Source organism: Mesorhizobium sp. B2-6-2 (assembly GCF_006440615.1).
Classification (GTDB): domain Bacteria; phylum Pseudomonadota; class Alphaproteobacteria; order Rhizobiales; family Rhizobiaceae; genus Mesorhizobium.
The window spans coordinates 1-110,278 of record NZ_VFUG01000016.1; the positions used below are offsets into that span (position 1 = coordinate 1).

A 110,278-nucleotide genomic window follows, 5' to 3' on the forward strand; every position below is an offset into this window, starting at 1 on the left:
GACGACCACTTCATACAACATCGCTTATGCAAGGTGTCGCCGAAGGCGACGGATGAGGGGTGCTCCAGATGCCACCAACGTCTCACTCCGCTGGAACACCCCTCATCCGTCTCGGCGCTGTCGCGCCGATCCACCTTCTCCCACAAGGGGAGAAGGGAAAGCGCTACTGCCCCGGCCGTCCGGTCTTGCCCGGCCGGCGTTTTTGACGCCGCTCGTCGCCAGGGTCCTCGTAGGAGCCGATGCCGGCGCGCTGGCGGACGATCGGCTTGTCGTCGCGTTCCTTCGCGCCCGTCCTGCCGGACATCTCCCCCGCCGGAGGAGACGTTGGCTGCGGCTTCGCCGGCTTCGTTCCCTCGACCGGCTTTTCGGTGCGGCGCACGGTCATCTCGTCGAGCGAGTTCTTCCTGAACAGGGGCTTTGTCGGCTCGCCGGGAATGCCGAAATCGGAACCGTGCGCTTCGTGCGCGCTCTGCTTCTTGAACAGCGAACGCGACACCGCGCCGGCCGGGGTCGTCATGTCGGTGCCAGGCCCCATGTCGTCGATCGACGGCTTGGCGAAGAGCTGCTTCTTCACCGGCACGGCGCCGTCGGCGCCCATCTCGTCCAGATGCGGCTTGCGGAATAGGTTCGGCCGGGCAGCTCTGGCCGCCTCCTCGGCGGCGCGTGCCTCGTCGAGCTTGCGGAAGCGTTCCTGCTCCTCGACCGTGCGATGCTTGGCCACGCCCTTGTTGTGCCTGCCCTTTTCGCGGCCTGATGCGGGACTTTGCCCTTCCACCTCGCGCGCCAGCGGGTCGTCGAAGATGGCAAGTTCCATCTCGCGCAGCCGCTTGATCTCGTCGCGGACGCGGGCGGCCTTCTCGAAGTCGAGATTGGCGGCGGCGTCGCGCATCTGCTTGTCCAGCGCCTCGAGATGGGTTTTCAAATTGTTGCCGATCATCGCCCCGGCATCGTCGGTGAACTGCGAGATGTCGGCGCGGACATGGTCCTTCTCGTAGACCGAGTCGAGGATATCGGCGATGCGCGACTTGACCGATTCCGGCGTGATGCCGTTGGCGGCGTTCCACTCCATCTGCTTCTCGCGGCGGCGGTTGGTCTCGGCCATCGCCCGTTCCATCGAGCCGGTGATCTGGTCGGCGTAGAGGATGACCTTGCCGTCGACGTTGCGGGCGGCGCGGCCGATGGTCTGGATCAGCGAGGTTTCCGAACGCAGGAAACCTTCCTTGTCGGCATCGAGAATGGCGACGAAGCCGCATTCGGGAATGTCGAGGCCTTCGCGCAGCAGGTTGATGCCGACCAGCACGTCGAAGGCGCCGAGGCGCAAATCGCGCAGGATCTCGATGCGCTCCAGCGTGTCGATGTCGGAATGCATGTAGCGGACGCGAATGCCGTTCTCGTGCAAATATTCGGTGAGGTCCTCGGCCATGCGCTTGGTCAGCACGGTGACCAGCGTGCGATAGCCGGCCCGGGTTGTGTCGCGGATCTCGCCGACGACGTCGTCGACCTGGCTCTTGGCCGGACGCACCTCGACCGGCGGATCGATCAGGCCGGTCGGGCGGATGACCTGCTCGGCGAAGACGCCGCCGGACTGCTCCATTTCCCAACCGCCCGGCGTCGCCGAAACCGCCACCGACAGCGGGCGCATGGCGTCCCATTCCTCGAAGCGAAGCGGCCGGTTGTCCATGCAGGAGGGCAGGCGGAAACCGTACTCGGCCAGCGTCGCCTTGCGGCGGAAGTCGCCGCGATACATGCCGCCAATCTGCGGCACGGTGACGTGGCTTTCGTCGATGAAGACCAGCGCGTTGTCAGGCACATATTCGAACAAGGTCGGCGGCGGATCACCGGGCTGGCGTCCGGTGAGGTAACGCGAATAGTTCTCGATGCCGGCGCAGGAGCCGGTCGCCTCCAGCATCTCCAGGTCGAAGCGCGTGCGCTGTTCCAGCCGCTGCGCTTCCAGCAGACGGCCAGCCTTTTCAAGCTCTTGCAGGCGATGCTTGAGCTCTTCCTTGATCGACTTGATGGCTTGATTCAAGGTCGGGCGCGGCGTCACGTAGTGCGAGTTGGCGTAGATCTTGACGCTCTTCAGCTCGCCGGTCTTCTGGCCGGTCAGCGGATCGAACTCGGTGATCTGTTCGATCTCGTCGCCGAACATCGAGATGCGCCAGGCCCGGTCTTCCAGGTGGGCGGGGAAGATCTCGATGGTGTCGCCGCGCACGCGAAACGAGCCGCGCACGAAGTTGATGTCCTGGCGCTTGTATTGCTGGGCGACGAGATCGGCAAGAAGCGAGCGCTGGTCGAGCCGGTCGCCGACCTGCATCTGGAAGGTCATCGCCGTATAGGTCTCGACCGAGCCGATACCGTAGATGCAGGACACGGAGGCGACGATGATGACGTCGTCGCGCTCGAGCAGCGAGCGCGTCGCCGAGTGGCGCATGCGGTCGATCTGTTCGTTGATCGAGGATTCCTTCTCGATATAGGTGTCGGTGCGCGGGACGTAGGCCTCCGGCTGGTAATAGTCGTAGTAGGAGACGAAATACTCGACCGCGTTCTCGGGGAAGAATTTCTTGAACTCGGCATAGAGCTGCGCCGCAAGCGTCTTGTTCGGCGCCAGGATCAAGGCGGGGCGCTGCGTCTCCTCGATCACCTTGGCCATGGTGAAGGTCTTGCCCGAGCCGGTGACGCCGAGCAGCACCTGGGTGCGGTCGTTCCGATCGACGCCTTCGACGAGGTCCTTGATGGCGGTCGGCTGATCGCCGGCGGGCTCGAAATCCGAGACCATCTTGATGGCGATGCCGCCCTCAGATTTTTCCGGTCGGGCCGGGCGGTGCGGTGTCCACAGCTGGCCGTCCTTGTGCAGCGGATTGCCGGATTCGATCAGCGCCGAGAGCGCCGCGACCGTTGCGGTGACGCCGCCGGACGAAACCGACTCGGCATCCTCGAGGCTGATGTCGAGGCCGGCCACCGGGTTGAGGCCGGCGGCCGCGCGCTCTTTCGCCGAGGCGGCGCCGCCCATCGAGGTGCCGCGCGCGGTCCGCCCAGGCGCCGACGAGCGCTCGGGGATCTTCTTCGGGGCTTTCGCCTTCGGCTGCTTTTCAGCTTCGCGCTCGATCTGCCCGGCCCAATCGGAGATCGAGCCGGGCAGCGGCGCGCCGGAAAAGTCGGCCTGCGGCGCCTCGGCGAAGCCGCCGGGCTTCAGCGGCTCGGCGGCGTCGAGGAATTCGGTCAACGGGCTGCGCCGCTTCGACGCGCCGTCTTGCGAAGGCGTCTTCTTGTCAGGATGTCTGGCCATGGCCCGAATATGGGAGGACTCGGCCGAAATGGAAAGAGCCGAGTGAAAGGGCTCCGGCCGAGCGCGGACGCTGCTGACAGAAGGCTGTCAGGAGAGGCGTCATGATCCGATGGACCGGGGAGCGTCTGCGATTGCGGCGGCAAGCGCCGCGGCGACGGCGGCGCGGCGGGCCTTCGGTCCGTCCACCGGCCAGACCAAGCGGCGCTTGATGGTCAATGCCGGAACCTCACGGGCAATCTCGACGGGCTGGCCCGAGCGGAAATGCTCCCTCAGCACCAGTTCGCTGGCAAGCAGCGCGCCCATGCCGGAGATCGCGGCCTACATGGGCGCACCGAATTCGATCCGACGCTGGCCGTTCGCCACCTCAGAAGCTGCAACCTCGACCGCGACGGCGTCCACAGCGCCTTCCGCACGCTAGCCCGGCGCTTCGCGCCTGAGGAGGCGGAAGCGGTGCTTTATCAGGGCGCAATTCTCTGACGATAGCCAGGGGAATGGCGTCGACCTCGAAGGTACGGTTCCTCGCCCCGCAAGAGGCGGGGAGAGGTGTCCGCGAAGCGGACGAAGAGGGGGTTTCGTAAGGCGGAAGCCCTTCTCTTCGAAGCGCTTTCGCCGCCCGGACCGGCGCCCCCTCTCCGTCTCGGCTTTACCGAGCAACCTCTCCCCCATTTCATCTAGGGGACGCACACATTTCCAAGCGGCTGGCCTTTGGCGATAGCGTGCATGGCAGCTTGGCGCATGCATTGTCCAATGCAGCGCTGGTCGACCCCCACTCCGTCTCGGCTTCGCCGAGCCACCTCTCCCCGATCGACGGGGTAGAGGAAAGGCGCCAAGCTTTTTTGCCGTCAACGCCCGTCCAGCAACGCTCCCTTCCTTTCCCTCCGGAGGGGGGAAAGGTGGCGCTGCGAAGCAGCGACGGATTGGGGGAACCACATGGCAATCAAGCCTCGGCCTGATCGGTCGCGCCAGTCACAGAAAATGTGTGCATAGCATAGCCCATTTCATGAGGCGAGGAACCCAAGACAGCGGTCCTCAATTGAACCACAGCGCAAACGTCAAGAAACCGGCACCGCTGAACTCGCGCTGGATCTGGTCGAAATCGTCGCTGGTGAGGATCTTGCCGCTTTCGAGATAGGGCGCGATGCCGGGTCCGGTGATCGACAGCACCAGGTCGAAAGGTTTCGGCTCGTCGAAGAAGCGCTTCATGTTGATGCCCTTGCCGGCGATGCGGAAATGCGGCAGCAGCGCGCGGCCTTCGAGAAGATCCTCGGCCACCGTCAGCGTGGCGAGCCAGGCCTGCACCTGTTCCTCGCCCACCTCGAGGCCGGTGAGCGGGTTGACGCCCTTCTGCTGCGGTCCCGGCAGCCATTCGCGATCGTTGTCGGTCTCGGCCAGGATCGACTTCCAGTCTTCGCGCGACAGCCGGATCATCTCCAGCAGGTGGCGTCGCGCGGCCTGCCGTCGTTCCGGCTCGATCACCGGCCAGTTGACGAGATGCACCAGCGAGATGAAGTCGGCGAAGCGCCATTCCGAGGCGAATATGTTGCCGCTCATGCCGCCGTCCAGCGGCACAAGCGTATCCTGCAGAGGCAGCTTCGCGCGCGGGAACAGCATGTGGAACGAGCCGTCGAAGGCATTGCGGAAATCATGCGCCAGCCAGAAATCGGCCTGTGCCATCAGGAACTCGGCATAGCCTTGCAGCCAAAAACCGTCGGCGCGGTCGAAGCGGAAGGTGAGCGAAGGCGCGGCATCGCTTGTGTCGACGCTGCCGCGTGAGAGCGACGCCATGATGGCGGCGATGCTTTCGTCGGGCGCGAGCTTGCCATCTTCGTTGAGGTCGATGCCGACATGGGTGAGATCGACCACCATGCCGATATCGGCATCGGCGGGCACGGAGCCGAGTGTGGCGGCGGATTTCTCCAGCCGGTCGCGGAAGGCGAGCAGGATGGCGCGGAAGTCTTCATAGGTGAGCGGCTGCGGATTGGGATTGTCCGGCACCGGCAACCGCATCAGCGGCAGCATGAAGGATTTCGGGCTCTCGAAACCGTGGCGATGCAGGCCGCCGGCGAGGAGTTCGAGCGCAGTGAAGAATTCGCCGGCGCCGGCTGCATAGGCCGATGCCGGGTCCTTGGCCGCTGCCGCCTCCAGCGTCGACAGCGCCGTGTTCCGGTCGGCCACGCTCCTGGCCTCGAACATGGACTTGGCCGCGTCCGGCATCTCCGCCCTGGCGACGGACGCCGGCAGGAATGCAAACAAGGCTGCTGCAAGGATCGTTCTACGCATCGTCATCGCCCTCCACTGCTCGACGTCGCGAGCATACACGCATTTCGGTCAGCCCGAGATGTCTGTGCGAGATCATTCGAGGCTGGCTTCAACCGGCTCGTCAGACAGTCTACACAGGGCGAAACTGGATGGGCCCGTGTCGAACTATCCGCTTGCCTATAAACTGTCGTGGCTGCCGCGCCTGCTGAGACCGTCGCTTGCCGGCGACAGAAGCGGCTTCGCGGCGCCAGCGGCGACGCTGCTCGATCCGCAACCCACACGGAAGGTGCGGCTGGCCTTCGTCGGCGACATCTCGGCCGTCGCCAATCGCGATGCGCCGGAGTTCGATCCGGCAATCACGACGCTGCTTTCATCCGCCGACCTCGTGATCGGCAATTGCGAAAGCCCGATCGTCGAACGCGCACGCGCGGTGATGGGCACGCGGCTCGGCACGCATCATGCGATGAGCGAGCGTTTCCTGGCCGATGCGCTTGCAGCCGCCGGCATCGCGCGCGACAGGCTCGTGCTGTCCTTGGCCAACAACCATATGCTCGATCAGGGCATCGCCGGTTTCGAGGAAACGCTCGCGGCGCTGAACCGGCTCGGGATCCGGACCATCGGCACGGTTGCCGGCGGGGCCGTCCAGCGTCGTGAGGCCGGATCGCTGACGATCGGCTTTGCGGCTTTCACGCTCTGGCGCAACACGGATGCCGCGCCGTTCGAAGAACGCATCTCGATGCGTGCCGCCGAATGGCCGAGCGACGCCGTTTCCGGCATCGACCTCATCTGCGCCGTGCCGCATTGGGACTGGGAGTTCCGGCACTTTCCACGGTCTGCGACGCGGGCGCTGGCGAAGCGGCTGGCGGATCGCGGTGTCCGGCTGATCGCCGGGCATCACGCGCATGTCTTGCAGCCCGTCGAGCGCATCGGCGACAGCGTGATCGCCTATGGACTCGGCGATTTCCTCGGAACGGCTCTTGCCAGGCAGCCATGGCCGGCACGCATAGGCTCGGTATTCGTCGTCGATGTCAGCGCCGATCCGGCCACGCGGGGTAGGATCGCTGCCTATAGGCTGCATTTCTTCGCGCGCCTCGCCACCAATGGTCACGAGCGGTTGGTGCCTGTCGAGGCTCTGGACGGCGCGCTCAAGCAGCGGGTCGCGGCCCGACTGGCGGCAATTTTTCCCATGTCGGGGAAATGATAAGGATACGGCTTCGCCGTCGCTCTCTGCGCGGCCGACCTGAATCTCACCGCGCCTTAGGCAGGCTTACAGCCCAGTCAAACCGGCCAGCCAGTTCGCCGAGCGCTTCGCCGCGTCCACCGTCGCGCCGGCGGCGCGGCTGAGGTCGGTCTTGACCACGGCATAGCCGGCCTTGGTGCGGTAGAGCACGGCGCGGCCGCCATCGACCGACCCGTCGAAGGCAACCGGCTTTGCCGATTCCGTTTCGCTGGCGGTCACCGTTCCGCCGACCGGAGCGCTCGGGCGATGGTCGAGCTCGGGCGGCAGCGGGGCGATGGTTTCGACGACGCGGTTCCTGGGCTTCAGATCCGGCCTGGAAGCTTTCTCGGCAAGCTCGGAGGAAGAGGCCGAGCCCTTGACGCGGCAAATGCCTGAAACAAGCGGATAGTCGAAATTGCGCTGGTGCAGCATCTGGCTCTTCATCGCCGCTTCGCAGTCGGCGAGCGTCGCCCATTTGGCCGGCGTCTCGCCGATATATTCGCACAGCTTGGCGTCGCAGTCGCAGCCGACAATGGTCATGGCGACAAGGGCGGTCTTGATCACAGTCTTGTCCCTTCGAAATTGCCCTCTGCACCCTGGTTGCATCAATCCACCCCGAACAAGGCGGGATTTGGCCGCTATTGTGAAATGTGGATGACGGGACGTTTCCGAAGGTTGCTCAGCCGAGAACTGTGACTGAAATGCCTCAGTCGCCGGCGTGGACATGTTCCAATTTGGCGCCGGCCCGGTCGAGCGCCGGGCAGGAACATGTTGTTGCTGGCAAGCGGAACTCCGCAGGGCCACTGCGCGCCTTGGGATGCACCAAAAAGACAGTCGGCGCTGGGATTTCTCCCAGCGCCTCCCTGTCAGATCAGGAACCGGTTAAGGCAGCAACTTCCGTAAAGTCGTCGCGCCAGCCCGGCCTTGATTTTGACGGTCCTGCCAGTCGCCGCCCGAGGGCAGCTCCCGTTCCAGACCACGCCGATCTCCACCCTTGCGGGCTTCGCCCAGCGTGCCATCGAAGGTTATTCCCGGCCTTCATGGCAGCATCGGTCCGCCGTCGGCGTTAGCACGCTTTCCGCGGCACCCGTAGGTCTCGGTATCCGTCCCTCAAACAGGCGAGCCTGCTTTCGTTCCGGGCCGTACGGGCCTCAGGAAATCCGCCTTGCGCTTTTGCCTTTCGGCTGGGGCGTTCGGTAGCCGCCTGAGATGGGTTGAATGTACGCCGGGTAAGGGGTCCGGGGAATGCCGGTGCGCCTGTGGATAGCGGGATTATCGGGGACCAATGGCAAAAGCCGCGGAATCCGCCGACCGAACCGCTTAGACAGCCTGCCCCGCTTTTCTGTGACCGCTGGACGTTGGAGCCTTGCTCCGGCGCCCGGTCCGCGTTTCAATGTCGGCTAAAGATTTTGGGTACCAGCGCGGGTGCCGCCGCGCCTGTTGCGCGACTTGCCTCGGGGGAGGTCGACTTGAAAGTCGGGGTGGTTCTCAATCCGATTGCCGGCGGCGGCAGGCTCAAGCGGCATTGGGCGGAGGCCGCGACATCGCTCAACAGGAATTTCGGCGATTTCGACTTGCGGGAAACGCAGGCCAGCGGCGACGCCGAGCGATTGGCGATCGACCTCGCCGCCGGCGGGTGCGACCTGGTGATTGCGGCAGGCGGCGACGGCACCGCCAGCGAGGTGGCCGACGGGTTGCTGCAGGCACAGGATGAGACCGGCCAGGAAGCCGCGCTCGGCCTTCTGCCCTGTGGTACCGGCATCGACTTCGCGCGCGGGCTCGACTTGCCGCGCGGCATCGATGCGGCGCTGAAGCGGATCGCCGATTCCAAGGCGCGAAAAATCGACGCCGGACGCATCTGCTACATCGACGACCACGGCGCGCTGGCCAGCCGCCACTTCATCAACATCGCCAGCCTCGGCCTCTCCGGCGCGACGGATCGCGCCGTCAATGCCGACAAGCGCAAGGGCAGGGTCTCGGCCAAGGCGCTGTTCTTCTGGCGCACCGTGCTGGAGTTCATCCGCTACCGTTTTCAGGATGTCAGGATCACCGTCGACGACGGCGAGCCGGTTGAGGCGCGCATGGCGCTGGTCGCGGTGGCCAACGGCAAATTCTTCGGCGGCGGCATGATGATCGCCCCGGACGCTGAGCTCGCCGACGGCCAGTTCGACATCGTCATCCTGCGGGCCGCCGGCAAGCTTGGACTGATCCGCGACCTGCGGCTGCTCTATGGCGGCCGCCATCGCGACCATCCGGCAATCACCATCCTGCGTGGCCGCAAGGTGCTGGTCGAGCCGCTTGGCGATGCCGAGAAGAACGGCGCGCTGGTCGACATAGACGGCGAGTCGCCCGGCCGGATTCCGGCGACGTTCGAGATCCTGCCCGGCGCGCTGGCGCTGCGAGGTTGAATCAGCCGGCTAAGAGGCTGATTCAGCCGGTGGGGTCAGGCGATTGAAACAGCTGGCTAATTTCTGCCGGGTTACAGTTCGAGCTTGGCTGGAAAGCCGGGCGCGCGAAGCTCCGTGCCGACTGCATCCTCCAGCAGCTTGACGATCTGTGTCGAACAGGCGCCACCGCCATAGGCGCGCTTGCCCTCCTGGAAGATCGCGTTGACGCGGGTGGCAAGGTCGAGCGGCGCGCCGAAATCCCTGCCCATGGCAAGCGCGAAGCCGAGGTCCTTCAGCGCCAGGTCCATGGTGAAGCCGATGTCGTAGGAGCCGTTGAGCACCAGCTGGCTTTCGGTCTCGTGGACGAAGCTGTTGCCGGAAGAGGCGACGATGGCGTGGTAGGCCTGGGCGAGATCGAGCCCGCCCTGCTTCGCCAGCATCAGCGCCTCGCCGGCGGCGACGAGATGGATGAAGGCGAGCATATTGGTGATGACCTTGATCACCGCCGCCGAACCGATCGGACCCATCAGGAAGGATTTCGCGCACATCGCCTCGATGGCCGGGCGATGCCGTTCGTAGAGCGCGGCGTCACCGCCGACGAGGGCGGTGATCCTGCCCATCGCGGCCAGGTGCACGCCGCCGGTCACCGGGCATTCGAGCGTCTCGATGCTCTTGGCCGAGGCGATTGCGGCGAGCCGCAAAATCTCGTCGCGGCCATTGGTCGACATCTCGATCCAGGTGCCGCCCGCGGGCAGGCCCTGGAGCAATCCGTCGGGGCCGGCGAGCACCGTTTCGCTGACCTTCGGCGAGGGCAGGCAGGTGATCGCATTGCCGGCGCGGGCAGCGGCTTCCGCCGGGTTCGCCGCCGCAGTGGCGCCGAGCGCGACCAGGCGCTCGACCGCTTCCGGGTCGCGGTCGAAGACGGCGACGGCAAAGCCGTTGCGCAGCAGGCTGGCGGCAAGGTTGCCGCCGAGATGGCCAAGGCCGACGAAGGCGTAAGCGAGGCTCACGGCATCAGCGGCGTCTGCATCATCTGCAGATGCAGCTCCTTGCCGCTATAGGGATGGGCGTCGCAGACCGCCTCGTCGAGCTCGACGCCGAGGCCGGGCTCCTTCGAGGGGATGACGTTGCCGTCCTGCCACTCGATCTTCTTCTTGAGCAGCGTGGCGTGGAAACCGTCCCACTGCTTGAGCGATTCCAGGATCAGGAAATTGGGCAGCGTCACCGCGAGCTGGACGTTGGCGGCGCCGACGATCGGGCCGCAATAGCAGTGCGGCGCGACCTGGATGTGGTAGGCTTCGGCCATTGCGGCGATCTTCTTGGTTTCGAGGATGCCGCCGGAGCGGCCGAGATCCGGCTGCAGGATGGTCGCGGCGCGGTTCTCGATGACGCGGGCGAACTCGAACTTCGTCGTCAGCCGCTCGCCGGTGGCGATCGGAATGGATGTGCCGCGGGCGACCTGCGCCATGACTTCCGGCATGTCCGGCGGCACCGGCTCCTCGAACCAGAGCGGATCGTAGGGCTCGATGGCGCGGGCGAGCCGCAGCGCGCCCGAGGCGGTGAACTGGCCATGCGTGCCAAACAGGATATCCGCCCTGTTACCCACTGCTTCGCGGATCGCCTTGACCATGCGCGCCGACAGGTCGATGTCGATCAAGCGCGGCTGATGGCCGTCATAGGCGGTGTAGGGGCCGGCCGGATCGAGCTTCACGGCATTAAAACCCTGCTCGACATATTCGAGCGCGCAGGCGGCGGCCATGTCAGGGTCATTGTAGACGTTCTTGCCGCGCGCATCTTCCGAATGGACGCTGCCGGTGTGCGGGTAGAGATAGGTGTAGGAACGCAGGGTCTCGTGCACCTGGCCTCCGAGCAGCTTATAGACCGGCTTGCCGGCTTCCTTGCCGACGATATCCCAGCAGGCCATTTCGAGCGCCGAGAAGCAGCCCATGCCGGAGACGTCGGGGCGCTGGGTGAAGCCGGAGGAATAGGCGCGGCGGAAGAAATTCTCGATGTCATGCGGATCGCGGCCGACGAGATAGCGCTCGGCCATGTCCTCGATCATCCTCGCGGTGACATGCGCGGAGAAGGTGGCGTTGTAGGCCTCGCCATAGCCGACCACGCCGCCATCGGTGGTGAGCTTGACGAAGATGAAATACTTGCCGCCGATACCGGGCGGCGGGTTGCCGACAACCCAGGTCTTCACGTCGGTGATTTTCATTTGTGATCCTCCAGAACCAGGTCGGCGCCTTTCCATCCGGTCAGGATCGAGGCGGCGTTGGTGTTGCCCGTGATGTTGTCGGGGAAAATTGAAGCGTCGATGACACGCAGCCCCTGCAGCCCATGCACCCGAAGCCGCGGGTCGACGACGGCGCGCGCGGCGTCAGGTCCCATGCGGCAGGTCGAGACCGGGTGATAGACGGTGCCCGAGCGTTTCCTGAAATCCTGGATCAGGTCGGCGTCCGACTGGATCGAGGGACCGGGCAGCACCTCTTCCTCGATGATCTCGGCCATGGCCGGCATCGAGGCGATCTTGCGCACGAACTTCACCGCCGCCAGCATCTCGTCGACGTCGGCGTTGGTCGAATAGGCGTTGGGCGTGATCCTCGGATAGTCGCGCGGGTCCTTCGAGCGGATCATGATCTCGCCGTGGCTCGAAGGCCGGCAGTTGGACAGGCCGATCGAGAAGCCCGGCCAGGGGTCGGGCGTCAGGATCGGACGCTCGCCGCTCTTCGGGACGACGGTGGAGAAGGCCTGGAAATAGAGCTGCATGTTCTGCCGCGTCATCGACGGGTCGGTGCGGAAGAAGCCGCCGGCATTGTTCATCGACAGCGACAGCGGACCGGAGCGCAAGAGGATGTATTGCATGCCGACGAGCAGCTTGCCCCACCAGGGCCTGAGGACCTGGTTGAGCGTCGGCAGCTTGCCTTTAAAAGTGTAGTTGATGCCGACATGGTCCTGCAGATTGGCGCCGATATTGTCGTTGGCCTGCACGACGGGGATAGCGAGGTCGGTCAGCAAGGCCGCAGGGCCGATACCGGACAGCTGCAGCAACTGCGGCGAGTTGATCGAGCCGCCCGACAGGATCACCTCGCGGCCCGCGCGAGCCGTCTTCTTCTGCCCGCTCTGCTCATATTCGACGCCGACGGCGCGCTTGCCCTCGAACAGAATTTTCGTCGCCAGCGCATTGGTCTCGACGCGTACGTTTGAGCGCTTCATCGCCGGCCGCAGGAAGGCGCGGGCGGCGGACATGCGGCGTCCGTTCTTGGTCGTGATCTGGTAAACGCCGACGCCTTCCTGGGAGGCGCCGTTGAAGTCCGGGTTGAGCGGCAGCCCGGCCTGTTCGGCGGCGGCAAGATAGCGCTTGGTCAGCGGATGCACCGCGTTCGTGCAGTCTGTGATATGCAAGGGCCCGCCGACGCCGCGCCACTGGTCGGCGCCCGCTGCATTGTCCTCCAGCGCCTTGAAGGCGGGCAGGAGGTCATCATAGGCCCAGCCGGGATTGCCAGCGGCCGCCCAGGCGTCGAAATCCTCGCGCGCGCCCCTGATATAGACCATGGCGTTGATCGAGCTGGAGCCGCCGAGGAGCTTGCCGCGCGGCCAATGATCGGCGTTGCCCGCAAGGCCGGGATCCGGCTCCGCCTTGTAGTTCCAGTTGACGGCCGGATCGAAGAAGGTCTTGCCGTAGCCGAGCGGCATCTGGACGTAGAAGCGCCGGTCGGTTCCGCCGGCCTCCAGCACCAGCACCGAGAAGCGGCCCGAGGCCGACAGCCTGTCGGCAACGACCGAACCGGCCGAGCCGGAGCCGACGATGATGAAGTCGTAAGTCTGCATGATGGAAAAGCGGGCTCCGCAATGTTGCGCTTACCCTAGACATTGCCGGCTTGCGGCGTCGCCGTGGCTTCCGGCATGGCTTGTGAAAAAAGCGACCGGCGCCTTTGTGCTTAGCCGACGGTACTGTCGTCTTTGCGAAAGGCGCGGCTCGAAATCGATATCGGGTTGCCGCTGGGATCGCGGGCGTTGGCGAAGGCATAGCCGTCGCCCCGGTGCAGGGCGCCGAATTCCAGCCCTTCCTTTGCGCTGCCAGCGGCAAAGGCTTCAATGTCCTCGACGTCGAAGACCAATTTGACAGTCGATTGCCCCTTTTTCTGCCCCTTCGCCGCGAGATGAAGCATGAGACTTGCACCACCGGCCGGATTGACCAACTCAACGATCCTGTCGCCTTCCTCACGATGCGCTTTGAAGCCGAAGTGCCTTTCGTAAAAAGTCACCGCCGCTTCGATATTTCTGACGTAAAGGACGATGCGATTGAGCGGCAAAGCCAATTCCTTCCCCGCAGGCCGTTCTGTGGACATAGCCTAAGATTGAAAGCTCCGGCTGTCAGCAGTGCTCGCGTTGACGGGTGAAGGGAGCGACGCTACGGGATGAGGCGATCGCTTCAGGAGAGGATTTCGCGATGGTGCATTACGCGGACGGCAAGCCGCTCGGCGATCTGACCTTGCGCACGCTCGCCATGCCGTCCGACGCCAATGCGGCCGGCGACATCTTCGGCGGCTGGGTGATGGCGCAGATGGATCTTGCTTGCGGCATCCGCGCCGCCGAGCGCGCCAAGGGTCGAGTGGTCACTGCCGCGGTCAAGGAGATGTCCTTCGCCAAGCCGATGAAGATCGGCGACACGTTGTGCATCTACACCCATGTCGAGCGCGTCGGCCGCACCTCGATGGTGCTCAAGGTCGAGGCCTGGGCGCAACGCTACCTTTCCGACCTGATGGAGAAGGTCACCCATGCCGACTTCGTCATGGTGGCGCTCGACGGCGAAGGCAAGCCGAAGCCGGTTCCGGCCGAGAGCTGACGCTCCGGCGGGATGCTGATTCTCCCCAGACTTGCCGCTTTGTAACAACGCCTGCGCGGGAGATGCGCTTCGCGACATCCAATGGTTGCCTTCACGCCCCACCTTGTGGGCGCGGGGGAAAGACAATGCGTCAACATATGCTGAACGGCTGGCTCATGGCAGCCCTTATTGCCCTGGTCTGCCTGCTCGGCATAACGGCCTACACGGAAGTCAGCAAAGACCTTCCACGCGTCGCCTGCATGCGAGGCCCGAAGGCGATCGACAAGAAGGCCGCGCAATTCAAGAGCTGCTCGACCGCGTGCTGCGCCAGCACTGCCCCAAGCGCCTGATCGGTGGCGGTTAAAGACGGGTCTCCTTGCCGAAGCGGTTGCCCGGCGACGCCAGCGGCGGAACCGCGGAGGCGCCGATCAAAACCGAAAGCCCGGTGCGACCGGCGCTGAGGCCCACGGTTTCATCGGCAGGCTAAAAACCCTTGCATTGCAAGGGCTTCAGGCCTGTAGGCCGTCAAATTTCGCGCGTGCTTCGCGGACCCGATTGGTGTTCTTGCGCGCCCATTCGCCGAGCGCGCCGACCGGCACGAGGAGCTCGTGTCCGAGTTGGGTGAGCTCGTAATCGACACGTGGCGGAATGGTCGGGAACACTTTGCGCGTGACGAAGCCGTCGCGCTCCAAACCGCGCAAGGTGGTGGTCAGCATCTTCTGCGAAATGCCGCCGACGGCGGCGCGCAATTCGTTGAAGCGCATCGCGCCACCGCCGAGCTTGCCGACGACGAGCACCGTCCATTTGTCGCCGACCCGTTGCAGGATTTCTGAAACGGCCCGGCAGTCCTCGGTGTTGTGCGGGTGCCTCAGTAACAAAGAAGTGCCTCCTTGCGCGTCGATTTGTCAGTATCACATATAGCGCCGGTATCCAAACGATACCAGAAATTCCCGCAAGGAGAGCCCCTTATGTCCAAGCCCAAAATCGCCATTGTCGTCGGTTCGACGCGCGCCGCCCGCTTCGCCGACGTGCCGACGCAGTGGATTGCCAAGATCGCCAAGTCGCACGCCGATATCGATGTCGAGATCGTCGATCTGCGCGACTGGCCGCTGCCTTTCTTCGACGAGGTCGCTTCCTCCGCCTGGGCGCCGTCGCAGAACGAAGTGGCGCAGCGCTGGCAGAAGAAGGTCGCCGAGTTCGACGGCTTCATCTTCACCGCCGCCGAATACAATCACGCCCCGACCGGAGTGCTGAAGAACGCCATCGACTACGCCGCCAATGAGTGGAACAAGAAGCCGGCCGGCTTCGTCGGCTATGGCAGCGTCGGCGGCTCGCGCGCGATCGAGCACCTTCGGCTGATCGCCGTCGAGCTGCAGATGGTGCCCGTCAAGTCGGCGGTGCACATCGCCTGGGGCGATTTCCTTGCGGTTCGCCAGGGCGAGAAGAAGCTCGAGGATCTCGAGCACCTGAACCAGTCGGCCGCCGCGCTGGTCAACGACGTCGCCTGGTGGGCAAGGGTGCTGAAAGCGGCCCGCGCCGCCGACGCGATCGCCGGCGAAGCCCAGGCCGCCTGAGCGGTCGATCGACACTGTCCTCCCAATGAGAAAGGGGCGGCGCCAGCGCTGCCCTTTTCCATTTGCGGAGCTGTCTGTCTTGCCTGGATCCCAGGCTGATCCCGTTGGCCGTCGCGCTGTTGACCGCTCGGAACGGCGCGTTAGATGCAGGCCCGAATCCACCGAAGACGAAGACAGCACAGTCGTGGAGGAGCGGAATGCCTTGGCTTGGCAGATGGCGCAATCAGTATGGGTCCGTCCTCGACATCACCGGCGAGGACGGCGGCCGGATTGAAGGCACGTTTCGCACGGCGCTCGAAGACAGCAGCTTCTATGGACAGACCGTGCCGATATCCGGCATCGCTCATGGCGACGTGATTGGAGTAACGGCCGCCGGCGAGGGTACGGCCGGCCCCGCCGCCGTGAGCTACACCGGCATATTTCGGGACGGCAAGCTGGAGACGATGTGGCTGACAGTGGCCGGCAGCACCATCACCGGCAAGGAGGGCGAAACCGCTTCCCGCAAGCAGGTAGGAACCTGGCGCGCCTTCGGCACCAGCCTCGACACCTTTGTCCGAGAATAGCCAAGCTAACTGGTGATGAGTGTCTTTGCCAGGAAGTGGCGCAAGCCGTTGCCGCTCGGCACCGCTCTGATCGCGATCGCTGCCGCCGGATGGGAAAGCATCGAGCGGTGGCAGGGCAACCTTCCTGAACCGAACAAAACTTCTGGAGGCAGGCGAAGCCGCTACGTCCTCGCAGGAAGAACGAAGCGCCGGTCATTGTAACAGGCGAGATATCCCGAATGCATGGGATCTGCGAGATGCCGGGATTTCATATAGACCTGCGCTACGGTCGACGGTCCGCCCTCGAGAGGCTCAACCTCGATCGGCACGCGCAAACTGCCAGGCGCGCCGACGGATTCCATGGCATCGAGGCGCGAGAGGGCGCGATCATCGACCTCGTAGAGTTCGCCGGCGACCTGGAAACCGACACCTGGTTCGTTGAACATCATCGGAGCGAAGCGAGATCCAGCAATCAGCATTGGAAACTGCCCATGCGTCCGACAGTTGCCAAGAAACGCGGCCCCGCTCAAACCCTGCTCGTGCAGGGGAAACCCTCTTTTCAAGGTGCCAAAGACAAAGACGTTCGTGACCATTCAGGGGAACGTCGGCCAAAGCCGGAAGTTCATCCTAGTGGCACTGCTCAGGGATTTGACCGGTCGGCTCTGTTTGCGTTGGCAGGTGGCATGCGTTGGAGATTGGCCGAAACGCCCATCGCGATCGTCATTCCAGGGCGAAGCAGGAGCGAAGCTCCGTCGCGAAGACCCTGGAATCCATGCCGTTACCTTCGCCAAGGCGTGCAACGGAGCAAAATTCTGGACCGCGGCGGCGCTTCGAAGTCACGGCATGGATTCTATGGTCTGCGCCGCGTCGCTTCGCTCCTTGCTCCGCCATAGAATGACGACGTTGGGGCGGCTTCAACCAATTCCCGGCGTTTGCGCTGATTTCACGGACATGAGCCGAAAATCTTGCACCAAGACAAACGGCAATCTTTCAAAATCCCTGTGTCGGAGAACTAGGTCGTAAACTCATAAATGCGGTATGACCGAGATGAGTGGGAAGCAGAGTAAAGGGTTGACTTAGCCCTCCACGCCACATTTTAGTTGGCTGGCATCGACGACGTCTGATCCCATGTGCTCAACAAAATAGTCTCGCATCCTCTGGCGATGCCGATCCCATCTGGGAGACATTCGCTCACTCTCATTCTCATATTCAGCTAGAAATACCCATTCCACGAATTGATCCGCTGTAACATCGCCGGATTGAGGAATAAAATCGGTGACATGCATGAACTTGTCGCCGTGCCTTCCTCCACAATAGCCATGACCAACACAGACCGCGTGCATGAGCGAGCCGAATCTATTCTTTGCTTTCATGGAACATGCGCGATGATGAAGCGGGATGCCTGCGCGCGCCGCGGCAACATATCCTTCTTGGGCGTAGGTTCGCAATGGTCGTTTCCGACCGAGACTTTCATATCGCGGCTGAATCTAATGCAGGCTCAGCATGAGCCTATATGACCTGCCAAGCAGTTCCGCCGTATTGTCACCTGATACGACAAGCTGGCTGTCTCGCCGCCCTCAAATTGGTCTCAATCCGCATCTGGCTATGCGGTAATGAGGCTACGTCTAGCAGGCCGTGCTGGCTACCGCCGCGCCACCGGGCGGTGGCCGTCGGGCAGGCGGGTGGCGATCAGCTTGTCGATGCGGCGGCCGTCGAGGTCGACCACCTCGAAACGCCAGCCTTGCGCGTCGACGCATTCGCCGGTGGTCGGCAGATGATGCAGATGCGACAGCACATAGCCGGCGACGGTCTCGTAGTCGCGGTTTTCGGGCAGGTCGATGCCAAGCACCTCGGCCATCTCGTCGGCCTGCATATAGCCGGCGAGCAGCCACGAGCCGTCATCGCGCTTGACGGCGTTCTCTTCCTCGCCAGCCTCGAGGTCGGAGCGGAACACGCCGGTGATGGCTTCGAGGATGTCGGCCGGCGTGACGATGCCTTCGAAATGGCCGTATTCGTCATGAACGAGCGCCATCGGCACGTCCGATTCCCTCAGCTTCTGCAGGACGTCGAGCGCGTCGGCCTGGTCGTGCACGATGGGGGCGGCGCGCACATGCTGGCGCGGATCCAGCACCCTGCCGGCGAGAAGAGCGGCCAGCACGTCGCGCGTCTGGATAACGCCGACCATGGCGTCGACATTGCCGTCGCCGACGGGCAGGCGCGAGTGCTGGGTGTCCATCAGAAGTTTTTTGACGGTGGTCTCGTCGGACTGCAGGTTCAGCCAGTCGACCTCGGTGCGCGGCGTCATGACAGCGCGCACGGCGCGGTCGCCGAGACGCATGACGCCGGCGATCATGCGGCGCTCATCGGATTCGATGGTGCCGTGATGCTCGGCCTCGGCGACCAGCATCTTGATCTCCTCGTCGGTGACCTTCTCTTCGGTCTCGCCGGCCTGCCCAAGCAGCCAAAGCACGGCTCGGCCCGAGAGGTCGAGCAGGAAGACCAGCGGCGCCGAGAAGGTGGCGAGGATGGTCATTGCCGGCGCGGCTCTGACCGCGACGCGCTCCGGATCCTTGAGCGCGATCTGCTTCGGCACCAGCTCGCCGACGATGAGCGAGGCATAGGTGATCAAAGCGACGACGATGCCGACGCCGACAGGATCAGCAATGTTTTCGCGGATGCCGGTCGACGCCAGATATTGCGCCAGCCTTTCGCCGAGCGTCGCGCCCGAAAAGGCGCCGGAGAGAACGCCGACCAGGGTGATGCCGATCTGCACCGAGGACAGGAACTTGCCGGGGTTAGAGCCGAGCGCCAGCGCGCGGCCGGCGCCCCTGACGTTGCGGTCGATCATCGCCTTGAGGCGGGCGGGCCGCGACGAGACGATGGCGAGCTCCGACATCGACAAGAGGCCGTTCACCAGAATGAGGACGGCCACGACGGCGATTTCAACATATAGCATGGGCGGTCAATAGCATTGCTGCAGTGCGTTCGAAAATAGCCCGCCGGTATTTTTGGAACATGACAGGCGCGCTGTTCAGGCGGCATCCCAAAGCGGCGCCGAGAAATGCCCGACAAGCGCGTCGACGACGACGCGCACCTTCGGCGTCAGCGCGCGCGTGAGAGGCCACACGGCATGAACGACGATGTGCTCCACAAGATAATCGGACAGGACCGTTTCGAGGGCGCCGCGCCTCAGGCTCTGGCCGGCAAGCCAGGTCGGCAGGATGGCGATGCCGCAGCCGGCAAGCGCGGCGTCCAGCATGGGTTCGCCATGGCCGAGCACAAGCCGCGCCCTGGGCACGAAAGTCGTCGCATGCCCGGCGCCGTCCCTCACGGTCCAGGGTCGAACGACGCCTTCGCGTCCGTAGCCGATGGCGCTGTGCCGGGCGAGGTCGTCGACGGATTGCGGGCGGCCATGCCGCTCAAGATAGGCGGGAGAGGCACAGATCGCCGAGCGCTGGGCGTAGATGCGGCGTGCCGCGAGCGATGAAGAATCCTCCAGCTCGCCCATGCGTATGGCGAGGTCGATGCCTTCCTCGATCAGGTCGACGCGCCGGTCGTTGAAGGAGATTTCGATGGTCAGGTCGGGAAACCTGCTGGAGATGTCGAACAGCACCGGCGCGACGCAGCGTCGGCCGAAGGCGAGCGGCACATCGATCCGAAGCTTGCCGGACGGGACCTGCCGGCGCGAGGCGAGCAGCGCCTGCCCGGCTTCGATCTCGGCAAGCGCCCGCGCGCACGCCTCGTAGTAGCTCATACCCTCGCTGGTCGGGCTGAGGCTGCGCGTGGTGCGGTTGAGCAGGCGCACGCCCAGCCGCTGCTCCAGTTGCGCGACCGACTTGCCGATCGCCGACTTCGTCACATGCAGCCGCTCGCCGGCGCCGGTGAAGCTGCCGGCTTCGACGGCGTTGACGAATGCGACGACACCTTGCAGGTCGGCGGGGTCCATTTTTTGTCTCCATTGTAGATTTTTACTCTTCAATCTGTCGCAGAATATCCCGCATTGCGGTGCTATTTTCCACAGCCGGATCGCCTAAATCTTTCGCGCACCATCAACCAAGGAGCGCCACGCATGGGCACCGACAGCAACAAATCCTGGCAAATGAGCGGGTTCGGCCTTTCGAAGCTGAAGCCGGTGACGGGGGAGATACCCGAGCCGGGCCCACGCGAGATTCTGGTGCGGACCAGAGCCGTCTCGCTGAACTACAAGGACAAGATGATCGTGGACGGCGTGCTGATCCCCGATCTTGCCCTCCCATTCGTGCCCACTTCGGACGCCGTGGGCGAGATCGTTGCGGTCGGCGGCGCGGTCAGCCGCTTCAAGGTCGGGCAGCGGGTGCTGGGTCAGGTGATCGCCGACTGGCCGGACGGCGACGCGCCGGCGGTGCTCCACCGCCACACGCTCGGCTCCTCGCTTTCGGGCATGCTGTCACAGCATGTCGTCTTCGGCGAGGACGCCGCGGTGCTGGCGCCGGCCTCGCTCGGCGACATCGAAGCCGCGACGCTGCCGATCGCGGCGCTGACGGCCTGGTTCGCGATGGCGGAGGCGACAAAGCCGGTGCCGGGCCAGACGATCCTGATCCAGGGCACGGGCGGCGTGTCGCTGTTTGCACTGCAATTCGCCGCCGCCTTCGGTCTGCGCGCCATCGTCACGTCGAGCAGCGACGAGAAGCTGAAGCGCGCCAGGGATCTCGGCGCCTGGCAGACGATCAACTACCGCACCCAGCCTGCCTGGGACGAGGCGGCGCGCGGGCTGACCGACGGGCTCGGGGTGAACCATGTCTTGGAAATGGTCGGCGGCGACAATGCGCGTCAGTCACTCAACGCGCTTGCCGCCGATGGCCGGCTGTCGGTCATCGGCCTGCTCGGCGCGATGGAGATCAGCTTTCCAATCCTGCTCTTCATGCGCAACCGCATTATCGTGCAAGGCCTGTCCGTCGGCCACCGCCGCTCTTTCGAGCGCATGAACCAGGCGATCGAGGCGCTCGGCATCAAGCCGGTCATCGACAAGGTCTACCGCTTCGACGAGGTGCCGCAAGCTTTCGGACACCTGGAGAAGGGAGCGTTCGGCAAGATCGTCATCGCCATGACCTGAGGGCACCACGCAGTGCGTCACCGCTGCGTCTTCAGAACGCCGATCACGGCCATGCCGTCGGTGAAATAGAGATCGCCGCCGCCATTGCGTCCGGCCTTGGTGGCGCCGATCCCGGGTATCTCGCTGGTGGAGGCCAGCAGGTCGGCGGCCTTCAGATCGCCGATCAGGAAGTCGCGCTCCGCATCGATGTCGGGGCCGATATGGTGGGTGACGGCGCCGGTATCGTGACTGAGGCCGACGCCGCGGTCGAAGCTCGCGGCGCCCAGCCAGAGCGGGCGGCCGTCGTCGCCGACCGTGTCCGTCTGCCAGAAGCGGACGTGGTGGCGCCGGTCGGCGCTGTCGCCGACCGGCTTCTCGAACGCCAAGTCCTGGGCCCGGCCCTCGAACAAAAGGCGGCTCATCGGCGCATCGGGGTAGGGGCGGGAAAACAAGACGCTTTCGCCGATGTCGATCGCGGTCCGCAGCGTCACGGCATCGGCAGTGTCCCAGCCGGCGACGGCGAAGGCGTGGACGATTTCCTTTTCGGTGCCGACCAGGCCGACATTGATCGGGTCGCCGGGAATGCCCTGCGGCGTATGCGTCACCATCTCGAAGGGCCGGGTACGAAAGCCGCGCTCCCGCCAGGTCCAGAATTCCGGCGCGGCGAGATAGGCGAGGGCCACGTAGAAGGCGCAGAAGGCCGCGATCCAGATCGCCGCGCGTCGTCTCAGGCTTCGCCCACCCACAGCCAACCGCTCCCAAATCCACGCTCGACCATTTTATGCGGTGTTGGCCGTTTTGGGCAGAGCTGCCTCAACGGCAGGCGCGGTAACCGCTTTTGCGGTTCTTGATGTCGAAATGGAAATGGTTGCGGTGGTCGTAATTGTAGCCGGGGCCGAGCACGGTGGTGAAATACTCGCAACCATCGGCGCGCACGTTGTTGAGGAAGCCGCGCGTGCGAAAGGCGAACAGGCCGGGCTTGCGGACGTCGATGTCGTCGCCATTGTTGAGCTCGATGCTCATGACGTCGAGGGCGTTGCCTTTGCCGTGCTCGGACAGCACGCCTTCGCCGGCGATGTTGCGGCAGGAATAGCTGGAGCCCTGGTGGATCGCCTTGACGCCGGAGAAATAGCGCCAGCGGGCGGCCGGCTGCAGCTCGTTCTTCGTCCAGGCGGCAAAGGTTGCGGCCATGTTGCAGGTCAGCGTCGCCGCGGGCATCATGGCGACGCTGCCGATGGCCGAGACTTTTACCGGATAATCAATGCCGCACTGGCCCTCATGGATCGGCTGGGCATCCTGATAGACGACACCCATCCGCTTCAGCTCGTTGCGGCAGTCGATCTCGCTGGCCGGCATCTGCTCGAGAGGCGACATCGGCTCGTCCATGCGCGGATAGGCGACCTGCGTCATATAAGGGTTGGACGGAACAAGACGCTGCATTCCGGAATATTGCGGCGCATCGGGCTGCGGCACGGCTGCCGTCTGGCTGCCGACATCGACGGCCGGCTGCAGCGCAAAGACGTCGCCGGTCGTGCAGGCCGATATCGCCGCCATGGCGACGCCCGCGGCCAGCCCGACGATCGTGACACGCTTGCTCCGTCGCGCCGCCACCAGCATGGCGCCAAGTCCTCGAGCCATTGAAAGGCGTCCTTGTCCCCAAGATCCGAGCCCAACTGGGATCATGATCCGAATGGCACAAGGTTAACCGCCAACAGTAAAGGAAAGATCAGCGCCGGCATTCATGCATGGGGCGGAATTGCGGCGCTGTTCTTGGTTTGGCGCGGGCAAGACTTTCGGAATTCACCTATTGGCAGAAGGTTCCGCCGTGGCGGCGGGGCTCCAGATCGAGGTGGAAATGCAGCGCGTGGTCGGGATCGGCGCCTGGCCCGAGCACCGTCTTGAACGGCCCGCAGGCAGCCTTGCGCACCGCGTCGAGGAATTTTGCGTCCTTCTCCGGCGGCGTCGGCCCGATCTCGATCTTCCTCCCGTCCGACAAGGTGAAGCTGGCGATGTCGAGCGCGTTGCCGAAGGCGTGTTCGGACAGTTTGCGGGTGCCGTTGCGCGGGCGGCAGACAAAGGCCGAGCCCTGGTTGACCGACTTCAAATCGGCGCCGAGCTCGGCCTTTGCCGTGGGCTGGACGATTTCGGCCATGAAGCGCGCCGCCGCCTCGGCCATCTGGCAGTTGAGCTCGGTACCGGGACTGATGCCGATGGACTTGCCGAGCGTTTTCAAAATTACCGGATAGGGGATCGAGCAGCCGATTTCCGCATCGTGCTCGGCCTTGTGCTCCTCGAACTCGACGCCCAGCGCCTTCAGCCGCTCGCGGCACGCGGTTTCTTCCGCCGGCATCGTTTCGGCCGGCATGTCGGCCGAGCGCGGATCGGGAAGCATCTTTTCCTCGCCCGGCGGTTCGGGTTTTTCCGCTGGCTGCGGCGCGGTTTCCGGCGGCTCCGGCTTTAATTCGGTTGGCTTCTGCGGGGGCGTCGGCACAACATCTGGCGTCTGCGGCTCGAATTTCGTCCGTGGCGCGGATTGAGCGCTCTTCGAACGCGGCGGACGGGCGTCCCATTTCGGATGCGATTTCTGCTGGTTGAGGAGGTCGTCGCTGCCGTCCGCGCGCGGCTTGCCTTGCCCGGACTTCTCAGTACCGTTCTCCAGATCCTGCGGACGCGACCCTGGAACCGGGGTCGCCGGCGGCGTTTCCGGAGCCGGAGCGGCGCTCTGGCTGGCCGGCGGGTGTTTTTTATGCCGATGATGATGCTTGGCCATGGCGGGCGTAACCAGCAACATCGCAGCCGCCACAGGCAGCGCCAATCTGCAAAGTCGGGAAACGCTCAGCGTTGCCATCGCCCCGAAACGGCGGTCGCGTTGCGAAGTTGCCTGCATCAGCTGCCTTGCCGATCACAATCGGTTACCGGCGCGTTACGCGCCGATGGCTTCAAGGCCTTCCTCCAGCCAGTCGGCAAGCATCGGCAGGCCGAGCAGATATTTGGCCGCGCGCTTCCTGGGACGCTCCCTGGCGGCGGCCACCGCGTCCGCCCATTCGGATGCCTCATAGTCGCCGCGCCCGACCCAGGCGAGCGCGATCAGCTCGGCCGCTTCGTCGATATTGAGATCGTTGATCAGCTCGCGCAATTCTTCCTCGGTCAGATCCTCCGAGGCTTCCTCGACAAGGCCGTCATGATGGTGGCTGTCATGGGTGTCGCCGTCGAATTCGACCTCGTGCTCGGCGCCGTCGTCATAGTCCTCGTTGACGGCAGCACTCAGCGCCTTCGCCTTGAGAATGAACAGGCGCACCGTGTCCGGATCGATCGAAAGTTCCCACTCCTTCTCGAGGCGCTGCTGCACGGTCCTTCTCCACGTGATGCGCTTGGTCCGATGATAGCGGAATTAAAGCGCGCGTCACGTCCGCAGGTATCGGCTTCTATCCGACCGTTCAAAATAGTTCGGTAGTCGTCCGCATTTCGGGATGAAACCGCGCCAAGGCGGCGTTAATCTGGCATTGTCACACTCACGGAGGCTTCGATGCGCAGACGTTTACTTGTTCAGGTCATGGCTATTGCGGCGCTGCCGCTGTTCGTTGCGCCGGCTTTTGCGGCTGGCGAAAGCGGCAGCAGCGGTGGCCAGACGACCACCACCTGCAAGAAGGGCGAGGTCTGGGACAAGAAGAAGAACAAATGCGTGAAGCCGCAATATGGCATGCTGGACGACGACAGCATCTATGAGGCCGGCCACGATCTGGCGATGGCCGGGCGCTATGACGAAGCGATCTCGGTGCTGACGCTCGCCGCCAACAAGCAGGATCCGCGCATCCTCAACTATCTCGGCTATTCGCATCGCCATTCGGGCCGCGTCACGGTCGGCCTCGGCTATTACGAGGAAGCGCTGCGGATTGACCCGAATTATACGCTGGTGCGCGAATATCTCGGCGAGGCGCATCTGCAGATCGGCGATCTCGCCGGCGCGCAGCAGCAGCTCCAGGAAATCGAAAAACGGACCGGCAAGGGCTCGCGCGAATATGGCATGCTGTCCGAGCAGATCGATCATTTCCTGAGGAGCTGAACAGGGCTCGAAGCCTCTCGAACCGGCTGTGAGCAATCGCAGCCGGTTTTTTATTGCTCGCCGTCAGCCGCAGACCCGCGAAAGCGGTGATCATTTTGCCGAACTTCAATTTTTGGGCGTGAAAATCGCGCAAAGATCGCTATATTCAGGGAAATTGTGGTGAGACGGTTCCGTTAGCCCGAGGCTGCCGGACCGTTTTCTTTTTGTACCTATTGACAAGGTCCCTCCCGAAAACGGGGGTGGCGGCAGAAAGGTCAGGCTATGATCAAGGTCCCGATGACAGGCGAGGGGTTCGCGTCATTGAAGGAAGAACTTCGCTGGCGCCAGCAGGAGGAGCGTCCTCGCATCATCGAGGCGATTTCCGAAGCGCGCTCGCATGGCGACCTGTCCGAAAATGCCGAGTATCACGCGGCGAAAGAGTCGCAGAGCCTCAATGAAGGCCGCATCAACGAGCTTGAGGATCTGATCGCGCGCGCCGAGGTCATCGACGTCTCCAAGCTCAGCGGCGACAAGGTCAAGTTCGGCGCGACCGTCGTGCTCGTCGACGAGGACACCGAGGAAAAGAAGACCTATCAGATCGTCGGCGACCAGGAAGCGGACGTGAAGTCCGGCCGCATCTCGATTTCATCGCCGATCGCGCGTGCGCTGATCGGCAAGGAAGTCGGCGATGCCATCGAGGTCAATGCTCCCGGCGGCGCCCGAGGGTACGAGATCGTCCAGGTGCAGTTTATCTAAGGACCTTTTGATAATTCTACTCTGGCGGCCGACTAGCGCGGTTTTCTGCGCTTCCGGCCTTCGCCGGCCGAAGCCTTCATGAGCGATGTGGCGGGTAAATAAGGCTATGGCCGGCATAGGCCGGTGCTCACGTACTTTAAGTACGCTCCGCTCCGGTTCTCGAAAACCACGCTATTCGACTCACCAGAGCGAATTCTGAAAAGGTCCTCACGCTGGCGCGTTTGATCTGAGCGCCAGCAGGCGCTCAACCTCAGCCACCACCTCAGCCGGCGTGACCTTGCCGCCCGCAGGCGCAAGCAAGGTCGATGCAAAAGGCCCGCGCGGGCCTGTGAGACCCGGTTCCGTCGCCAGGAAGATGGCGACCGTCGGCAGGCCGAAGGCGCTGGCGAGGTGGGTGAGGCCGGTGTCGGCGCCGATGACCAGCGTCGAACGGCCGACGATCGCGGCGATGTCCGCGAGTGGCGATTTCGCAACCAGCACCGTCCCTGGCACGGCTGCGGCAATGGCTTCCGCCACTTTCTTTTCCGCTTCATTCGACCAGGTGACCACCGGTGTGAACTGCCGGCCGGCCAGTCGGCGCGCGGTTTCGATCCAATCGTCGACCGGCCATTTCTTGTCGTCGCGGCTGGTGCCGTGCAGCAGGAAGGCGGTCTGCCCGTCGATACCGGGAGGCCCGCCAGCTGGTGGCACGATGCCGGAGTCGAGCGCCGACAAATCCGGCTGGTAGCCAAGCGCGAGCCCGAACAGCCGCCTGGTGCGTTCGATGGCGTGCAGGTCGCGCGGCACGGCGTATCTATGCCGATAGAAAAGCGTCGCCGACGGCTCGCGGGCGCTCGCCCGGTCGAAGCCGGCAATCGGCGCGCCGGCCTGGATGGCGACCAGGGCCGATTTCAATAAGCCCTGCGCATCGATGACCAGATCGTAGCGGGAGGCGCGGAGCGCGCCGCGCAGTCCGGTCATCTCGCGCCACGTGGCGCCGTCGAGAAGCCGCTTGCGCCAGCGCCGAACCGCCACCTTATGAATGGTGCCGATCGCCGGATGCAGAGCCACGATACCGGCAAACGGCTCCTCCACGCACCAATCGAAATCTATATCGGAGCGATTGCGCACCGCGTCCTCGATGGCGGGAAACGTGTGGATGACATCGCCCATCGACGATGTCTTGACGATCAACACTTTCATGCCGCTGCCGGAACCTTGAGCAAGCGGTCGGCCGCTGCGGTGACGCGGGCGACGTCGAGCGTCCTGAGGCAATTGAGATGGCCAAGCGGGCAGACCTTCTTATGGCAGGGCGAGCAGGACAGATGCAGCCAGATCAGCTCGGAGCGCTCGCTGAGCGGCGGCGTGTTTTCCGGCGAGGTCGAACCATAGACGGCGACGATCGGCGTGCCGACGGCGGCGGCGACATGCATCAGCCCGCTGTCGTTCGAGACAGCAAGCTTCGCCGCGGCGATCAGGTCGATGGCGTCCTCCAGCCGCGTCTTGCCGGCAAGGTCGATTGCGCCTGGGGCAAGGGCTGCGATCTCGCCGGTCACGTCGGCATCGTTCTTCGAGCCGAGCAGCGCGATGCCCAAGCCCTTGGCCATCATGTCTCGGGCCAGCCCGGCATAGCGATCGCTCGGCCAGCGTTTTGCCGGGCCGAATTCGGCGCCGGGCATGAGCGCCACGAATTTCTTCCCGGTCAGCCCGAAGCGCGCCAGCAGATCGGCCTGATTGGCCTTGTCGACAGTGAGACGCGGCGCGCGAAAGGTGCCGCCGCGCGCGAGGCCGAAATAGGCGCGTGCGGTGCGCCGTTTCAGGCTTTCCGGCAGCGGCACGACATCCGTCAGCAGGCCGTAGCGCATCTCGCGCAGATTGCCGACGCGATGTGGGATGCGGGCGAAGAACGGGATCAGCGCCGATTTCCAGCTCCCCGGCAGCACATAGGCCATGTCGTAGCGGCCGCGCAGCAGGCGGCCGAAGCGCCTGCGGCTGCGGAATTCGAGCGCTCCCGGCATCAAAGGAAAGTCGATCTGGCTGCGTATCTCGGGCATGCGCTTGACCAGCGGGGCCGCCCAGGCCGGCGCCAGCACGTCGATGGCCGCATTCGGATGTTTTTCCTTCAGCGCCGCAAACAGGCACTGCGCCATGACCATGTCGCCCACCCAGCGTGGGCCGATCACGAGGATCGTTGGGCCTTCAGCCATTCGACATAGTCCCTGACGCCGGTTTCGACTGTGCGGAATTGGCCATTGTAGCCGGCCGCGCGCAAGCGGGACATATCAGCCTGCGTGAAACACTGGTAGCTGCCCTTGAGATGGTCGGGGAAGGGGATGAATTCAATCTCGCCCTTGCCCAGCGTGTCGATCACTGTCTCGGCGATGGCGCGGAACGGCTGGGCGCGGCCGGTGCCGCAGTTGAAGATGCCGCTCGCGCCGCGTTTCCACAGCCAGAGATTGACGTCGGCGACGTCGCCGACATGGATGAAATCGCGGCTCTGCTCGCCTGGACCGAAATCGCCATAGGCACCGAACAGCTTCGGATTTTCGCCGCGCTCGACCTGGTTGAATAGATGGAAAGCGACCGAGGCCATGGCGCCCTTATGCGCCTCGCGCGGCCCGTAGACATTGAAATAGCGCAGGCCCGCCACTTGCGAGTGATCGGTGTCGAAGACGGTGCGGCGGACATAATCGTCGAACAGCTTCTTGGAATAGGCATAGACGTTGAGCGGGCGCTCGAAATCGGGTTCCTCGCGGAATTCGCTGCCGCCGCCATAGACGGAGGCCGAGGAGGCATAGAGGAAAGGCACGCGCAGTTCGAGGCAGGCATGCAGCAGGCGTTTCGAATAGGCGTAGTTCACCTCCATCATGAACTTGCCGTTCCACTCGGTGGTGGTCGAGCAGGCGCCTTGATGGAAGACGGCTTCGATGCGGCCGAGCGCGCCGTCCTCGAGCTGGGCGAGAAATTCGTCCTTGTCGAGATAGTCGGCGATGCGCAGGTCGGCGAGGTTGGCGATCTTGTGGCCGTCGGTCAGATCGTCGACGACGACGATGTCGTCATGGCCCTCGGCATTGAGAGCGGCGACGATGTTGGAGCCGATCATGCCGGCGCCGCCCGTGACGATGATCATGAAGGCCTCTGCTGCTTGCGATTCCGGTTCTTATAGGGGAGGCCAGTCGGGCTGTCGACAAAGCAGGCATCGTCCCATCTTAGGCGTTGCCGCCGAGAGCCCAGTCGCTTCAGGCTAAGTGTCGACAATTACATCAAGTTTGCGCCGCCCCTCATCCGCCTGCCGGCACCTTCTCCCCGTATAGTGACGGGGAGAAGAGGACTGGCCGCAACCTTGCCGCCTTTCCTGCAACGCTGACGATGGCGAAACCATCGATGGCGTCGTTCCTCTCCCCGTCACTATACGGGGAGAGGATGCCGGCAGGCAGGTGAGGGGCAGCGCCAACGCCTGGAATGAAGTTGGAGGAATTCGAAGATGTCCGTATCTGTGGTATCGCCGGTATGGAGATCAGGCCAGCAAGGTGTAGCCTGACAGAGACCTGACCGTGAGGGAACAAGATGCCGTCGACCGAACTGCTGATTGCATTCTTCGCCACCACGGCGATCTTCGCCTATATCCCAGGCCCCGCGATGCTTTATGCGGCGGCGCAGACCATGGCGCGCGGGCGCTGGTCGGGGCTGACGGCGGCACTCGGCATCCATCTCGGCGGCTATGTGCATGTCTTCGCGGCCGCCGCAGGCCTGTCCGTCCTGTTTCACGCGGTGCCGCCGCTTTATGTGGCGGTCAAGCTGATCGGCGCGCTTTATCTGGTCTGGCTCGGCGTTGCCATGTTCCGCAAACGGGCGGACGGCGATATGGCTCTGCCCGCCATCGAGCGGAAATCGGCCCGCCGCGCCTTCTTCGAAAGCATCACCGTCGAGGTGCTCAATCCGAAAACGGCGATCTTCTTCATGGCGTTCCTGCCGCAATTTATCGATGCTTCGGCGGCGTTCCCGGTCTGGCTGCAGTTCGCCATGCTTGGAACCATCGTCAATCTGATGTTCTCCTCCGCTGACGTCGTGTGCGTATTCCTTGCCGGTGCGATGATTGCGCGGCTGCGGCGTTCAGGCCGCGCGCAGCGGCTGATGCAGCGTGCGGGCGGCGCCGTGCTGGTTGGCCTCGGCGTCCACGTCGCCCTGCAGAGGAGCTGATTGCGCTGCCGGCTCCGGCTGCTGTCCAGCAGGCCTGCCGTTGCGCTCGCCCGAATTGCGGTATATCGGCATCGTTTTGAGCAGCCCGCGCCACAATTCCGGCGCTGAAATCTAATCAGGTCCGGCCTTCTTCAGGCATAGCTCGAGTGAGATGATCAAGCACCATCCGCCTTCTCCGGAACCTTTGCATCGCACCATCGCCCGGTTCGGCGACGTCACCGTGCTGGTCGTGGGCGATTTCATTCTCGACCGTTTCGTCAGCGGGGTGATCGAGCGCATCTCGCCGGAAGCCCCCATCCCCGTGCTGCATGGCAAGGGCGAGACGTTGAACATGGGCGGCGCCGGCAATGTCGTCTCCAACATCGTTTCGTTGGGCGCGGCCGCCATCCCCGTTTCGGTGATCGGCGCCGACCCGGCCGGCAACAATCTGATGCGCATGCTGGGCGAGATCGGCGTCGATACCGACGGCCTCCTGCAGCGCCAGGACCGCATGACCTCATCGAAAAGCCGCTTCAGCGCGCTCAACCAGCAAGTGCTGCGTTTCGACGAGGAGGAGATCAAGCCGCTCACCTCCGCTGAGCGGGCGAAGCTCATCGATCATTTCCAGGCGGCGCTTGGCCGCGCCGACATCGTTGTCCTCTCCGATTACGGCAAGGGCATCCTGCTCGACGGCCTCGCCGGCGAGCTGATCGCGATCTGCCGCGATGCCGGCAAGCCGGTGCTGGTCGATCCGAAGGGACGCGACTATGCGCGCTACGCAGGCGCCACGGCTGTGACGCCGAACCGCAAGGAGCTTGGCGAGGCGGTCGGGCGCAACGTGTTCGGCGACGACGAGATCGTGGCCGCGGCGCGCGACCTGATTGCCACGCATGATTTCGAGTTCATCGTCGCGACGCGCAGCGAAAAGGGCATGAGCGTGATCTCCGCCGAGGATGCCCGCCACATCTCCACCCAGGCGCGCGAAGTCTTCGACGTCTCCGGTGCCGGCGACACGGTCATCGCGAGTTTCGCGCTGTCGCTCGCCGCCGGCGCCGACCGGGTGCATGCGGCCGTCATCGCCAACGCGGCCGGCGGCGTCGTGGTCGGCAAGCGCGGCACGGCGCGGCTCAACGTCGAGGAACTGTCCGGCGCGCTGTTCCGCTCGCACGGGCCGACCGGCCATCAGGATGCCATCCTCGATTTCAATGCCGCGGCCAGGATGGTCGCCGCCTGGAAGGAAGAGGGGCTGACCGTCGGCTTTACCAATGGCTGCTTCGACATCCTGCATGCCGGCCATGTCAGCCTGCTGCATGCCGCGCGCAGCCAGTGCGACCGGCTGGTGCTCGGTCTCAACAGCGACGCCTCGGTGCACCGGCTGAAAGGGCCGGGGCGCCCGGTCAACAGCCAGCATGACCGCGCCTGCGTGCTGGCAGCGCTTGCCTCGGTCGACGCGGTCGTCGTCTTCGAGGAAGATACGCCGCTCAAGCTCATAGAGGCACTTTTGCCGGACATTCTGGTCAAGGGCGCGGATTACACGGTCGAGACCGTGGTCGGCGCCGATGTCGTGCAGAAGGCGGGCGGGCGCGTGGTGCTGGTCGACCTCGTCGCCGGCAAGAGCACGACGAACACGATCGGCAAGCTGCGTGCCGCAAACTGAGGGTCTCATGTCCGACTTGAACGACTACCTGGTCCGCTCCGCGGCGGCGATCTCGGCGATGGTCGAGCGCGACCTCACCGGCGAGATGGAGCGCGCCGTGAGCACCGTGGTGACGGCGCTGTCGCAAGGCAAGGCGCTGCTGATCTGCGGCAATGGCGGCTCGGCGAGCGACGCCATCCACATCGCCACCGAACTGGTCGGGCGCTTCCTGAAAGAGCGCAAGGCCTACAACGTCATCGCGTTGTCCGCCAACGCCGGAGTGCTGACCGCCTGGGGCAACGACTACGGCTTCGACACCGTGTTCTCGCGCCAGGTCGAGGCGCATGGATCGGAAGGCGCGGTGCTGCTCGCCATTTCCACCAGCGGCAATTCGCCGAGCATCCTTGCCGCGGCGGAGCAGGCGCGGGCGATGGGCATGACGGTGATCAGCCTGACCGGCGAAACCGGCGGCAAGCTCAGGCCGCTGACCGATATCCTGCTCAACGTGCCGTCGACCTCGACGCCGATCATCCAGCAGGGGCATTTGTGCCTCTATCACCATCTGTGCGAGGCGGTCGAAGCGCGCCTCAGCAATGGCTGAAAGCGAAGGCTTTCCGCTGGCCGAGCCGGGTCTTTGGGTCGAGCGGGTCGGTGACAGGACGTTTCCGGCCGGTCGGCCGGCGCTGTTCCTCGATCGTGACGGCACCATCAATGTCGATACCGGCTATCCCGACGATCCAGTGGCCATGGAGCTGCGCGACGGCATCGCGCCGGTCATCGAGGCCGCGAACGTGCACGGCATTCCGGTCGTTGTCGTCACCAATCAGTCCGGCATCGCGCGCGGCTATTTCGGCTGGGACGCGTTCGCGCGGGTCAACGGGCGCGTGCTCGAGCTGCTGGCTGAGAAAAAGGCCTTCGTCGACATGGTGCTTGCTTGCGCATACCACGAGGCCGGCAGGGGCGCGTTGGCGGTTGCCGATCATCCGATGCGCAAGCCCAATCCGGGCATGCTGCTGGAGGCGGGGCGCCGCCTCGGCCTCGATCTCAACCGATCGCTGATCGTCGGCGACAAGCCGGCCGATATGGAAGCCGGCCAGCGCGCCGGCCTTGCGCGTGGTTGGCTGGTGGACGGCGAAAGCTCGACGATAGGCGGGTTTTCGGTTTCGCCGTTGCGCGGCGCTCACCACGTTGAGGATCTGCTTACCGCGATACGGTCGCTCTGATCGCGGGTTGATTCAAAGCCCGGCGCTAGACCCTTTGTTTTTGCAGATGATTTTTCCGGAAGCCGGCACATTAGGTTGGAAAGGCGACAAGCCCTTCGTCCTTGACTCGCCGGATGGTCAAAGCGGTGCGTACGGTATCTACGTTGGGAGCGGAGGCCAGTTCCTCGATGACGAAGGTCTGGAAGGTGCCGAGGTCGCTCGCCACGCAGTGCAGCAGGAAATCGGATTCGCCCGAAACCATCCAGGCATCGCGCACGATCGGCCAGCCGCGCGTGCGTTCGGCGAAGGTCTTCAGCTCGGCATCGGCCTGATGATGCAGGCCGATCAGGCAGAAGGCGACGACATCCATGCCGAGCGCCGGGGCATTCAGGAGGGCGCGGTAACCGCGGATGATGCCGGCCTCTTCCAGCCGCCTGACACGGCGCAGGCAGGGCGGCGCTGAAATGCCGACCCGGTTGGACAATTCGACATTGGTCATGCGGCCGTCGCCCTGCAGTTCGCGCAGGATCTTCCAGTCGATGGCATCGAGATCGGCTTTGAGCGGCATGGACGGCTTTCGCGCAAGAATCTTTCGCGATTTTGTAATTTGGTTTCGCCTGGGAGGCCATCCCTTTACGATGATTTTCTCCTTGTTTTGATGCATGCGGTGATCCCAGAGCCGCGCATCTCTCCGGACGACGTGCATCGGTGAGGGGCGGCGATATGGCCTGATATGCGGGGAACGAAGCTTTCCGGGGACGAAAGCCAACTTGCCTTGCTGGTCTCACGGGCAACACTTACATTAGCCGCGACAAACCACGGCTGCGCGCCGCAGGGGACTTTCATGAACACCAAACATGCGCCCGTTCTCATCATCGGTTCCGGCCCGGCCGGCTACACGGCGGCGGTCTATGCCGCGCGCGCCATGCTGAAGCCGATGCTGGTCGCCGGCCTGCAGCAGGGCGGCCAATTGATGATCACCACCGACGTGGAAAACTATCCGGGCTTCGCCGATCCGATCCAGGGTCCGTGGCTGATGGAGCAGATGCTCAAGCAGGCCGAGCATGTCGGCACCGACATCATCAACGACATCATAACCGAGGTCGATCTCAATGTGCGGCCGTTCCGCGCGACCGGCGATTCCGGCACCGTCTACACCGCGGATGCGCTGATCATCGCCACCGGCGCGCAGGCGAAGTGGCTGGGCATCCCGTCGGAGCAGACCTTCATGGGGTTCGGCGTTTCGGCCTGCGCCACCTGCGACGGCTTCTTCTATCGCGGCAAGGACGTCGCGGTGGTGGGCGGCGGCAATTCGGCGGTCGAGGAGGCGCTCTATCTGTCGAACCTCGCCAAGAGCGTCACCGTCATCCACCGGCGCAGCGACTTCCGGGCCGAGCGCATCCTGCGCGAGCGGCTGCTCAAGAAGGACAATGTCCGCGTCATCTGGGACACGGTCGTCGACGAGATCACCGGACGGCCGGGCAAGGCGCCGCTGCCGCCCTCGGTCGAGGGCCTGACGCTGCGCAACGTGGTGACCGGCCAGGAATCGAAGCTGCCCGTCGACGGCGTGTTCGTCGCCATCGGCCATGCGCCGGCGGTCGAGCTCTTCGCCGGCAAGCTGAAGCAGAAGCCGAACGGCTATCTGTGGACGGCGCCCGATTCCACCCGCACCGACGTGCCCGGCGTGTTCGCCGCCGGCGACGTCACCGACGACGTCTACCGCCAGGCGGTGACGGCGGCCGGACTTGGCTGCATGGCGGCGCTCGAGGCGGAAAAATATCTGGCGGGCATCGAGGTTCACCGCGAAGCGGCGGAATGACAATCGGCTGAAAGAAGCCGTTTAAAAGCCTGATTTTTCATTCAGACGCCGAAGCAACGCGAGGGGAATCATGGCGCTGGACTGGGACAAGCTACGCGTATTTCACGCAGCGGCGGAGGCTGGGTCGTTCACCCATGCCGCCGAGACGCTGCACCTGTCGCAATCGGCCATTTCGCGGCAGGTCAGCGCGCTGGAGCACGACGTCGGCGTGGCGCTGTTCCACCGCCATGCGCGCGGCCTGGTGCTGACCGAGCAGGGCGAGATGCTGTTCCGCACGGCGCATGACGTGCTGATGAAGCTGGAAACCATCAAGACGCGGCTGACCGAAACCAAGGACCGGCCGTCGGGTGTGCTCAGGGTAACGACCACGGTGGGCCTGGGCGCCGGCTGGCTGACCGAGCGCGTGCAGGAATTCATCGAGCTCTATCCCGAGATCAGCCTGCAGCTGATCCTCGCCAATGAAGAGCTCGACCTCACCATGCGCCAGGCCGACTGCGCGATCCGGCTACGCCAACCGCAGCAGCCCGACCTTATCCAGCGCCGGCTGTTCACGGTGCATTTCCACCTCTATGCCGCGCCGTCCTATATCGCCAAATTCGGCAAGCCGGCCTCGATCGCCGAGCTCAGGAACCACCGCATCGTCACGTTCGGCCTGCCGGTGCCCTCGCATCTGTCGGAGCTGAACTGGCTGGAGACGGTCGGCGATTTCGAGGGCGGCCAGCGGGTGCCGACGCTGCAGATCAACGACATCCTGTCGATCAAGCGGGCGGTGCAGGGCGGCGCCGGCATCGCCATGCTGCCGGACTATGTGATCAACAAGGACACGGACCTGGTGCAGCTTCTGCCCGAGACCGAGGTGCCGTCCTTCGACACCTATTTCGCCTATCCCGACGCGATGAAGAACCAGGCGAAGCTGCACGTGTTTCGCGACTTTATCATCGCCAAGGCGCGCAGCTGGTCCTACTAAGTTCTCCGACACAGGGATTTTGAAAGGTTGCCGTTTGTCGTGGTGCAAGATTTTCCGTTCATTTGCGTGAAATCAGCGCAAACGCCGGGGACTGGTTGAAGCCGCCCCAACCTCGTCATTCTATGGCGGAGCAAGGAGCGAAGCGACGCGCGCAGACCATAGAATCCATTCCGTGACTTGGAAGCGCCGCCACAGTGCAGAATTCTGCTCCGTTGCACGCCTTGGCGAAAGTAACGGAATGGATTCCAGGGTCTCCGCGACGGAGCTTCGCTCCTGCTCCGCCCTGGAATGACGACCGCGATGGGCGTTTCGGCCAATCTCCAACTCGTGCCACCTGCCAACGCAAACAGAGCCGACCGGTCAAAATCCCTGTGCAGTGCCACTGGGCAGGGCGTGTCATTCTCGGATCATCCGCGCCAGGGCGTGATGCGCGGCAGCCAGCCGGGCACGGCGCGGCGGTAGGCTTCGTATTCTTCGCCATAGCGGTTGGCGAGCGTCGGCTCTTCATAGAGCTTGACGAAGGAGATCATCGCCGCCGCGGCGATGAGGCCGTAGACCAGCACCGCCCAGCTCGAAAAGATAAGCGCCTGGCCGAGGATGATCGACAGCACCGCCACATACATGGGATTGCGCACATGGCGGTAGACGCCGCCGACGACCAGTTTCTCGGTCGGCGCCACGGGAGCGGGCGTGCCCAGGCCCTCAAGCGCAAAGCGGGCGAAGGCATGAAGCAGGATGGCGGCCGCTCCGATCACAAGAATCGAGCCCACAAGCACGAAACCCGGCAGAGCCGACAGAGGTTTGCGATAATGGTCGGTCAGCAGCCACGGCGCCAAGCCGGCGACGACACCCGGCGCTGCAACAAGGAACAGCGCGCTGCCGGCGATTGCTGAAAAAGTTCGCATCATCGGTCTCCTGCCGTAAAAATAAACTCGGCTTGCCGAAATCGACATCATTTCGCCGATTTGCATATTTCTGAGCAAAATCGGCTCGGTTTGCTTTTAAGCAGTCGCTTTAGCGCCGGAAACGCGCCGGAATCGGCGACTTTTCTGGTCCTATGGCTTCGATGAACAGGTTGGACCACAGCCTGCGTCTTTTTGCATGCGTGTGTTGCAAAATAGATGCTTGTTTCTTGGGCATGATGAGCACATATATAGTCACATCTCCGGGGCGCGTTCTCCTCCCATTAGCGCCCTCGAGTGTTCCCCTCTGGAGGTTAGCCTTAATCGGCACTTCCAATCAAACTCAGCCGGATCTTTATTGATCCGGCTTTTTTGTTGCCCGCACGCCTTCGGGCCGGCAAGAAAACGACTGAATCCACCGCGTAACAGTGACATGTAACATCGGGTAACATGTCGCAGACCCACTCTATCGTTTAAGTAGACGATAGGACGCGGTTGGTCGGTTCGGGAGATGGGGGCATCACTCGAAAGACCGGGCTCAGGCAAGCACCGCGTCCGAACCTTTTTTCCGGATGCGGCGGACTAGCCGTTGCCTCCCAGGAGAACGGTCCGCAATAGGAACGGCGTCCGGATCATCCGGACGCCGTTTTCGTATCTCCAACAGAAGCCTGCCAGACAGGCCGACCTGCTCGTGCGTTTCACCGTTTCACAGAAACGGCGAACCGCACTATCTCCTTGTTCTTACGCAACTCCGGACGGAAAACCGCGCACACTTTTCCCGGAATTGCTCTAGGCCGCTTTGCCGTTGGCGTTCATCGCTTCGTCGGCCAGCCGGCCGGTGAGCTCGGCCATGTGATCGAAAGTGGCCTTGTAGCTGGCGACGCCGGCGGTCGCCGAGCGCAGCTCGATGATCAGGTCGCCGATTTCGGCCTGGGGCATGGTCGCCTCGACGACGTCCCAGCCCGGCCAGTCGGGCCTTGCATCATAGCCGAGGATCTGGCCGCGCCGCTGCGGGATCAGTGCGATGATCTTCGAGGTCGCGTCGGAGGGCGTGACGATCTCGACCTTCATCACCGGCTCCAGCAGGACCGGCGAACAGGCGGCCATGCCTTCCTTCATCGCCAGCTTCGCCGCCATCTGGAAGGCCATGTCGGAGGAATCGACCGCGTGGTAGGAACCATCCGACAGATTGACGGCGACATCGACGACGGGAAAGCCGAGCGGGCCCGTCTTCAGATAGTCGCGAATGCCGGTCTCCACCGACTGGATATAGGTTTTCGGCACCACGCCGCCGGTGATGGTGTCGGAGAACTGGAATCCGGAACCGCGCGGCAGCGGCTTGATCTCGATCACCACGTCGCCGAACTGGCCGTGGCCGCCGGATTGTTTCTTGTGGCGGCCGCGCTGTTGCGCCGATTTGCGGATCGTCTCCCGGTAAGGCACCGCCGGGGCATGGCCCTCGATCGGGATCTGGTTCTTGCCCTCAAGGCGTTCGCGCACCACGCGCAGATGCATCTCGCCGTGGCCCGACAGGACGGTTTCGGCGGAATCCTGATTGTGGCGCAGGCTGAGCGATGGATCTTCCTCGGCAAGCCGCTGGATCGCCGCCGACATCTTGACCTCGTCCTTGCGCTCCTTGGGGCGAAGCGCGAAGGCGAAGACCGGCTGCGGCGGCTCCAGCGTGACAAGCGGCCGGATGCCGCCCTTGGCCGAGCTCAGCGTCTGGCCGGTCTTGACGTTGTCGAGCTTGCCGAGCGCAACCGTGTCGCCCGCCTTGGCGGATGTCAGCTTCGACTGGTCCTTGCCGAGCATCCTGTAGATGCCGGAAACCTTCGCCGTGTCGCCGTTGGAAAGGAAGAGCTCGGCTGCGTCGGCCAGTTGGCCCGAGAGCACGCGCGACACCGAAAGTTTGCCGCCATGCGCGGTGTGAATGGTCTTCATCACCTGCACCACCGTCTGGCCGTCCGGCGCGCCAAGGCGCTTCCGCGTCGCCTCGACATCCGGCGCGTCATGGCGGATGGCTTTCAACAGGCGCAGCACGCCGTTGCCCTTCTCGGCCGTGCCGATCAGCACCGGCGTCACCGCGCCGGCGCGCAGATCGGCCGAGAGATCGTCGAAGATAGCGTCCTTCGGCGGCTCGATCTCCTCCAGCAACTGCTCCATCAGGTGATCGTCATGGTCGGCGAGCGTCTCCAGCATGGAGAAACGCGCTTCCAGCTCGCGCGCCTTGTCGTCGTTCGGGATCTCGGCGAGCTGGCTCTCGGCGTATTCGCGATAGATGTAGGCGCGTTCCAGCGCCAGATCGATCGAGCCGATGACGATGCCGTCCTTGCGCACCGGAATCTGGCGCAGCAGCAGCGGTGCCGTGCTTGCCGGCTGCAGCATCTTCAGCGTCTCGCGCACGCCCGCGACCGCCTTGTCGACCTTGTTGAGGAAAAGGATGCGCGGAATGGCGAGATCGTCGAGCTTGCGCATGATGAGCTGCAGCGCCGGGATCTTCTTCTCATCGGCCTCGGCGACGACGACCGCGAGGTCGCAAGCGGCAAGCACGGGTTCGGCCTCGAAGGCGAATTCGATGGAGCCGGGACAGTCGACGAAAGTGATCTGCTCGTCCATGAAATCGGTGGTGGCAAAGGTCGCCTCGACGCTCATGGCGTGGGCGCGTGCCTCCGGCGAATGGTCGGAAACGGTGTTGCCCGATGAAACTGGTGACTGGCGGGGAATGGCGCCCGTGCGGGCGAGGATGGCTTCGAGAAGTGTCGTCTTACCGCTTGCGAAGGGACCGACTATGGCAATGCATTTCGGTCCCGTGCGTCGTCCTCCGGCGCGAGTACCCATGGCTGAACCTCCACTCAGGCGTTTCCCAAGAGAGCGATCAGCAAAAGTGGAAACCGGTTTGCGTCCGATCGCACCCTATGCAGAGCGGCGGCCGGCCTGTTCGGCCGTCGCGGGCGGGGTCTTCACCTCTTCCCAAAACCATCGTCACACGGGTTTGTCGGGAGGGCAAGAAAAATAGGACGTTCGCCGGCTTGGGTTCACCAGGCCGCCATTTTTTGCTTGTCAGGCTGTGAGGGCGAGCGGTTCGCGGGCGGCGGCACACAAGGCACTTGCCTTGTCGCGCGGCGCCGGCCTGCCGAAGAAATAGCCCTGAAAGCGGCTGCAGCCGGCCGTCAGGGCAAGCGCGAATTCCTCCGCGGTTTCGACGCCTTCCGCGACGATGGCGATGTCCTGGATGCGGGCGATCTGGGCAAGCGCAGAAACGAAGATCTGCGCCACCTGGTCGTGGGCGAGGCTGCGGATGTAGGAGCGATCGATCTTGACGCTGTCGATGGGCAGCGACTTCAGGTAGTTGAAGCCGCAATGGCCGGTGCCGAAGTCGTCGAGGGCGATGTGGAAGCCGAGGCCGCGCAGCGCCTCGAGGCGCCTGAGAACCTCCGGCGTCGCGGCCGTCGCCACCGTCTCGGTGATCTCGATGATGAACTGCGACGCCGACCGGCCGGTCTCGCGCAGGACCCGGTCGCACATTGTCACGATCTCATCGCGCTTCAGCTGCTCGCCGGAGACGTTGATCGAGATGCGCCGTCCGGGAAAATGTCCGATATCGGCGCAGGCGCGCTTGAAGACCCATTCGCCGATCATGTCGATCAGCGTCGAGCGCTCGGCGATCGGGATGAATTCCGACGGCGAGATCAAGCTGCGCACGGGATGACGCCAGCGGATCAATCCTTCCAGCGCGTCGACTGAGCCGTCGGGATCGACGATCGGCTGGTAGTGCAGTTCCAATTCGCCGAGATAGATCGCAGCGCGCAGCTCGCGTTCCACCAGCCGGCGATAGCGTTTGTCAGACAGCATCTCCTCGTCGAACACGGTGACGCGGCCGCGGCCGCCCGCCTTGCTCTCGTAGAGCGCGAGATCGGCCAGCAGCATCAATTCAGTGCCGTTCGAAGCGTGCAACGGCGCGAGCGCGACGCCCACCGAGATCGACAAGGGAATGATCTTGCCTTCATGTCTCTTGCCGGCCCGCATCGCATCCAGCAGCCGGCGGGCGTCCTTGCCGATACTGGCGACGTCGCCATGCGGAACCATGATGCCGAACTCGTCGCCGCCGAGCCGGCCGATGACGCCGTCCTCAAAGATGCGCTGCGCTTCCGCGACCAGATGCGCCAGCGCCAGATCGCCGAACTGATGGCCGAACGTGTCGTTGAGCTGCTTGAAATGGTCGAGGTCGATCAAAAGCAGACTTGCCTGGCGACGGTTGCGCGAGCCGCTGAGCCAATCGCCCAGCGCTTCGATGAAATAGCGCCGGGTCATCGCGCCTGTCATGGCATCGTCAGTGAGAAAGCGATGCTTCTCGGCCTCGGCGTCCGCCGCCGATTGCAGGCGCTGGACGACGTTCGAGCGCATATACATCAACACCAGAAGCGCCATTAAGGTCGAAGTCACCGACACCGCGAGCGCGCCGGCGCGGGAGGCGTTCTCCGTCAGCGCGAAAGCCGCGAGCCCGGTGGCGGCGATGCTCATCACGAGCAATGCCTGGATGCCGCGATAGATACGGCCGCTGTGATCTTTGATTGTCGCCAAGATACTCATGTCCGCGCCCCCACAGCACGCGACATGGCTAGGACCTCAGCCGTTAAGAAACGCTGAGCGTGGCGGCTGCCTCGATTAATTCCTTTGCCGCTGAGTGGAGATCGCGATTTTATGGTTAAAAAGCAACGATTTATGACAATTTTCAGACATTCTAATGTTGCAATCCGCCCGCTGCGCGAATGAGAAATCGAGGTTGCCGCCGGGCAATGGCTCAAAGCCGGTTGCAACGGTCTCCCGACGAGGCGAAACTATCGCGTGAGACACCGCGCGGGGCGCTCTGTTCGAGAGGATCTGAACGATGAAGCTCATTGCGTGCGGCAGCGTGCCGACGATCGTCGCGCCGGAGACATATTTCACCGGGCGGGTGCTGCAGACGCCAATCATCGAGAAAGAGGCGCCGGCGCGGCTGAGGGCGACGCTGGTCAGCTTCGAGCCCGGCGCGCGCACCCATTGGCACACGCATCCGCTTGGACAGACGCTCTATGTCACTGCCGGCGCCGGCCTGGCGCAAAGCTGGGGCGGCCCGGTGCAGGAGATCAGGGCGGGAGATGTCGTTTCCTTCGCGCCGGGCGAAAAGCACTGGCATGGCGCCGGCCGGAAAACCGCCATGACGCATATCGCCATGCAGGAGGCGCTGGACGGCGTCCACGCCGACTGGCTGGAGCAGGTTTCCGACGAGCAATATGGCGGCTGATCGGCGCCCAAGAAAAACCCGGCGCGGCGCCGGGTTTTCTTGCTGGCCGGCCGGGCAGCCGATCAGGTCAGCGACGCGGTGAAGCGCTGGATGCGCGTGCAGGCTTCTTCCAGCAAAGCATCCGACGTGGCGTAGGAGATGCGGAAGTTCGGTCCGAGGCCGAAGGCCGAGCCGAACACCACCGCGACGCCCTCGGCCTCCAGCAGCTCGGAGCAGAAGGCCTCGTCATTGTCGATCACCTTGCCCGTCTTGGTCTTCTTGCCGATCAGCTGGGCGCAGGACGGGTAGACATAGAAGGCGCCTTCCGGCGACGGGCAGGAGATGCCGCGCGCCTGGTTGAGCATCGAGACCACGAGGTCGCGCCGGCCCTGGAAGATCGCCTTGTTCCTGGCGATGAAATCCTGCGGCCCGTTGAGCGCCTCGACGGAAGCCCATTGCGCGATGGTGCAGGCGCCCGAGGTCTGCTGCCCCTGGATCATGTCCATCGCCTTGATCAGCGGCACCGGGCCGGCGGCGTAGCCGATGCGCCAGCCGGTCATGGCATAGGCCTTCGACACGCCGTTCATGGTCAGCGTGCGCTCATAGAGGTTCGGCTCGACCTCGGCGATGGTCTTGAAGACGAAATCGCCATAGGTCAGGTGCTCATACATGTCGTCGGTCAACGTCCAGACATGCGGATGCCTGAGCAGCACGTCGGCCAGCGCCCGCAGCTCGGCCTCCGTGTAGGCGGCGCCCGACGGGTTCGACGGCGAGTTCATCAGCAGCCATTTGGTCTTCGGCGTGATCGCCTTTTCCAGCACTTGCGGCGTGAGCTTGAAGCCGTTGTCGATCGAGGTGTCGGCGAACACCGAGGTGCCGCCGCAGATCGCCACCATTTCGGGATAGCTCACCCAGTAGGGGCGCGGGATGACGACTTCGTCGCCCGGGTTCAGCGTCGCCATGAAGGCGTTGAACAGGATCTGCTTGCCGCCGGTGCCGACGATGGTCTGCTCCGGCCGGTAGTCGAGATTGTTCTCGCGCTTGAATTTTTTCGCGATCGCCTCGCGCAGCGGCACGATGCCGGAAACCGGCGGATATTTGGTCTCGCCGCGGCGGATCGCCTCGATCGCCGCATTCTTGATGTTGTCAGGCGTATCGAAGTCCGGCTCGCCGGCGCCGAGGCCGATCACGTCACGGCCGGCATTTTTCAGCTCGCGCGCTTTCTGCGTCACCGCGATGGTCGCGGAAGGCTTAACGCGGGAAAGGACGTCGGCGAGAAAGGCCATGACGAAATGTCTCCTAGGAAAAGCGGCCAGGAGCGGCCGCGGCGCCTCTCATGTCGCATCATCGCCCGGAGCGCAAGCATTGTGCGATGAGCCAGAGGTCAAGGAGGCGTGACCAAAGTCAGCCTGCGTGAGCGGCAACGCTAAATTCATCAACGGCCGGTAAACCCTTGGCTGGCAGGATTGCAGATTGGATTGCGCCTATTCGCGGAGCGAGAAACCTTGTCGCGCAGCATCGGGCTTGCCCACATCATCCGTCATGATGACGGCACCTCGACCGGTGTCTGGGGCATCTATACGCTGCAGAGCGCGTTCCAGCCGATCTTCGCCTTCAGGGAGGGCAAGCTCTCGGTCGCCGCTTTCGAAGGGCTGATCCGGCCGTTCCGCGATGGCGAGCCGCAGTCGCCGGGGACATTTTTCGGCACCTGCCCGGCGGCCGACCGGCTGCATATCGAGGCGCTGACGCGCACGCTGCATCTTCTGAACGCCGGCGCTTGCCTGCCGCAAGAGGCCTCCATCTTCGTCAATTTCGACCCGTCGGTCTTCACCGATCGCCACATCGCCGACAAGGCGTTGCGCGACATGCGGCTGGTGCTGCACGAAGCCGGCATCGATCCGCGCCGCATCGTCTGCGAGGTCACCGAGCAGAAATCGGCTTCGCAGGAAGCGCTCTACGGTTTTGTCGAGGCGCTGAGGGCCAATGGCTTCAGCATCGCGGTGGACGACTATGGCGCCGATGATTCCGACATCAATCGGATCAAGGAACTCAAGCCGGACATCGTCAAATTCGATGCGAATTGGATCACCCATCTGATGGAGTCCGGCGCCGGCTTCGCCTTGCTGACGGCGATGGTGCAGAGTTTCGAGAACCAGGGCATCCGCACCGTCTTCGAAGGTATCGAGGAAGGCTGGCAGCTGGAGCTAGCCGAGAGGTCCGGCGCCTCCATGGTGCAGGGCTACGTGCTTGCCCGGCCGGAACTTGCCCCCACCAGCTTTCGCGTCTTCGGCAAGGGCGCGCAGCGGCCTTCGAGCGAAGACAGCAAGGCACCGGCCGCCGCAAGCCCGGCGGCCCCAACGCTGCACGGTCGGCCGGCAAGGGTGTTCGGGCGCAAGGTCGCGCCATGAGCGAACAACCAGACAGGCGGCGCAACGTCGCCAAGGCGATCTTCGCCGACGAGATCGGCCTCCAGTTCGGCGTCTATGGCGAGTTCCGGCTGTGGAGCGCCTATCAGCCGATTTTCGCGCCGGAGGGCAGGGTGCTCAGAGCCGTCGCCGTCGAGGGGCTGATCGAGCCGCGCCGCGTCGCGCAGCCGGTAGCCGCTTCGGTCTTCTTCGGCAGCATTCCCGCGCCCGACCTTCTGTTTGTCGAAACGATGTGCCGGATGCTGCATCTCGGCAATTATCGCAACATCGGCGTCGAGGGATTGACGCTGTTCTTCAACTATAATCCGACCATCAACGACCATCTCGGACGGGCGCTCGCCGAGATCCGGCTGATGACCAGGCATCTTGGCGATCTGGAGCTTGAGCCCAGCCTGCTGGTCTGCGAGATCACCGAACAGGCAGCCGATGACCAGGTTCTTGCCAGCCTGGTGCGCGAAATGCGGCGCGACGGCATCCGCATCGCCATCGACGATTTCGGCACGGGGCATTCGACCGAAGCGCGCATCGATCTGCTTGCACCCGACATCGTCAAGATCGATGGCGCCTGGTTTGGCGAGCTCTGCCGCCATGCCGCCGCCGAACGCTTCTTCCGGCCGTTGGTGGCGATGCTGCACGAGCGCGGCGCCAAAGTGCTGGTCGAGGGCATCGAGAATGCACAGCACTTGCGCGTCGCGCTCGAGGGCGGCGTCGACCTGCTGCAAGGTTTCCATCTCGCCCGCCCGGCGCTCGCCGGCACGATCTTCAAGGAAGAACCGCTTTCGGTCGACGCCCTGCTCGGCGCCGGCAACAAGGTCGTGCCCCTGCATCAGCATCGCTGATGCTCAATGCCAAAAGGTGCATCAGCATCGCTGATGCAGACGCCGAAAACATATCAGCGCCGCTGATGGTTCTTCTCAAAAACAAATCACTGGATGGTTTCGCATGGGCACGTTAGAGCCGTGCTGAAATGGGCTTCAGACGACGTGCGAGGTATGTGGGATGATCCTTTACGACATGGCCGACAGTGGCAATTGCTATAAGCCGCGGCTGTTGATGGCCAAGCTCGGCATTCCTTTCACCCGGGTAGAGGTGAGCTCGCATACCGGCGAGACGCGCAAGGCCCATTATGTCGCCAAGAATCCGAATGCGATGGTGCCGATGCTTGAGCTCGACGACGGCAGGCGCATCGCCGAGAGCAACGCCATCCTGCTTTATCTCGCGGAAGGGACGCGCTTCCTGCCGGCCGACAGGTATGAACGCGCGCTGGCTTACCAATGGCTGTTCTTCGAGCAATACAGCCATGAACCCTATATCGCGGTGCGCAAGGCGCTGCTGACCTTCCCGGAACGGGCGAAGGACGCCACGCCGGAACGATTGGCGCAGACGCTGGAGCGCGGCAACAAGGCGCTCAGCGTGATGAACCAGCATCTGCAGCAGAACGAATTCTTCGCCGGCAGCGCCTGCAGCGTCGCCGACATCGCCTTATATGCTTATACCCACACCGCCGGGATGGGCGGCTTTCAGCTTGACGCCTATCCGGCGGTCGCAGCCTGGCTGAAGCGGGTGGAAGCGGACAAGGGGCATGTGCCGATCGAGTGGGTGGGATAATTCCTCACGCAGTCAACCGCTTTGCACCTGACCTGTATCGGCGCGCCAACGAGCCGCTTTGTATGCATATGGCCATAAGCGGCTATTTCAAAAGGCGTTCATATTCCGAGTGAGTACCGATCCAAAACCAGATCATGTCGTCCCGGTCACGGACTGCAACAGCACGGTAGTCCAGATCAACTCGCGCTGACCAATAACGTCCAACCCGCTTGAAATGGAGCGAAGGATGAAACGGATCTGCACGCAGCTTGGCGAAGCTGCTGTCAGCCTTCATCCTGATTGCTTTAGGTAGTTTATCGTAGGCGTCCCAAAATGAAGGGGCGGCAAAGTGATTCACAGGGGCCGAGTCCGACCCGCGCGATGGTCAGCCAGTGCCTGTTCTGCAAGCTTGTCCAGCCGGCCCGCTTTCGCGTCGGCTTCGATCTGCTTATCCCACAAATCGGCCTGCAGCGCTTCGAACCATACGGCGAACGCTTTAAGCTCATCCGGGCTGAGCTCCGCGACGGATTTTTCGATCTGTTCGAGTTTGGTCATGCAGCAAAGATAGCACTGGTGGGCCAAAAGTGCCACCCGTGGGCCTGCTGGGACGAGGGAAGAACTCGCCAAAATCCAGACAACAAAAAAGGCGGGCAATGCCCGCCTTCCTCTGCCGGTAGCCTGATCGGGAGCGTCTGGTCCGGGCCGGCAGCTATCTGCTGTTCCAGCTTGTCGGGTCTTTTCGCTCCGGCGCGCTTCTCGCGCGACCGTCAGTACATCCGTGACTTGCCGCGCGCCCCGAACCTTCGTCCGGCGCGCGCCTTTGCTTAGCCGCATTTCTGCAACGCCAAGCGATTCCGCTTGGCTGCAAAATGCTTAAGCCAAATCAGGCTGCCTTGCTAAGAGACCCAGCAGCGGACTTGCCGGTGCGGCGGTCCTGCTCGATCTCGAAGTTGATTTTCTGGCCTTCAGCCAGGCTCGTCATGCCAGCGCGCTCGACAGCGGAGATGTGGACGAAAACGTCCGCGCCGCCATTGTCAGGCTGGATGAAGCCGTAGCCCTTGGTGGCGTTGAACCACTTGACCGTACCAGTTGCCATATAGAATGCCCTTCACATTTGCTTTTGTTTGACCGGACCAACGTCCGGCCGGCGGTATCGAAATTTTGGAGATAGACGTCAGCAAACGCGAAGATCGCGGCCCGATCGATCGGCCAAATTCAATGCTGCGGATATAGGATAGTTTGAGCAAGAAAACAAGACGGGTTCCCTGGACGCTGCCCCCATCCCGGATCGAGCGGAATACAAGCATGGAAGTTTTGACAGCGATGCCGCGTTGTGAAGGGATGCGATGCTTGCCCTTCCGAGGAGAGAAGCCATGAAGACCATTCTGCTTGCCGCCTGCTTCCTGCTGCTGGCTGCGGAAGCGCAGGCGGTGACGCGCTACGATCCGACGCGCATGAGCTGCGATCGGGTGCAGGCGACGATCGCCAGACAGGGCGCCGTCATCCTGCGCTACCAGTCGACGCGCGTGCCGGGGCTGCCGCTCTACGACCGCTATGTGCGCGACGAGCGCTTCTGCAACGCGGGCGAAGTGAGGGCACGCGCCTACGTGCCGAGCGCCGACACCCCGTCCTGCATGGTCTATGTCTGCAAGCGTCCGGATTTCGAGCGGCGTTTCCGCCGCCGGTTCCTGCAGGACTGATACGCAGCGCCTTAGAAACCGAACGAGGCCTGCGCCGCCGGCGGCGGGCCGACGCGAACGCCTTCCATGGCCAGCATCCTTTCCTTGGTGGCCGAGCCGCCGGGCGCGGAGAAGCCGCCGATCTTGCCGCCGGCCGCCAGGATGCGATGGCACGGAATGACGAGCGGCACCGGATTGGCGCCGAGCGCCGCGCCCGTTTCGCGCGGAAGGCCCGCATGGCCGGCGCGCTTGGCCAATTCACCATAGGTGGTGGTCTCGCCGAAGCCGAGCTTGCGCGCCGCGTCGTAGATGGCAAGGCGGAAATCGTCGACGCCGTCGAGATCGACCGGCACGCCGGAGAAGTCGACGTCCTCGCCGGCCGCATAGGCCTTGATCGAGGCGATCAGATCGATCACCCAGGACGGCTGGTCTGTCGAGGCCGAGACGCCGGGGTGGCGAAGCAGCCGGCGCTCGACCGCTTCGCGGCTGCGCTCCGGCAGGCAAAGCCGGATCAGGCCCTTCTCGCTCCAGGCGATACCCACGAAGCCGATCACTGTTTCTAACACTGCGTGGCCGGCCGTGATCTGGGATGTGGGTTTCATGACGTATTCCTTCCGCAAAACAGCGAAAAACGAGTACATATCCAGAACAATATGGCACTTCGGCCCTGTTGTCGCCACCCGAAAACCGCCGGGTGGCCCCGATTGCCGGGTGTGAATCGCTGGTGTAAGGACTCCTTAACAACCGACAAACCGGACCCGCACGGCTTGCCAGCTAAAATCATATTCACCGCGCTCGGCGTGCTCATCGCCGCTGCTGGTCTCAGTGGCTGCACCTCGACCTCGCAGATGAAGGCCGCGCCCGCGCTTGCGGAGGCATCGACGCCTGTCGCCGCGGACGATACGCCGACGCTCGCGCTGCCCGAAACGGTGGCCGTGCTGCCGGAGCCTTCGGGCCTCGCGCAGGTGCAGACCGCGGCGCTGGCCGGCGATGTCGTCGCCATGGCGACCACGCCAGGCGCGCCCGCGACGCAAGGCGCATTGGCGACGCAAGGCGCGCCCGCGACGCAAAGCGCGCCCGCGACGCAAAGCGCGCCCGCGACGCAAGGCGCGCTTTTGCCGCCGCCTGTCCAACCTGGCGCGCCGGCCGCGGCGCTGGCTCAGCCCGCGGCCTTCGCCGGAGCGACGCCGATGGCCGGCCAGTTTCCGCCGCCGCCGGTGCTGACGGCCGGCGGCTCGCCGACCGGCCCTGGATCCATCAGCCGAGCGGCATCCATCAGCCGAGCGGCAGTCTATACGACCGCAGGCGTCGCCATGCCGGTCACCGGCCAGTCGGCGAAAGTCGCCCCGATGCCCGGCGTCCAGCAGGTCGCCTATATGATGCCGGAAAATCCGGCGCTGCTTGCGGCACCTGGCCAACCCGAGCAGCACGCCAGCGGCCCGCGCGGCGAGATCGAACGGCTGATCGAGAAATATTCGGCGATCTATGAAGTGCCGATCGACCTGGTGCGCCATGTCGTCAATCGTGAAAGCACCTTCAACCCGAAAGCCTACAATCACGGACATTGGGGACTGATGCAGATCAAGCACGCGACGGCTCGCGGCATGGGCTATGACGGACCGGCGACCGGCCTGTTCGACGCCGAGACCAATCTCAAATATGCGGTCAAGTATCTGCGCGGCGCCTGGCTGGTTTCGGGCGGCAACGCCAAGCGGGCCGACATGCTCTACCAGACCGGCTATTACTACGATGCCAAGCGCAAAGGCCTGCTCGAGGCGACTGGGCTGGGCGTCGACCGCAAGCGGCACCGCCTGCCACCCGACGCCTGAACGGACGGTTCCGCGCGGCGTTTCGAGACAGCGCCATGCATGAAAACACAACGCCCCGCCCGCCGGCTGCCAACGACATCCGCCTGCGCAAGCTGCTCGACGACACGCTGACCGCGCCGCATTGGCCGCAGGGTTTTGTCATGCGCGCGTTCGAGCACCGGGATGCGCAGGCTTTGCACGCGCTGCTGGAAGAGGTGTTCGACGACGGCGCCGACGGGCCGTTCGACGAGTGGTGGCCGCGCATTTCCGGCGATGCGGAGTTCGACCCCGCCCTCTGTTTCCTGGCGATCGACGGCAAGGGGCTGCTGGCGGGCGCGGCGCTCTGCTGGACATCCGGTTTTGTCAAGGATCTCGCCGTGCATCCGGAAATGAGACGGCAGGGCCTTGGCGAGGCGCTGATGCGGCAGGTGTTCCTGACCTTTCGCGAGCGCGGGGCGACCCATGTCGATCTCAAGACCAACACGGTGAAGAGCCCCGCGGCGTTCAGGCTCTACGAGCGGCTCGGCATGATCCCGGTCGACTGGGAAGGCTGACGCGCAAAGCGCGGCGGGCCGGATCGGAGGCTCCCGGCGCGGCGTTGCCATCGCCTGCGCTCGGACATTGTGAACTCCTTCACATAGGCTGACGTTAGGGCATGCTAATTCGTCGTCGTGCCGGGCGGCCGATCGGCGGATCGACGCGGGCAAGGCGTCGGAGGAGGCTGTGCCGGCATGCGTCAGCCACTCCCAGGCGGGCTCCGGGGCGGGGGTTTCGGAGCCCGTCCGCTTTGCGTGAAGCGAGGCGGACGGAACGGGCCGCCGACGCGGTCGCGCCAACCGAGATCGGCTTCACCGACCCGCCGGCCCGGTCGGCACGCACAAGCGCGGGAACCCTAAGCGGCGTCGCGCATTCAACGCAGGGGCCTTGATGAGCCGCGACCTATGCGTCGCCGGTCGCGCAGGGAGGTCCGCAATCCCGTGAAGCTCGCTTCAGCATTCCTGGCCGCCGGCATCCTGCTGGGCGCTGTTCAAGCGCGAGCCGTGGAACTGTCGATCGTGTCGGGCGATACCGGCAACGGAATCAAGGTGCTGCGCGAGATACTGGATCGTTACGAGAAGAAGAGCGGCAACAAGGTCGACATTGTCGTCATTCCGCCTTCGACCACCGACCAGTTCGGCCAATACCGGCTCTGGCTCGCCGCCGGCAGCAGCGATATCGACGTCTACCAGACCGACGTTATCTGGGCGCCGCAGCTTGCCAGCCAGCTGGTCGACCTGACCGAGGCGACCAGGGATGTGGTGGGCGAGCATTTCCCGTCGATCATCCAATCGCAGACGGTCAACGGCAGGCTGGTCGCGCTGCCGATCTTCACCGACGCGCCGGCGCTCTACTACCGCAAGGATCTGCTCGACAAATACGGCGCCAAAGTGCCGACCACCTGGAAGGAGCTGGCCGATACCGCGAAGCTCGTGATGAACAAGGAGCGGGCGGCCGGCAACAAGGACATCTGGGGCTTCGTCTTCCAGGGCAACGCCTATGAGGGGCTGACCTGCAACGCGCTCGAATGGTTGATGTCGAATGGCGGCGGCCGGATCATCGAGCCGGACGGTGAAATCTCCATCGACAATCCAAAGGCGGCCGCGGCGCTCGACATGGTTAAGGGCTGGATCGGCACGATAGCGCCGCCGGGCGTGCTCGCCTATCAGGAGGAAGAAACACGCGGGGTCTGGCAGACCGGCAATGCCGTCTTCATGCGCAACTGGCCCTATGCCTATGCGCTGGGCAACAGCGAGAATTCGCCGATCAAGGGCAAGTTCGACGTGGCGCCGCTGCCGGCCGGCGAAGGCGGGCGGCCGGTCGCCACGCTGGGCGGTTGGAACCTTGCGGTGTCCAGATATTCGAAACATCCAGACGAGGCGATCGAGCTGGTCAAGTTCATCGCGTCGCGCGAGATGCAGAAATACCGGACGCTGAGAACGTCCAACCTGCCGACCATTCCGGCCCTCTATGACGACCCCGACATCGCCCGTCAGCAGCCGATCGTGCCGCGCTGGAAAAAGATTTTTCTCAATGCGCAGCCAAGGCCGTCGGCAACCGCCAGGATCAAGTACAACGAGGCATCCAGCCAGTTCTGGACTGCCGTGCACGACACGATCTCCGGCCAAGGCGCCGCCGCCGACAATCTGGCCGATCTCGACGCGAGGCTGACCAGGCTGAAAGGCAAGGGCTGGTGAGCGCGGCAAGGCGATCGCCGCTGATGCGCCGACGCGTGCGCACGGCCTGGCTGTTCCTCGCGCCGATGCTTCTCGTGCTCGCCGCCGTCGCCGGCTGGCCGTTCCTGCGCACGGTCTATTACGGTTTCACCGATGCTTCGCTGGCGGACCTCGACGCGCGGCAATGGGTGGGCTTCGACAATTACTTTTCAGTGCTGCGCCTGCCGAGCGGCCGCCTGCTCTATGACGGGTTGCTCGTCGATCCGGTCTGGTGGCGCGCGGTGTGGAACACGGTGCGCTTTGCCGTGGTTTCGGTGGCCTGCGAGACGGTGCTGGGCATGATCGTGGCGCTTGCGCTCAACACCGAATTCCCGGGACGCGGCATCGTGCGGGCCGCGATCCTCATTCCGTGGGCGATCCCGACCATCGTCTCGGCCAAGATGTGGCAGTGGATGCTCAACGACCAGTTCGGCATCATCAATGTCGCGCTTCTCAATCTCGGCCTGATCGACACCAAGATCGCCTGGACCGCCAATGCCGACACCGCGATGATCGCCGTGCTGATCGTCGACATCTGGAAGACGACGCCGTTCATGGCGCTGCTGATCCTGGCGGCCCTGCAGATGCTGCCGCGCGAGATCCTCGAGGTGGCGAAGCTCGACGGCGCCAACCCGTGGCAGATCTTCTGGCGGGTGACCTTGCCGCTGATCCGCCCGGCGGTGATGGTGGCGGTGATCTTCCGCGCGCTCGATGCGCTGCGCATCTTCGACCTGATCTACGTTCTGACGCCCAACAATGTGCAGACCAAGTCGATGTCGATCTTCGCGCGCGAGAACCTGTTCGAGTTCGACAAGTTTGCCTATGGCTCGGCGGCCTCGACGCTGCTTTTCCTGATCATCGGCCTGCTCACCATCGCCTATATCCGCATCGGCCGGCTGAGTTTCGACGGAGGGCGCTGATATGAAGATGCTGAAGCGCGCCGGCTTCTACTTGCTGCTCCTGGCGATCGTTTTCGTCGCGGTGTTTCCGTTCTACTACGCAATCGTCACCAGCCTGAAATCGGGAACAGAGCTGTTCCAAGCAGGCCTGTGGCCGCAATCGTTCAGCCTTGCCAATTACCGCAACGTGCTGACCGAAGGTCCCTTCCTGCGCAATCTCGTCAATTCGCTGATCGTCTCGGGCGCGGTCGTGGCGGTCTCGCTGCTGCTCGGCGTCACCGCGGCCTATGCGCTGGCGCGCATTCGTTTCCGCGGGCGCTCGGCGCTGATGCTGGCCATCCTGTCGGTCTCGATGTTTCCGCAGGTCGCGGCACTTGCCGGGCTGTTCGAGATCATACGGGCGCTGCATCTCTACAATTCGCTACTGGCGCTTATCCTGTCCTACGTGATCTTCACGCTGCCGTTCACGGTCTGGGTGCTCACCACTTTCGTGCGCGACCTGCCGGTCGAGATCGAGGAGGCGGCGATCCTCGACGGCGCCGGGCCCTGGACCATCCTCACGCGCATCTTCCTGCCGCTAATGTGGCCGGCGCTCGCCACCACCGGGCTGCTTGCCTTCATCAGCGCCTGGAACGAATTCCTGTTCGCGCTCACCTTCACCTCCACGAACACTCAGCGCACCGTGCCGGTGGCGATCGCGCTGCTGTCAGGCAACTCGCAGTTCGAGATTCCGTGGGGCAACATCATGGCCGCCTCGGTGATCGTCACTGTGCCGCTGGTGGTGCTGGTGCTCGTCTTCCAGCGCAGGATCGTGTCGGGTCTCACGGCTGGCGGCGTCAAAGGCTAGATGCGACGCGAAAAAGTGACCGGAAAGCGTGTGCCGAAATGTCGGATCAGGTCGCGGCGAGCCGTCCTTGGATCGTAGAGCAACCCGCGCCGGGACGCCGGCGCCAGGAGACGATCATGATCACCTTTCCCAATGAATCCGCCAAATATCGCACCGCGCGCGAAAAATTGCTGCGCAAGGAAATCGAGTTGCGCCGCGCCATGGAAGCGGTGGCGGAGGCAAGGCGCGCTTTGCCGCCGGGCGGTTTGGTGCCGCAGGACTATGTGTTCGACGCCCTGGACGACCAGGGCCAGCCGGCGAAAGTCAAGCTGTCGGACCTGTTCGCGCCGGGCAAGGATACGCTGATCCTCTATCAGATGATGTTCCCGCGCCATCCGCAGGAGACGCGCGAGGTGGCGGCGAGCGGCGAGACGGCGAAGCTTGCGCGGCAGGACCAGCCATGCCCGTCCTGCACGGCGCTGCTCGACCAGTTCGACGGCGCGATCGGCCATCTCGAAGCGGCGGGCTTCAACTTCGCCGTGGTGGCGAAGACCGCGCTCGACAATCTGACGGCGCTCGGCCGCGACCGCGGCTGGCGAAACATGCGGCTCGTCTCGTCGGCCGGCAACGCTTTCAAGCGCGACTACAACTCCGAAACCGCCGAGGGCGCGCAGATACCGTTGCTTTCGGTGTTCCACCGCGATGGTGACGGCATCCGGCATTTCTGGTCGTCGGAGCTCGACTTCGCGCCATCGGACCCGGGACAGGACCCGCGCGGCATCGGCACCTGCGAGATCCTGTGGAACCTGATGGATTTCACGCCCGAAGGCCGGCCGAACTGGCACGAGCAGCTGCAATATGCCGGGCACGCCGCCGGCGCGCACTGCCACTGATGGCGATGCGGGTGCCCGGCCCGCGCGCTTCTTTTCGAGGCAACCTCTTAGGCAACCCTGGGGCCGGTGCCGCGTTGGGGAAGGCGGAGGGGCTGTTTCGGATCGGAGATCGAGATGAAAACGCTGCTGCCCCTGGTCGCCGTCGCGCTTCTTGCCGGCGCGCCCGCCGCGTTCGCCCAGTCGGACAATTCAGACGCTGTGGGACCGATGGTGACCGAGAACAAGGTCGACACCCAGACCTTCGTCACCACCGTGCCGAATGCCAATATGTTCGAGATCCAGTCGAGCAAGCTGGCGCAAGAGAAGTCGGCGTCGGCCGACGTCAAGGCTTTCGCCGGTGAGATGATCAAGGATCACACCAAGGCCGGCGAGGAGTTCAAGGCCGCGCTGAGCCAAGGCCAGACGACCGCGTCGATCAAGCCCGCCGGCCCTGCGCTGCAGCCGAAGGAACAGCAGCTGCTCGGCGACTTGAAGGCTGCGAGCGGCAAGGAATTCGACGCCAAATACATCAAGATGCAGGCCGACGCGCATAAGGATGCGGTGGCGCTGTTTTCCACCTATGCCAATTCCGGCGACGACCCGGCGATGAAGGAATTCGCCAAGAAAACGCTGCCGGTGCTGAAGATGCACGAGAAGCACGTGAAGGAACTGGCGGTCGCGCATCAGTGAGGGGGCTTTCCTTCTCCCCTTGTGGGAGAAGGTGGCCGCGAAGCGGCCGGATGAGGGGTGCTCCAGCGGAGTGAGACGCTGGCAATAAGCCATACGGTCACGGTTGGAGCGGTTTTGCCAGGCTGGAGCACCCCTCATCCGTCTCGGCGCTATCGCGCCGATCCACCTTCTCCCACAAGGGGAGAAGGGAAGACTGGCGTTCCCTCGCCGCCGCGATAAGCTCCCCGCCAAAACAAAGGGAGGATCGCGATGGACAAGGAAGTCATCGAAGTACCCGTAATGTCGGCCAAGGTGCGCTCGCTCGGCCTGCCGTGCTCGACAGCGGTGCGGGCCAACGGCTTCGTCTTCATCTCGGCGACGCCGCCGGTCGACATGGTGACCGGCGAGATGGTGCGCGGCGATATCGAGACCCAGACGGAGGCGTCGCTGAAGGCGCTGAAACACTGCCTGGAAGCGGCCGGCACCTCGCTGGACAAGGTGGTGATGGTGCGCATCTACGCCGTCAATTCCGGCTTCTACAATGCAATAAACAGGGTGTATGCGCGGTATTTCAGCGTAAACCCGCCGGCGCGGAGCTTTGTGCCGGTGGCCTCATGGCCGATGGAGTTCGATATCGAGATCGAGTGCGTGGCGGTGGCTTGATGACCAGCGCTTCTCGCTTGAACTGATGCCGGTTGCTGACGAGGGAACACCGCTCAGAGCTAGCGACCGCTACGGCGTGTTTTTAGAAGGCGGCAATATCTGAACTGCCAAGGGGCTCTGCAGTTCGAACCGCTGTGTCTGAATGTCCTTCTTCTCTGCCTTAGCGAAGAACAAAGCGACTAAAACACAAGCGAGAATTGCAAACCCTCCATAATAGAATATTTGCAATCTTCGTGTAGAGTTTACCTTAAAACCGAACAGTTGAACCCCTTGGCTCACTTCGGATACTGTTGATCCGAGCTTTATCGACGGCAGGTCGTCGCCATAGAGTCTTTCGATTTCAGCCGCGTGATTCACTGCTCCCTTCAAGAGTACATGGTACCAATATCGATCCATGAAGTAGAATCCGGCCCAAGCACAGATGGCTGCAGCCACAAGTACCGTCCCCGCAGGAAAAACAATCCCCCATATCTCGCTCGTTAAGCCGAGCTGATATGTGAAGCTCATCGAGGCGATGAGTGCGCCTACCACCGTAATGGCAAAATTTCTAACCCTCATTTCAAGATCGTTAAAGTGCTGTTGGACGTCTACAGTTTTCTTCCATGCGTCAACAGCTAAGTTCAACTCGTCTTTGCGGGATAAAATCGTATTCTGCTCAACCTCCGCAAACGAAACGAAGTCGCAGTAAGCAAAAATTTCAGAGAAGCTTTCATTTAAGACAGCTGTTGGCTTGAAATCGGCGCCTTGTTGGATGATTGCGCGTTCCCGTTCGACATCGTCTTGAGTCCAGTGAGATACGCTTCTCAAAAGGTCGTATTCAGGCAGGCGCTGACTCTCCCCATACTTCGCGTGAATATCAAATATCCGTGCGTCTCTTGCCATTGCCACATCTTTGTAGATACTATCACCTACGTATGCGCATCTATCTGGCTGCGACCCGACTGACCTGATTATATCAAGTAAGACGCGAGGATTCGGCTTAAGCTCTCCAATTGGCGTATGCCTAGCCTCCGTTACTTGTAAATCATAAAAATCGTCAGGCAAGCTTCTGAGCTTCTCTATGGAAACTCCAACTGGAATATCATGATCCTGGGGACTAAAAAGTACGTCGATTACGCCGTCAAGGCCAACTCTTTTTAGTCTATACGCCGAATAGAAGGCCATAGACTCTGTATAAGCTACTATCTTGGTTCCAGAGTTTTTAATAGCCCACAGACTCCTAAAAACACTTGGGTATAGCTTGAGGCTTTTATCTCTAGCTTGTTGAGATATGCGTATGGATTCTTCAAACTTCTTTCTTATATCACCGCGCTGCCTTTCTTCTTGCAGGGCGTCTATTTCCTCAATTAAAAATGTGTATTCCGATGTTCGCCGTCGTTGATGTACGTCCCTAATTGATTTCTGAACATCCTCGACGCTCTTGCCGCTTGTCCTGATTATCTCTTCGTAGATAGGATTAAACGATGAATACCAGATTGCGAACCAGTCATAGATAGTGTTGTCGAGGTCAATAATAAGCGTATCGACGATTTTCCTCTTCAAAGCAGATCTCCCACCCAAGATGATTCGCTCACCCAAAATACTCCTGCAGCGGCCGAACCTCCAGGTTCCCCGCCCGCAGCGCCGCAATCGCCTCCGCCACGGCTGCGGCGCCCGACAACGTCGTGTAATACGGCACCTTCTGCATTAGCGTGGCGCGCCGCAGCGACTTCGAGTCCGATACCGCTTTCTGACCGTCCGTCGTGTTGAAGACGATCTGGACCTGGCGGTTGCGGATGGCGTCCTCGATGTGGGGGCGGCCTTCCAGCACCTTGTTGATCTTTTCGGCCGTCACGCCGTTCTCGGCGAGGAAACGGGCGGTGCCGGAGGTGGCGAGGACCTTGAAGCCCTGGCCGGCGAGGCGTTTCACGGCCGGCAGGATGCCCTTCTTGTCCTCGTCGCGCACGGACACGAAGAGCGTGCCGGAGCGTGGCAGGTCGACACCCGCTCCGAGCTGGCTCTTGGCGAAGGCCAGCGCAAAGTCGCGGTCGAGGCCCATGACCTCGCCGGTCGAGCGCATCTCCGGGCCGAGCAGGATGTCGACGCCGGGGAAACGGGCGAAGGGAAAGACGGCTTCCTTGACCGCGATGTGGCCAGGGTTGCGCGCGTCGGGCATGGCGCCGTAATGGGCGAAGGCGTTTTCCAGCGTCTCGCCGGCCATGATGCGCGCGGCTATCTTGGCGATCGGACGCCCGATGGTCTTGGCGACGAAGGGCACGGTGCGCGAGGCGCGGGGGTTCACCTCCAGCACATAGACCGTGCCGTCCTTGAGCGCATATTGCACGTTCATCAGGCCGCCGACATTGAGCGCGCGCGCCAAGGCCGCCGTCTGGCGCTCCAGCTCGTCGACGAGGTCGGAGGGCAGCGAGTGAACGGGGAGCGAGCAGGCGCTGTCGCCCGAATGGATCCCGGCCTCCTCGATATGCTCCAGGATGCCGGAGACGAAAGTATCCTTGCCGTCGCACAGGCAATCGACATCAACCTCGATGGCGCCGGAGAGATAGGTGTCGAACAGCAGCGGGTTCTTGCCCAGCAGCGTGTTGATCTGGCCGGTCTTGTCATTGGGGTATTTCTGCTTGATGTCCTCCGGCACAAGGCCGGGCACGGTGTCGAGCAGATAGGTCTGCAGCATGCTCTCGTCATGGATGATCTGCATGGCGCGGCCGCCGAGCACATAGGACGGGCGCACCACCAGCGGGAAGCCGAGCTCGCCGGCGACGAGGCGGGCCTGCTCGACCGAATAGGCGATGCCGTTCTTCGGCTGGCTGAGGTTGAGCTTATGCAAGAGCTTCTGGAAGCGGTCGCGGTCCTCCGCCAGGTCGATCATGTCGGGCGACGTGCCGAGGATCGGGATGCCGGCCTTCTCCAGCGCGTCGGCCAGCTTCAGCGGCGTCTGGCCGCCGAACTGGACGATGACGCCGACGAGCTCGCCGGACGCCTGCTCGGCGCGCAGGATCTCCAGCACGTCCTCCGCCGTCAGCGGATCGAAATAGAGCCGGTCGGAGGTGTCGTAGTCGGTCGAGACCGTCTCCGGGTTGCAGTTGACCATAATCGCTTCATAGCCGGCGTCGCGCAACGCGAAGGCAGCGTGGCAGCAGCAATAGTCGAACTCGATGCCCTGGCCAATGCGATTCGGGCCGCCGCCGAGGATCACGACCTTCTTGCGCGACGAGACACGCGCCTCGTTGGCGGGCTCGCCGACGAAGGGCACTTCATAGGTCGAGTACATATAGGCCGTCGGCGAGGCGAATTCGGCCGCGCAGGTGTCGATGCGCTTGTAGACCGGATGAACGTCAAGCTTTTCTCGAGCCTTCTGAATCGCTTCCGCGTCGGTCTTCGTCAGCGACGCGAGGCGGGCATCGGAAAAACCCATCGCCTTCAGCATGCGCAGATTGACGGCATCCTGCGGCAGGCCGTGCTCGCGGACGCGTTCCTCCATGGCGATGATGCCGGCGATCTGCTCGAGGAACCACGGGTCGATCTTGCACATGGCGTGCACGTCTTCCAGCGAGGTGCCCATGCGGATCGCCTGCGCCACCATGCGCAGCCGATCCGGCGTCGGCGTGCCGAGCGCGGCGCGGATCGCGTTTCGGTCGTCGGTGTGGCTGGCGGCGGTGCTCCCGTGGCCAAGGCCCGGAATCTCGATCTCATCCAATCCGGTGAGGCCGGTTTCCAGTCCGCGCAAAGCCTTCTGCAGCGATTCCTGAAAAGTGCGGCCGATGGCCATCACTTCGCCCACCGACTTCATGGCGGTGGTCAGCACCGGCTCGGCGCCGGGGAATTTCTCGAAGGCAAAGCGCGGGATCTTCGTCACCACATAGTCGATGGTCGGCTCGAACGAGGCGGGCGTCGCGCCGCCGGTGATGTCGTTCTCCAGCTCGTCCAGCGTGTAGCCGACGGCAAGCTTCGCCGCGACCTTGGCGATCGGGAAGCCGGTGGCCTTCGAGGCAAGCGCCGACGAGCGCGAGACGCGCGGGTTCATCTCGATGACCACCAGACGGCCGTCGGCCGGGTTGACGGCGAACTGCACGTTGGAGCCGCCGGTCTCGACGCCGATCTCGCGCAGCACCGCGATCGAGGCGTTGCGCATCATCTGATATTCCTTGTCAGTCAGCGTCAGCGCCGGCGCGACGGTGATGGAATCGCCGGTATGCACGCCCATCGGATCGAGGTTCTCGATCGAGCAGATGATAATGCAATTGTCCGCCCTGTCGCGGACGACCTCCATCTCATACTCCTTCCAGCCGAGCACGCTCTCCTCGATCAGCACCTCGGTGGTGGGCGAGGCATCGAGGCCCGACTGGACGATGTCGTAGAATTCGGCACGGTTGTAGGCGATGCCGCCGCCGGTGCCGCCCATGGTGAAGGAGGGGCGGATGATGGCGGGAAGGCCGACATGGTCGAGCGCCTGGGCGGCGATCGCCATGGCGTGGCTGATATAGCGCTGCTTGCGGTCGCCTTCGCCGAGGTTCCAGCGGGTTTCCAACGCATCGAGCGCGGCGTCGAGGTTTTCGGGATGTTCGGCCTTCAGCGCGGCGCGCTCGGCCTCATGCGTCTTGCGGTCGGCGTTCTTGACGTCGGTGGCGTTGGCCAGCATCGACTTCGGCGTCTCCAGCCCGATCTTGCTCATCGCCTCGCGAAACAGCGCGCGGTCCTCGGCCTTGTCGATGGCTGCCGCGTCGGCGCCGATCATCTCCACTTGATAGCGCTCGAGCACGCCCATGCGACGCAGCGACAGCGCGGTGTTGAGCGCGGTCTGGCCGCCCATGGTCGGCAGCAGCGCGTCTGGGCGCTCCTTGGCGATGATCTTGGCCACCACTTCGGGCGTGATCGGCTCGATATAAGTGGCGTCGGCCAGCTCCGGATCGGTCATGATGGTGGCCGGATTGGAGTTGACCAGGATGACGCGGAAGCCCTCTTCCTTCAGCGCCTTGCAGGCCTGGGTGCCGGAATAGTCGAACTCGCAAGCCTGGCCGATGACGATGGGGCCGGCCCCGATGATCAGGATCGACTTGATGTCGGTGCGTCTTGGCATGTCTACGGGTTCCGTTCGGCGAGCAGCTTGCACGAAAAACCGGGCGGGAAGGACCCGGCCGGTTGTGCTTGCGATTCTGGTATCAGGCTAGGAGGGCCTTATAGGGAAGAGTTTTGGCGGATGTAACCCCGAAAATGAGGGGAGTAGGGTGAAGGCAGTAGGCAGTAGCCAGCATGTGGGTTCGGAGCCTATTGCCTAATCCCTACTGCCTACTGCCTGTTCACCCAGCGCCACCTGATCCGTGATCTCGAAGCGTTCGGAAACGCCGATGCGGATCATGTTGAGGCTGCCTTCGCGGGTGAAGCGGAATTCGTCGGGGGAGTCGGAGCCGGCGGGCTTGCCGCCGTCGAAGGTGATGACGCGGCTGCCGCCGTCCGGCCAGGTCACAGTCACGGTGCTGTCGGCGCCTGTGCGCGCGACATTTATCTCGCAACGGGTCATTGGCTGGCCGACATGGCGAGCGCAGGGGATGCCGGCGTCCGGGGTGTCGGACCCGGCGCTGGCCGAGGCCGCGAAGGCGAGGGCGTAGGCATCCCGCATGGCGATTGCGCTGATATCGATTGCCGTTGGCGGAGCGGCCGGCTCGCTGCGGCCCAGGCGCGCCGCAATGTCCGGCTGCGGTTCTTCGGAAGACTCGGGCGCGTTGGCTTCCCGTGGCAGGTTTGCATCCGTCGCCGGCGCGGCGGCATCTTCAGGCGCCGGCGCAGGGTTGTTGGGGCTGAGATAGCGGGCGGGCGCCCAACCGACGATATGCGCGTCCTGCGTATCCTCGATCTTGCACCACGGATAGCCGTTGATGACGTTGCAGCCGAAATTCTTGACGGCCGTACCGTTGGGCAGCCGCGCCGCCACTTTTCCACTCGGCGAAGCGGTGACGCGGATGTTGAGGAGATCGTCCGGTGCCAGGCCGCCGATGATCGAAACGATCGGTCCCGGCGCATCCTGGGCTATGGCCGGCAGGGCCGCAAGCAGCGAGGGAACGGCGAAGAGTGCCTTCAGCGTCAGTCGGAGCGTAGTTTTGCGCTTCATCTTTGGCTGCATTTTTCCGAGTCGCGCCCAGGGCCAAAGCGAGCTCCGACCGCAAGGCGATGGGTTATAGTCGGCGAGACCGCGGGATGTCATGCTAAATTTACGCGAAGGCCGAGGGCACGCGCAGATCGTTCAGGCCGAAACCTCGATCTCGGACGTGCCGACCGCCGGCAGATCCTTGTCGCCGTCAGCCGCGGCGATCACGCTGTCGAGCAGGCCGGGAAAGCGCTTGTCGAGGTCGTCGCGGCGCAGCGTGATAAGCCGGCTGGTACCTGCCGCCTCGCTGCGGGTGACGCCCGCCTCGCGCAGCTTGGCGAGGTGGTAGCTGAGATTGGTCTTGGAGGCGAGGTCGAGGAACTTGCTGCAGTTCATCGGCACGCCTTCCTTGCGAGCCAGATAGCGGACAATAGCAAGCCGGGTCGGGTCGCCGAGCACGGCGAGCACGATCGGCAGGCTGATCTGGTCGGCGGTTGGATGGGGCAGGCTCATGGCCCAGAATTAAGCACAAACGGCACGAACTTCAACGCGGCTTCCTTTTCTACCGACAGACATTCGCCTCTTCCTTTCGGCCCGTCCTGACACAGGGCTGTCAGCAGGGTTCAGCTATTTTCTCCCGGCTCGGTTGACATCATGCCCTGTTATGTCCAATTGTTCAATAACCTTTGAACTAAGGACAGTTCCCCATGGACAAGCGGATCTTCTGGCTTGCGCTCGGATCGTTTGCGATCTCGACCGAAGGCTTCGTCATCTCCAGCCTTCTTCCCGACATCGCCACTGACGCCGGCATATCGGTGCCGCTCGCCGGCTCGCTGATCACCGCCTTCGCGCTCGCCTATGCGTTCGGCGCGCCGGTGCTGGCGACGCTGACCGGCGAATGGGATCGCCGGCGCGTCATCTTGTGGACGCTGGTGTTCTTCGTCCTTGGTAATGTTGCTGCCGCGCTCAGCTCGTCCTTCGAGGTGCTTTTGATCGCCCGCATCGTGATGGCGCTGTCGTCCGGCCTGTTCGCGGCGACCGCGCAGGGCACGGCGGTGGCGCTGGTCGACGACCACCACCGGGCGCGCGCCATCGCCGTCGTCGTCGGCGGTACCACTGTGGCGGTTGCCGTCGGCGCGCCGCTCGGCGCGCTGGTGGCGGCCATTGCCGGCTGGCGCGGCACTTTCTTCGCCATTGCCGGGCTCGGCGCGCTGGCCGGTGCGATCCTCTGGTACCGGTTGCCCCGCGGCATCATCGGCACCAAGCTGCCGCTGAGGGCGCGGCTGGCGGCGGCAGTGCGGCCCGGCGTTATGCCGATCCTGCTGACCACGGTGCTGGCGCTGATCGGAGCCTTCACCGTCTTTGCCTTCATCGCGCCCTTGGCCATCGAAGGCGGCGGGCTCTCTGCGATCGCGCTGCCGGGCATGCTGCTCGCCTTCGGCGTCGGCGCCGTCATCGGCAACATCGCCGGCGGGCAGGCCGCCGACCGCTTCGGCGCCACCCGAACCGTCGCCTGGTCGCTGGCGCTCTCCGCCGCGATGCTCGCCACCTTCTCGCTGATCCCGACCTTCCTGCCGCAATCGATCGCCGGGCCGGCGCTGATGGGTATGATGGTGCCGTGGGGCATTGTCGGCTGGGCCTTCCCGCCGGCGCAGGCGAGCCGCATCATAAAGATCGCGCCGGATGCCGCGCCCATCGTGCTGTCGCTCAACGCCTCGGCGCTTTATCTGGGCGTCGCCCTGGGCGCGGTGGTCGGCGCCGCGGTGCTGCGCTTCGGCGCGCCGGCCGATCTCGGCCTGATTGCGGCGGTGTTCCCGATCGTCGGCCTGGGCGTCGTGCTTGCCGGCCGGATGTTGGCCCGCCCCGTGGCGATGCCGGCGGAATAAAGCTGCCCATAGAGACTGATTGGCGGCCTGGCGCCAGAGATCGTTTCTTCGGCAAGGCCTGTTTTCCGGCAAGCCAGCGGCCGCATGCATTGTCTTATGTAGCGCCGGTCGACCCCCACTCCGTCTCGGCTTCGCCGAGCCACCTCTCCCCCGATCGACGGGTTAGAGGAAAGGCGCCAAGCTTTTTTCGTCAATGCCCGTCCAGCAACGCTCCCTTCCTTTCCCTCCGGAGTGGGAAAAGTGGCGCTGCGAAGCAGCGACGGATTGGGGGAACCACGTGGCAATCAGGCTTCGGCCTGATCAGTCACGCCAGTCATAGAAGATGTGCAGGAGCGTAGCCACCTTCGCGGGGCGAGGAACCAGCGTTTATACCGGTCGCCACATCTGCAGGATCGAGGCGGCCAGCAACAGGCCGAGCACCATATTGAGCGCGCGCCACTGGCGCTCCGTCTTGAGCAGACGGGCAAGCAGGGTTCCCGCCACGCACCACAGCGACAGCGAGAAAGCTGCCGTCAGCCCGAACACGGCGCCCAGCAGCAGCGCAAGCTGCAGCGGACCATCCGCCAGTGCCGCGAAGGATGCGGCGGCGCCGAGCCCCATCGCCCAGCCTTTCGGATTCCATCCACTGGATGCCGGCGCCGCCGAAAAAGCTGTTCGGCCTGGCCATGCTGATGTCGAGATTGGGCGGGCCGCTGCGGCCGATCTTGATCGCCAGCCAGATCAGATAGAGCGAGCCGGCGATCTTCATAGCAAGCTGCAGGGATGGCACGGCGGCGAGCAGGCCAGCCAAGCCCGCCGCGCCCGCGGCCGCCACGGTAGCCAGACCCGCGGCGCTCCCGGCCATCAGCGGCACCGACCGGCGAAAGCCGAATTGCGCGCCCGACGCGGTCGATAATGTCGTGGCGATGCCGGGCGTCGAGGTCGAGATCAGCGCGAACAGGACCAGCGGGATGATGGTGTCGGACATTCGGGCTTCCCAATCGAGGAGCTGGCATGCTTAGGCGCTTCGCGGCATCAGTAAATGCAATGTTTGATATGGTTTGCATTAGCGATTATAATTTCAGCCATGATCCGCGACCTCGACACGACCCTCATCCGCACCTTCGTCACCACCGCGGACAAGGCCAGCATGACGGCGGCCGCCAATGCGCTTCACCTGACGCAAGGCGCCGTCAGCCAGCAGGTCAAGCGGCTGGAGGAGCTGCTCGGCCAGAGCCTGTTCGAGCGCGACCGCCGCGGCCTCAAGCTGACGCGACCCGGCGAACGGCTGCTCGACAAAGCCCGCCGCCTGCTGCAGCTCAATGACGAGATCCTTGCCGAGATCAGGGGAAGGGCGGTTGCCGGGCAGGTGCGGATCGGCGTGCCTTACGATCTCGTCGGCACGCTGCTCGCGCCTGTGCTGAAAGCCTATGCGGAAGCCTATCCGCAGGTGGAGATTTCGCTGATCTGCGCGTCCTCGCCGGAACTCGCGGCGGCCCTGGCGGCGGGCACCATCGACCTTGCCGTCATCGAGGAGCGTGTCGGTCCGACCCTGGGCGAATGCCTGCTCGTCGACCGGCTGGTGTGGGTCGGCGCCAGAGGCGGGACGGCACGCCTGAAGCGGCCGCTGCCGGTTTCGATCGTCGCCGACACCTGCGCCTTCCGGCCGGCGGTGCTGTCAGCGCTCGGCGAGCAGGGGCTCGACTGGCGCACGGTGTTCGAGAACGGCAACATCGATGCCACGACCGCGACAGTGCGCTCGGACCTCGCGGTGACCGCGTGGCTTGCCTCGACGGTTCCGGCCGATCTCGACATCTTGTCAGACGCAAGCCTGCCGGCGCTGCCGAATTTCTCCGTCAACCTGCATCTGCCCAAACATGCCGCCCAGCCGGCGGCGCGAGAGTTTGCGGCACATATTCGCAAAGGCCTGGTTAGGCGGAGCGAGGCGGCCTGAAAGTCTCACTCCGCTGGAGCACCCGTCTCGGCGCTGTGCGCCAAGACGGATGTTCCAGCCGGCGACAACTTCCCCAAGTTCTACTTCCAGTTCTTGCGCCGTTCGAGCTCGGCTTCGGAAGGCTCCTGCTGGGCAAACGAGCCCGTACGGATTTCGCCTCCGCGCTCATAGGTCGCCATGATGACGCCGGTGGTGGAAGCCTGCGATTTGACCAGCTTGAACGCCGCCGGCATCGCGTCGTCGCCGAACAGCCGCTTGCCCTTGCCCAGCAGCAGCGGGAAGGTCATCAGCCGGATCTCGTCGATCAGCCCGTTGGCGAGCAGGGTCTGGATCAGATTGCCCGATCCCTGGATGAGCAGGTCGGGTCCATCTTCCTGCTTGAGCTCCTTGAGCCTTGCAACGACATCCGGTCCGAGCGCCTGCGTGTTCTGCCAGGTCAGCGTATCCGGCCGGTGCGTCGCCACATATTTAACCGCGGGGTTGAAGACAGCCGCGATCGGATCGTTCTGATAAGGCCAGTACGCGGCGAAGATGTCGTAGGTTCTGCGGCCGAGCAGCAGGTCGAACGGTTTGGAGAACATCTCCTCCATGGCCGCGCCTGCCACCTCGTCAAAATAATGGAAGGTCCAGCCGCCGAACTTGAAGCCGCCGGCCGGATCCTCTTCCGGCCCGCCCGGCGCCTGCATGACGCCGTCGAGGCTAACGAATGTGGCGGCGATGATCTTGCGCATCTGTCTTCTCCCTTTCACGATCCGCGCCGTCGCGGCCGGATTTCTGCCTAAAGCATTCGACGCAATTCCTGACGGAAAACCGCTTCGCACTTTTCCTGGAATTGCTCCAAGGACGAACGGCAAGGCTGCTCTCCGACACAGCCCCGCGAATTTCTAGCGCGTGTCGCCGGCGCGAATGGCGCGTGACGAGAACCAGACCTCACCGGAGACGGCGGTGGCGGTGCGGTCGGGCGCCTTGTCTTTCCTCAGCCAGATCGAGCGCGTGCGCGCGGCGCGCTCACGCGTCGGTATTTTCGCGCCCGGCCCGGCAACGGAGGCGCCGACACAAGGGATGAACCAGGAGCCCATGAAGGGCCGGCAGGCAAAGCCGTTTTCCAGGCGCATTACGACCACCGCGAGGCCGACGGTTTCGGAGGGACGCCAGGGAAAGATCATGCGGCCGCCGGGCTTCAGCGCTTTCAGCCAAGCGGCGGGCGGCGCGACGACGCCGGCATTGACATAGATGACATCGGAGGGCGGCAAAGGATTGGCGACGGCGTCGCCATGGATCACCTCGATGTTGGCGTACCGGGCGAGATTCGCCTTGGCGCGCGCGGCAAGGCCGGCCTCGATCTCGAAGGCGGTAACGCCGCCGCCCGGCTCGACCAGCCTCGCCAGCAGCGCCGTGTAATAGCCGGTGCCGGCGCCGACATGGGTAACGTGCTCGCCCGGCTTCGGCTCGACCTTGCCGAGCCACATCGCGTGCAGCATCGGTTCGCCATTGTTGATCCCCTTGTCGGCATCGAGCACGACGAGCACATTCTGGTAGATATAACCAGGATCGGCGCTCGGCGTCTGGAACCGGCCTTCGCCGGCAAAGACGGTCCATGGCCCTGGACCCAGGAAGGCCTCGCGCGGCACCGCGGCGAACGCCTCCTCGATGCGTGGGTCGGCCGACCGTGCGTGCGCAGCCATCAGCCTGGCGTAGAATCTGCGGGCTTCGTCCGGTTTGGCCATGGCGCGAAGATAGCGCGGCCGGCGCGAATGTCGCGGTCAGCCGGCGAAGGTGTCGTAGAGGAGCTTGAAGTTGAGAACGAGGATGACGGCGGCAACCACCCAGGCCAACGCCGCAACGCCGCGCGGTATGGCGAAATTGCCCATCTTCTTCTTGTCCGACACGAACTGCACCAGCGGCACCACCGCGAAGGGCAGCTGCATCGACAGGATCACCTGGCTGAACACAAGCAACTCGGCCGTTCCCTTCTCGCCATAAAGTGCCGTGACGACCACCACGGGGATGATGGCAATGCCGCGCGTCACCAGGCGCCGCGCCCATTGCGGGATGCGCAGGCGCAGGAAGCCTTCCATCACGATCTGGCCGGCGAGCGTCGCGGTGACGGTCGAGTTGAGGCCGGAGGCAAGCAGCGCGACGGCGAACAGGATCGAGGCGATGCCGAGGCCGAGCAGCGGCGAGAGCAGCTCGAAGGCCTGGCCGATCTCGGCGACGTGGTGATGGCCGGTATCGTGGAAGGCGACCGCCGCGACGATCAGGATCGACGCATTGACGAACAGCGCCAGGATCAGCGCGATGGTCGAATCCGTCGTCGCCCATTTGATGGCGTCGCGCTTGCCGGCATCGGTGCGCTCATAGGCGCGGGTCTGCACGATCGAGGAATGCAGATAGAGATTATGCGGCATGACTGTCGCGCCGATGATGCCAATGGCGATGTAGAGCATCGCCGGATTGGTGACGATCTCGGGCGAGGGCACGAACATCGAATGCAGGATCGTGCCGGCGGGCGGCGCGGCGACGAAGATCTGGATGGCAAAGCAGCCGAAGATGATGATCAGCAGCGCGACGACGAAGGCCTCGAGATAGCGGAAGCCCTTGTTCATCAGCAGCAGCACAAGGAAAGCATCGAGCGCGGTGAGGATGGCGCCGCCGATCAGCGGGATGCCGAACAGAAGCTGCAGCGCGATCGCCGTGCCGATCACCTCGGCGAGGTCGCAGGCGATGATGGCCAGCTCGCAGGCGATCCAGAGCAGCAGATTGACCGGGCGCGGATAATAGGCGCGGCAGGCCTGGGCGAGGTCGCGGCCGGTGGCGATGCCGAGACGCGCGGCAAGCGCCTGCAGCAGGATCGCCATCAGGTTCGACAGCATGATGATGAAAAGCAGCGTGTAGCCGAACTGGGCGCCACCGGCGAGGTCGGTCGCCCAGTTGCCTGGGTCCATGTAGCCGACAGAGACCATGTAGCCCGGCCCCATGAAGGCGAACAGGCGGCGGAACCAGGCGCCGGTCCGCGGCACCGCGATCGAGGCGTTCACCTCGCGCAGGCTCGGCTGCTCGTCGTCGGGCCTGTCGAATCGCCATGCGGGTCGGGCTACGGTTGCTGCATCGGCATTAGACATGGGATTTCCGCTGGAATTGTCGAATATGCCTCTTATCTACGCCATGGCTCAACATTATGCAATATGCTATATTTCATTGATCATGCTTTCGTGATGAGCCGAGACAAGGCTGGCGGCGGGCTGCCGCAAACGCCGGTTGCGCATGAGCGGGAATGCAAATAAACGGCCGGACCATTGGGGGTTCGTGTTATGGATGCGGTCCCGATTCAAGGAGGAGCGCGGATTGGCGCTGAGGAACAAACCGGTTCGACGCGAAGAGCCGCTTCCCGATGCCGAAATCCATTCGGAGGGTTTCCGGCAGACGCGCGAGGCGCGCCGTAGCGCGCTGGTCGAGGACTATGTCGAGCTGATCGCCGACCTGATCGAGGATGGCAATGAAGCGCGGCAGGTGGATATCGCGGCAAGGCTCGGCGTTGCGCAGCCGACGGTGGCAAAGATGCTGACCAGGCTGTGCGCCGACGGACTGGTGTCGCGAAAGCCCTATCGGGGTGTGTTTCTGACCGAGGCCGGCCGCAAGGTCGCCGAGGAAAGCCGGATCCGGCACCAGACGGTCGAGGCCTTCCTGCGCTCTCTCGGCGTCAGCGCCGAGACGGCGCGCATCGACGCCGAGGGCATCGAGCACCATGTCAGCGCCGAAACGCTGGAAGCTTTCCGCCGGGCGATGACCTCCGCTCGTTGAGCTCGGGCTCGATACGAGAATAGCGCGGCAGGACGCAAAGTGTCGGTACCGACCTCGCGAAAAATACTGACTTGACGTATTCGTTGCGATAATTGTCTGCAGGGGGCGGTGGCATGCCGGTCCCTCCAGGACATTCGTGTCGCGAGGAGTTGCCATGCTTTGGAGAGGCCGTCGTCAGAGCGACAACATCGAAGACGAACGCAGCGACAGCGGCGGGGGGCCTGGCGGCGGATTGGGCGGCGGTGGCCAGTTCCGCATCCCCATCGGCGGCCGCACCGGAGGCGGCGGCAGCATCATCCTGGTTATCCTTGTCGTGCTCGCAGGATGGTATTTCGGCTTCGATCCATCGCAGATCCTGGGTGACGGCAGCGGGGGCCTGGTGCCGGGAGGCGGCGGCCAGATCTCCGACACACAGGACAATGGCAACGCCCCCGCCAATGACGAGATGAAGCAGTTCGTCGCGACCGTGCTTGCCGATACCGAGGACACCTGGACCGGCATTTTCAAATCCCAGGGCCTGACTTACGAGGATCCCAAGCTGGTGCTGTTCAGTGGCCAGGTCCGTTCGGCCTGTGGTTTCGCCTCGGCGGCGGCCGGGCCGTTCTACTGCCCAGGCGATCGCAAGGTCTATCTCGACATGACCTTCTTCCAGCAGCTCGACCAGCAGTTCGGCGCGTCCGGCGAATTCGCCCGTGCCTATGTGGTGGCGCATGAGGTCGGCCACCATGTGCAGAACCTCACCGGCATCATGGGCAAGTTCAACCAGATGCGGCAAGGCATGAGCGAGGCCGACGCCAACCAGCTGTCGGTGCGCATCGAGCTTCAGGCCGATTGCTTCGCTGGTGTCTGGGCACATTACACGCAGCAGAAGGGCATCCTGGAGCAGGGCGATATCGAAAGCGCGCTGAACGCGGCCAAGCAGATCGGCGACGACACGCTGCAGAAGAAGATGCAGGGCTATGTCGTGCCGGAAAGTTTCAACCACGGCACCTCGCAGCAGCGGCAGACGTGGCTGGCGCGTGGCATCAAGAGCGGCAAGCTGTCCGATTGCAACACGATGAGCGGTCCGATCTGACGCGGCCCTGCCGCTTCTTTGCGGCGAGGATCGGCGATCAAAGGCGGCTGGCAAGTGATGTCAGGATGAGGCAATTGCCTTCGTTCGCGTATTGTTCCTGTCGGCGACGTCGCCTATAAGATGCCTCCCGCCTTCGCCCCGGGCGGCCTGAGGAGATTATCACCATGATCGACCCCAAAACCGCCAGGCGGGGCCTTGCGCTCGTTTTCACCACGCTGCTGCTCGACATCATCGGCTTCGGCATCATCATGCCTGTGCTGCCGGCCTATCTGGAGGAACTGAGCGGCGTCAGCGTCAGCCAGGCCGCGATCGAGGGCGGCTGGCTGTTCTTCGTCTATGCGGCGATGCAGTTTGTCTTCGCGCCGATCATGGGCGGCTTAAGCGACCGCTTCGGCCGCCGGCCGATCCTGCTTGCCTCGGTGCTGACCTTTTCCATCGACAACCTGATCTGCGCCATCGCCTGGTCCTATCCGATGCTGTTCATCGGCCGCGTGCTCGCCGGTATTTCCGGCGCCAGCTATTCGACGACATCCGCCTTCATCGCCGATATCTCGAACGACGAGAACCGGGCGAAGAATTTCGGCCTGCTCGGCATCGCCTTCGGCGTCGGCTTCGTCATCGGCCCGGTGCTGGGCGGTCTGCTCGGCACGTTCGGGCCGCGCGTGCCGTTCTATTTCGCCGCAGCACTTGCCTTCGTGAATTTCCTGATCGCGATGTTCCTGCTGCCGGAGACGCTGGACGAAAAGCACCGCCGGCCCTTCGAATGGAAGCGCGCCAATCCGGTCGGCACGCTCATGCAGATGCGCAATTATCCGGGCATCGGCTGGATCGGGCTGGTGTTCTTCCTGGTGACGCTCGGCCATATGATGTATCCGGCGGTCTGGGCGTTCGTCTCCAACTACCGCTATGGCTGGAACCAGCAGCAGATCGGCTTCTCGCTCGGCGCCTTCGGCCTGTGCGGGGCGATCATCATGGCGACGGTGCTGCCGCGGATTATTCCCAAGCTCGGCGAGTGGAGGACGGCGGCGATCGGCCTGACTTTCACCGCGCTCAGCGCCTTCGGCTATGCGTTTTCAACGCAAGGCTGGATGATCTATGCGGTCATCGTGGCCGGTTGCCTGGAGGCGCTGGCCGATCCGCCGCTCAGGAGCCTCGCCGCCGCCAAGGTGCCGCCCTCGGCGCAGGGCGAATTGCAGGGCGCGATGACCTCGATCTTCTCGATCACCTCGATCATCACGCCGCTGCTCTACACCGCGATATTTTCCTGGTTCACGGGCCCGACCGCGCCAGTCGTGTTCGGCGGCGCGCCCTATGTGCTCGGCGCAATTTTCCTGACGCTGGCGGTGATCGTCTTCGTGACGAAAGTTGCCAAGCCGACGCCGAAGGAAGTCGAGCGCATGCACACGCAGGAACCGGTGACGGACGCCGCCTGAGGAAGACTAAGGCTCGATCCATTCTCCGGGGATATCGAGCGCCTTCGCCAGCATTGCGCTGGTCTGCTCAGACGGCTTGCGGCGATTGGATTCGAGGTCCGACAGGAAACCCTGGCTGACACCGATCGCCGCGGCCAGCTCGGCTTGGGTAAGCTTTCGCCAGTTGCGCAGGGCCTTTAGTCGATTGGAGCCGCGCAAGACATTCATGGTCACGTCCGCCGGCAGCGCCCTTTCGGTGTTGAGATCGGCTTTGCGCTCATCATAAATGGCGACATCCGCAGCATCTTCGAGAGCCTCCTCGGCGGCATGCAGCAACGCCTCGTAGTCCGCCTTGGGGATCACGACCAGTTCCTCGCCGGTTGAGGTTTTGATGATTTGCGGGGCATTCGGAGTGTGTCAACGTTCGGCCAGCGCTTCCTCGCCGCGGCGTTCGCGGACGAGGTTGACGAAGCGCCGGAACAGGTAATGCGAATCCTGCGGGCCGGGCGAGGCTTCGGGATGGTGCTGGACCGAGAACACTGGACGGCCGGTCAGCGCGATGCCGCAATTCGAGCCGTCGAAGAGCGAGACGTGGGTTTCCTCGACGCCTTCGGGCAGCGAGTCGGCGTCAACGGCGAAACCGTGGTTCATCGAGACGATCTCGACCTTGCCGGTGGTATGGTCCTTGACCGGATGGTTGGCGCCGTGATGGCCCTGGTGCATCTTCTCGGTCCTGCCGCCGAGCGCCAGAGCCAGCATCTGATGGCCGAGGCAGATGCCGAACACCGGGATGTCGGTCTTCAAGAGGTCCTGGATCACCGGCACGGCATATTCGCCGGTCGCTTCCGGATCGCCGGGGCCGTTCGACAGGAAGATGCCGTCCGGCTGCATGGCCATAATCTCCTCGGCGCCGGTCTTGGCCGGCACGACGGTGACCTTGGCGCCGAGGCCCGCAAGCAGGCGCAGGATGTTGCGCTTGACGCCATAGTCGACGGCCACGACGTGCATGGAAGGCTCGCCCAGCTCGCCATAACCCTCGTTCCAGATCCAGGGCGTCTCGCGCCAGACCGAAGACTGGCCCGACGTGACCTCCTTGGCGAGATCGAGGCCGATCAGACCCGACCAGGCCGCGGCCTGCCGCTTCAGGTCCTCGATGTCGAAGACGCCGTCGGGCGCATGCGCGATGACGGCATTGGGCATGCCCTTCTCGCGGATCAGCACAGTCAGCGCGCGGGTGTCGATGCCGGACAGCGCGACGATGCCGCGCCGCTTCAGCCACTGGTCGAGATGGCCGGCGGCGCGATAGTTCGACGGGTCGGTGACGTTGGCCTTGAAGATGGCGCCGACAGCGCCCGCGCGGGCGGCTGGATGCAAATCCTCGATGTCCTCGTCATTGGTGCCGACATTGCCGATATGGGGGAAGGTGAAGGTGACGATCTGGCCGGCGTAGGACGGATCGGTGAGGATTTCTTCATAGCCGGTCAGCGCGGTGTTGAAGCACACTTCCGCAACTGCCGATCCCGTGGCGCCAAGGCCGCGGCCTTCGATCACCGTGCCGTCGGCGAGAACCAGAAGGGCGGTCTGCTTTTCGGTTGCCCACGGGGCGGTGGTCGTGGCCATGGCGGCACTCCTGTCAGGCGCGGCAATCGGTCGGGAGGACCATTTGCGCAGCAAGGCGCGAAGCTGGATTGCCCGGCTCCCACGCGTCAACTCATTGTCTCATGCAGGACCGAGTACATAGGCGAACGCGCCGGAGCGGTCAATGCGGCGCCCCAAACCACGGCCGATTTGCTTTCGTCAAGCAATATCAGCGGCTTGGCGGGATTTGCGTTGGCCGTTCGGCAAAGCTATTGTCCGCCGCATTCGAAGGAGAAGCACGATGCGCGAGAAAATCGCCGAATCCATGAAGAGCGCGATGAAGGCGCAGGACAAGCACCGCCTGCCGACACTGCGGCTGATCCAGGCCGCCATCCACGATCGCGACATAGCCAATCGCGGCGCCGGAAAGCCGCCGGCGAGCGAGGAGGAGATCCTGCAGATCCTCGCCAAGATGGTGAAGCAGCGCGAGGAATCCGCCAAGGCCTTCGAGGACGGCAAGCGGCCGGAGCTGGCGGCGCAGGAGCGCGGCGAGATGGAGATCATCCGCGAGTTCCTGCCGACGCAGCTCGACGACGCGGCGATCCAGGCTGCGGCGCGCGAGGCGATCGCGGCGACGGGCGCCGCCAGCCAGAAGGACATGGGCAAGGTGATCGGCGCGCTGAAGCAGAAATATGCCGGCCAGATGGACTTCGCCAAGGCGAGCGCCATCATTAAGGGGTTGCTGCAATAGACGACGGTCTCAGTCCTTGCAGATCGGCACCGGCTGCGGCGGTGGCGCCGGATGATCCTTCTTGTACTGGGCGATGATCGGCTCCAGCACCTTCTTCGGCCAGAATTTGGGAGTGCCGATCTCCTTCAGGCAGGAGGCGTTCCAATAGGTGCCCGCGTTTGAGAGCGCCTGGCCGGCGGCCTTGGCCCGGGCGACAGCGGCGATGTCGCGCGATTCCGGATAGATGTAGAGCGTCGTCGGGTTGTTCTTCACGAGGGGGATGATCTGCTCGGCGTCGGCGGGCGACCAACTGGTGCAGCCATTGCTGCGGCCGCCGGCATAGTTCACCAGCTTGCCGAACGGAACGAGGCCGTCATGGTCGGCATAGGAGCTTTGCGGGCTCTTGCGCATGCACAGGCCCTTCAAGATCGCCGCCGGATGGCCGCCGATCACGCGCTGCCTGGCGTTCGCCGCTTCGCCTTCGCCGTCGAACTGGATGAAGCTGCGCATGAACACCGCGTTCTGCGCGCCGACACGATAGTAGCCCTTGAAGGACGTCTTGGTCTCTGCCGTCATATAGGCGCCGCCGGCCGTCAGCGCCGAGTCCATGGCATTGCCGAAATTCTTCGCGCAGCGCCTGCCGTTGGAGAAATCGGCAACGCCTTTCAGGTTGCGGCCGCCGCCATGGCCCGAGGAAACCGCGCGGAAGAGCTGCTTGCTTTCACAAATGATGTAGTAGCGCTGGCCAGGCACGCTGTTGCCCAAATCCCCGGGACGCGTGGCATCCATGGCGAAGTAGCAGGGGTTGCTGACCGAACCTTCGTTTACCTTCTTCTGGTAGAGCGCGCGCGCCCGCTCCAGCACGACCTGAGAGATCTGGCCTTCGCCGTCGCCGACATGGCGCTGCAGCCAGTCGGGAACGGTCAACGGCCGCAAAGCCGCGAATGAGCTGACCGATGCCGTCAGGGCGGCCAGGATCGCGACAAGGCAGAAGATGGCCGCGCCCCGCGGAACAGATCTCAACCGCACCGTCTTGCCCCTCCCGTCGAAATGTCTCGTACCCGTGAATCAGCATGGACGATTATAGAAGGTCTCGCACGCATCGGCGAAACACTTCTAGTTTAGCGACGCCTTTTGGAGGTCGGATTTTCGGCCCGCTTCGATTGAGCTATGATCTGATTCCGGCGTGCCCACGCCTCCTCCCTCCATCGGGAAGCATTGTCCATGCAGGGCAGTTTATCACCGAACCAACTGTTCGAGCGCCAGGCATAAGGAGGGGTTGTCAAGACTGCTCGCGGCAGGAGGTTTTTCGATGCGGTTTTCCGCACCCGTCTATCATCTGAAACGCCAGGCGAGGCTTCTGTCCCGCAGCGAAAATGTGCCCCTCCACCAGGCGCTCGATCGCGTTGCCGCCAAGCAAGGCTTCGGCAGTTGGAGCCTGCTTGCGGCCAAGGCCGCCGAGGCTGCGCCAGCCGGCGCCTTGTTGGCGCGGCTGATCCCCGGCGACATGGTCCTGGTGGCGGCGCGGCCGGGGCAGGGCAAGACGCTGATGAGCCTCGAACTTGCCGTAGCCGCCATGAAGCAAGGCAGTCGCGCCGTATTCTTCACCCTGGACTACATGCATGCCGATATCCTCGACCGGTTCCGTGACATCGGCGTCGACCCAGCCGATTTCAACCGCCTGTTCGAGTTCGACAATTCCGACGCCATCAGCGCCGCCTACATCATCGAGGCGTTGCGGGCGGCGCCGCGCGGCACGCTGGCGGTCATCGACTATCTGCAACTGCTCGACCAGAAGCGGGAGAATCCGGAACTCATGGTCCAGATCCGCGCCTTGAAATCGTTTGCCCGGGAACGGGGACTGGTGCTCATCTTCATCTCGCAGGTCGACAGGTCATATGATTCCGCCCGGAAAGCATTCCCGGATATCGGCGATATCCGGCTGCCGAACCCGCTCGACCTGTCGTTGTTCGACAAAGCCTGTTTCCTGAACAAGGGCGAAATCCGGTTTCAGGCGACTTGAGAGCGATCCGTATCGCTTCTATGCCGGTCTCGACAGGGAAGCCAAGAATGATCGAAATCGTCAAACCCGCGCTCGAACATTTGCCGTCCTACAAGGCGGCGCTCGAGCGCGGGTGGTCGCCCGACAATGTGCGGCTCCGCGAAGCGACGCGCGAGCAGCTCGAGGCGATCGAGAAAGATCCCGTTGAATTTCTCGCCGGCCTTGACGACCCCGAAGCGAAGGGGCCGCCCATCGTTTTGCCCGACGGCACCGAGGTCGCGCGGCTGCCTGGATTCCGGCGCTGGATCTGGGACGGCGAGGCCGCCGGCTCGATCGGCTTTCGCTGGCAGAAGGGCACGTCGGAGCTGCCCTCGCATGTGCTTGGCCATATCGGCTATGCGGTGATGCCGTGGAAGCGCAACCGCGGCTATGCCACCGAAGCGCTGCGGCTGATGCTGGACGAGGCGAGGGCGGTCGGGCTCGATCATGTCGAGATCACCAGTGATCTCGACAATCCTGCATCGCACAAGGTCGTGCTTGCCAATGGCGGCAGGCTGGTCGGGCGGTTTGCCAAAATTGCAGCCTATGGCGGCGCAGAGAGCCTGAGGTTCCGGATCGATCTTCAAAGCGCGTCGCGCTGAAACGGATTCAGGCGACGCGCTTTAAATCTTTGTTTCGATGCATGTCGTTGTCCCAGAACCGCTGCACACTTCTGGGCGACATGCATTGAATTATTCCGCGGCCGCCGGCAGCGGCGGCGTCGCGCGGCTGCGCCATTCCCAGGTCTGCGAGGCAAAAGCCACCACGACCGCCACCAGCATGGCGAGCACGCCGGCCAGCGGCAGACTGCGATAGCCCAGGCCGGCATTGAGCATCGCCGCGCCCAGCGAGGCAGCCAGCGCGATGCCGACATTGAAGCCGGACGGGATCAGCGAGGAGGCGAGGTTGGAGGCATCGGCCGTCCAGGCGAGGATGCGCGTCTGGATCGGCGCGCCGATGGCGAAATTGAGACCGCCCCAGATGACGATTGCCGCGACCATCGGCAACGGATAGGGGCTGACGAGGTAGATGACGCCAAGCGTCACCGCCTGCAGGGCAAGCATGACGACCAGCGACGGCATCAGCTTCCAGTCGGCCAGCTTGCCGCCTACCAGGACGCCGATCGTGGCGCCGACGCCGTTGAGCAAAAGCACAAAGGGGATCAGGCCCTCGTCGAGGCCCGTGACCTCGAGCAGCATCGGCGTGATGTAGGTGAACAGCGCAAACTGGCCGATCATCAGCATCAGCATCAGGATCAGCGAGGTCCAGACCTGCTGGCGGCCGAGCACGCGAACTTCGCGCGCCAACCCGGCTGGCCGGTTGGCGGCGCCTGCCGCGCGCGGCAGCAGCGCCAGCATGGCGACGATCGCGACGAGGCCCAGCGCGCCCATCACCCAGAAGGTCGCGCGCCAGCCCCACAGGCTGCCGATTGCGGTGCCGGCGGGCACGCCGATGATGTTGGAAACCGTCAGCCCCGAGAGAATGACCGCGACCGCCCGGCCGCGCTGGTCCTCGCGCACCAGGCTGACCGCAACCACCATGGCGACACCGAAATAGCAGCCATGCGCCACGGCAGTCGCGACCCGCAGCAGAAGCATCGAGGCAAAATCGGGCGCCAGCGCGCAAGCCGCCTGGCCAAGGGTGAAAGCGATCGTGAGCCCAATCAGCAGCGTCTTGCGCGAGATCTTGCCGGTGGCCAAAGCCAGCAGCGGGCCGCCGATCGCAATGCCGCAGGCATAGCCGGAGACGAGATAGCCGGCGGTGGGCACCGAAACGCCGAGGCCCTGCGCCACCTCCGGCAGCACGCCGGCGATGACGAATTCGGTGGTGCCGAAGGCGAAGGCGGCAAGGAAAAGGGCAATCAGCGGCGGCATGGTTCAAAACATAGGCGAGGAATGTACGTCTCAAACCATGCCTGCGCGGGCACGGCAATGCAGAAATTGGCGACGGCGCTTTAGCTTTTCTTGACGGGACGGATCAAAGCCGGCCTGTCGCTTGCTGCTACGCTGCCTTTTTGCGCCCGTAAGGGATCTTCAGCCAGGCCCGTTCGTGCAGGTAGTAAAGCAGCGACTTGGTGACCACTTCGGTGAGCCCGATCGTGGCGGCGAGCTTGATGCTGCCGGTGACCACCAGGGAGATGATCATTGTGTCGATCGTGCCGGTGACGCGCCAGGAAAGCGCCTTGGCGAAGCTGCGCGAATGCGTGTCCATCGACGGATCGTCCTCCCAACAGGTCCACAGGCGTTCCTTAGCCGACGGAAGCGAGGATGAGCAAAGACTTATTTTTCGGAAGGTCCCGATCGCCTCAGCTGGCCTTCAGCCGCGAACCGCCGAGCAGGCCGCGCTCCTCGAGCACCGGATAGGCGATCGAGGCGAGCAGCGAGTTGATCTGCTTCAGGTCGCGGATAGTATCGAGGTGGATGGAGCTCGTCTCGACGCTCTTGGCGGTGCCTTCGCGCAGGCGCTCAAAATGGCTGGCGCTGGTTTCCTTCTCGCGTTCGCGCAAGAGATCCTTTTCCAGCACCAGCTGCCGCGCGGTTTCCGGATCGCGCGAGACCAGCACGTTGAAGGCAAGACGCGCATTGGCGAGCACCGAGGAATGGAAGGCGCAGAGCTCCTGCCAGCCTTCAGGCGTGAATTCCAGGCCGCGCTCCAGCTTCTTCCTGACATGCACCAGCATGTTGCGCACGATGATGTCGCCGACCTGCTCCAGCTTGACGCAGGCGCCGATCAGCTCCTGGCACCGCAACGCCTCATCCTCGGTCAGCGGGTTCCTGGTGATCTTGGCGAGATAGAGTTTTATCGCCGCGTGCTTCCTGTCGACGCGGTCGTCGAGCGCGGCCAGCGCCTTGATCTTGTCGGTGTCGGCGCTCTCGTAAAGCTCGATGATGCGCTTCAACATGATCTCGACCGTCTCGCAGACCCGCACCACCTCGCGCGTCGCATTGGCCAGCGCCTGGCTCGGCGTGTCCAACGCGCTTTCATTGAGTGCCGACAGTTCGACGACATCCAGCGTGGCGGCCGGCTCCGGCACGGCTCCGAGCGCAACGATCTTCTCCGAGACACGGTAGACGAGGCCCGCGAGCGGCAGGCCGGCCAGCAGGATGATCACATTGAACAGGATGTGGGCATTAACGATCTGGTCCGGAACAGTGGCGCCGAGGAAGCCGATGGGCGGCTTCAGCGTCATGAACAGGATCAGCATCACCAGCGAGCCCACGCCGCGCATCAAAAGGTTCCCGATCGGTACGACGCGGACGCCCGGATCGGCGTTGCGGGTAAGCAGGGGCGCGATGATCGAGGAGCCGAGATTGACGCCGAGCACCAGCACGATGCCGAGCTCGGGAGGGATAAAGCCGCGCCCGGCCAGCGTCACCAGGAGCAGCACGGCGGCGATCGAGGAATGGAACAGCCAGGTAACCAGCGCGGCGAGCAGGTAAGCGGTGACATAGTCGCCGGAGAAATAATTGACGATCAGCGGCATCAACTGACTGTTGCGCAGCGGTTCCGACGCCTGACCGATCATCTCCAGCGACAGGATCAGCAGGCCGACGCCGATCAGGATACGGCCCATCTGCCGCCAATCGCGCCGCTCGGTGGCCATGAACATGATCGTGCCCGCGATCAGGCAGAGCGGCACCAAAAGCGTCAGGTCGAAGGTGAGCAGCTTGGCCACCAGCGCCGAACCGATCTCGGCGCCGCGCACTGCCAATTGCCCGGCGGCGCCCGAAACGATGCCGGCGCCGGCGAAGGAGCCGACCAGCAGCGTCACCGCGGTCGAGCTCTGCAATGCGATCGCCAGCCCGCAGCCGGCCAGCACCGCCATGACCGGATTGCGCATGGTGGCGCGCAGCCGGTGGCGCAGCACGTCGCCATAGGCGCGCTCGACGCCCGTCTTCACCATGCGGGTGGCGAACAGCATCAGCGCCACCGCGCCGGCAAGGTGCAGGAGGACGACGGAGCCGCTCACAGCCAAACTCGCGAGGTGGCATCAGGGGTGCGGAGAGGGGTACGAATCTTAGTCATTTCAACCGGTCGAAATATACCAGATAAAATTAGCCGAATAATAGATTTTTCTGATGCGATGATCGTCTCGGCTCGACGGCGCATGTCGGAAATGACTGCAGGAAGCATTGGTTGCATGCGCCTGGCGGCAGCGCTTCGCCTCATATCGCCCAACGCTCGGCCGCGTGATCCGAAGCGTTGTTGAGGTGGCCGGTGCAAGCCTCGGAAAACATTACAGAATTGTAATTCTGGCGTTCAGTTTCGGTTCATCCATTGGCGGCTATTCCCCTGCCTATCGACAACAAGGAATACCGACCATGAAACGCCTCATACTTTGCGCCGTCACCGCCTCGATGCTGGCCGCCACGGCCTTCTCCGGCCAGACCGCGCCGCTCGCCCAGCCGAGCACGCCGCAGTCGAGCTACACCCAGGTCGACTGGCAGAAGCCCGGCAGGCATCTCGACAAGCGGGTCATCGTCAAGAAGAAGGTGGTAAGGCGCAGCCATTGGCGCAACGGCCAAAGATATTCCAACTGGAACCGTCACCAGCCAGTCCGTGACTGGAACCGCCACGGCCTGCGCCGCCCTGGTCCCGGCCAGGAATGGATCCGCGTCGGCAACGACTATGTGCTGGTCAGCATCGTCTCCGGCATCGTCTTCGGCGCGATCGCGGTGCGGTAGTCCCCGACAATCGCGAAATTCGGAAGGCGGCCACCCGGCCGCCTTCTTTTCGTCTGTGAAAAGCGGGTACGATGGGCCGGACGGAGTCGCCGTGCCCGGGCGGCTTGATTATATGGAGGGCAAACGAGTTCCCCGATGCGCTTTCCGCCCGCCTTCCTCGACGAGATACGCGACCGCGTGCCGATTTCGCAGGTCATCGGCACGCGCGTCGCATGGGACAGGAAAAAGACCAACGCGTCGCGCGGCGACTACTGGGCCTGCTGTCCCTTCCACGGCGAGAAGAGCCCGTCCTTCCATTGCGAGGACAAGAAGGGCCGCTATCACTGTTTCGGCTGCTCGGTTTCGGGCGACCATTTCAAGTTTCTCACCGAGCTAGACGGCATGAGCTTCCCTGAAGCCGTCGAGAAGATCGCCGAGATGGCCGGCGTGCCGATGCCGGTGCGCGACGAACAGGAAGAGCGGCGCGAGAAGGAACGCGCCAGCCTGACCGACGTCATGGAAATGGCGACCGCCTTCTTCCAGGAGCGGCTGCAAAGCGCCGACGGCGCCAAAGCCCGCGCGTATCTGCGCGACCGCGGGCTGACGCCGGCGACGCAGCAATCCTTCCGTCTGGGCTATGCGCCCGACAGCCGCAACGCACTCAAGGAACATCTTGCCGGCAAGGGCGTGCCGAAGGCCGATATCGAGGCCTGCGGCCTGGTGCGGCACGGCGACGACATCCCGGTCTCCTACGACTGGTTCCGCGACCGCATCATGTTTCCAATCCCGGATTCGCGCGGCAAGATCATCGCCTTCGGCGGGCGCGCGCTGGCGCCCGACGCGCTCGCCAAATACATGAATTCGCCGGAGACGGAGCTCTTCCACAAGGGCAACGTGCTCTACAATTTCGCGCGCGCGCGCAAAGCGTTGGCCAAAGGCGGCACGGTGATCGCCGTCGAAGGCTATATGGACGTGATCGCGCTAGCGCAGGCCGGCTTCGAGAATGCCGTGGCGCCGCTCGGCACCGCGCTCACCGAAAACCAGCTGGAACTTTTGTGGCGCATGGCGCCCGAGCCGGTGCTTTGCTTCGATGGCGACCAGGCCGGGCTGAAGGCGGCATGGCGGGCGGCCGATCTCGCGCTCCCGTCGGCGCAGACCGACCGCCGGGCGCGCTTTGCGTTGCTGCCGGAAGGCAAGGATCCGGACGATCTGGTCAAGGCCGAAGGGCCGGACGCGTTCCGCGCCGTGCTTGCCGATGCGCGGCCGCTGGACGAACTGTTATGGATGCGCGAGACGGCGGGCGGTGTCTTCGACACGCCGGAGCGGCGAGCAGAGTTGCGGAAAAGGCTACGGGAGTTGACCAGCCGCATCCGCGACGAGAGCGTGCGTTATTACTATCAGCAGACAATGGACGAGCGGGAGCGGAACTTCTTCGGCTCGCAGCGGAATCTTCGGCAAGGCCGTCAGGATTGGAAGCCGGGGCAGGGCAAGACGCCCGTGCCCGGTGGGCAGTTCGCGAAAGGTGGGGCGGCCGGCGGGCGCGCCGCGATCACAGAGAGCCTTGGTCGCTCGGCGCTGGTCAAGCGGGCCGGCGAGGGGATGTCGGTGCGCGAGGCGACGATTATCGTGGCGCTGGTCAACCACCCGGCGCTGATCGACGAGAATTTCGCCCATGTCGAATTCCTCGACCTTGCCAATTCGGATTTGCGCAAGCTGCACGCGGCCATTCTCGACGCCATGGCGCATGAAGCGGCCGACGAGCGCGGCGCGGTCATCGCCACCATCGAGCGCGCCGGCTGCGGCGGCATCTGGGAGCGGGCTGTCGAGTTGATCAAGCGCGCGCGGCAATGGCCGGCGTTGGAAACGGCGGCGCTTGACGATGCCCGCGACGCCTTCAACCAGGCGCTCCACTTGCAGCGTAGCGCCCGCACATTACATAGAGAGCTGAAACAGGCGCAGGCGGCGCTCGATGCAGACCCTTCGGAAGAAAACTTCCGGCATCTCGTCGAGATTCAAGCGCAATTCAACGATGTGCAGGCAACGGAAGCGCTGATCGAAGGATTCGGCGTCTCGTCGGGCAGGGTTGGCCGCGTTTAGGCCAAACACCACCCATTGGAAGTGAAGTGGAAATGCGCGGCGCGTCGAATCGACGCCTCTAAGTCGGGTAATTGATTCGCTTTTTTCATGCGAATCATGCCAGAGGCGCTTGACCTTCTGGCAGATTGGCGGAATCAGGACGATTCGAAACGTTAACCGTGCCACGGCATCGACGGGAATTCGAGCGATGTGAGGCACCGGTGGCGACTGGACAGGCAAAGTGCCCGCTCCAGATATCAGGGTTAATCTGGACTTAATGCATGTCGCCCAAAAGTGGAAACCGGTTTGGGACAGAGACATGCACAAAACAAAAGAGATGACACGGTTGCTGGGCCGGTGAAAAGCGTTCCGGCGCGAGCGCGTCCAGTATAACCGGTACGGCAGTTTATGCGGCCTCGATATTCGGCCGCTTGGAGACGACAAAGAATGGCGACAAAGGAAAAGGAAGAGGTCGAGACCGAACGCGAAGGCGCCACCGATGGCCCCCTGCTCGACCTTTCCGACGATGCTGTCAAGAAGATGATCAAGGCCGCGAAGAAACGCGGCTATGTCACGCTCGACGAGCTCAACGCGGTGCTGCCCTCGGAAGAGACGGATCCGGACCGCATCGAAGATATCAATGCGATGCTCAGTGACATGGGCATCAACGTCGTCGAGGACGACGAGGTGGGCGAGGAGGCGGAAGCCGAGCCGGCCGCCGACGCCGAGGAAGACGCCAACGAGCTCGCCGAGCAGACCGGCACCGCCGTCGCCGCCACGACCACCAAGAAAGAGCCGACCGATCGCACCGACGACCCGGTGCGCATGTATCTGCGCGAGATGGGCTCGGTCGAGCTTCTGTCGCGCGAGGGCGAAATTGCGATCGCCAAGCGCATCGAGGCCGGCCGCGAAACGATGATCGCGGGGCTGTGCGAAAGCCCGCTGACGTTCCAGGCCATCATCATCTGGCGCGACGAGCTCAACGAATCGAAGATCCTGCTACGCGAGATCATCGACCTCGAGGCGACCTATGCCGGCCCCGAAGCCAAGCAGGCGCCCGTCGTCGAACGCATCGAGGAAGCGCCCAAGCCCGAGGAGAAGCCGCGCGGCCGTTCGGCGGCACGCGAGGAAGAAGACGACATCACCAATGTCGGCGGCGACACGCGCGGGCTGGAGGAAGAGGAAGACGACGAGGACGAGGCGAGTCTGTCGCTGGCCGCGATGGAAGCGGAACTGCGCCCGCAAGTGATGGAGACGCTCGACGTCATCGCCGATACCTACAAGAAGCTGCGCAAGCTGCAGGACCAGCAGGTCGAGAACCGCCTGGCCGCGGCCGGCACGCTGTCGCCCAGCCAGGACCGCCGCCTGAAGGAGCTGAAGGACCAGCTGATCAAGGCGGTGAAGTCGCTGTCGCTCAACGCCGCGCGCATCGAGGCGCTGGTCGAGCAGCTCTACGACATCAACAAGCGCCTGGTGCAGAACGAGGGCAAGCTTTTGCGCCTCGCCGAAAGCTATGGCGTGCGCCGCGAGGAGTTCCTGCGGGAGTATCAGGGCTCGGAGCTCGATCCGAACTGGACGCGCTCGATCGCCAACCTGACCTCGCGCGGCTGGAAGGAGTTCACCAAGAACGAGAAGGATGCGATCAAGGAGCTGCGCGCCGAGATCCAGAACCTTGCCACCGAAACGGCGATCTCGATCCTGGAATTCCGCAAGATCGTCAACCAGGTGCAGAAGGGCGAGCGCGAGGCCGCGATCGCCAAGAAGGAAATGGTCGAGGCGAATCTTCGCCTGGTCATCTCCATCGCCAAGAAATACACCAACCGCGGCCTGCAGTTCCTGGATCTCATCCAGGAAGGCAATATCGGCCTGATGAAGGCGGTCGACAAGTTCGAATACCGTCGCGGCTACAAGTTCTCGACCTACGCCACCTGGTGGATCCGGCAGGCCATCACCCGCTCGATCGCCGACCAGGCGCGCACCATCCGCATTCCGGTGCACATGATCGAGACGATCAACAAGATCGTGCGCACCTCGCGCCAGATGCTGCACGAGATCGGTCGCGAGCCGACGCCGGAGGAACTGGCGGAAAAGCTCGCCATGCCGCTGGAAAAAGTGCGCAAGGTGCTGAAGATCGCCAAGGAGCCGATCTCGCTCGAAACGCCTGTCGGCGACGAGGAGGATTCGCATCTCGGCGACTTCATCGAGGACAAGATGGCGATCCTGCCGATCGACGCGGCGATCCAGGCCAACCTGCGCGAGACGACGACGCGCGTGCTTGCCTCGCTGACGCCGCGCGAGGAACGTGTGCTCAGAATGCGTTTCGGCATCGGCATGAACACCGATCATACGCTGGAGGAAGTCGGCCAGCAGTTCTCGGTAACGCGCGAGCGCATCCGCCAGATCGAGGCCAAGGCGCTGCGCAAGCTCAAGCATCCGAGCAGGTCGCGCAAGCTCAGAAGCTTCCTCGACAGCTGAAGCAGTCTGCTTTCCGGAGTTCGGCATGGGGGCGACCTACGGAAACATCAGCATAGAGGGGCCAACGCGTGAGGCGTTGGCCAACTGGCTGAGATTGAAGAAAATCGATGCCTTCGTCACCGCGCCGGATGAGAGCGGTTGGATCACATTTTCGGACCAATATACGGACGGGCTCGATCCTGGCTGGATCGAACCTTTGCTCCAGAGCCTTACGCGTGACCTGGCCTGTGTCGGCATCGCGATCACCGTCTACGACGAAGAACAATTGCGCCTCTGGGCGGCGAAGGATGGTGTTCTGCAGTCTCGCTACAATTCTTGCCCAGGCATGGAGATGAGCGACCCTGACGATGAGGATATGCGTCCTCGGCTCGAAGATGCCGCCGCGTTGCTGGCCACGATCGGCAAATCCACCGCGCCCGACAGTCTGCTTCAGATATTGGGGATGGATGGAGCCAAAGAGTACGTAGCTCCGCTCGACCTCCACGAAGAACTCGCGACGTATCTGCGACTTCCGGAGAATTCCGTTGGCCTCGGCCACAGATACATTCTGAAGGATAAGATTGACCTGCTCGAAGAGGGGCTGATCAGGACCGTCGACAGCTAGCGTTGTCGTTTGGGCAGCTGAGCCGAGCGCTGGGCAAGAATCGAAAGGGCGCTTCGGCCCCCTTTTTCATTGCCGGTTTCGCTTGCAACCCTTGTCTGGAACGGTTGCCGGGAGGATAGTCGAAACGTCGAATGCATTTCCGGACAGTTGGCCGGATGCCCTGGCCATCTGGCTCCGATGGGAGGTGTGCCATGACGACGTACATCGTGCTTATCAACTGGACTGAGCTCGGCGCCAAGAATGTGCGGGAATCGCCGAAACGGCTCGATGCGGCCAAGAAGCTGCTGGGGGAAATGGGCGGTTCGTTCAAGGCATTCTACCTGACCATGGGCGAATGCGACATGGTCGCCATCGTCGAAGCGCCGGACGATGCGGTGCTCGCCCGCTTCGCGCTGATGTTGTCGTCGGGCGGTAATGTCAAAACGCGGACGATGAAGGCGTTTCCGGAATTCGCCTATCGCGAGATCATCAGCTCGCTCGGGTAAAGCGGCTGACGGGCGCAGCGCGGCTGTTGCGAAGCCGCGCCGCATTCCCGATAGTTGAGCCATGCCCGAGCCGTTGCTGACAGTCTGGTACAACACACGCTGTCCGGTGTGCGACGCCGGCATCAACCGGCAGAAGCGGCAGCTGGTCGAGGCGGTCAAGGTTGGCCGCATCGAATTCCGCGACATCAATTTCGAACCCGAGGCGCTCACCGCCTTCGGCGTCTCGCTGGAGGATATCCGCCGGCGCCTGCATGCGACCGACGCCGGCGGGCGGCTGCTGGTCGGCGCCGACGTGGCGATTGCGGTCTGGCGGATCACGCCGGGCGAGGGATGGCTGGCGAGCTTGTTCGGCAACGCCATCGCGCTGCCGTTGACGCGCTTTGCCTATGACCGTTTCGCGGACGTGCTCTACGCCTGGAACCGACGCAAGGGCCGTTGGTAAAGCGGTCTGGCCCAGCCGTATGAGGACGTATGCGCGATCTTGGCATGGCGTAAGATACATCTTAAGATATATCTTGACTCAACAAGCGCCGCGTCTTACTTACGATGTATCGTAAGATATATCTCAAGGAGCAATCGATGCACAGACACAACCACTTCGGCGAGCGCATGTTCATGCATATGGCCGGCAAATTTGGTGGCAGAGGGGGCGGCGGCTTCGGCCCGTTCGGCCATGGCGGCAGGGGCGGCGGACGCGGCGGCCCGGGCGACATGTTCCGCGCCGGGCGCATGTTGGCCGACGGCGATCTCAAGCTGATCACGCTGTCGCTTCTGGCCGATGCGCCGCGCCACGGCTACGACATCATCAAGGCTCTGGAAGAGCGCACCAGTGGCATCTACAGCCCGAGCCCGGGCGTGGTCTATCCGACGCTGACCTTCCTGGAGGAGGCGGGCTATGCGGTATCCTCGAGCGAAGGCAACAAGAAGGTGTTTTCGATCACCGAGGCAGGCAAGGCGCATCTGGACGAGAACCGCGAGATGATCGACAGCGTGCTCGATCATCTCGAGCGTTTCGGCCGCAAGATGGCCGCGGCGCGCGAATGGTTCGGCTGGGGCGACGACAAGGACGAGGGGCGTCGCGGCCGTTCGGAAACGCGCGACCGGTTCCGCGCGCTGCGACACCGGCTGCGCGCCGCGCTCGGCGACATCGCCGACGCGCCGGAAGACAAGCAGGCCGAGGCGATCAGCATCCTGGAAGACGCTGCCGAGGCGATCGAGGCCTTGGCTCGTCGCTAAGACATTCTCAAGGAAACCGAAAAGCCCGGATCGCTCCGGGCTTTTGTATTCAGTCAGCAATCGGCAAGGGCAGGGGATTATTCCTTGCCGACATATTCGCTGATCAGCTTCTCGTTGCGCGCCTTCTCGATCTTGGCGGTGGTCTCGGCCGCGATCCGCTCGTCGGTGCGGTATTTGACCAGGTTCACCAGGCTGCCGGTAAGCAGCAGCACGCCCATCGCCCAGTAGCCCTTGGTCGAGAGGTCGACCGGCGCCAGCCACAGCGACAGGCCGAGCATGAAATAGGCAGCGCCCACCGAGATGGTGTTGAACAGGATGTAGGTCTGATTGCCATTCATCGTCGTATTCCTTGGATTTGATCTGTCACGGGAAATCGCGGGTTCAGTTCGGGGATTTGAGGCGCGCCAGAACATCCTCAGCACGCACCTTGGTGGCCGGTCCATGGCCTGCTTCGGCGAGACGTTCGCGGATCGCCTCGTGGCGCAATTCGCCGTCGATCTCGTCGAGGATGCCGGCCTCCTCGAACGGGTCGGAGCTGTCCTTGATGCGGGCCAGCAATTCCTCCGCTTCGTTAATGCTTGCGGTGTGGCCGATCGAGCGGTTGAGGCGCGACTGCGCCTTGCGTTCGGCATCGATCGCCCTGGCGGAGATCATGCCCTGGTTGAGATCGATGATGCGGCGATGCGCCTGTTCCACGGACAGACGCATCCGCAAGGTCTTGTCGCCGAGGCTCTTGACCGTGGCGCGGCGGACCTCGCGCTCGTTCTCGAGTTCGGCGATTGCGGAAGCGCCACCTTCGGCAAGCGCCTGGTTGTTAGCGGAAAGCGCGCTCAGCGTGCGGGTTTCCAGATCGGCGATGCGGCGGTCGAGCTGGTCGAGGCTGGTCTGCTCGGCGCGCTGGCGCACGATCAGCGAGGCGAGCGTCTGCTTGGCGGCGGCAAGGCCCGCCTCCGCGTCGCGGATGCGCTGGGCCAGAAGGTCGATCGCAAAACGATCCTTCAGATTGTCCTCGGCCCGTGCGCTGGCGCCGTCCAGCAATGTCTTGATCAGGCTAAGCATGGTCATCTTCTCCCTGTTTTCGTGAACGCTGTTCACAAGCTCAACATAGCAGGAAATGAACATTGTTCAAGGGCTATTTTGAACGCTGTTCATGAAGCGCCGCACATGGTAAACGCAGGCAACGGAATGAATCACGGGCTGGGCTTGCCGACTTCGGACATAAGGACAGGAAAGAAGCATGGCGCTGGACAAGGAAGAGATGAGCGAGAAGGTGCTCGCCATTGCCGAGGCGCTGCTCAACGAGGGCGGCGCCGACAATCTGAAGGCGCGCACGATCGCCGAGCAGGCCGGCATCTCGGTCGGATCCGTCTATAACCTCTTTGCCGATCTCGACGAGGTGCACCGCGCCGTCAACATGCGGCTGCTCGACCGGCTCGGCGCGACAGGCATCGCGGCGATGGCCGATCTCGAAAGGCAAGGGGTGACCGATGTGCGGCATCGCATCCTGGCGATGGCCGCCGCCTATGTGCGCTTCGTCGAGGCGCATCCCGGCAGCTGGCCGGCGGTGCTTGCCTTCAACCGCCGCCGCGCGACGCGGCCGGGCCCCGATGCCTATGACGCGCTGCTCGACGCGCTCTTCGACATCGTCGCCGGCGTGCTCAAGGCCGGCGATTTCGGCCTCGACGACGACCGTCGCGCGCTTGCGGCGCGGACCTTGTGGTCAAGCGTGCACGGCATCGTCACCAGCGGCTATGTGGCGAATTCGAACAGTAGGCAGGCCGAGGAGATCTGGCGTCAGGTCGAGCTTCTGGTCGGCGTTTTCGTCAAGGGGCTGGAACACGGCGGCGCATTCGCGCATGCTGACACAAAGCCTGAATGAACAGGCGGCGCCGTAATCACGTGCCCGCGTGGATGGGAGTTTTGAAAAATGTCTTTTCTGAAGAAGCTTTTTGGCGGCGGCGGTGAGGCAACGGAGGCCGGCACCGCCAAGCCGGCAAAGCAGGTCGAGCACAAGGGATTCCTGATCAGCGCGACGCCCTACAAGGCCGAGGGCCAATACCAGACCTGCGGCGTCGTCTCGAAGGAAGTGGACGGTGTGATGAAAGAGCACCGCTTCATCCGCGCCGACCGCTTCGCCGGATTGGACGACGCCGTCGACATCTCGATCAAGAAGGGCATCCAGCTCGTCGACGAGCAGGGCGAGCGGATGTTCGGCTAATTAGAGCCGCGGATCGATAGGTTCGCTCTCCAGAGCCAGTACAGCGAACACACATTCGTGGACTCGCCGCAGCGGCTGTCTCGCGACAAACCGCTTCAACGCCTCGTGACCGAGCGCGAACTCGCTGAGCGCCAGGTTCCGTTTGCCGCCCAGATGCCGTTCCCGCAGCCGGACAAGGTTATCCGGGGCGTCATATTCGGGGCCGTAGATCATGCGCAGATATTCGCGGCCGCGGACCTTGAGCGCCGGCTGGATGAGGCCTTTCTTACCGCGGCTGACGAAGTCACGCGGCTTGACCACCATGCCTTCGCCGCCTGAAGCGATCAGCATCTCCCACCAGGCGACGGCCTCCGTGCAGGCGCCGGCATCGGCCAGATCGACGCTGCGCCATCTGGTGTGCACGACGACGCCTTCCGCGGCGAGGCGATCGGCCAGCGACATATGCCAGATGTGGTCATGGTCGAACCAGACGCGGCCCTCGCTGGCCAGCAGATGGAAAGGCGCCACCCTGAGATCATCGACGCTCGAAACCGGCCAGACATAGGGCGACCAGACGCCGGCGTATTTGGCCGCGCGCACGGCCCGATCGGCGAACCGTGCGCTCAGATCCATCACGTCGACGCCTCGCGCCTTTGCTCTCTCCAAGGCATCGCGACCGAGCCGCAGACCGGCCGCGGACGACGCCGCCACTGGTTCGTACTGACTTTCGATGAGGCTGCGTGCCTTGGCCGACCAGGGCATGATCTCGGCGTCGAGCAGCAGCCAGTCGGTTTTCAGTTCCTCCCAGATGCCAGCGGCATCGACGCTTGCGCGAAGCCGAGCGAGCAGGCCTTCCGTCATGGCGTTGTCGCCGAAAAAGGAACGCCCTGTCCGGGTCCATATCGCGCCGGTCTCGCCGCCCGAAACGCCGAAGCGGCTCAGCGCCGCCTGCGCGGTCCGGCACAGTGCGACGATCGCCCGCGAACCCATGTGCTTTTGTTCGCACACGACCTCGGCTACGCCGCGCTCCCGAAAATAGGCGAAAGCCTCTTCCGGGCGTTCAAGCCAGTCAGGGTGACCGCTAGTCTCGGACGGCGACATCGTCGGCGGCAGGTACACCAGCCACTGGGGCGCTATGGCGAAACGGCTCATGGCCTCTAGGGCGGCCGCCGCATTTTCCTCGGCCACGACGATCCGGCCTTTCAGCTCGGTCTCGATCCAGCGGCGGCCGGAAACATCTTCGATATCGAGCACACCATCGGCATCGGCCTGTGCCGATTTCTCCATATTCGATGCGCCAAGCGGGCGTATGGGTTCCGACCATGTTCGGATTGCCGGCACCTCAACCAGCTCGCGTTCCGGCCAGCGCAGGGCCGTCAACTTACCGCCGAACACACAGCCGGTATCGATGCACAGGGTGTTGTTCAGCCATTGAGCCGATAGCATCGGCGTGTGACCGTAGACAACGACAGTCTTGCCCCGATAAGCCGTGGCCCAGTCGGCGCGCACCGGCAGTCCGAATTCATCGATCTCACCGGTCGTTTCGCCATAGAGCGCGAATTCGCGCACGGCGCCCGAGCCGCGCCCGATCATCTCTTCCTTGAGCCCGGCATGGGCAACGGCCAGGCGTCCGCCGTCCAGCCAGACATGGCTGCGCAGGTCGTCGAGAAAGGCCGGCAGCGCTTCGCGCAGCCCGCGATCCTGCGTGTCCAACTGGTCGATGGTCTGTTGAAGGCCGTGGGCGACCGTGACCTTGCGGCCCTCCAGCCAGCGGCTGAGCTTGCGTTCGTGATTGCCTTGAACGCAGTAAGCGGTTCCGGCCGCCACCATGCTCATGGCGATGCGCAGCACATCGGGCGTGTTGGGACCGCGGTCGACGAGATCGCCGACAAAGACAAGCTTGCGGCCATTTGGGGGAGTGACGGCCACGGTTCGCTCGCCGCGATCCTGCGACCAGACGACCTCATACCCGAGTTGACCAAGCAGGGCTTGCAACTCGTCGGCGCAGCCATGCACGTCGCCGATGATGTCGAAGGGGCCGGTATCGTGACGCTTGTCGGTCCAAAGCGGCTGGCGCGAGATTTTGGCGGTCTCGATGCTGGCTTCGCTGGTGAGCTTCCAGACCTGGCGAAAGCCTTCCCGCTGCAATCCGCCCAGACCCTTGCGAATCTCCATTGTCATGCGCTGAGCCACCCCAGCGCCAAAGGAGCGGTCCGGTCGGCTTGCATTGCGCGCCAGGCAGATGTCGACACCGGGGTCGAGGACGATGGCGACCGGCAAGGCGTGCCATTTGCGGGCCAGTTCGATCCATGCCTTCCGATCCGCTGGCCTCACATTGGTAGCGTCCACCACAGCCAGCTTGCGATGCTTTAGCCGTTTGCCGATGATGTCGCGCATCAGCTCGAAGGCGTCGGCCGAAACATCCTGATTGGTTTCGTCATCGGAGACGAGTCCACGGCATCGGTCAGACGAGATGATCTCGGTCGGCAGGAAATGCCTGGCGGCGAAAGTCGACTTACCGGACCCGGTCGAGCCGATCAGCACGACCAGTGCGAAATCCGGAATTTCCAGATTGGTGTTGTCGACTTCCCTCATCGCGTGAACACCGCCATCTGTGTAGGCGCGCCCAGCTTGGCATCCTCAGCCCCTATGCCACTGATTTCAGCGGCGTAGCCGTATGTCTCGCCTATTCTAGCCGTCCAGGTTTTGAATTCGGGGCGGCTCCACTCGAAACGATGATCCGGATGACGGAAAGTGCCTGGGGGCAGACTGCGGAAAAGCGCATTATAATCCGCATTGGGCGTGGTCACGATAACGGTCTTTGGAGCGGTTTCGCCAAAGACAATCCGCTCGACTAAAGGCAGCCTGTCTTGGTCGAGATGTTCGACGACCTCGACCAATACAGCGACGTCTGCTTCGGCCCAGCGACTGTCCCGGTAAGTCAACGAACCATGCAGCAGCATGACGCGCCCTTCCGGCGGGCCGCCCGCTTCATTCAGTCTCAGCCGTCTTGCCGCCCATTCGAGCTCGCGGACCGCGGGGTCCAAGCCGAACAGTTTTTGGACCCATCGCTCGCGCATCAGTCGGTCGAGCAGCTTACCTTCGCCGCAGCCCAGATCCGCGACAACTTTCCCGCCACTCGCGCGGATGGCTTCGACGACCGCATTCAGGCGCCGGTCGTGCAGCCGGATGGGCGCCTCGAGCGTTTCCTCGGGCGAGCTGCGGGTTTGGACTGGCGTCTCCGCTGCCGCGGTTTCAGGGACCAGTCGCGCCAGGGCCGCGCGGGCCAAAACCGATCGGTTGCGCAAATAGCGGCGCGCGATCAGCTCATTGGCGGGGTGGTGCTCCAGCCATCCCGCGCCCTTGGACAGCAGCTTGTCGACCTCGTCGTCGCCGACCCAGTAATGTTTGGCGTCGTCCATCACCGGGATTAGGACGTAGAGGTGGTTGAGCAGATTGCTCAGCCGGCCGAGGCCGGACAATTTCAGATGGCCGTAGCGGAGCCCTCCCGAACTGGCACCCATGGCCTCGATTGGGGTCAGCTCGATGGTCCAGCCCAGCGGTTCGAACAGCTGCCGCACTATCGCCTCGCCGCCGCGCATCGGCAAGGGCGCCACGACAGCTTCCAGCGGCAGGTCGCTTTCGGCGAGTTGGGGGCGTTCCTTGGAGATGCCGCTCATTGCCGTCCGGAACATCTTGTTGAGCGCCACGGACAGAAAGGAAGACGCCGAGTAAGGCCTGTCGTTCACATATTGATCCAGCAATCCGTCCGCCCGACCCTTGCCCCTCACCAATCCAACGGGGTCGACGTCGAGCAGAAGTGCGGCCTCGCAGCGCGCCTCGCTGGCCTCGGGATAGAACAACCATGCCTTGCCGAAAGAGAGGTTGGTCTGATGCAGGCGCTCGGGGTGCTTGTGCAGCAGGAAGCCGAGATCGGTAGCCGGATGATGGGTGGTGGCGATTGAAAGGAACATTGGCGAGCGATAACGCAGCCCGATTGAATAACCAATGGTGCCACCAAGTTATTTCCACTTCATTCCGGGAAGTGCAAAGAAACCGGTTGGTACCTGTGAGCGGCAGTATTTCCCAACAAAGTGCCAGGGCGGCGAAACTATGGAATTTGGATTAGCGCTCAGAACGCGACCTTGTCGCCGCCCTTGAGCTGCAGGATCTGCCGCGCTTCGTCGGGCGTGGCGATCGAGGCGCCGAGGCCTTCGATGATCTGGCGCACCTTGGTCACCTGTTCGGCGCTGGAGCGGGCGAGCTTGCCCTTGCCGATCCATAGCGAATCCTCCAGGCCGACCCGCACATTGCCCCCCAGCGCAATCGCCTGCGTAGCGATCGGTAGTTGGTGGCGGCCGGCGCCCAGCACCGACCAGTGATAGTCGTTGCCGAACAGGCGGTCGGCCGTGCGCTTCATATGGGCGACGTCTTCCGGGTGGGTGCCGATGCCGCCGAGGATGCCGAACACGCTCTGGACGAAGAACGGCGCCTTGACCAGGCCGCGCTCGACGAAATGCGCCAGCGTGTAGAGGTGGCCGATGTCGTAGCACTCGATCTCGAAGCGCGTGCCGTTGTCAGCGCAGGTGCGCAAGATGTGCTCGATGTCGCCGAAGGTGTTGCGGAAGATGCGGTCGCGCGAGGATTCCAGATAGGGCCGCTCCCAGTCATGCTCGAATGTCTTGAAGCGCTCCAGCATCGGGAACAGCGCGAAATTCATCGAGCCCATGTTAAGCGACGCGACTTCGGGCGCGAACAGCTTGGCCGGCCTGACGCGCTCCTCCACGCTCATCGTCGCCGCACCCCCGGTGGTGATGTTGACGACGCAGTTGGAGCGCTGCTTGATGACCTGCAGGAACGGGGCGAAGGCCTCGGTCGACTGATCTGGCCGTCCGTCGACCGGATTGCGGGCGTGGAGGTGGACGATCGCCGCGCCTGCCTCGGCCGCCTCGATGGCCGCGGTCGCGATCTCTTGCGCCGTCACCGGCAAATGCGGCGACATTGACGGCGTGTGGATCGAGCCGGTTACGGCGCAGGTGATGATGATCTTGTTCTGGTTCGCCACTTTCGATGTCCTGACTTCGTTGTTGGACTGCGCCTATCTGACCGCGCCTTGCGTGATGCCGGAAACGAACTGCTTCGACAACACGATGTAGAGCAAGCTAATCGGCAGCGCCGCCAGTGTCAGCCCAGTGAACAGCATCCCCCAGTTGGTGATGAATTCGTCGACGAACACGATCAGCCCTTGCGGGCAGTGTCTTCAAATCCTCGGAGGTGATCAGGACCAGGGGGAAGAAAAAGTCGTTCCAGCTGTTTGCGCTGACGGCGGCGGATCGCGGCACAGGAAGATATCGGATGGCGCTCGGCGCCTTGGATTGATCCTGCGCGAGGACCGCCACCCTGCCGTGGTGCTGCCGCCGCTGTAGCGAGGCGAAAATGCAAAAGAGGCAGGCGCTGGCTGGCGCCTGCCTCTTTTATTTCCGGCATCGGCGGTCAGGCAGCGGCGGCGACCTGGTCAGCCGTGGCGGCAGCGATCGCGTCGACCTTGGCGGTGGCCTTGGCAAGCGCCGCCGCGACGGCGTCGGCGCCCATGCCGACGCCTTCGACGCGGATGACTTCGACATCAGTCATGCCGAGGAAGCCGAGCACGCTGCGCAGATAGGGAACCGCATGGTCCATCTGCACCGCGGCGCCTTCGGAATAGATGCCGCCGGAAGCGAGCACGATATAGACCTTCTTGCCGTTGACGAGGCCCTTCGGGCCGCCTTCGCCATAGGCAAAGGTCTTGCCGGAGCGGGCGACATGGTCGACCCAGGACTTCAACGTCGAGGAGATGTTGAAGTTGATGAAGCCTGTCGCGAGGATCACGGTGTCGGCAGCGAAAAGCTCGTCGAGCATGGCGTCGGAAACGCCGACGACCTCGGCCTGGCGCGGCGTGCGCGCTTCGGCCGGCGTGTAGATGCCGGTGGCGTAATCAGGGTCGATATGCGGCAGCGGATTGGCGACCAGATCGCGCACGACAAGCGTGTTGGCCGGATCGGCGGCAGCGAGCTTCTGGGCAAGATCGGTGGCGACGCGGGTGGAGTGCGAAGCGTCGCCGCGCGGGCTGGAGGTGACGAGAAGAATAGACATGGCGGTGTCCCCTTGGGGCTGGATTGAAACTTCCCCACCAATATGGGATTGCCGCCCTATCAGGATAACGGGTATAATATGCATACAATCAATCTATAAAATGGATGGGATGCGCATGCAGCCGAACCCAACATTGGATCAGCTCCAAATCCTGGTGGCGGTGGCCGATACCGGCAGCTTCTCGGCCGCGGGGCGCAAGCTCAACCGGGCGCAGTCGGTGGTGAGCTACGGCATCGCCAATCTCGAGGCGCAGCTCGGCCTGAAACTGTTCGAACGCGAAGGCGTGCGCGAGCCGCAACTGACCGATGTCGGCAAGGCGATGCTGGAAGATGCGCGGCGCATGATCGGCGTGCTGCATCGCATCCGCTCGCGCGCCGATGGCTACCGGCAAGGGCTGGAGGCGGAGGTGACGGTGTCGGTCGACGTGGCGCTGCCTTCACCGGCGCTGGTGCGCGTGCTCAAGGCCTTCGAGGCCCAGTTCCCGGCGGTGATGATGAGGCTTTACATCGGTTCGCTCGGCCTGATCGTCGACCAGGTCCTCAACGGCCAGTCGGATCTCGGCTTCGGCGGCCTGCACGGCGATGCCGACGTCAATCTGCTGCGCATAGGCTTCACTTCGATGGTGCCTGCGGCGGCCCCCGATCACCCATTGGCCAAACTACCGAAGCCGGTTGCCGTGGAGGATCTGCGCGAGCATATCCAGCTCGTCGTCTCCGATCAGTCGGAGCGGACGCGCGGGCGCGACTACGGCGTGTTTGCCTATCGGACCTGGCGATTGACGGATGTGCGCACCAAGCATGCCTTGATGCGCGAAGGTCTCGGCTGGGGCGGCCTGCCGCGCTGGCTGATCGCCGACGACCTGGCCAGCGGCCGGCTGGTCGAGCTCGAGCTGGAGCCCTATCGCGAGGTGCGCTCGCCGCTTTATGCCATGCACCGCACCGACCGCAGCCCCAAGCCGGCGGCATCCTGGCTGATCGACGAGTTCAAGCGGCAGCTCGGCTGCTTCAACGAGATGGAGCCGGGCGTTTGGACGGAGGAGGAGCCGGAGACAAGCCGTCCATGAACGCGATCATCACCGCGCGGTAATCCTCGCCGGACGCGCCGGCCTCGATGGCCAAAGCGGCCCGATCGAAGGCGGCCGCCAGCAAAGCGGTCAACGCCTCGACCGGCAATCTGATCATTGCTTGCGCACGCATCGCGGCGACCAGGCCTTCGCGCAACGAGCGGTTGCCGTGGCGGCTGTCGATCTCGTCCATGGTCGCGCGCCCGAGCACGGCCGGCCCGTCGAGCAGCAGAAGCCGCGTGCGGCCGGGCGCTCGCATTGCCTTGAGATAGGCGTCCGAGCCTGCGATCAGCGCCTCGCGTGCGGATAGCGACGGCGGCGAGGCGTGGTCGATCTCGCCCGCCACGGCCGCTGCTTCCTGCTCGACGACTGCCGCGAACAGCGCCTGCTTGTCGGCGAAGTGATGATAGAGCGCGCCGCGCGTCACGCCGGCCTCGGCGACGATCTCCGGCGTGCCGGTCTCGGCATAGGATTTTTCCGTAAACAGCTTTCGCGCCGCTCGGATCAGATCGGCGCGCGTCGCCTCGGTGCGGTCGCGATTGGAGCGGCGTCCGGGCTCTTCTTGCATACATGCAGCCTGTATGTTATTTGCATTTACATGCAGACTGTATGTTGGATGAGAGGAGAAGGAAAGATGAAGACGACAAGCTATTATCCGGTGCTGATGACGGATGATGTCGCAGGCACTGCGGACTTTTATGTCGAGCATTTCCGCTTCGAGCCGCTGTTTGCGAGCGACTGGTATGTGCACCTGCGCTCCAGCGAGGACAAGCGCGTCAATCTTGGCATCGTCCAGGGCGACCATGAGACGATCCCGCAAGAGGGGCGGGGACGCACGTCGGGCCTGTTGATCAATTTCGAGGTCCGCGATCCCGACGCGGTCTATGAGCGGGTCGTCGCTGCTGGCCTGCCGATCCTGCGCAGCTTGCGCGACGAGCCCTTCGGCCAGCGCCATTTCATCACCAGGGACCCCAATGGCGTGCTGATCGATGTGATCAAGCCGATCCCGCCCAGCGAGGAGTTCCTGGCGCAATATGCTGGGGGCGCAGCCGGGAGTTAGGCCGGCGCGGCAATCTCAGCTCGTCCGCGCCACCGGCGTCACCGTCACCTGGCTGACGCCGGTGCGGCGCACGACCGTGCAGAGCGTCTCGCGGCCGATGCGCTCGGCGTCGAGCATGCGCACGAGGTCATCGACGCCGGTGACCGGCCGTCCGTCGATAGCTGCGATGATGTCGCCTTCCTTCAGGCCGGCCTTGGCGGCGGGACCGTTCTTCTCGACGCTGCGCAGGCGCACCGCCGTGTTCGTGGTCACCTGCGACAGAAGTGCCGCACGGCGCGGCAGGTTGGTCGTGTCGGCGGAAACGCCGATGAAGGCGCGACGCACGCGGCCGAAGCGGATGATTTCCGAGATGACGAAATTGGCGGTATTGGAGGCGACCGCGAAGGCGATGCCCTGCGCGCCGTGGATCATGGCGGTGTTGACGCCGATCACCTCGCCCGCCGACGACACCAGCGGTCCGCCCGAATTGCCGGGATTGAGCGCGGCATCGGTCTGGATGACGTCGTCGATCAGCCGGCCGGTCGAGGCGCGCATCGAGCGGCCGAGCGCCGAGACGACACCGGCGGTGACGGTCCACTCGAAACCGAGCGGATTGCCGATCGCAATCGCGATCTGGCCGCGGCGAAGGCGCTTAGAATCGCCGAGCGGCGCAATGTCGGCGAAGCTGCCGTCGGCGCGCACCAGCGCGATGTCGGTGTCAGGATCGCGGCCAAGCACGTGGCCTTCGCGCGAGGCGCCGTCCGGCATGGTGACACGCACGGCGCGCGCGTCGCCGACGACATGGAAATTGGTGACGACCAGCCCGTCCTGCGCGATGACGAAGCCGGAGCCGTGACCGCCGGCGCCGATGCGCTCGATGCGGCAGACGGCTGGACCGATGCGGTCGACGGCGTCGGCGACCGTCGCCGAATAGGCGTCGAGCAGACTGTCGTCGGATGGAAGTTTTTCGGCTGCGAAAGCCATCGGCGTGTCCCCGTGTGGAATGATGTTTTTCCTTGGCGCGTGTCGTTGCCCCAAAAACCGCGCGGCACTTTTGGGCGACACGCACTATATGTGCGGAGCAGCCGCAATTGCCGCGACCTGACCAGATGGCCAGTCCGGCCGGCGACTAGCCGTCAGGCGAGTACCCGCGGCGGCGTTACCGAGCGATATCTGGGTCACGAACCCAGGAGACAGTCTTATGAGCGACCTCAACCTCAGTGCCCTTTCCGACGCGATCGCCGATGTCGCGGCCACCGCCGCCCCCGCGCTGGCGAGTTTCGTCACGCACCATCACCGCACCGCGAGCGCCTTCCATTGGCGCGACGGCTACTTCGTCACCGCCGAGGAAGCGGTCGAAGCCGGCGAGGAGATCGAATTGACGCTGGCTTCCGGCGAAGCCGTCAAGGCCGAGCTCGTCGGACGCGATCCTTCGACGGGCGTTGCCCTGTTGAAGCCTGCTTCCGGTGCCGCCGGGTTGCCGCAACTGGCTCAGGCCGGCGCCGTGCGGCCCGGCCATATCGCGATTGCGGTCGGCAACAGCGATGGCGCCGCGCTCGCGGTGCTCGGCACGGTCGGCGAGGTCGGGCCGGCTTGGCGCTCGATGCGCGGCGGCACGATCGACCGGCGCATCAACCTTGCCATCAACACCGGCGGGCGCTTCGAGGGCGGGCCGGTGCTCGACGCCAAGGGCGGCGTGATCGGCATGCTCTTGTTCGGGCCGCGCCGGCGGGCGCTGGTGATGCCCTACGAGACCATCGAGCGCGCGGTGGCGACGCTGCGCGAGAAGGGTCATGTCGCGCGCGGCTATCTCGGCGCCGGACTGCATCCGATCCGTAATGGCGACACGAAAGGCGCGATGGTGATGAGCCTCGATGACAGCGGCCCGGCCAAGGCCGCCGGCCTGCATGTCGGCGACATCGTCGTCGCCTGGAACGGCGAGGCGGTGCATGGTCCGCGCGAGCTTATCCGCAAGCTCGGGCCGGATAGCGCCGGCACCACCGTCACGCTCGGTGTCTCGAGCGGCGGCGCTGAGCGCGACGTCTCGATCACTATCGGCGAGAAGCCGCTGAGCTGAGAGGGTCTATGGCAAGCAGCGCAGCACAAGCAGTCGCGAGACCGGAGCCGGCAATTCACCCGCTGACGGTGCTGGTTGCGCTTGGCGATGCCCGGCGCGCCGAGCAGCTTGCCGATGCGCTGGCCGCGAGCGACGATCTGGCGCCGGCCTTGGCTAGAAGCGGCGTCGGCCAAATGGCGGATGTCGCCATCGCAGATGAGGCCGGCCTGGAAAGCCGGGTTGTCAGTTCGGCCACCCCAATCGTCCTGCTTTCGCGGCGTGCGGGCAGCGAGCACGTGGCAAACAATGTGCTGGCCGTGCTGCCTGCCTCCGCGGACGGCCTGCTGATCGCCGCCGCAGCGCGGTTGGCGGCCTCAGGCTACCGCGTCGGCAGGGCGGCGCCGTCGGAGGCCGCGCATGGCGATTTCCACGATGACGAGCCTGCCGAGGAAGAGACGCCTGACGACAACCAGCCTCGCCCGACTTTGTCGCCGCGCGAGGCGGAGGTGCTGGCTCTGCTCGCCGAAGGCGCGCCGAACAAGGTCATCGCCCGGCGGCTCAACATTTCCGTCCACACGGCGAAGTTCCACGTGGCCGCCATCCTGATCAAGCTCGGCGCCGCCAACCGCACCGACGCGATTGCCATCGCGATGCGGCAGGGGCTGGTGCTGGTTTGACGCCTCAAATAGCGGGCTCGATATCGGTGAGCCGAAAATCGTCGCCCTTGAACAGCAGCGGCATCGCTTCGAGCCGGGCAGTGGCGTAAGCAATGCAGTCGCCAAAGTTCAACGCTGCGGGATGACGACCCTTGCCGTAGCGCAGGAAGGCGTGGCGCGCGACGGCGGCGTGGTCGGCTGTGAAGGCGATCGTCTCGACCGAAGCCGTACGCAGGAAGGCGTCGAACGGCTCCAGGATTTCATCCTGCCATCCGCCGGCGAGCACCATGCTCGTTTCGAGAAGGGTGGGCGCTGCGATCAATCGCCTTTTGGCATTCGCAATCGCCCGCACGAAACGATCATGACCCGGTTCGGCGCGGAGGATCGCGACCAGGGCCGATGAATCGATGATCATCGCGTCGGGATTCCGAGATCGTCGTAACCGAGGATCTCATCCTCGGTCATCGCATTTTCCCGCTTCGGGATCCGCGCGACGCTGTCCGAAATCGCCATCAGACGTTGAAAAAGGTCGCTGCTTTCGTCGCGAGGCACAAGCCGCTCGCGTGCAACTTCGCGCTCGAGGGACTGGCGGATCGCCTCCGTCACCGACACGCGACGGCGGCGGGCTAGCTCACGCGCCAACTGCTCGACTTCCAAATTCTTGATCGATAGAGCCATTATATATTCTACCTGCTTGTCTAGAATATATATCGCTCTGCAAAGCTCGGCAAGACGGCAAGGCTCCGCAGCGTCATCACGGACCACATGCGCGCGCCCTTGTGTCCGCGGGTCAGTGCGGGCAAGGATCGCACCGAAGAATGACGGGAGGCAAAAAATGTCGCTCCACGGAAAGACGCTGTTCATCTCGGGCGGATCGCGTGGCATCGGGCTGGCGATCGCGCTGCGCGCGGCGCGCGACGGCGCCAATGTGACGATCGCGGCCAAGACCGCCGAGCCGCATCCGAAGCTGCCGGGCACCATCTACAGCGCGGCGGAAGAGATCGAGCGGGCCGGCGGCAAGGCGCTGCCGGTGCTTTGCGACATCCGCGACGAGGCGCAGGTCGCCGATGCGGTGGCAAGAACCGTCGAGCGGTTCGGCGGCATCGACGTGTGCGTCAACAATGCCAGCGCCATCCAGCTCACCGGCACGCTGGAGACCGACATGAAGCGCTACGATCTGATGCACCAGATCAATACGCGCGGCACCTTCCTGGTCTCCAAAATGTGCATTCCCCATCTTAAGTTGGCAAAGAATCCTCACATCCTGAATCTGTCGCCGCCGCTCGACATGAAGGCCAAGTGGTTCAAGAACCATGTCGCCTACACCATGGCCAAGTTCGGCATGTCGATGTGCACGCTGGGCATGAGCGCCGAATTCGTCAAGGACGGTATCGCGGTCAATTCGCTATGGCCGATCTCCACCATCGATACCGCGGCCGTGCGCAATCTTCTGGGCGGCGCCACAGTGGCCGCCATGAGCCGCTCGCCCGACATCATGGCCGACGCCGCGCATGCGATCTTCATGCGCCCGTCGCGCGAAGCGACCGGCAATTTCTACATCGACGAAGAGGTGCTGCGCGCCGAAGGCGTGACGGACTTTTCGATCTATGCGCCGGGCGCCAAAGGGGCACTTGCCGGCGATTTCTTTGTTCCTGACGAGGTGTTCGCCAATTCGAACACGAAGATAACGCGAGCCTTTTAGAGATGTCTCGGATAATCCATCTGTTGATGTAAAATACGAACAACGTCAATGGATTGCCCACTCATCCGCAGATATACGACGTGCGAGCCGACTGAATATTTCAGCAGGCCAGGTCGAACATCCGACGCGTTTCGTGCTATCGCCGGAAACTGGTCTATCAGATTAATCATGGAGTGGATGGAGCGGATGTAGGCTTCTGCCCGCTCTGCGCCCCATTGGCTCAGCGAATAATCCCAGATACCATCAAGGTCCCGCCTCGCTTTCGGCGAAAACCGGACCGTTCTTTTCATCCGCGTTTCTTTGCCTTCAGAAATGCCTCAATGTCCAACGGCTCGGGGTTGCCCGACATGTCTCCTTCGTCGATAGCGGCACGCAGCTGCTCGAGTTTCAATTCTTGTTCTTCGAGAAGGCGAAGACCGGCACGGACGGTTTCACTTGCCGAGCCGAAGCGGCCTTTCGCTATTTGCCGTTGGATGAAGGCATCATACTGATCGCCAAGGGTCACGGAGGTGTTTTTGGGCATCTCTCATCTCCAATACCAATAGATGGTATCAAGGCGCCGTCAAGCTGACAAGCCTAGGCCAAATTCGTCGGAGCGTTTCACCGTTTCACGGAAACGGCGAACCGCTCTATCTTTTTTGTTTTGACGCAAGTCCGGACGGAAGGCTACGGCGAAGGCGCCGGGTGTAACCGCTTACACTGTTCCTGGAATTTGCTCTGGGCGTGTTTCGGCCCGGTGACACAGGTTTTCAAGGCAAAAGACCCCGCCGGGGAGGGGGCCCGGCGGGGCTCAACGTATCCCGCTGGAGTCGGGACAGGGCAGGGAACGCCCTGTCTGGAATCTGGGTGCCGCAATGCGGCGATTCAATGAGCAGGGCGGGCCAGGCAGGACAATTCTTCTTGAGTCGGCAAGGAAAAAGGCCCATCCGGGCGACGAACTTTCATCTTGCGCGCTGATTCCGAAAATCCGGACAGCATCTTGAAATCAAACGCTAAACCGCGACGCGCTGAAACGGATTCAGCGCGTCGCAGTTTACGTCTCTCTTTGATGCATGTCGTTGTCCCAAAACCGCTGCACAGTTTTGGGCGACACGCATCGATCACTGCCCGCTGTTGCTCGCCACCGGCGCCACCAGCGAGGTGATGCGGCGGATGGCGACACGCCGGTTCTCGCGGTTCGGTCCAGGCGTGTTCACCTTGAGATACTCCTCGCCATAACCCTGCGTGGTGAGGTTCTCGGCCGGGATGCCGAAGGCGTTGGTGAGCGCCTCGGCCACCGCCTCGGCGCGGCGGTCCGACAGAGCGAGGTTCGCGTCCGGCGTGCCGACGGCGTCGGTGTGGCCTTCGATCAGGAAGGTCTCGGCCGGGTTCTTCTTCAGAAGCTTTTCCATGGCGGTGGCCACGCCTTCGAGCTTCTGCACCTCGGTGTCGGAGATCGTGGCCGAGCCGAAGTCGAAGTTCAGCGTGTCGAGATCGATACGCCGGGCGATGTCGCGCACGCGGGCCGAGCGCTTGACCTCGTCGATCGAGTAGAGGCGCTGCACCCTTTCTACCGGCGGCTGCTCGAGGAAGGTATAATATTCGTCCGGATCCTCGACTTCCTCCGAATCCAGGATGTAGTCCCGGCGCGGGATGTCGAGCCGCATCGGTGGCAGGTCGTCGCCTGGATCGCGCCACTCGTCGACGTCGTTATAGTAGCGCTCGTCGACATAGCTCAGCACATATTCGCGGCCATCCGATGTAACGCGAGATCGCCGGATGACGTCGCCATTACGGTTGTGGACGGTGATGATCCTGACGCCGTTGTCGCGCTCCACGATTTCGCGGGTGCGGCCGCCCGAAAGATCCTCGTAGTAAACATCCCTGGCGCCGCGGGTGATGCGAGGAGCTTCGTTGCTTTCCACGAATGTCTGGTTGTTGAACTGAAGGATCACCCGGTCGCCGAACTGCTTCACCACGTCGGCACCCTGCGGCCGGCGGCGCTCACGGACAACCTGCTCGGGCGTAAGCTCGATCCGCTTGCCTTTCTCCTGGTCCACTGGGACGATCTTCTCGGGCTTGATCGCCTGCTGCGCCGACTTGTCGTCGGTGGGCGGCGGTCCCTGATTTACGGGAGCCTGCTTCTCGGCCTGCTGGCCGGCTTGTTGCCCGGCCTGATTGCCGCCCTGCTGCTCGGCTTGATTACCGCTCTGTTCAGCGCCGGCTTGGCCAGTCTCGTTCTGGCCAGCCGGCTTGCGGCCCTTGTGCCTGCGCATGGCATCCTTCTGGCTGTCAAGCACAGGTGCCTCGTTCGGATTGGCAGGCGCCGCGCCCTGCGCGGCGTTGCCGCCGTTTTCGGGCTGGTTGTTGTTGGCAGGCTGATTGTTGGCCGGCTGTTCACCGGTGGCTGGCTGCTGCTGCCCGGTTGCGGGCTGCTCGGTCAGCGGTTTCTTGGCCTGCCTCTTGTTCTGGTTCGAAGGCTGTTCCTGTTGAGCCGGCGCTTGCTCGGTCTCGGCAGGTGCCTGCGCGGTTCCGGGAGCCGGCAACGGCTTGAGCTTGCGAGAACCCTGGCCTGCTGGCGTCTGTTCGGCAGGGGTCTGGCTTTGCTCGGCAGGTTGCTGGGCCTGCTTGCGCCGCTTGCCGGGCTGGTTGTCATTTGCCGGCTGTTCTGACGGCTGTTCCGCGGGTGCGGCTTCCTGCTGCTGCTGATTGAGCTTCTTCTTGCGCAGTTGCTGCTGCTGGTCGGGGGCGGCCTGCTCGGTCGGAGCCGTCTCGCCCTGCTGCTGATTGAGCTTCTTCTTGCGCAGTTGCTGCTGCTGGTCGGGGGTGGCCTGCTCGGCCGGAGCCGTCTCGCTTTGCTGCTGCTGATTGAGCTTCTTCTTGCGCAGTTGTTGCTGCTGGTCCGGGGCGGTCTGCTCGGCCGGTTGCTCAGCCGGCGCCGTTTCGACCTGCTGGTTGCGCTTCTTCTTACGTGGCTGCTGCTCTTCGGTTGCAGGCTGACCGCCCTGATCGGCTGGAGCCGCCTCGGTCTGCTGCTCGCGCTTCTTCTTGCGCGGATTGAACGGCTGCTCCTCAGTTGCAGGCTGGCCGCCCTGGTCGGCGGGCGCTGCTTCGATCTGCTGCTGTTGGTCGCGCTTCTTGCGTGGCTTGAACTGCTGCTCGGCCGGTGCAGCTTCCCCGGACTGGGCGCCCTCCGTCTGCTGCTGCTCGTGCCGCTTCTTGCGCGGCTGTTGCTCGGACTCGGCAGGCGCGGCCTGTTCGGCCGGCGCCGATTCGCTTTGCTGCTGCTGCTCGCGCTTCTTTTTACGCGGTTGCTCGGCTCCGCCCTGCGCGCATTCTTCGGCCGACTGGCCTTCGGCGCAGGCGGCCTGAGCCAGGACGAGCGGCGCGCCGTGCAGGCCGCCGGAAGTGATACCCCCCTGCAGCGGGTACGCGCCCAACGGCGCGGATGCCATAAGCAGGCCGATTGCCGTGCCCGCCAGAATCCGTGGTTGGCGTTTCATATCGATTTCTCCTAATGGGGTCCCATCCCTGCCCAAACTTTCATCAACCATAATTGGTTCCGTCAGGCATTGGCGCCAACCAAGGATGCCTGGCCGGCCTTTTGAAGGCAATTTCGTGTTTTTCTAATGTTGATACTGGGTCGCCGCCACACAGCGCTTGACCGGAAGACCGCGGAGGGCCAAATCCAGCCAAATGACCGCGCCATTCTGGAAAACCAAGACGCTTGAGGCGATGACCCCGGCCGAATGGGAATCGCTATGCGACGGCTGCGGCAAATGCTGCCTGTCGAAGCTCGAGGACGAGGATACGGGCGAGATCTTCTGGACGAGCGTCGGCTGCAGGCTGTTCGACGCCGAGAACTGCCGCTGCTCCGACTATGCCAACCGCCTGGCGCGGGTGCCCGATTGCGTCGGCCTGACGCCGCAGAATGTGCGCACCATCACCTGGCTGCCAAAGACCTGTGCCTACCGGCTTATCGCCGAGGGCCATGATCTCTACTGGTGGCACAGACTTGTTTCGGGAAGCGCTGAGACCGTGCACGAAGCCGGCATCTCGATCCGGGGCCGGGTGAAGGCCAAGGAAACCGATCTGGCCGAGCCGGACGATTATTTTGATTATATATTGGACGACGAACCGTAGCAGTTCGCGTCTGGACGACGAATCCTGACGGGGCGCGCTTTTGGCGAGGAACGACGAACCCTGCGGGTTCGCGTTTAGAAACCTGAGGGGCCTCGCTTTTAAGCACTATGAGCGACGAACCCTGCGGGTTCGCGCCTAGAACCTAGGGGGTTCGCGGTTTTGGCACGAGCGACGAACCCTGCGGGTTCGCGCTTAAGCGACGAACCCTGGCGGGTTCGCGCTTATATGAACCGGACATGAATGGCGGGTTCGCGGAAGGTTCAGACGCAAAAAGGCATTTTCCAGTCATCGGTTCTACGGGCGACAGCCCACAATAAGGAGAGAAGACGATGTTCAACACGATCAGGACGGCAGCCCTTTCGGCCCTTGTCGGGCTTGGCACTTTGACGGCCATTCCGGCGCATGCGGACAGCCTCTATCTCGGTTTCGGGGACAGACACGACCCGCGTTTCGGCATCTACACCGGCGACGATGACGGTTATCGCCGCGACTGGCGCCGCGACCGCGACTGGCGCGGCTGTTCGCCGGACCGCGCCCTCGACAAGGCCGAGCGCATGGGTCTGCACCGCGCCCGCATCGTCGACATCAGCCGCCGTACCGTGAAGGTGGCAGGCCGCCAGTATGGCGACCGTGTCGTGGTGGTGTTCGCCAACGAGCGCGGTTGCCCGATCATCTATCGCTGAGGCTGAAAGGACGATCCTCTTTGAGGATCGCCTATGCGGACGATCCTCTGCGAGGATCGCCTATGAAACGCCCCGCAGGATGATCCTCCGGGGCGTTTTGCTAACGGCATGTCCGCGGCTGGGCTGGATATCACCTCAGCTCGAAAGTGACCGTGACCTGGACGTTGTAGGAATTCTCGCCAGCCTGCACCGGGACGGCCGAACGGGCCGCATCGAACGACTTGGCCGCCATCGGCATCGGCGCCGGCGCGACATTCTGGTCGGTGATCTCGAGCACCTTGCCCAGACTGACGCCGGCCGCTTCGGCGAGCGTCTTTGCCCTGGCCATCGCGTCGGCGACGGCCTTCTTGCGCGCCTCGGTGATCGTGGCCTTCGGATTATCGTTGGTAAAAGCGATGCCGCCGCCCTGGTTGACGCCGAGCGACACCGCCTTGTCCAGAATCTCGCCGGTCTTGTCGACGTTGCGCACGCGCACCGACAGCGTGTTGGTCACCTGATAGGCGACGAGCTCGGCTTCCTGGCTGCCGTCGGCCTTGTTGGTGTAGTTGTAGCGCGGGTTGATCTGGATGCCGGCGGTCTGCAGGTCGCGTTCGGCGATGCCGGCGGATTTCATCGCCGCGATCACCGCCGCCATGGCGTCGTTGTTGGCATCGAGTGCTTCGCGCGCGCTCTTGGCCTCGCGCATAACGCTGAGCGAAAGGATCGCCATGTCCGGCGCCACGGTCGCTTCGCCTTCGCCGGACACGATGATGCGGGGCGGAGGCTGGGTGTCGGCGGCGCTCGCCAGCGCCGGGAACGCGACCGCGGCAGCGAGCGCGATGGGCAAAAGATGTCTGGTCATGAAAACTCCTCGAAGTCTGCGGTCCGCCGCCCGTGCCGCATCTGCCTCGACCCGCAAAAGGCATCGATTTCCCGGCAGTGCGGCGCAAGGGTTGGACCTTTCTCGCGCCATATGGGCGCAGGCCGCTCTACGGGGCGAATATGGGCTGATTTTGGCGTTTTGCGCCAGAGCTTTCGAAAGCCTTGTGCGGACGGGCGAAAAACACTAAGCCAGCCCGCGTGGGGCCTGTAGCTCAATGGTTAGAGCCGGCGGCTCATAACCGCTTGGTTGGGGGTTCGAGTCCCTCCGGGCCCACCATGACCATTGATTTTATTTCGGAAAAGTGCCCTCGGCCCAAAACGTTTTGGGTCCATTATGGGCCAAAACAAGGACCGTGGTCCCGGTTTGTTCCGACTCGGTGTGATTATCTGACGATGCGGAGGTTTGCCCGTCGCTTCATGGCGTCGCGTTTGGCCTCGCGCTCGTTGATCGCGCGAGCAATATCAACCGCGATCCGCTTCTTGTTGGCCTCACGCACGTAGTCATCCGTCACCGTCATGGAGGAATGCCCCATGGCGTCCATGATGGCCCGGGCCTGGATGTTGCATTCAGCGAGGTAGGTGCCGAAGGTACGGCGCAGGCCGTGAAGCGTATAGCCGTCAGGAATATCGGCCTGTCGTGCCCAATGCTGCATCATGCCTGTCAGGCTCTTTTCTGAAAACGGGTTGCCATAGCCATTCTTCAAGACGGTTCCACCCTTCGAGCGGTCAAGCGGGTCTAGCGCAGCCGCCAGTTTGTCCACCACCGGGATAAACATCTCCCGTCCGCCATGACGGTTTCGGTTCTTCTTCTGTCGGAAGGCGAACGCCTCGATCAATGCCAAGGAACCGTCGAACAGTTCGATCTCCTCGGTCACGAGATCATCCCATTCAAGGTCAGCGATGTCGCCTCGTCGGTTGCCGAGCCAGAAACCAAGCGCGTAGCACGTCCGAGCCGGCGTCCCGATCGGATGCCGCTCCTCGTACTTTTCTCGGATCGCAATTGGCCAAGCCGGGTTCTTGGTCGATTTGGGCACGCGTACGCGAATTGACAGTGAAGGATCATCCTGCGGCTTTATCCATTTCTCGACATCGGTCGCGACCCATAAAAGCTTCTTGATGGCAACCAGCATATGTTTGGCGACTGTGCGGTTGCTCCTGAAGATGCTTTCGATGATGGCGCGAAGCCGATCCGCGTCGAGATGTTGCACCGGAGTATCGCGCCAAGTGAGTGGGTAATTTGGATCGACCCGCAGATTAAGAAAACGCTCAATCAGTCGCGCATTCTTCCGCTGCGTCGCTTCATCAAAATCGAGCCACTCCATTGTCGTTTCAAGCCGGCGCCCGGCATGGCCAAAAGTTTCAGGCAGTGCCCGACCGGGCAAATCGATGATCCCTGCATTCTTGTGTTGGCCCTGCGTGGCCTTCTCGTAAGCCGCCTCGAACTCGGGATCGCCAGGTTTGCCAGGAAGGTGCATCTCGGGCACGCCTTTTGCGCGGTAGCGATAGATTCGCTTGCCGTTCTTGAGGCGCGAAGATACCCCAGGGTAACTGGGGTCCTTAAATGGGCGAGCCATCAAATGCTCCTTTCAGGACCCTTTCAGATCTGCCCGTACCGAACGGGTTTTGCTTTCGATGGCAACCCGCAGGAGCACCGGGTAAGGAAAGCCTCTTCCTTGCTCTATGCCTTCAAAGGTGCGCTTCGGTATTCCAAGCACCTTGGCCGCGGCTGCGGCAGTGAACCCTTCCTTGGCCCGCCATGCTTTCACGTCTTGCGCAAGTTTGTCGTTCTCGCTCACGTCATGCCTTCCGCACACGGGCTTTCATCGTACTACGTCCGCAGCGTATACGCAATAAACGTATTTTCTATCGCTTTTCTACCTCCCGCCTACTTCGTTCCAACAGCTCTTGAAGGCGGCTATCTTTGTCCGGCAACGAGGTGAAAGCAATATCCAGGGCTACACGATCCCAGACAGCGCGGCTGTTGATGCGCTTGGGCTTCGGCATTCGCCCATCGGCAACCATCTCGTCAAAGAGCGTCGATCCTACACCGATGTAGCGAGCCGCTTCCTCACGAGATAGCCCTCGTGGGGCATACGAGAT

Annotated in this window: 112 protein-coding genes, 1 tRNA gene and 1 pseudogene; 53 read left to right on the forward strand and 61 right to left on the reverse strand. The window is 63.6% G+C overall.

Annotation, left to right across the window (positions count from 1 at the left end):
• Positions 1–163 precede the first annotated feature (163 nt).
• The 3 genes from uvrB to FJ419_RS24040 all read right to left on the reverse strand — a co-directional run bounded on the left by uvrB (position 164) and on the right by FJ419_RS24040 (position 5,572).
• Positions 164–3,286 (reverse strand): excinuclease ABC subunit UvrB, encoded by a 3,123-nt coding sequence (uvrB, locus tag FJ419_RS24030; protein ID WP_140698939.1) that lies wholly within the window; start codon positions 3,284–3,286, stop codon positions 164–166.
• A gap of 99 nt (positions 3,287–3,385) precedes the next feature.
• A complete protein-coding gene (locus FJ419_RS24035) occupies positions 3,386–3,589 on the reverse strand; it encodes a hypothetical protein (RefSeq protein ID WP_140698942.1) in 204 nt (67 codons plus the stop codon).
• Positions 3,590–4,315: 726 nt separating this feature from the next.
• Positions 4,316–5,572, reverse strand: coding sequence for a hypothetical protein (locus FJ419_RS24040; protein ID WP_140698945.1), 1,257 nt, complete (start codon positions 5,570–5,572; stop codon positions 4,316–4,318).
• Positions 5,573–5,702: 130 nt separating this feature from the next.
• On the opposite strand from FJ419_RS24040, the gene FJ419_RS24045 reads away from it, so the two are divergent.
• Positions 5,703–6,746 carry a CapA family protein gene (locus FJ419_RS24045; protein ID WP_140698948.1) on the forward strand — a complete coding sequence of 348 codons (1,044 nt, stop codon included), beginning with the start codon at positions 5,703–5,705 and terminating at the stop codon, positions 6,744–6,746.
• 66 nt (positions 6,747–6,812) lie between these two features.
• On the opposite strand, the gene FJ419_RS24050 is transcribed toward FJ419_RS24045, so the two are convergent.
• The gene (locus FJ419_RS24050; protein WP_140698951.1) at positions 6,813–7,328 is read right to left on the reverse strand and encodes a hypothetical protein; all 516 of its coding nucleotides are present in this window, start codon (positions 7,326–7,328) and stop codon (positions 6,813–6,815) included.
• A 905-nt stretch (positions 7,329–8,233) separates the two neighbouring features.
• Between FJ419_RS24050 and FJ419_RS24055 the strand changes: the two genes are divergently transcribed.
• Positions 8,234–9,172 (forward strand): diacylglycerol kinase family protein, encoded by a 939-nt coding sequence (locus FJ419_RS24055; protein WP_140698954.1) that lies wholly within the window; start codon positions 8,234–8,236, stop codon positions 9,170–9,172.
• 71 nt (positions 9,173–9,243) lie between these two features.
• On the opposite strand, the gene FJ419_RS24060 is transcribed toward FJ419_RS24055, so the two are convergent.
• The 4 genes from FJ419_RS24060 to FJ419_RS24075 form a co-directional block, all read right to left on the reverse strand.
• Entirely contained in the window at positions 9,244–10,161 is a 918-nt protein-coding gene (locus tag FJ419_RS24060; RefSeq protein ID WP_140698957.1) for an NAD(P)-dependent oxidoreductase, read from the reverse strand.
• Positions 10,158–11,369: a mandelate racemase/muconate lactonizing enzyme family protein gene (locus FJ419_RS24065; RefSeq protein ID WP_140698960.1), complete on the reverse strand. Its 1,212-nt coding sequence runs from the start codon at positions 11,367–11,369 to the stop codon at positions 10,158–10,160. Before FJ419_RS24065 ends, FJ419_RS24060 begins: the two co-directional genes overlap by 4 nt.
• Positions 11,366–12,982 (reverse strand): GMC family oxidoreductase N-terminal domain-containing protein, encoded by a 1,617-nt coding sequence (locus tag FJ419_RS24070; protein ID WP_140698963.1) that lies wholly within the window; start codon positions 12,980–12,982, stop codon positions 11,366–11,368. The genes FJ419_RS24065 and FJ419_RS24070 overlap by 4 nt, the downstream gene beginning before the upstream one ends.
• Positions 12,983–13,092: 110 nt before the next feature.
• Complete coding sequence (locus FJ419_RS24075) at positions 13,093–13,467, reverse strand: VOC family protein (protein ID WP_140699209.1); 375 nt, start codon at positions 13,465–13,467, stop codon at positions 13,093–13,095.
• 137 nt (positions 13,468–13,604) lie between these two features.
• On the opposite strand from FJ419_RS24075, the gene FJ419_RS24080 reads away from it, so the two are divergent.
• Together FJ419_RS24080 and FJ419_RS24085 are read left to right on the forward strand one after the other, a co-directional pair.
• Positions 13,605–14,000 carry an acyl-CoA thioesterase gene (locus FJ419_RS24080; protein ID WP_042646168.1) on the forward strand — a complete coding sequence of 132 codons (396 nt, stop codon included), beginning with the start codon at positions 13,605–13,607 and terminating at the stop codon, positions 13,998–14,000.
• 125 nt (positions 14,001–14,125) lie between these two features.
• Positions 14,126–14,329: a hypothetical protein gene (locus FJ419_RS24085; protein WP_140698966.1), complete on the forward strand. Its 204-nt coding sequence runs from the start codon at positions 14,126–14,128 to the stop codon at positions 14,327–14,329.
• Positions 14,330–14,488: 159 nt separating this feature from the next.
• On the opposite strand, the gene FJ419_RS24090 is transcribed toward FJ419_RS24085, so the two are convergent.
• The gene (locus tag FJ419_RS24090) at positions 14,489–14,857 is read right to left on the reverse strand and encodes a helix-turn-helix domain-containing protein (RefSeq protein ID WP_140541496.1); all 369 of its coding nucleotides are present in this window, start codon (positions 14,855–14,857) and stop codon (positions 14,489–14,491) included.
• A 90-nt stretch (positions 14,858–14,947) separates the two neighbouring features.
• On the opposite strand from FJ419_RS24090, the gene FJ419_RS24095 reads away from it, so the two are divergent.
• Together FJ419_RS24095 and FJ419_RS24100 are read left to right on the forward strand one after the other, a co-directional pair.
• Entirely contained in the window at positions 14,948–15,553 is a 606-nt protein-coding gene (locus FJ419_RS24095) for an NADPH-dependent FMN reductase (protein WP_140698969.1), read from the forward strand.
• A gap of 197 nt (positions 15,554–15,750) precedes the next feature.
• Complete coding sequence (locus tag FJ419_RS24100; RefSeq protein WP_140698972.1) at positions 15,751–16,116, forward strand: avidin/streptavidin family protein; 366 nt, start codon at positions 15,751–15,753, stop codon at positions 16,114–16,116.
• A 161-nt stretch (positions 16,117–16,277) separates the two neighbouring features.
• Here FJ419_RS24100 and FJ419_RS24105 read toward each other — a convergent pair whose 3' ends face one another.
• The 4 genes from FJ419_RS24105 to FJ419_RS24120 form a co-directional block, all read right to left on the reverse strand.
• Positions 16,278–16,688 carry a gamma-glutamylcyclotransferase family protein gene (locus FJ419_RS24105; protein WP_140698975.1) on the reverse strand — a complete coding sequence of 137 codons (411 nt, stop codon included), beginning with the start codon at positions 16,686–16,688 and terminating at the stop codon, positions 16,278–16,280.
• Positions 16,689–17,171: 483 nt separating this feature from the next.
• Positions 17,172–17,543 carry a hypothetical protein gene (locus FJ419_RS24110; RefSeq protein WP_140698978.1) on the reverse strand — a complete coding sequence of 124 codons (372 nt, stop codon included), beginning with the start codon at positions 17,541–17,543 and terminating at the stop codon, positions 17,172–17,174.
• A 194-nt stretch (positions 17,544–17,737) separates the two neighbouring features.
• A complete protein-coding gene (locus FJ419_RS24115) occupies positions 17,738–19,051 on the reverse strand; it encodes a hemolysin family protein (RefSeq protein WP_140629828.1) in 1,314 nt (437 codons plus the stop codon).
• A gap of 75 nt (positions 19,052–19,126) precedes the next feature.
• The gene (locus FJ419_RS24120; RefSeq protein WP_140698981.1) at positions 19,127–20,041 is read right to left on the reverse strand and encodes a LysR family transcriptional regulator; all 915 of its coding nucleotides are present in this window, start codon (positions 20,039–20,041) and stop codon (positions 19,127–19,129) included.
• 123 nt (positions 20,042–20,164) lie between these two features.
• Between FJ419_RS24120 and FJ419_RS24125 the strand changes: the two genes are divergently transcribed.
• Positions 20,165–21,187, forward strand: a complete 1,023-nt coding sequence (locus tag FJ419_RS24125; RefSeq protein WP_140698984.1) for an NAD(P)-dependent alcohol dehydrogenase — start codon at positions 20,165–20,167, stop codon at positions 21,185–21,187.
• A gap of 17 nt (positions 21,188–21,204) precedes the next feature.
• On the opposite strand, the gene FJ419_RS24130 is transcribed toward FJ419_RS24125, so the two are convergent.
• From FJ419_RS24130 to FJ419_RS24145, 4 genes are all read right to left on the reverse strand, one after another.
• Positions 21,205–21,912, reverse strand: a complete 708-nt coding sequence (locus tag FJ419_RS24130; RefSeq protein ID WP_140698987.1) for an LssY C-terminal domain-containing protein — start codon at positions 21,910–21,912, stop codon at positions 21,205–21,207.
• A gap of 67 nt (positions 21,913–21,979) precedes the next feature.
• Entirely contained in the window at positions 21,980–22,804 is an 825-nt protein-coding gene (locus FJ419_RS24135; protein ID WP_140698990.1) for an extensin family protein, read from the reverse strand.
• Between the two features lie 166 nt (positions 22,805–22,970).
• Positions 22,971–23,957: an extensin family protein gene (locus tag FJ419_RS24140; RefSeq protein ID WP_246679332.1), complete on the reverse strand. Its 987-nt coding sequence runs from the start codon at positions 23,955–23,957 to the stop codon at positions 22,971–22,973.
• Positions 23,958–24,089: 132 nt separating this feature from the next.
• Complete coding sequence (locus FJ419_RS24145) at positions 24,090–24,515, reverse strand: DUF3775 domain-containing protein (RefSeq protein WP_140629839.1); 426 nt, start codon at positions 24,513–24,515, stop codon at positions 24,090–24,092.
• Between the two features lie 177 nt (positions 24,516–24,692).
• Here FJ419_RS24145 and FJ419_RS24150 point away from each other — a divergent pair, with 177 nt between their 5' ends.
• Together FJ419_RS24150 and greA are read left to right on the forward strand one after the other, a co-directional pair.
• A complete protein-coding gene (locus FJ419_RS24150) occupies positions 24,693–25,229 on the forward strand; it encodes a tetratricopeptide repeat protein (protein WP_140698993.1) in 537 nt (178 codons plus the stop codon).
• A 261-nt stretch (positions 25,230–25,490) separates the two neighbouring features.
• A complete protein-coding gene (greA, locus tag FJ419_RS24155) occupies positions 25,491–25,964 on the forward strand; it encodes a transcription elongation factor GreA (RefSeq protein ID WP_095766573.1) in 474 nt (157 codons plus the stop codon).
• 207 nt (positions 25,965–26,171) lie between these two features.
• On the opposite strand, the gene waaC is transcribed toward greA, so the two are convergent.
• Genes waaC through rfaD form a run of 3 tightly spaced genes read right to left on the reverse strand, consistent with a single transcriptional unit; the run spans position 26,172 to position 29,073 of the window.
• Entirely contained in the window at positions 26,172–27,146 is a 975-nt protein-coding gene (waaC, locus tag FJ419_RS24160) for a lipopolysaccharide heptosyltransferase I (protein WP_140698996.1), read from the reverse strand.
• Complete coding sequence (gene waaF, locus FJ419_RS24165; RefSeq protein WP_140698999.1) at positions 27,143–28,150, reverse strand: lipopolysaccharide heptosyltransferase II; 1,008 nt, start codon at positions 28,148–28,150, stop codon at positions 27,143–27,145. The genes waaC and waaF overlap by 4 nt, the downstream gene beginning before the upstream one ends.
• Positions 28,123–29,073: an ADP-glyceromanno-heptose 6-epimerase gene (gene rfaD, locus FJ419_RS24170; RefSeq protein ID WP_140699003.1), complete on the reverse strand. Its 951-nt coding sequence runs from the start codon at positions 29,071–29,073 to the stop codon at positions 28,123–28,125. The genes waaF and rfaD overlap by 28 nt, the downstream gene beginning before the upstream one ends.
• A 437-nt stretch (positions 29,074–29,510) precedes the next feature.
• On the opposite strand from rfaD, the gene FJ419_RS24180 reads away from it, so the two are divergent.
• The 4 genes from FJ419_RS24180 (at position 29,511) to FJ419_RS24195 (ending at position 32,981) form a co-directional block, all read left to right on the forward strand.
• Positions 29,511–30,143, forward strand: a complete 633-nt coding sequence (locus tag FJ419_RS24180; protein WP_140699006.1) for a LysE family translocator — start codon at positions 29,511–29,513, stop codon at positions 30,141–30,143.
• 151 nt (positions 30,144–30,294) lie between these two features.
• Positions 30,295–31,779, forward strand: a complete 1,485-nt coding sequence (rfaE1, locus tag FJ419_RS24185; RefSeq protein ID WP_140699009.1) for a D-glycero-beta-D-manno-heptose-7-phosphate kinase — start codon at positions 30,295–30,297, stop codon at positions 31,777–31,779.
• Between the two features lie 7 nt (positions 31,780–31,786).
• On the forward strand, positions 31,787–32,359 hold the full coding sequence (locus tag FJ419_RS24190; RefSeq protein ID WP_140699018.1) for an SIS domain-containing protein: 573 nt from the start codon (positions 31,787–31,789) through the stop codon (positions 32,357–32,359).
• A complete protein-coding gene (locus tag FJ419_RS24195) occupies positions 32,352–32,981 on the forward strand; it encodes an HAD family hydrolase (protein WP_140699022.1) in 630 nt (209 codons plus the stop codon). The genes FJ419_RS24190 and FJ419_RS24195 overlap by 8 nt, the downstream gene beginning before the upstream one ends.
• 70 nt (positions 32,982–33,051) lie before the next feature.
• Here the strand turns inward: FJ419_RS24195 and FJ419_RS24200 are convergent, their stop codons facing one another.
• Positions 33,052–33,528 carry an Lrp/AsnC family transcriptional regulator gene (locus tag FJ419_RS24200; RefSeq protein WP_040989590.1) on the reverse strand — a complete coding sequence of 159 codons (477 nt, stop codon included), beginning with the start codon at positions 33,526–33,528 and terminating at the stop codon, positions 33,052–33,054.
• 276 nt (positions 33,529–33,804) lie between these two features.
• Here FJ419_RS24200 and trxB point away from each other — a divergent pair, with 276 nt between their 5' ends.
• Both trxB and FJ419_RS24210 read left to right on the forward strand, forming a co-directional pair.
• On the forward strand, positions 33,805–34,779 hold the full coding sequence (trxB, locus tag FJ419_RS24205; protein WP_140541479.1) for a thioredoxin-disulfide reductase: 975 nt from the start codon (positions 33,805–33,807) through the stop codon (positions 34,777–34,779).
• A 70-nt stretch (positions 34,780–34,849) separates the two neighbouring features.
• Positions 34,850–35,746 carry a LysR family transcriptional regulator gene (locus FJ419_RS24210; protein WP_140541478.1) on the forward strand — a complete coding sequence of 299 codons (897 nt, stop codon included), beginning with the start codon at positions 34,850–34,852 and terminating at the stop codon, positions 35,744–35,746.
• Between the two features lie 407 nt (positions 35,747–36,153).
• Here the strand turns inward: FJ419_RS24210 and FJ419_RS24215 are convergent, their stop codons facing one another.
• From FJ419_RS24215 to FJ419_RS24225, 3 genes are all read right to left on the reverse strand, one after another.
• Entirely contained in the window at positions 36,154–36,651 is a 498-nt protein-coding gene (locus FJ419_RS24215) for an isoprenylcysteine carboxylmethyltransferase family protein (protein WP_140699025.1), read from the reverse strand.
• Between the two features lie 786 nt (positions 36,652–37,437).
• Complete coding sequence (locus FJ419_RS24220) at positions 37,438–39,486, reverse strand: elongation factor G (RefSeq protein ID WP_140699028.1); 2,049 nt, start codon at positions 39,484–39,486, stop codon at positions 37,438–37,440.
• Between the two features lie 222 nt (positions 39,487–39,708).
• Positions 39,709–41,238, reverse strand: a complete 1,530-nt coding sequence (locus FJ419_RS24225) for a GGDEF domain-containing phosphodiesterase (RefSeq protein WP_140699031.1) — start codon at positions 41,236–41,238, stop codon at positions 39,709–39,711.
• 298 nt (positions 41,239–41,536) lie between these two features.
• On the opposite strand from FJ419_RS24225, the gene FJ419_RS24230 reads away from it, so the two are divergent.
• Entirely contained in the window at positions 41,537–41,932 is a 396-nt protein-coding gene (locus FJ419_RS24230) for a cupin domain-containing protein (RefSeq protein ID WP_140699034.1), read from the forward strand.
• A 62-nt stretch (positions 41,933–41,994) separates the two neighbouring features.
• Here FJ419_RS24230 and FJ419_RS24235 read toward each other — a convergent pair whose 3' ends face one another.
• A complete protein-coding gene (locus FJ419_RS24235; RefSeq protein ID WP_140699037.1) occupies positions 41,995–43,197 on the reverse strand; it encodes a pyridoxal phosphate-dependent aminotransferase in 1,203 nt (400 codons plus the stop codon).
• 219 nt (positions 43,198–43,416) lie between these two features.
• Here FJ419_RS24235 and FJ419_RS24240 point away from each other — a divergent pair, with 219 nt between their 5' ends.
• The 3 genes from FJ419_RS24240 (at position 43,417) to FJ419_RS24250 (ending at position 45,945) form a co-directional block, all read left to right on the forward strand.
• A complete protein-coding gene (locus tag FJ419_RS24240) occupies positions 43,417–44,319 on the forward strand; it encodes an EAL domain-containing protein (protein WP_140699042.1) in 903 nt (300 codons plus the stop codon).
• The gene (locus FJ419_RS24245; RefSeq protein ID WP_140699045.1) at positions 44,316–45,176 is read left to right on the forward strand and encodes an EAL domain-containing protein; all 861 of its coding nucleotides are present in this window, start codon (positions 44,316–44,318) and stop codon (positions 45,174–45,176) included. Before FJ419_RS24240 ends, FJ419_RS24245 begins: the two co-directional genes overlap by 4 nt.
• A gap of 160 nt (positions 45,177–45,336) precedes the next feature.
• Positions 45,337–45,945 carry a glutathione S-transferase family protein gene (locus tag FJ419_RS24250; RefSeq protein ID WP_140699048.1) on the forward strand — a complete coding sequence of 203 codons (609 nt, stop codon included), beginning with the start codon at positions 45,337–45,339 and terminating at the stop codon, positions 45,943–45,945.
• Positions 45,946–46,027: 82 nt separating this feature from the next.
• On the opposite strand, the gene FJ419_RS24255 is transcribed toward FJ419_RS24250, so the two are convergent.
• The 3 genes from FJ419_RS24255 to FJ419_RS24265 all read right to left on the reverse strand — a co-directional run bounded on the left by FJ419_RS24255 (position 46,028) and on the right by FJ419_RS24265 (position 47,020).
• The gene (locus FJ419_RS24255; RefSeq protein ID WP_140699051.1) at positions 46,028–46,282 is read right to left on the reverse strand and encodes a hypothetical protein; all 255 of its coding nucleotides are present in this window, start codon (positions 46,280–46,282) and stop codon (positions 46,028–46,030) included.
• Positions 46,279–46,479 (reverse strand): hypothetical protein, encoded by a 201-nt coding sequence (locus FJ419_RS24260; RefSeq protein ID WP_140699054.1) that lies wholly within the window; start codon positions 46,477–46,479, stop codon positions 46,279–46,281. Before FJ419_RS24260 ends, FJ419_RS24255 begins: the two co-directional genes overlap by 4 nt.
• 328 nt (positions 46,480–46,807) lie before the next feature.
• A complete protein-coding gene (locus tag FJ419_RS24265; protein ID WP_027168154.1) occupies positions 46,808–47,020 on the reverse strand; it encodes a cold-shock protein in 213 nt (70 codons plus the stop codon).
• 277 nt (positions 47,021–47,297) lie between these two features.
• Between FJ419_RS24265 and FJ419_RS24270 the strand changes: the two genes are divergently transcribed.
• Entirely contained in the window at positions 47,298–47,624 is a 327-nt protein-coding gene (locus FJ419_RS24270; RefSeq protein WP_140699057.1) for a hypothetical protein, read from the forward strand.
• 11 nt (positions 47,625–47,635) lie between these two features.
• Here FJ419_RS24270 and FJ419_RS24275 read toward each other — a convergent pair whose 3' ends face one another.
• On the reverse strand, positions 47,636–48,205 hold the full coding sequence (locus FJ419_RS24275) for a methylated-DNA--[protein]-cysteine S-methyltransferase (RefSeq protein WP_140699060.1): 570 nt from the start codon (positions 48,203–48,205) through the stop codon (positions 47,636–47,638).
• 165 nt (positions 48,206–48,370) lie between these two features.
• Here FJ419_RS24275 and FJ419_RS24280 point away from each other — a divergent pair, with 165 nt between their 5' ends.
• From FJ419_RS24280 to FJ419_RS24315, 8 genes are all read left to right on the forward strand, one after another.
• Positions 48,371–49,432 carry a transglycosylase SLT domain-containing protein gene (locus tag FJ419_RS24280; RefSeq protein ID WP_246679333.1) on the forward strand — a complete coding sequence of 354 codons (1,062 nt, stop codon included), beginning with the start codon at positions 48,371–48,373 and terminating at the stop codon, positions 49,430–49,432.
• Positions 49,433–49,467: 35 nt separating this feature from the next.
• Positions 49,468–49,965: a GNAT family N-acetyltransferase gene (locus FJ419_RS24285; RefSeq protein ID WP_140699063.1), complete on the forward strand. Its 498-nt coding sequence runs from the start codon at positions 49,468–49,470 to the stop codon at positions 49,963–49,965.
• Positions 49,966–50,388: 423 nt separating this feature from the next.
• Positions 50,389–51,645 carry an ABC transporter substrate-binding protein gene (locus FJ419_RS24290; protein WP_246679334.1) on the forward strand — a complete coding sequence of 419 codons (1,257 nt, stop codon included), beginning with the start codon at positions 50,389–50,391 and terminating at the stop codon, positions 51,643–51,645.
• Positions 51,646–51,668: 23 nt separating this feature from the next.
• On the forward strand, positions 51,669–52,583 hold the full coding sequence (locus FJ419_RS24295) for a sugar ABC transporter permease (RefSeq protein ID WP_095766598.1): 915 nt from the start codon (positions 51,669–51,671) through the stop codon (positions 52,581–52,583).
• 1 nt (position 52,584) lies between these two features.
• Positions 52,585–53,409, forward strand: coding sequence for a carbohydrate ABC transporter permease (locus FJ419_RS24300; RefSeq protein WP_140699069.1), 825 nt, complete (start codon positions 52,585–52,587; stop codon positions 53,407–53,409).
• A gap of 116 nt (positions 53,410–53,525) precedes the next feature.
• Positions 53,526–54,281, forward strand: coding sequence for a DUF899 family protein (locus FJ419_RS24305; protein ID WP_140699072.1), 756 nt, complete (start codon positions 53,526–53,528; stop codon positions 54,279–54,281).
• 114 nt (positions 54,282–54,395) lie between these two features.
• On the forward strand, positions 54,396–54,950 hold the full coding sequence (locus FJ419_RS24310) for a DUF4142 domain-containing protein (protein ID WP_140699075.1): 555 nt from the start codon (positions 54,396–54,398) through the stop codon (positions 54,948–54,950).
• A 249-nt stretch (positions 54,951–55,199) separates the two neighbouring features.
• Entirely contained in the window at positions 55,200–55,592 is a 393-nt protein-coding gene (locus FJ419_RS24315) for a RidA family protein (protein WP_140699078.1), read from the forward strand.
• Positions 55,593–55,661: 69 nt separating this feature from the next.
• On the opposite strand, the gene FJ419_RS24320 is transcribed toward FJ419_RS24315, so the two are convergent.
• From FJ419_RS24320 to FJ419_RS24335, 4 genes are all read right to left on the reverse strand, one after another.
• The gene (locus FJ419_RS24320; protein WP_140699081.1) at positions 55,662–57,134 is read right to left on the reverse strand and encodes an HAD family hydrolase; all 1,473 of its coding nucleotides are present in this window, start codon (positions 57,132–57,134) and stop codon (positions 55,662–55,664) included.
• Between the two features lie 28 nt (positions 57,135–57,162).
• The gene (carB, locus tag FJ419_RS24325) at positions 57,163–60,666 is read right to left on the reverse strand and encodes a carbamoyl-phosphate synthase large subunit (protein WP_140699084.1); all 3,504 of its coding nucleotides are present in this window, start codon (positions 60,664–60,666) and stop codon (positions 57,163–57,165) included.
• A 195-nt stretch (positions 60,667–60,861) separates the two neighbouring features.
• Positions 60,862–61,695 (reverse strand): SH3 domain-containing protein, encoded by an 834-nt coding sequence (locus tag FJ419_RS24330; RefSeq protein WP_140699087.1) that lies wholly within the window; start codon positions 61,693–61,695, stop codon positions 60,862–60,864.
• Positions 61,696–61,827: 132 nt separating this feature from the next.
• Complete coding sequence (locus FJ419_RS24335) at positions 61,828–62,184, reverse strand: helix-turn-helix transcriptional regulator (RefSeq protein ID WP_140541455.1); 357 nt, start codon at positions 62,182–62,184, stop codon at positions 61,828–61,830.
• A 194-nt stretch (positions 62,185–62,378) separates the two neighbouring features.
• Between FJ419_RS24335 and FJ419_RS24340 the strand changes: the two genes are divergently transcribed.
• A complete protein-coding gene (locus tag FJ419_RS24340) occupies positions 62,379–63,557 on the forward strand; it encodes an MFS transporter (protein WP_140699090.1) in 1,179 nt (392 codons plus the stop codon).
• Between the two features lie 366 nt (positions 63,558–63,923).
• Here FJ419_RS24340 and FJ419_RS24345 read toward each other — a convergent pair.
• Positions 63,924–64,524: pseudogene (locus FJ419_RS24345) on the reverse strand (LysE family translocator).
• 99 nt (positions 64,525–64,623) lie between these two features.
• Here FJ419_RS24345 and FJ419_RS24350 point away from each other — a divergent pair.
• Positions 64,624–65,490, forward strand: a complete 867-nt coding sequence (locus FJ419_RS24350) for a LysR substrate-binding domain-containing protein (protein ID WP_140699093.1) — start codon at positions 64,624–64,626, stop codon at positions 65,488–65,490.
• Positions 65,491–65,570: 80 nt separating this feature from the next.
• Here the strand turns inward: FJ419_RS24350 and FJ419_RS24355 are convergent, their stop codons facing one another.
• The 3 genes from FJ419_RS24355 to FJ419_RS24365 form a co-directional block, all read right to left on the reverse strand.
• Positions 65,571–66,221: a dihydrofolate reductase family protein gene (locus FJ419_RS24355; RefSeq protein WP_140699096.1), complete on the reverse strand. Its 651-nt coding sequence runs from the start codon at positions 66,219–66,221 to the stop codon at positions 65,571–65,573.
• Between the two features lie 153 nt (positions 66,222–66,374).
• Positions 66,375–67,217, reverse strand: a complete 843-nt coding sequence (locus FJ419_RS24360; RefSeq protein ID WP_140699099.1) for a protein-L-isoaspartate O-methyltransferase — start codon at positions 67,215–67,217, stop codon at positions 66,375–66,377.
• A 36-nt stretch (positions 67,218–67,253) separates the two neighbouring features.
• A complete protein-coding gene (locus tag FJ419_RS24365) occupies positions 67,254–68,612 on the reverse strand; it encodes an Nramp family divalent metal transporter (RefSeq protein WP_140699102.1) in 1,359 nt (452 codons plus the stop codon).
• Positions 68,613–68,835: 223 nt separating this feature from the next.
• Between FJ419_RS24365 and mntR the strand changes: the two genes are divergently transcribed.
• The 3 genes from mntR (at position 68,836) to FJ419_RS24380 (ending at position 71,799) form a co-directional block, all read left to right on the forward strand.
• Positions 68,836–69,291: a manganese-binding transcriptional regulator MntR gene (gene mntR / locus FJ419_RS24370; protein WP_140541448.1), complete on the forward strand. Its 456-nt coding sequence runs from the start codon at positions 68,836–68,838 to the stop codon at positions 69,289–69,291.
• Positions 69,292–69,445: 154 nt separating this feature from the next.
• Positions 69,446–70,366, forward strand: a complete 921-nt coding sequence (locus tag FJ419_RS24375; RefSeq protein WP_140699109.1) for a neutral zinc metallopeptidase — start codon at positions 69,446–69,448, stop codon at positions 70,364–70,366.
• A gap of 164 nt (positions 70,367–70,530) precedes the next feature.
• Positions 70,531–71,799, forward strand: coding sequence for a TCR/Tet family MFS transporter (locus FJ419_RS24380; RefSeq protein ID WP_140699114.1), 1,269 nt, complete (start codon positions 70,531–70,533; stop codon positions 71,797–71,799).
• Between the two features lie 6 nt (positions 71,800–71,805).
• Here FJ419_RS24380 and FJ419_RS24385 read toward each other — a convergent pair whose 3' ends face one another.
• Together FJ419_RS24385 and carA are read right to left on the reverse strand one after the other, a co-directional pair.
• Positions 71,806–72,141, reverse strand: a complete 336-nt coding sequence (locus FJ419_RS24385; RefSeq protein WP_246679336.1) for a helix-turn-helix transcriptional regulator — start codon at positions 72,139–72,141, stop codon at positions 71,806–71,808.
• Between the two features lie 54 nt (positions 72,142–72,195).
• Entirely contained in the window at positions 72,196–73,398 is a 1,203-nt protein-coding gene (carA, locus tag FJ419_RS24390) for a glutamine-hydrolyzing carbamoyl-phosphate synthase small subunit (protein WP_140699123.1), read from the reverse strand.
• A gap of 259 nt (positions 73,399–73,657) precedes the next feature.
• Between carA and FJ419_RS24395 the strand changes: the two genes are divergently transcribed.
• Positions 73,658–74,107, forward strand: a complete 450-nt coding sequence (locus FJ419_RS24395) for a GatB/YqeY domain-containing protein (RefSeq protein ID WP_135885705.1) — start codon at positions 73,658–73,660, stop codon at positions 74,105–74,107.
• A gap of 9 nt (positions 74,108–74,116) precedes the next feature.
• On the opposite strand, the gene FJ419_RS24400 is transcribed toward FJ419_RS24395, so the two are convergent.
• Complete coding sequence (locus FJ419_RS24400) at positions 74,117–75,115, reverse strand: hypothetical protein (RefSeq protein WP_140699127.1); 999 nt, start codon at positions 75,113–75,115, stop codon at positions 74,117–74,119.
• Positions 75,116–75,398: 283 nt separating this feature from the next.
• Here FJ419_RS24400 and FJ419_RS24405 point away from each other — a divergent pair, with 283 nt between their 5' ends.
• Positions 75,399–76,109, forward strand: a complete 711-nt coding sequence (locus FJ419_RS24405; RefSeq protein ID WP_140629998.1) for a DNA helicase — start codon at positions 75,399–75,401, stop codon at positions 76,107–76,109.
• Between the two features lie 47 nt (positions 76,110–76,156).
• Positions 76,157–76,729, forward strand: coding sequence for a GNAT family N-acetyltransferase (locus FJ419_RS24410; RefSeq protein WP_140699131.1), 573 nt, complete (start codon positions 76,157–76,159; stop codon positions 76,727–76,729).
• Positions 76,730–76,819: 90 nt separating this feature from the next.
• Here the strand turns inward: FJ419_RS24410 and FJ419_RS24415 are convergent, their stop codons facing one another.
• From FJ419_RS24415 to FJ419_RS24425, 3 genes are all read right to left on the reverse strand, one after another.
• Positions 76,820–78,001, reverse strand: a complete 1,182-nt coding sequence (locus FJ419_RS24415) for an MFS transporter (RefSeq protein ID WP_140699135.1) — start codon at positions 77,999–78,001, stop codon at positions 76,820–76,822.
• 127 nt (positions 78,002–78,128) lie between these two features.
• Positions 78,129–78,338, reverse strand: a complete 210-nt coding sequence (locus FJ419_RS24420) for a DUF2061 domain-containing protein (RefSeq protein ID WP_140541439.1) — start codon at positions 78,336–78,338, stop codon at positions 78,129–78,131.
• Positions 78,339–78,432: 94 nt separating this feature from the next.
• Positions 78,433–80,097 (reverse strand): Na/Pi cotransporter family protein, encoded by a 1,665-nt coding sequence (locus FJ419_RS24425; RefSeq protein WP_140699138.1) that lies wholly within the window; start codon positions 80,095–80,097, stop codon positions 78,433–78,435.
• 352 nt (positions 80,098–80,449) lie between these two features.
• On the opposite strand from FJ419_RS24425, the gene FJ419_RS24430 reads away from it, so the two are divergent.
• The 7 genes from FJ419_RS24430 to FJ419_RS24460 all read left to right on the forward strand — a co-directional run bounded on the left by FJ419_RS24430 (position 80,450) and on the right by FJ419_RS24460 (position 87,667).
• Positions 80,450–80,812: an RcnB family protein gene (locus FJ419_RS24430; protein WP_140699141.1), complete on the forward strand. Its 363-nt coding sequence runs from the start codon at positions 80,450–80,452 to the stop codon at positions 80,810–80,812.
• Positions 80,813–80,947: 135 nt separating this feature from the next.
• A complete protein-coding gene (gene dnaG / locus FJ419_RS24435; RefSeq protein WP_140699144.1) occupies positions 80,948–82,888 on the forward strand; it encodes a DNA primase in 1,941 nt (646 codons plus the stop codon).
• A gap of 426 nt (positions 82,889–83,314) precedes the next feature.
• On the forward strand, positions 83,315–85,342 hold the full coding sequence (gene rpoD, locus FJ419_RS24440; protein WP_095766628.1) for an RNA polymerase sigma factor RpoD: 2,028 nt from the start codon (positions 83,315–83,317) through the stop codon (positions 85,340–85,342).
• 25 nt (positions 85,343–85,367) lie between these two features.
• A complete protein-coding gene (locus FJ419_RS24445) occupies positions 85,368–85,946 on the forward strand; it encodes a hypothetical protein (protein WP_140699147.1) in 579 nt (192 codons plus the stop codon).
• 191 nt (positions 85,947–86,137) lie between these two features.
• Positions 86,138–86,431, forward strand: coding sequence for a GYD domain-containing protein (locus FJ419_RS24450; RefSeq protein WP_095766734.1), 294 nt, complete (start codon positions 86,138–86,140; stop codon positions 86,429–86,431).
• A gap of 61 nt (positions 86,432–86,492) precedes the next feature.
• Positions 86,493–86,873 (forward strand): DCC1-like thiol-disulfide oxidoreductase family protein, encoded by a 381-nt coding sequence (locus FJ419_RS24455; RefSeq protein ID WP_181170796.1) that lies wholly within the window; start codon positions 86,493–86,495, stop codon positions 86,871–86,873.
• Positions 86,874–87,010: 137 nt separating this feature from the next.
• Positions 87,011–87,667 carry a PadR family transcriptional regulator gene (locus FJ419_RS24460; RefSeq protein WP_140699150.1) on the forward strand — a complete coding sequence of 219 codons (657 nt, stop codon included), beginning with the start codon at positions 87,011–87,013 and terminating at the stop codon, positions 87,665–87,667.
• A 77-nt stretch (positions 87,668–87,744) separates the two neighbouring features.
• On the opposite strand, the gene FJ419_RS24465 is transcribed toward FJ419_RS24460, so the two are convergent.
• Together FJ419_RS24465 and FJ419_RS24470 are read right to left on the reverse strand one after the other, a co-directional pair.
• Positions 87,745–88,005: a YiaA/YiaB family inner membrane protein gene (locus tag FJ419_RS24465; RefSeq protein WP_095766630.1), complete on the reverse strand. Its 261-nt coding sequence runs from the start codon at positions 88,003–88,005 to the stop codon at positions 87,745–87,747.
• Positions 88,006–88,048: 43 nt separating this feature from the next.
• Positions 88,049–88,732, reverse strand: a complete 684-nt coding sequence (locus FJ419_RS24470; RefSeq protein WP_246679337.1) for a PspA/IM30 family protein — start codon at positions 88,730–88,732, stop codon at positions 88,049–88,051.
• Between the two features lie 172 nt (positions 88,733–88,904).
• Between FJ419_RS24470 and FJ419_RS24475 the strand changes: the two genes are divergently transcribed.
• Positions 88,905–89,546: a TetR/AcrR family transcriptional regulator gene (locus FJ419_RS24475; protein WP_140699157.1), complete on the forward strand. Its 642-nt coding sequence runs from the start codon at positions 88,905–88,907 to the stop codon at positions 89,544–89,546.
• 48 nt (positions 89,547–89,594) lie between these two features.
• Positions 89,595–89,885, forward strand: a complete 291-nt coding sequence (locus FJ419_RS24480; protein WP_095766632.1) for an HlyU family transcriptional regulator — start codon at positions 89,595–89,597, stop codon at positions 89,883–89,885.
• Here the strand turns inward: FJ419_RS24480 and FJ419_RS24485 are convergent, their stop codons facing one another.
• The 5 genes from FJ419_RS24485 to FJ419_RS24505 all read right to left on the reverse strand — a co-directional run bounded on the left by FJ419_RS24485 (position 89,886) and on the right by FJ419_RS24505 (position 95,996).
• Complete coding sequence (locus FJ419_RS24485; RefSeq protein WP_140699160.1) at positions 89,886–92,459, reverse strand: polynucleotide kinase-phosphatase; 2,574 nt, start codon at positions 92,457–92,459, stop codon at positions 89,886–89,888.
• Positions 92,456–93,838, reverse strand: coding sequence for a 3' terminal RNA ribose 2'-O-methyltransferase Hen1 (locus FJ419_RS24490; RefSeq protein ID WP_140699164.1), 1,383 nt, complete (start codon positions 93,836–93,838; stop codon positions 92,456–92,458). The genes FJ419_RS24485 and FJ419_RS24490 overlap by 4 nt, the downstream gene beginning before the upstream one ends.
• Positions 93,839–93,996: 158 nt before the next feature.
• A complete protein-coding gene (locus FJ419_RS24495; RefSeq protein ID WP_140699167.1) occupies positions 93,997–94,929 on the reverse strand; it encodes a 3-keto-5-aminohexanoate cleavage protein in 933 nt (310 codons plus the stop codon).
• A gap of 33 nt (positions 94,930–94,962) precedes the next feature.
• Positions 94,963–95,100: a hypothetical protein gene (locus tag FJ419_RS24500; protein WP_246679339.1), complete on the reverse strand. Its 138-nt coding sequence runs from the start codon at positions 95,098–95,100 to the stop codon at positions 94,963–94,965.
• Positions 95,101–95,357: 257 nt separating this feature from the next.
• Complete coding sequence (locus FJ419_RS24505; protein WP_140699170.1) at positions 95,358–95,996, reverse strand: FMN-dependent NADH-azoreductase; 639 nt, start codon at positions 95,994–95,996, stop codon at positions 95,358–95,360.
• 115 nt (positions 95,997–96,111) lie between these two features.
• On the opposite strand from FJ419_RS24505, the gene FJ419_RS24510 reads away from it, so the two are divergent.
• Entirely contained in the window at positions 96,112–97,059 is a 948-nt protein-coding gene (locus tag FJ419_RS24510; RefSeq protein ID WP_140699173.1) for a LysR family transcriptional regulator, read from the forward strand.
• Here the strand turns inward: FJ419_RS24510 and FJ419_RS24515 are convergent.
• Complete coding sequence (locus tag FJ419_RS24515; RefSeq protein WP_140699176.1) at positions 97,001–97,627, reverse strand: TetR/AcrR family transcriptional regulator; 627 nt, start codon at positions 97,625–97,627, stop codon at positions 97,001–97,003. The genes FJ419_RS24510 and FJ419_RS24515 overlap by 59 nt on opposite strands.
• Before the next feature lie 66 nt (positions 97,628–97,693).
• On the opposite strand from FJ419_RS24515, the gene FJ419_RS24520 reads away from it, so the two are divergent.
• Positions 97,694–98,119: a VOC family protein gene (locus FJ419_RS24520; RefSeq protein WP_140699179.1), complete on the forward strand. Its 426-nt coding sequence runs from the start codon at positions 97,694–97,696 to the stop codon at positions 98,117–98,119.
• 15 nt (positions 98,120–98,134) lie between these two features.
• Here the strand turns inward: FJ419_RS24520 and FJ419_RS24525 are convergent, their stop codons facing one another.
• Positions 98,135–99,082 (reverse strand): trypsin-like peptidase domain-containing protein, encoded by a 948-nt coding sequence (locus FJ419_RS24525; protein ID WP_140699182.1) that lies wholly within the window; start codon positions 99,080–99,082, stop codon positions 98,135–98,137.
• A gap of 217 nt (positions 99,083–99,299) precedes the next feature.
• Here FJ419_RS24525 and FJ419_RS24530 point away from each other — a divergent pair, with 217 nt between their 5' ends.
• Together FJ419_RS24530 and FJ419_RS24535 are read left to right on the forward strand one after the other, a co-directional pair.
• A complete protein-coding gene (locus FJ419_RS24530) occupies positions 99,300–100,175 on the forward strand; it encodes a S1C family serine protease (RefSeq protein WP_140699185.1) in 876 nt (291 codons plus the stop codon).
• Positions 100,176–100,183: 8 nt separating this feature from the next.
• Positions 100,184–100,831, forward strand: coding sequence for a helix-turn-helix transcriptional regulator (locus tag FJ419_RS24535; RefSeq protein ID WP_140699188.1), 648 nt, complete (start codon positions 100,184–100,186; stop codon positions 100,829–100,831).
• A gap of 4 nt (positions 100,832–100,835) precedes the next feature.
• Here FJ419_RS24535 and FJ419_RS24540 read toward each other — a convergent pair whose 3' ends face one another.
• Both FJ419_RS24540 and FJ419_RS24545 read right to left on the reverse strand, forming a co-directional pair.
• Positions 100,836–101,225, reverse strand: coding sequence for a type II toxin-antitoxin system VapC family toxin (locus FJ419_RS24540; RefSeq protein ID WP_140699191.1), 390 nt, complete (start codon positions 101,223–101,225; stop codon positions 100,836–100,838).
• Positions 101,222–101,488, reverse strand: a complete 267-nt coding sequence (locus FJ419_RS24545; protein ID WP_140699194.1) for a type II toxin-antitoxin system VapB family antitoxin — start codon at positions 101,486–101,488, stop codon at positions 101,222–101,224. The genes FJ419_RS24540 and FJ419_RS24545 overlap by 4 nt, the downstream gene beginning before the upstream one ends.
• A 157-nt stretch (positions 101,489–101,645) precedes the next feature.
• On the opposite strand from FJ419_RS24545, the gene FJ419_RS24550 reads away from it, so the two are divergent.
• Positions 101,646–102,512 (forward strand): NAD(P)-dependent oxidoreductase, encoded by an 867-nt coding sequence (locus tag FJ419_RS24550; protein ID WP_140699197.1) that lies wholly within the window; start codon positions 101,646–101,648, stop codon positions 102,510–102,512.
• Here the strand turns inward: FJ419_RS24550 and FJ419_RS24555 are convergent.
• The 3 genes from FJ419_RS24555 to FJ419_RS24565 all read right to left on the reverse strand — a co-directional run bounded on the left by FJ419_RS24555 (position 102,509) and on the right by FJ419_RS24565 (position 106,045).
• Entirely contained in the window at positions 102,509–102,802 is a 294-nt protein-coding gene (locus tag FJ419_RS24555) for a type II toxin-antitoxin system RelE/ParE family toxin (protein ID WP_140541417.1), read from the reverse strand. The genes FJ419_RS24550 and FJ419_RS24555 overlap by 4 nt on opposite strands.
• Positions 102,799–103,035 (reverse strand): type II toxin-antitoxin system ParD family antitoxin, encoded by a 237-nt coding sequence (locus FJ419_RS24560; RefSeq protein ID WP_140699200.1) that lies wholly within the window; start codon positions 103,033–103,035, stop codon positions 102,799–102,801. Before FJ419_RS24560 ends, FJ419_RS24555 begins: the two co-directional genes overlap by 4 nt.
• Positions 103,036–103,612: 577 nt before the next feature.
• A complete protein-coding gene (locus tag FJ419_RS24565) occupies positions 103,613–106,045 on the reverse strand; it encodes an OmpA family protein (protein ID WP_348642826.1) in 2,433 nt (810 codons plus the stop codon).
• A gap of 142 nt (positions 106,046–106,187) precedes the next feature.
• Between FJ419_RS24565 and FJ419_RS24570 the strand changes: the two genes are divergently transcribed.
• Together FJ419_RS24570 and FJ419_RS24575 are read left to right on the forward strand one after the other, a co-directional pair.
• Positions 106,188–106,634 carry a YcgN family cysteine cluster protein gene (locus tag FJ419_RS24570; RefSeq protein WP_140541414.1) on the forward strand — a complete coding sequence of 149 codons (447 nt, stop codon included), beginning with the start codon at positions 106,188–106,190 and terminating at the stop codon, positions 106,632–106,634.
• Between the two features lie 329 nt (positions 106,635–106,963).
• A complete protein-coding gene (locus tag FJ419_RS24575; protein ID WP_095766645.1) occupies positions 106,964–107,317 on the forward strand; it encodes a hypothetical protein in 354 nt (117 codons plus the stop codon).
• A gap of 130 nt (positions 107,318–107,447) precedes the next feature.
• Here FJ419_RS24575 and FJ419_RS24580 read toward each other — a convergent pair whose 3' ends face one another.
• Positions 107,448–108,158, reverse strand: coding sequence for an SIMPL domain-containing protein (locus tag FJ419_RS24580; protein WP_140699203.1), 711 nt, complete (start codon positions 108,156–108,158; stop codon positions 107,448–107,450).
• 221 nt (positions 108,159–108,379) lie between these two features.
• On the opposite strand from FJ419_RS24580, the gene FJ419_RS24585 reads away from it, so the two are divergent.
• Positions 108,380–108,455: transfer RNA gene (locus FJ419_RS24585), tRNA-Ile, on the forward strand.
• Positions 108,456–108,561: 106 nt separating this feature from the next.
• Here the strand turns inward: FJ419_RS24585 and FJ419_RS24590 are convergent.
• The 3 genes from FJ419_RS24590 to FJ419_RS31050 all read right to left on the reverse strand — a co-directional run.
• A complete protein-coding gene (locus tag FJ419_RS24590) occupies positions 108,562–109,752 on the reverse strand; it encodes a site-specific integrase (protein ID WP_064994569.1) in 1,191 nt (396 codons plus the stop codon).
• Between the two features lie 12 nt (positions 109,753–109,764).
• Positions 109,765–109,974, reverse strand: coding sequence for a helix-turn-helix domain-containing protein (locus FJ419_RS24595; RefSeq protein WP_084016009.1), 210 nt, complete (start codon positions 109,972–109,974; stop codon positions 109,765–109,767).
• A 67-nt stretch (positions 109,975–110,041) separates the two neighbouring features.
• Positions 110,042–110,278, reverse strand: a 237-nt coding sequence (locus FJ419_RS31050; protein ID WP_246679340.1) for a hypothetical protein, incomplete at its 5' end; no start/stop codon positions are given.

Bases quoted from the DNA above. Each gene is read 5' to 3' on its own strand.
- uvrB (WP_140698939.1), bottom strand. From the start codon at position 3,286: ATGGCCAGACATCCTGACAAGAAGACGCCTTCGCAAGACGGCGCGTCG.
- FJ419_RS24035 (WP_140698942.1), bottom strand. From the start codon at position 3,589: ATGGGCGCGCTGCTTGCCAGCGAACTGGTGCTGAGGGAGCATTTCCGC.
- FJ419_RS24040 (WP_140698945.1), bottom strand. From the start codon at position 5,572: ATGACGATGCGTAGAACGATCCTTGCAGCAGCCTTGTTTGCATTCCTG.
- FJ419_RS24065 (WP_140698960.1), bottom strand. From the start codon at position 11,369: ATGAAAATCACCGACGTGAAGACCTGGGTTGTCGGCAACCCGCCGCCC.
- FJ419_RS24070 (WP_140698963.1), bottom strand. From the start codon at position 12,982: ATGCAGACTTACGACTTCATCATCGTCGGCTCCGGCTCGGCCGGTTCG.
- FJ419_RS24080 (WP_042646168.1), top strand. From the start codon at position 13,605: ATGGTGCATTACGCGGACGGCAAGCCGCTCGGCGATCTGACCTTGCGC.
- FJ419_RS24085 (WP_140698966.1), top strand. From the start codon at position 14,126: ATGCGTCAACATATGCTGAACGGCTGGCTCATGGCAGCCCTTATTGCC.
- FJ419_RS24095 (WP_140698969.1), top strand. From the start codon at position 14,948: ATGTCCAAGCCCAAAATCGCCATTGTCGTCGGTTCGACGCGCGCCGCC.
- FJ419_RS24100 (WP_140698972.1), top strand. From the start codon at position 15,751: ATGCCTTGGCTTGGCAGATGGCGCAATCAGTATGGGTCCGTCCTCGAC.
- FJ419_RS24105 (WP_140698975.1), bottom strand. From the start codon at position 16,688: ATGGTCACGAACGTCTTTGTCTTTGGCACCTTGAAAAGAGGGTTTCCC.
- FJ419_RS24115 (WP_140629828.1), bottom strand. From the start codon at position 19,051: ATGCTATATGTTGAAATCGCCGTCGTGGCCGTCCTCATTCTGGTGAAC.
- FJ419_RS24120 (WP_140698981.1), bottom strand. From the start codon at position 20,041: ATGGACCCCGCCGACCTGCAAGGTGTCGTCGCATTCGTCAACGCCGTC.
- FJ419_RS24125 (WP_140698984.1), top strand. From the start codon at position 20,165: ATGGGCACCGACAGCAACAAATCCTGGCAAATGAGCGGGTTCGGCCTT.
- FJ419_RS24135 (WP_140698990.1), bottom strand. From the start codon at position 22,804: ATGGCTCGAGGACTTGGCGCCATGCTGGTGGCGGCGCGACGGAGCAAG.
- FJ419_RS24140 (WP_246679332.1), bottom strand. From the start codon at position 23,957: ATGTTGCTGGTTACGCCCGCCATGGCCAAGCATCATCATCGGCATAAA.
- FJ419_RS24150 (WP_140698993.1), top strand. From the start codon at position 24,693: ATGCGCAGACGTTTACTTGTTCAGGTCATGGCTATTGCGGCGCTGCCG.
- greA (WP_095766573.1), top strand. From the start codon at position 25,491: ATGATCAAGGTCCCGATGACAGGCGAGGGGTTCGCGTCATTGAAGGAA.
- waaC (WP_140698996.1), bottom strand. From the start codon at position 27,146: ATGAAAGTGTTGATCGTCAAGACATCGTCGATGGGCGATGTCATCCAC.
- waaF (WP_140698999.1), bottom strand. From the start codon at position 28,150: ATGGCTGAAGGCCCAACGATCCTCGTGATCGGCCCACGCTGGGTGGGC.
- rfaD (WP_140699003.1), bottom strand. From the start codon at position 29,073: ATGATCATCGTCACGGGCGGCGCCGGCATGATCGGCTCCAACATCGTC.
- FJ419_RS24180 (WP_140699006.1), top strand. From the start codon at position 29,511: ATGCCGTCGACCGAACTGCTGATTGCATTCTTCGCCACCACGGCGATC.
- rfaE1 (WP_140699009.1), top strand. From the start codon at position 30,295: ATGATCAAGCACCATCCGCCTTCTCCGGAACCTTTGCATCGCACCATC.
- FJ419_RS24190 (WP_140699018.1), top strand. From the start codon at position 31,787: ATGTCCGACTTGAACGACTACCTGGTCCGCTCCGCGGCGGCGATCTCG.
- FJ419_RS24195 (WP_140699022.1), top strand. From the start codon at position 32,352: ATGGCTGAAAGCGAAGGCTTTCCGCTGGCCGAGCCGGGTCTTTGGGTC.
- FJ419_RS24200 (WP_040989590.1), bottom strand. From the start codon at position 33,528: ATGCCGCTCAAAGCCGATCTCGATGCCATCGACTGGAAGATCCTGCGC.
- trxB (WP_140541479.1), top strand. From the start codon at position 33,805: ATGAACACCAAACATGCGCCCGTTCTCATCATCGGTTCCGGCCCGGCC.
- FJ419_RS24210 (WP_140541478.1), top strand. From the start codon at position 34,850: ATGGCGCTGGACTGGGACAAGCTACGCGTATTTCACGCAGCGGCGGAG.
- FJ419_RS24215 (WP_140699025.1), bottom strand. From the start codon at position 36,651: ATGCGAACTTTTTCAGCAATCGCCGGCAGCGCGCTGTTCCTTGTTGCA.
- FJ419_RS24220 (WP_140699028.1), bottom strand. From the start codon at position 39,486: ATGGGTACTCGCGCCGGAGGACGACGCACGGGACCGAAATGCATTGCC.
- FJ419_RS24225 (WP_140699031.1), bottom strand. From the start codon at position 41,238: ATGAGTATCTTGGCGACAATCAAAGATCACAGCGGCCGTATCTATCGC.
- FJ419_RS24230 (WP_140699034.1), top strand. From the start codon at position 41,537: ATGAAGCTCATTGCGTGCGGCAGCGTGCCGACGATCGTCGCGCCGGAG.
- FJ419_RS24235 (WP_140699037.1), bottom strand. From the start codon at position 43,197: ATGGCCTTTCTCGCCGACGTCCTTTCCCGCGTTAAGCCTTCCGCGACC.
- FJ419_RS24245 (WP_140699045.1), top strand. From the start codon at position 44,316: ATGAGCGAACAACCAGACAGGCGGCGCAACGTCGCCAAGGCGATCTTC.
- FJ419_RS24250 (WP_140699048.1), top strand. From the start codon at position 45,337: ATGATCCTTTACGACATGGCCGACAGTGGCAATTGCTATAAGCCGCGG.
- FJ419_RS24260 (WP_140699054.1), bottom strand. From the start codon at position 46,479: ATGACCAAACTCGAACAGATCGAAAAATCCGTCGCGGAGCTCAGCCCG.
- FJ419_RS24265 (WP_027168154.1), bottom strand. From the start codon at position 47,020: ATGGCAACTGGTACGGTCAAGTGGTTCAACGCCACCAAGGGCTACGGC.
- FJ419_RS24270 (WP_140699057.1), top strand. From the start codon at position 47,298: ATGAAGACCATTCTGCTTGCCGCCTGCTTCCTGCTGCTGGCTGCGGAA.
- FJ419_RS24275 (WP_140699060.1), bottom strand. From the start codon at position 48,205: ATGAAACCCACATCCCAGATCACGGCCGGCCACGCAGTGTTAGAAACA.
- FJ419_RS24285 (WP_140699063.1), top strand. From the start codon at position 49,468: ATGCATGAAAACACAACGCCCCGCCCGCCGGCTGCCAACGACATCCGC.
- FJ419_RS24295 (WP_095766598.1), top strand. From the start codon at position 51,669: ATGCGCCGACGCGTGCGCACGGCCTGGCTGTTCCTCGCGCCGATGCTT.
- FJ419_RS24300 (WP_140699069.1), top strand. From the start codon at position 52,585: ATGAAGATGCTGAAGCGCGCCGGCTTCTACTTGCTGCTCCTGGCGATC.
- FJ419_RS24305 (WP_140699072.1), top strand. From the start codon at position 53,526: ATGATCACCTTTCCCAATGAATCCGCCAAATATCGCACCGCGCGCGAA.
- FJ419_RS24310 (WP_140699075.1), top strand. From the start codon at position 54,396: ATGAAAACGCTGCTGCCCCTGGTCGCCGTCGCGCTTCTTGCCGGCGCG.
- FJ419_RS24315 (WP_140699078.1), top strand. From the start codon at position 55,200: ATGGACAAGGAAGTCATCGAAGTACCCGTAATGTCGGCCAAGGTGCGC.
- carB (WP_140699084.1), bottom strand. From the start codon at position 60,666: ATGCCAAGACGCACCGACATCAAGTCGATCCTGATCATCGGGGCCGGC.
- FJ419_RS24330 (WP_140699087.1), bottom strand. From the start codon at position 61,695: ATGAAGCGCAAAACTACGCTCCGACTGACGCTGAAGGCACTCTTCGCC.
- FJ419_RS24335 (WP_140541455.1), bottom strand. From the start codon at position 62,184: ATGAGCCTGCCCCATCCAACCGCCGACCAGATCAGCCTGCCGATCGTG.
- FJ419_RS24340 (WP_140699090.1), top strand. From the start codon at position 62,379: ATGGACAAGCGGATCTTCTGGCTTGCGCTCGGATCGTTTGCGATCTCG.
- FJ419_RS24350 (WP_140699093.1), top strand. From the start codon at position 64,624: ATGATCCGCGACCTCGACACGACCCTCATCCGCACCTTCGTCACCACC.
- FJ419_RS24355 (WP_140699096.1), bottom strand. From the start codon at position 66,221: ATGCGCAAGATCATCGCCGCCACATTCGTTAGCCTCGACGGCGTCATG.
- FJ419_RS24360 (WP_140699099.1), bottom strand. From the start codon at position 67,217: ATGGCCAAACCGGACGAAGCCCGCAGATTCTACGCCAGGCTGATGGCT.
- FJ419_RS24365 (WP_140699102.1), bottom strand. From the start codon at position 68,612: ATGTCTAATGCCGATGCAGCAACCGTAGCCCGACCCGCATGGCGATTC.
- FJ419_RS24375 (WP_140699109.1), top strand. From the start codon at position 69,446: ATGCTTTGGAGAGGCCGTCGTCAGAGCGACAACATCGAAGACGAACGC.
- FJ419_RS24380 (WP_140699114.1), top strand. From the start codon at position 70,531: ATGATCGACCCCAAAACCGCCAGGCGGGGCCTTGCGCTCGTTTTCACC.
- carA (WP_140699123.1), bottom strand. From the start codon at position 73,398: ATGGCCACGACCACCGCCCCGTGGGCAACCGAAAAGCAGACCGCCCTT.
- FJ419_RS24395 (WP_135885705.1), top strand. From the start codon at position 73,658: ATGCGCGAGAAAATCGCCGAATCCATGAAGAGCGCGATGAAGGCGCAG.
- FJ419_RS24405 (WP_140629998.1), top strand. From the start codon at position 75,399: ATGCGGTTTTCCGCACCCGTCTATCATCTGAAACGCCAGGCGAGGCTT.
- FJ419_RS24410 (WP_140699131.1), top strand. From the start codon at position 76,157: ATGATCGAAATCGTCAAACCCGCGCTCGAACATTTGCCGTCCTACAAG.
- FJ419_RS24415 (WP_140699135.1), bottom strand. From the start codon at position 78,001: ATGCCGCCGCTGATTGCCCTTTTCCTTGCCGCCTTCGCCTTCGGCACC.
- FJ419_RS24420 (WP_140541439.1), bottom strand. From the start codon at position 78,338: ATGGACACGCATTCGCGCAGCTTCGCCAAGGCGCTTTCCTGGCGCGTC.
- FJ419_RS24430 (WP_140699141.1), top strand. From the start codon at position 80,450: ATGAAACGCCTCATACTTTGCGCCGTCACCGCCTCGATGCTGGCCGCC.
- dnaG (WP_140699144.1), top strand. From the start codon at position 80,948: ATGCGCTTTCCGCCCGCCTTCCTCGACGAGATACGCGACCGCGTGCCG.
- rpoD (WP_095766628.1), top strand. From the start codon at position 83,315: ATGGCGACAAAGGAAAAGGAAGAGGTCGAGACCGAACGCGAAGGCGCC.
- FJ419_RS24445 (WP_140699147.1), top strand. From the start codon at position 85,368: ATGGGGGCGACCTACGGAAACATCAGCATAGAGGGGCCAACGCGTGAG.
- FJ419_RS24450 (WP_095766734.1), top strand. From the start codon at position 86,138: ATGACGACGTACATCGTGCTTATCAACTGGACTGAGCTCGGCGCCAAG.
- FJ419_RS24455 (WP_181170796.1), top strand. From the start codon at position 86,493: ATGCCCGAGCCGTTGCTGACAGTCTGGTACAACACACGCTGTCCGGTG.
- FJ419_RS24460 (WP_140699150.1), top strand. From the start codon at position 87,011: ATGCACAGACACAACCACTTCGGCGAGCGCATGTTCATGCATATGGCC.
- FJ419_RS24465 (WP_095766630.1), bottom strand. From the start codon at position 88,005: ATGAATGGCAATCAGACCTACATCCTGTTCAACACCATCTCGGTGGGC.
- FJ419_RS24470 (WP_246679337.1), bottom strand. From the start codon at position 88,732: ATGACCATGCTTAGCCTGATCAAGACATTGCTGGACGGCGCCAGCGCA.
- FJ419_RS24475 (WP_140699157.1), top strand. From the start codon at position 88,905: ATGGCGCTGGACAAGGAAGAGATGAGCGAGAAGGTGCTCGCCATTGCC.
- FJ419_RS24480 (WP_095766632.1), top strand. From the start codon at position 89,595: ATGTCTTTTCTGAAGAAGCTTTTTGGCGGCGGCGGTGAGGCAACGGAG.
- FJ419_RS24485 (WP_140699160.1), bottom strand. From the start codon at position 92,459: ATGAGGGAAGTCGACAACACCAATCTGGAAATTCCGGATTTCGCACTG.
- FJ419_RS24490 (WP_140699164.1), bottom strand. From the start codon at position 93,838: ATGTTCCTTTCAATCGCCACCACCCATCATCCGGCTACCGATCTCGGC.
- FJ419_RS24505 (WP_140699170.1), bottom strand. From the start codon at position 95,996: ATGTCTATTCTTCTCGTCACCTCCAGCCCGCGCGGCGACGCTTCGCAC.
- FJ419_RS24510 (WP_140699173.1), top strand. From the start codon at position 96,112: ATGCAGCCGAACCCAACATTGGATCAGCTCCAAATCCTGGTGGCGGTG.
- FJ419_RS24515 (WP_140699176.1), bottom strand. From the start codon at position 97,627: ATGCAAGAAGAGCCCGGACGCCGCTCCAATCGCGACCGCACCGAGGCG.
- FJ419_RS24520 (WP_140699179.1), top strand. From the start codon at position 97,694: ATGAAGACGACAAGCTATTATCCGGTGCTGATGACGGATGATGTCGCA.
- FJ419_RS24525 (WP_140699182.1), bottom strand. From the start codon at position 99,082: ATGGCTTTCGCAGCCGAAAAACTTCCATCCGACGACAGTCTGCTCGAC.
- FJ419_RS24530 (WP_140699185.1), top strand. From the start codon at position 99,300: ATGAGCGACCTCAACCTCAGTGCCCTTTCCGACGCGATCGCCGATGTC.
- FJ419_RS24535 (WP_140699188.1), top strand. From the start codon at position 100,184: ATGGCAAGCAGCGCAGCACAAGCAGTCGCGAGACCGGAGCCGGCAATT.
- FJ419_RS24540 (WP_140699191.1), bottom strand. From the start codon at position 101,225: ATGATCATCGATTCATCGGCCCTGGTCGCGATCCTCCGCGCCGAACCG.
- FJ419_RS24545 (WP_140699194.1), bottom strand. From the start codon at position 101,488: ATGGCTCTATCGATCAAGAATTTGGAAGTCGAGCAGTTGGCGCGTGAG.
- FJ419_RS24550 (WP_140699197.1), top strand. From the start codon at position 101,646: ATGTCGCTCCACGGAAAGACGCTGTTCATCTCGGGCGGATCGCGTGGC.
- FJ419_RS24555 (WP_140541417.1), bottom strand. From the start codon at position 102,802: ATGAAAAGAACGGTCCGGTTTTCGCCGAAAGCGAGGCGGGACCTTGAT.
- FJ419_RS24560 (WP_140699200.1), bottom strand. From the start codon at position 103,035: ATGCCCAAAAACACCTCCGTGACCCTTGGCGATCAGTATGATGCCTTC.
- FJ419_RS24565 (WP_348642826.1), bottom strand. From the start codon at position 106,045: ATGGTTGATGAAAGTTTGGGCAGGGATGGGACCCCATTAGGAGAAATC.
- FJ419_RS24570 (WP_140541414.1), top strand. From the start codon at position 106,188: ATGACCGCGCCATTCTGGAAAACCAAGACGCTTGAGGCGATGACCCCG.
- FJ419_RS24575 (WP_095766645.1), top strand. From the start codon at position 106,964: ATGTTCAACACGATCAGGACGGCAGCCCTTTCGGCCCTTGTCGGGCTT.
- FJ419_RS24580 (WP_140699203.1), bottom strand. From the start codon at position 108,158: ATGACCAGACATCTTTTGCCCATCGCGCTCGCTGCCGCGGTCGCGTTC.
- FJ419_RS24590 (WP_064994569.1), bottom strand. From the start codon at position 109,752: ATGGCTCGCCCATTTAAGGACCCCAGTTACCCTGGGGTATCTTCGCGC.